The following is a 111,095-nucleotide window of genomic DNA, read 5'->3' on the forward strand; positions in this document are numbered from 1 at the left end:
AAGTGCTGGCTCGCACGGGAGGCGGGCGAGCTACGGACACCTTCCATATCGTTGATCGTCCGCTACGTCGTGACGCGTCTTTCATGAGCAGGTTCTTCGTGTCGGGGCTCCGGCATGTGATCCCCGCGGGCGACGATCTCTCGTTTGTGGCCGAGGGAGACCAACTCGAGCTACGAGCTCAGCCAGACAACGACGCCAATCCGAAGGCCGTCATCGTCGACGCGGCGAATGGGCGCCAGCTCGGCTGGGTACCTGATTGGCTTTGCGGCGAGGTGAGTGAACTCATGCTCGATGGTTGGGAGCTCAGTCTGGCTGCCGAGCGGGTCAACCCGGAGGCGCCGGCGCACACTCGTTTGCTCTGCAAGCTGATGGGCAAGTCACCGCGGGTGGGACAGCCAAGCTGATCGAACCGGCCGCCATGCTTAGACGTTGCAGCTTCCCGCGCCGCCGCAGCGTGACAACCGTTACCGTCTCGCGTCCTTCTACAGAACCGCCGCGCGTAGAGCCTTGAACGCCGCGAGGATCGCATCGTCACCGGTGATCGGGCTCAGGTTGTAGCGCGCGCGCTCAAGGGTCAGAGTCTGCCCGTGGATCTCAAACTCGACGCGGATGTCCTTATGTCGCGCATTGCCCTCCTCGACGCCGTGATAGAACACATGCGAAGTGCTCACTGCGATGTTCCTTGCGGCGGAGAGTGGGTGCAGGCTCACCTTCACTTCATGCTTGGGCCTCACGAGCGACACCACGACGACGCGAACAAGGTGCGTCGAGTAAACGACCGTCATCTCGCCCTGTCCCTCATCGTTGAGGTGCCCTGCTAGCGCGACAGGGTGCTCGTCCTCGCCTCCTGCTAATAGGACGCTCGAGAGCACACCGCCGACGTAGAACTGGTCCGCTGAACCATTGAAGTCTCGAGCACGATGCAGCTGGCGATCCCACCCCGGCAGTGTACTTACGCCCTGGTAGAGCACATCTGAGGGTTTCAGGTCGTTTGACATGGCGCGAGGCTAGAGCACGTGCCGCCCGCGCCGCTACTAGCGCTCGGCGGTCGGCTTACGCTAAGTGGCTTCGACGACGTCGGAAGATGGACCAAGGTCTCTGACGCGTGACACGAGTCAGGTCGCGTTTCCAGCGCGATCTGAGTTGGTGCGGCGGTCACGTTGATGGCAACATCGTGGCAACAACCCCGTGGATCCAAATTGATCATGGCTGATCCTATGAACCCAAATGGCTTGGAAAACGCGGCCTAGGCGCGCGGGTGAACCTCCGGCGGAGTCCACCCTAGGTTTCCGGTACCAAAGGTCGCAGGTTCGATTCCTGTCGGGGGCACCAGTGCGAGAAGGGGCAGTCGACTGATCGACTGCCCCTTCTTCGTCCGCGGCGACGGTCAATCGGCGAGGTGGATGCCGAGATCGGTCCGGCCGGGATGGATGTCGCTGCGCAGCGACCGGGTGCCGCGGTACTCACCGTCGCGGAGCGCTCGGTATCGGCGCGGCGTCTCGCTGTCGAGCCCGGCGATGCGGGCACGCAGGCGCTCAGCCTCGCGGTCGACCCCCGCAGCATCCAGCCCGTCGGCGTCGTAGACGACATGGAGGTCGAGGGTCTCGATCCCGACGTACCAGAGCGCGCCGTGCGTCAGCGGGAACAGGAGCGAGTCGAGGTCGCCGCTGATTCCGCGCTCCCCGATCGAACGTTCGTCCTCTCCCACCGTCACGACGACGAGCGCACGCCGGCCGGCCAGCCCGCCGTCGCCGTAGCGCCGCGGGACACCGAGCTCCGGGTCCATGTCGCCGTAGGCGAAGCCGTTGGTGAGCACGCGGTCGATCCACCCCTTGAGGATCGCGGGCGGCCCGTACCACCACAGCGGGAACTGCAGCACGAGCAGCTCCGCGGCCGCGAGCTTGCGCTGTTCCTCGATCACCTCGTCCGGGAAGGGGACGCGCCCGTACTCGCCTCCGGCGGGTCCCGATGCCCGCCCGAGCGTGACGTCGAGCTCGCTGTCCGGGAACACCGGGTTGAACCGCTGCGCGTACAGGTCGGATGTCGCGACGCTGTGCGTTCGCGACAGCTCCGCCACACCGTCACGGAAGAGCCGGGCGTTGAACGAGGTCGATCGCGGATGGGCGAGCACCCAGTGAGCGGCGCCCGGCGTGGGCTGGTGCGAGATGGTCATGATTCCTCCGGTTCGGTGGCTGGTGTCACGAGGGCGTGCAGGACGCGCGTGAGGGTGGAGCGTGCCACCGCAGGGCTCACGCGTTCGTCGAGCGCTGCTCGCGTGAGGGCATCGCCGGCACCGACGAGGGCCTGCGCGCCGGCGTCATCGAGACGAACGCCGCACGAGGCGAGCACGTCGTCGCACAGCGCGAGGTAGGCCGCCTCCGCCTCGCGCCGCACCTCGACGAGCGTCGCAGATCCATCGAGCGCCGAGACCACGTCCGCCAGCTCGCGCCCCTCGGCGATCGAGCAGTCGATGTAGGCTCCGGCGATGGCGCCGCACACGGCATCGAGCGTGAGCGACGCGTCGGCGAGCGCCGCGACGAGGGCCGCCCGCTGCTGATCCTCGAATTCTCGGTAGAGCTCGGCCAGGGCGCCGGCACGATCGCCGAAGTGGTCATACACGACGGGCTTGGTCACCCCCGCGCGCTCGGCGAGCCGGCCCAGCGTGAACTCATCGGTGCCCCGCTCGCGGATCAGCTCGCGAGCGACCGCCAGCAGCTGCGCGCGACGCTCGTGCCGCAGCATCCGCCGCCGCGTGCCCTCGCTCATGATGCCTCCCTCTAAGTTACCAACAGTAGCTTAGAGGGATTCTGCGACGCTGGGCGTTCATCTGGCGGTCCCCGCCGCCTCAGCAGGTGAGAGGCGGCGGGAACTGTCAACTGAGCGAGCTCGAGCCCCGATTCAACTCGCCGGCGCCACCAGCTCGGCCTCGGCGGCGCCGGGCAGCACCTCGCGCAGCAGGTCATCCAGGGTGACGACACCGAGCAGCCGGTCGCCGTCGACGACCGTCGCGAGCTGAACATGACCCCGACGCATGCGCGCGAGCGCGTCGTAGGCCGACGCATCGGGCGCCAGCACGAGCGCCTCACGGGCGATGTCGAGCGCCGGAGTCTCCGGAGCGACCGCGAGCGTGTCGCGAACGTGCGCGACGCGGCTCGACGCCCCCTCCCCCACGAGGATGCGCAGGTGCGCGGAGGATGCCGCGACCGCCTGCACGTCGGCGGCGGTGGCCGTCGCCGGCACCGCGGTGGGGACGCGGTCGGTGCGCACGATGTCGCCCACGGTCAGCGATCCGAGCGCGATGGCGCGCGCGATCGGCTCGGAGTACTGCTCCTCGAGCGTCCCCGCGGCACGCGAGTGCGCGACGATCTCGCGAATCGTATCGGCGTCCTGCCCGCCCGCGGCAGCCTTCTCGACGGGCTCGACCCCCGAAGCCCTCACGAGCCGGTTCGCGATGTGGTTGATCCACAACAGGAACGGACGCAGCGGCCAGGTCAGCGCACGGGCGGTGATGCCCGTCGCCTTCGCTGCGACCTCGGGGTGGGCGATCGCCCACGACTTGGGCGCCATCTCACCGATCACGAGGTGCAGGAACGTCACCACGATGAGGGCCAGCATGAACGCGATGATGTCGGCGAGAACGTAGGGAAGACCCCACTGCTCGAACACCGGCGCGAGCGCGTAGTCGATCGCCGGCTTGGTGATGGCACCGAGCAGGAACGTGCACGCCGTGATGCCGAGCTGCGCGAACGCGAGCATGACGGTCAGCTCGTTGACGCCGCGGAGCGCCGCCCGCGCCGATGCGCTGCGGTCGGCCTCTTCTTCCAGACGGTGACGCCGGGCCGCGAGCAGCGCGAACTCGACGATGACGAAGAACGCGCTCGCCAGGATGAGCGCGATCGTGATGATCGTGACGACCCACCAGCTCATCGGGCGACCTCCTCATCTGCGGCACCAGCAGCGACGACGGCATCGCCGCCGCCCGCGGGTCCCGCCTCAGCGGCATCCAGGTCCACCTCGTGCAGACGCACGACGAGCTCGGACGGAACGAGCCGGGCGACCTCGACGACCTCGACATCGAGCCAGCGCTGCATCCGCAGCCCCTGAACGGTCTCGGACGCACGTTCGGGCAGGTCGATGCGCACGACCGCGCCCTCGGGCAGCAGGTCGCCGTGTTCGCTGATGATGAGTCCGGCGATGGTCTCGGCGTCGTCGCGGGGCAGGTCGAAGCCGATGAGGCGCTCGACCTCGTCGAGGTGGATGTCGCCGGGCAGACGCCAGTGGTCGTCGCCGACGTTCACGATCTCGTGGACCTCGAGATCGTGCTCATCCGAGATCTCGCCGATGACCTCTTCGGTCAGATCCTCGATCGTGAGGATGCCGTCGAAGTTGCCGTACTCGTCGACGACGCAGGCGAGCTCGTTGCGCGTCTGCCGCATGCGGTCGAGGGCGACCGGGAGCTGCATCGTCGTCGGCAGCACGACGGCCTCGCGCATCATCGTCGAGACGGGTACGTCGTCGGCGTAGCTGCCCCGCAGCAGGTCGATCAGCTCGACGACACCGACGGGCTCGTCCTCGTCGCCGATGACCGGATACCGGGTGTGCCCGGTCGCCATGAGCGCGCGCACCTCGCCTACCGTCGTATCGGGCGAGATCGAGTCGACGCGTGAGCGCGGGACCATCGCGTGCTCGACGTCGCGCTGCGGGAAGTCGAGGATGCGGTCGATGATGATCGACAGATCATCGGGCAGGTCGCCGCTCGCCCGGGACTCCTCGATGATCGCCTCGAGGTCGCGCGCGGTCGCGCTCTCGTCGACATCCTCGAGCGGCTCGATGCGCAGCAGCCGCAGCAGAGCGTTCGCGGCGACGTCGAACACCGTGATGAGCCAGCCGAAGAGCATCAGGTAGATGCGGGTGGGCACGGCGAGCGCGCGGGCGAGCGGCTCGGGGCTCGCGATGGCGAGGTTCTTCGGATACAGCTCCCCGAAGATCATCGTCACGATGGTGGCCAGCAGCAGCGCGCCGACGGTTCCGATGAGCACCGAGACGGCGGGGTCGATGCCGACGCCGCCCAGCAGCGTCCCGATCGACTCGCCGATGAGGGGCTCGGCGACGTAACCGATCAGCAGACCGGTGACGGTGATGCCGAGCTGCGCACCCGAGAGCATGAACGACGTGCGCTTGGTGATCGCGAGCACGCGGGCGGCCTGCGCATCGCCCTTCTCGGCGCGAGCGGCCATGCGGGAGCGGTCCACGGACATGAACGCGAACTCCTGCGCGACGAAGAAGCCGCAGGCGGCGATGATCGCCAGCGTCAGCAGGATTCCCAACAGCAGCGTCAGGACTGCTTCGATCATTCGGATTCACCCCCTCTCTCAGCGAGGGGGTACGAAGATCGACCCTCCTGGTCGGTGGAGGAATGGCGATTGCTCACGGGTGTTCTTTCTCGATAGGGCACGGGTGGGCACTCACAGGATAGCGGGCCGTCGTCGACCCGGGGCCGGTGCCGGCGCTCGGCACGAAAGGTACCGGAACCTGCGGCGACGATCCGCACCACGAAGGGTCCTCAGCGTGCGCGAAGACGCCGCAGCTACAGTGACGGCATGTCCGGGAACAGGGTCGGTCGTCCGCGCGCGCAGGACATCACCGAAGACCTTCTCCGGGAGGCGGAGCGGGTCCTCGCCGAGGACGGCTTTTCCGCTCTCACCGTCGACGGGCTCGTGAGCCGGGCCGGCTCGACGCGCCCCACCTTCTATCGGCGGTTCCGAAGCGCGGCCCACCTCGCCGTCATCGTGCTGGCTCGCCGATTCGGGCCCGGCCAGGCACCCGATACCGGCTCGCTCGCCGGCGACCTGCGGGCGCTCCAACAGGAGGGCATCGCAGTGCTGTCGGACCCAGTCGCCCGAAACAGCCTGGTCGACCTCGTCGGGGTCGCGAGGACGGACGACGACCTCTCGGCACTGCTTGACGCCGAGTTCATCCGACCGCGCCGGGTGCGCGTCAAGAACGTCATCGACGCCGCCGTCGCGCGACGAGAGATCGAGCGGCCCGATATGGACGCCGATCAGGTCTACGACCTGCTGATGGGGCCCCTCATCACACGGATGTTCTTGCCGCCGCACACCCTGCCCGACGACGCGCTCGTCGAGAGCAGCCTCCGTTCCGCGCTGACTCGCCTTGGGTCCAACGACGCGGCCCGCCCGTAAGTCGCGGGGACTGCAGGTCAGTCGCGGCTGAGCCCGCTCCCGTCAGCCGACATGCGGAAGGACGCGCTCTCGTAGTCGTTCTCGAGTGAGAAGTTGATCTCGACGGGCCCCGACTTCTCACCGGATGACACCGCTTCGGCGCCGCCCCACGTTCGCCCGGCCGTCGCCCCCGCGTCGCCGACCGGGAGCCCGCTCTGTGCAGCGGCATCCTCCATGGTCGGAAGGATGCGTGCGAGATCGACGTCGTCCCACGAGAAGGCCTCGGTGGCCGACTTCGGCTGGATCGACGCCGCACCGGAGTGCTCGACCTGACCGCCTCGGTACATCCACCTGTCTGTATGCGTGGTGCCGGGGGCCACCGGGGCCTCGACGATGACGAAATCCGGGGTGACGTAGATCGAGCTCACGCGATCGTGGCCGATCTCGCGTTCGAGAGCGGCCTGGGCCTGCGCGAGCGGTCCGGGCTGGCGCAGGTCGACGTGCGCCCTGCCGTCGAGCACCGCATCGACGGTCTGCGCAACGGCCTCGCGATAGGGCGCGACGACAAGGACGGCCACCGCGACGGCGACAGCCGCGAACACGAGCCGGCGCAGCGGCCGGCCGCGTCGCCCCACGCCGATCAGAGGCCCCTTGCGGCTCCCGCCGGAGATCCGGGTGTGGCTCGCGATGGGGACGAACCGAACCGACGAACGATCGGGGATCGTGAGGTTGCCGGCCTCGGCCGGTGAGAGCTCACCATCGACGAATGCGACCTCGGGTCCGCCATCGAGGAGGATGGCGACCTGACGCCGGATTCCGGGCTGGAACGCGGGAAGCTCCGTCAGGGCGACGACGGTGCGCAAGGTGGTCGCGTACGCCTCCCCCTGAATCGGGCGCACGGTCAGGTCGATCTCGCACAACGGTTGATCGTTGATCTGGGTTCCGGTCTGCCGGATCCCATCGACGCGCGCGAGGCCGAGCCGGCGAGAGTCGAGGGCTCGACGGAGGTCGTCCTTCGACACCGCCACTCCCCCGGCCATCGAGCGGCCGATGAGGATGAAGGTCCCGCTGATGATCGCGACCGGGAGCGCGATGCTCATGATCGCCCAGCCGGCATCCGGCGGCCCCACATACTCGACCACGGCGCCCCCCAGGAGCGCGCCGACAGCTGCGAAGAAGACCAGACGGAGCACCACCCGACCCTATCGGCGTGCCCCTTCACGAAGAGAAAGGTCCCGGCCACCGAGAGCGGCGAGTGACCGCCCCTCGGCAGGATCCCGACATCCTGTTAGGTTCGACACGTGTCGACGCACGAGAACGAGACCCCGCGAGCGCTCAGCCGCCGCACGGTGCTGCTCGGATCCGTCGCGGCCGGTTCTTTGGTGCTCGCCTCAGCGGCGCCCGCTCGAGCCTTGACCTACACCGTGAAGACGCCTGCCGAGCACGCCGCGCTTCCCATCGTCTGGGGGTATCCCTTCGCCAGCCGCGCCACGCGCGGATCGGGCGTCGACGGCTACCCCGGGCAGACGTACAGCGGGCACATCGGCGCCGACTACTACGTGAACCCCCGCATCGGGACCACGATCCTCGCAGTCGCCGACGGCACCGTGACCGCTGTCGGTGACGACGGCGACGTCAGCCGCGGCGTGTTCGTGGTCGTCCAACATGCCGCAGGTGTGCGTTCGGAGTACCTGCACATGCAACGCGGCAGCCCTCTGGTGAGCGTGGGCCAGCGGGTCTTCCGATGGACTCCGCTCGGGCGAACCGGGAACACGGGGGACGTGCGACCGCGCACGGAGGCCAACGCCCATCTCCACCTGGCGATCTTCTCGGGCCCCCACCGCACGGGAACGGTCTGGAACCCCGCGTGGCTCATCGAGGGAGCGCCGCTTCCGGCGACGTCGCCCACAGCGGCGACCCCGGTCTACCGCTTCTGGAGCGCTCGTTACCAGGGACACTTCTACACAGCGAGCTCGGCCGAGCGCGATGGCATCGCAGCCCGCTGGCCCGACATCTGGTCGTACGAAGGAATCGCCTACCAGGCGTTCACGACTCAGGTTTCGGGCACGGTGCCGCTCTTCCGCTTTTGGAGCGCCCAGTACAACGGCCACTTCTACACGACGGATGCCGGCGAGCGCGATGCGGTCATAGCTCGTTGGCCGGATGTCTGGTCGTACGAAGGCACCGCGTTCTTCGTCTATCCAGCCCGCTCGCCCGTCCCCGATACGGTGACCGTCGCGCGATTCTGGAGTCCGTCCGCACGGCACCACTTCTACACCGCGAGCGCGGAGGAGCGCGACGGCGTCATCGCGCGCTGGCCCGACATCTGGCAGTACGAGGGAGACAGCTTCCGCGCGCCCGCGAGCATCGAGAACTGAGAACGAGGAGTACCTATGACCGGCATCGTCCTTCGGCGTCGCATCAGTGTGCCAGCCATCCTCGCATTCGCGCTGCTCACCGCGGGGTGCGCCACCCCGGGCGTCGGCGGCGCGGCAGCACCCTCGCCACCGCCGACCCCGAGCGAGACCCTGTCACCGACGACTCACCCGGAACCGTCCGGGACACCGCACTCGGCGACGCCCCCGGTCTCGTCGGAGCCGACACCGCGACTGTCGACATCCGATCTCCTCGACGCGTGCCTCGTCGCGGTCAGAGACGAGAACGCCCCGGCATCCGAGCAACTCGATCGGTCCACGATCGAGAGAGAGCGCGCCCGATCCGCTCTCCGCCCGGACGGCCTGTGGTACGTCGTCGTCCCTGTGACCGACCCCACGGTCGACGCACCGTTGGAGTACGCCTGCCTGCTCACCGGCGACATGACCGTCGACGCGAGCTGGGGTCGGATCACCCCGGATGCGGACGACTTCGAGCAGTGGTCTACGGCGACGGAGCCGGACCAGGGCACGTGATTCGGTGACACGCAACTGTGGCACGCCCCGTCACGCCCGATAACGCGAAAGTGCCCGGAGAACAGGTCTCCGGGCACATCGATCGGGTCAGGACTTCTCGTCTTCTTCCGGTTCGAAGGTCGACGCAGTCCCGGTGTGCCCGGCCGCGACACCGTCCGGGTTGCTCGGGATGGTGCCGTCCTTGCCGAGACCACCCGGCTCACGCGTGCCGTCGCTATCCGTGTCGGTCGTCGAGACCTCGACGTCGGGACCCTCGTAGGCGTTATCGTCGGTCTCACGACGGGTGTCGTCGCTCATGTCGTCCTCCTTCTCTTCGTCGACGGCTTCTGCCGTCCGGTCTCAGATGAACGGGGCGAGCGCTCCCGCCGTCAGAGCGAGCGCACCGGCCAGCGCGCCGGACGCGGTGGCGGCCGTACGCAGATTGCGGCGTGCGCGGGACTTCCGCGCACGATTGCCCGGCGCCTCCGTCGTCAGAAGTGAGCGCTGCGCCTCCTTGAGCGTCGCGTAGCGTCCGATCGGAGTGGCCTGGCCGTCGAGAGCGATGTAGTGCCCGTCGGAAGAGGTGTCGACCGACCCGACGAACTCGCCGTCGGTCGAGGCGACGTAGAAGCCGGGTGCGACCGTCGACCAGGTGATGTTCCGGGCGCTCAGGATGCGGGTCGGTGCAGGGGCGTGCTGGAGAAGGCTCATGCTGCGGTCGCCAGTTCGCCCGGAACGGGTGCGATGTCGCCGCTTGTCGGCAGAGCGGGCGCGACCGGAAGCGCGGGAGCGACGTCGAAGTCGGCGAAGTCGACGACGAGGCCGGTGGACGAGGTGGCGGCACGAGCCATCTCCGTCAGCAGCGCGGAGTCGAGCTTCTCCGCCTCGAGCCCGTCGAAGACGAAGCGGAGCGGGATGGACGGCTGCAGCCAGATCGTCTGTCGTCCCGCGGCGATGTCGGCCCCGTGCCGCCAAGTGAGCGTGAAGCTCTCCGATCGGCGGAGCTTGGTCGCGGCGAGCACCTTGAGGTGCGCGAGCAGGCGGTCGGGGACCTCGATCGACTCGGACGTGTTCCCGTAGAACAGCTGGCCCATGATTGCTCTCCTCACAGATGCTGGATGACTTGTTCGGAACGCTACTAGGTGGGCAAGTATCTCGTCAAGTTAGATATCTGCTAAGGTAAAACTCACCAGCCACGAACGCGGAGGTGTGCAGATGACCGGCTTCTTCTACAACGACGAGCGTCGGCGTGCGACCAGCGCGCTCGAGGCGTTGCGCCTGTACCAGGCCGCCGAGGCGGCCATGCGCCGCCGGACCCGCGAGTCGATGTCTATGGGCGAGAACGAGTTGCTGGTCATCCGACAGCTTCTGCGCGCGCAGTCGCGCAACATTCCCGTGAAGCCGGGGGATGTCGCGAAGTACCTCGGCATATCTTCGGCCAGCACCACGAGCCTGCTCGACCGCCTGGAGTCTGCGGGCTACCTCCGTCGTGTGCCGCATCCGAGCGATCGCCGCAGCGTCTACCTGGAACCGACGGAACGCGCAGACGACGAGGTCCGCTCCACGTTGTCGGCCATGCACGACCGTATGCATCAGGTGGCCGACGAGACCACGCCCGAGGCGACCGCAGCCGTGATCGACTTCCTCTCGCGCATGCAGGACGCCGTCGACTCCGTCGAGCCGGCACCCCGTCTCCAGGGTCAGCGCGGAGCAGCGCCCACCGGCTGATCCTTCAGCTTCGGCGGGGCTGGCAGGCGGGGCACCACCACGTGCGTCGCCGTTCCGGATCACCCGAGACCTCGGCACGTACGAGGATGCGCGTCCCGCACCTGAGGCACGGCCTGCCGGCGCGGCCAGCCACCCAGTGGGCACTGCCGCGCCGCGTGGAGCCGGTGGTCACCTGGTACATGCCGGGCACTGTCGCGGAGAGGCGCAGCGCACGCGCGGCACGTGCGACGAGCGAATCCAGGTCGGCGGTGGCGACGGGATCGAACGGGTGGACGCCCGAGAGGAAGGCCAGCTCGTTGGCCCAGAGGTTTCCCAGACCCGCGATGTTGCGCTGATCGAGGAGCGCGCCGACGAACGCTCGATCCGGACGGGCGCCGAGCCGCCGCACGGCCTCCACAGCATCCCAATCATCGCGCAGCGGGTCCGGCCCCAGGTGACCGAGCGCGGTCGCCACGCTATTGGCACGCAACAGCTCGACGACGGGCATGTCGATGCCCCAGAGCGTCACACCCCCCTCGAACTCGGCTCGCACTCGCACGGCCGACTGCACGCGCACCGGAACCGTGCGTCCCGAACGGGTCACCGTCCACGACCCCTGCATCAGAAGATGCGTGTGGAGTGCGAAACCGGGATCGAGCCAGGTGATCAGATGTTTGCCACGGGTCTCGAGCCCCGCGATCCGCCAACCGGCCAGGGATGTCCCGGCAGCCGAGCCCGAGCGGAGCTCTCCGGACGAGATCATGCGACCCACGACCTGCGGCCGCAGCCGGGCCGCCATTCGGAAGACGCTGTCACCTTCCGGCACGGATCGCCCCGGGCGTCATGCTGACCTCATTCCCCCCAGTCTGCCGCAGGGCCCTAGCCTCGGCTTTCTGAACCGTCAACGGGTCGAGAAAAACTCCCGACGCGATGACGATGTCGTCATGACTGAGATCACTGCGCACAAGGGCATCTTCAACGACATCGAGCTGCACGTCGACGACACCGGCGGCTCGGGCCGCCCCGTCGTCCTGATCCACGGCTGGCCGCTGTCGGCGCAGTCGTGGTCCGAGCAGATCCCCGCCCTCACCGCGGCCGGGTACCGCGTCGTCGCCTACGACCGCCGCGGCTTCGGTCGCAGCGACAAGCCGCGCTCGGGCTACGACTACAACACGTTCGCCCAGGACCTGGCATCCGTCCTCGACACCCTCGATCTGCGCGACGCGACCCTGGTCGGCTTCTCGATGGGAGGCGGTGAGGTCGCGCGTTACATCGCGAACCACGGCCAGGACCGGTTGCACAGTGTCGTATTCGCCGCCGCGGTGCCGCCGTACCTGGCGCAGACGCCCGACAATCCCGAGGGCCCGCTCACGCAGGAGGCCGCCGACGAGATGGAGAACGGGCTCCGAGCGGATGAAGCGACCTTCTACGACGACTTCACGACCGCCTTCTTCTCCGTCGACGGCGAGCTCAAGGTCACGGAGGAGCAGCGCCAGGAGGCCCTCGCACTCGCGCGCCAGGCCGACCACCACGCGGCACTGAAGTCGATGGAGGCGTGGGCGACGACCGACTTCCGCCGCGATCTGGCCGCGGTGACCGTGCCCGCGCTGATCATCCACGGCGACGGCGACGGCACCGTCCCCTTCGAAGGCTCGGGCAAGCGAACCCATGAGCAGCTTCCGGGCAGCGAGCTGGCGCTCATCGAAGATGCGCCTCACGGCCTCAACGTGAGCCACGCCCGCGAGTTCAACGACGCCCTGCTCGCCTTCCTCGCGAAGTAGGACTGCTCCGCACGACGACGATGGGCCGTCCCGCAGCAGCGGCGACGGCCCATCGTGGCGTAGAGGTCCGAAGACTCAGAGGTCCAGCTTCTCGTTGCGGCCCTCGTAGGTCTCACCGGTGATCTTCGACTTGATCAGGCCGATGGCGGTCGCGATGCGTCCGCCGGCGCTGCTCCAGTACTCCCCCGAGATCGCGTCGACCCGCAGCAGCGTGATGCGAGGGTCGTCCGGGCCGTCGGGGAACCAGGCCTCGAGAGTGCTCGACCAGTAGTGTTCGAGGCGAGCGCGGTCGTCGACGATGGTCGCCTCACCGGCGAGCGAGACCCACGCGTCGTCCTTGCTGAGGGCGACGCCGACGGCGGGCCGCGAGGCCACGTGGGTCGCGACGGACGATCCGCGGTCGACGACGAACCAGAGGTCTCCGTCGAACTCGGCCTCCTGCACCGTCAGCGGGCGCGCTGTGAGCTTCCCCGATTCGTCGACCGTCGTCACCATGGCGAACCGGAACTCGGGCAGCAGCTCCGCCAGGATGGCGCGGGGGTCTTCGTTGTCACTCATCGTTTCTCCTTCGATCTGGCGTGGTCGTCATCCGTGGGTCCAGGCTCGCACCGGGACCAGCCCTCGGTCGCCGTCTTGACAGCCGACTCGATGGCGACAGTCGCGCGACCCCTCAACCGCCCGAGGGGTTGTCGAGCGGCTGACCGTCGCCATCGGTCGTCGTGTCGGCATCTCCGCCATGACCCTCCGGCGCGGGCTCGTCGGGCGCCGCGCTCGGAGCCCCGGGAAAGGCCGATGCCCCGCCGGTGGCGGTTCCGGTCTCGATGTCGTCGCCCGGGATGTCGGGGCGCTCTCGGTCGCTCATGTGTTCGTCCTCTCGTCGTTGCGTGACCGCGACGCTACGCACCGAGCCGGCGCGGACCGAGGGTATTGACACGCGTGAGGCACGGATCATCCCGCAGGGGGATGCTTCTCAGCCGATCGACCGACGCGTCGCAGGGTCACCGCTTCGTAGCGTCGAACCGTGACCGCCGCTCCCCTCTCTCCCCTCGACCGCATCCACCTCGCCGCCGGCCGCGGTCGCGCCCTGGTCGGCTCGATCCTGGGCAACATCGCCATCGTCGGCATCATCGCCCTAGCGGCCCTCGTCGTGCCGATCGCCGCCGCTCTCGTCTTTGGTCCCGCGCTCCTCGCTCGGCTGTGACGCTCGCGCCGCAGTCCTGCTCGTGGCCGGAACGAGCTTCAAGCCGATGACAGCGACCACGATGCCGGCGATGAAGACCACCTTGCCCGGAGCGAACGCCTCAGCGCCCGTCGCGATCGACCAGGTCACGGTCAGCGCTGCGCCCACCCCCACCCAGACCGCGTAGGCCGTACCGATCGGAATGTGCTTCATGGCGCGTCCGAGCCCGAGCATGCTGAGCAGCAGACCGATGGCGAACACGACACTCGGCACGGGGTGGCGTAGCCCGTCCGATTCGCCCAGGGCCGTCGCCCAGACAGCCTCGCAGACCGCGCTGGCGAGCAGGATCGTCCATGCACGTGTCATGTCAGCTCACCACCTTGAGGCCGACGACGCAGGCGACCAGGAGCAGTAGCAAGAGGATGCGCGCGGTCGACGCGCGCTCGCGACGGGTGACCATCGCCCACACGACGGTGAGCGTCGCGCCGACACCGACCCACACGGCGTAGGCGGTGCCGGTCGGCAGCTCCGTCATCGCGAACGCGAGTCCCGCCATGCTCGCGGTGAGCGCGAGGGCGAACAGCAGAGCCGGTCGTTTCCGCCGGAATCCCTCGGATGCCGCGAGCGCGGCGGCCCACACCGCCTCGAGGACGCCGGATGCGATCAGGATCACCCATGCCATGACAGACCTGTCCGAGTCAGTCTTGTCTGGTGCGGGTACTGCTCCCTCGTCCGCGGGCCCGGCCGGGGCCCCGTCCTCCAGCGTAGCTCGCGTCAGGGCGCAGGGACGAGGAAGAGGACGTCCAGAAGCCCCGGATTGTGCGCGTGGACGAGGACGCCGAAGACGACGGCGTCGAAGAGCAGGTGCACCGTCACGACGTAGGTGAGCGACCGCGTGCGCAGGAAGATGTAGCCCTGAAGGAGCGCGAACGGGATCGTCAGCACCGGACCCCAGGCGCGGTAGCCGAGCTCCCAGAGGAAGGAGACGAACACGATCGTCTGCAGAGCGTTCGCCGACACGTCGGCGAAGTGCCGCCGGAGAAGCGCGAAGCACGTGCAGATGAAGAACAGCTCGTCCCAGATGCCCACGGCACCGACGCCGATGAAGAGGCGCGCGATGAGATCGGGGGTGTCGACGACCGGCCAGTTCGTGTAGACGCCCGAGGTGATGAAGTAGAAGGGCAGGATGAGCCACCCGAGCACGAGCACGGCGGCGAGCCAGACCCACTGGAACGTCGTCCAGCGCCCTCCGCCACGCCAGGGGAAGCGGATCGCGTGATCGCGGTAGACGAAGCGAGACACGAGGTACGGCAACAGCACCGCACCTCCCAGCGCGAGGGTGAAGCGCAGCATCGCGAGGTTGTCGAGCTCGGCCTTCAGATCGATCAGGCTCACGACGACGAGACCGAGGGCGATGAGCGAGAGATCGCGCGCCAGCGAGGGCCGCGTATCCTCGCCCACGCGCCACCGGTCGACACCGAGGGCGGCGATGAGGCCGAGCACGAGCAGCGTCCACCCGAGCCAGGGCTGCAGCAGCACGAAGAAGGCGGGTGCAGCCAGACACACCAGAAGCGCCGGCACGGTGCTCGCCGAGACGATCGGACGAGCGGCCAGTCCCGGGTGCGTCTTCACAGCGTCCGCCCTCCCGTCAGGCCGCGTTGATGCGGCGGTAGGCGAGGTCGCGGATGTCGCGCCCCTTCGCGATGCCCTTACGCTCGAAGGCCGTCATCACGCGTCCCTCGAAGCGCGGCGCCCACTCTCCGTCGAAGGCGGGGGCGAAGCCCGCGGCATCCCCCATCACCTCGCGCATCTGTCGGGCGTAGTCCTCCCAGTCGGTCGCCAGACGCAGCACGCCGCCGGGCTTGATCACCCGCGCGGCCAGTGGCGTGAAATCCGGCGAGATGAGGCGCCGCTTCGTGTGACGCGTCTTGTGCCAGGGGTCGGAGAAGAAGATCCAGAGCTCGTCGACGGATGCCGCCGGCAGCAGGTGCTCGAGCACCTCCGGCGCGTTCGCCTCGACGAGGCGCAGGTTCCGCACGCCGGCACGATCGGCGTCGAGCATGGTGCGGGCGAGCCCGGCCCGGAACACCTCGACGGCGAGGAAGTCGGTCTCGGGCGCGGCTTGCGCGGCCGCGACGATGGCGTGCCCCTGCCCGGAGCCGATCTCGACCACGAGCGGCGCGATGCGGCCGAACAACGCCGCAGGATCGACCTCCGAGCCCGGGCGGACGCTCAGCACGGCCTGATCGCGCTCGACGGGGATGTTGTAGAAGTCGCCGAGCTGGTTCCAGGCTCGCTCCTGTCCATCGCTCATCCGTCCGCTGCGACGCGCGAACGACACGGGCCGCTCGCGGTAGCGGGGTTCGTCACCGGTGTCGGGCGCGTCGGTCTGCGGCATGAGTCCAGGGTATCGACCGGCCGGGGCGGCGCCGACCCCGCGCGTTCGGTCAGGCCGCGACGAAGTCGATGAGCTCCTCGACCCTGCCCAGCAGCGCAGGATCGAGGTCGCGGTAGGTGCGAACAGATCCGAGGATGCGCTGCCACGCGTGCGCGATGTCGGCCTGGTCCTCGGCAGGCCAGCCGAGGGCTCGGCAGACGCCGGTCTTCCACTCGATGCCGCGGGGCACCTGCGGCCACGCACGGATGCCGACGGCCTCGGGGCGGACGCACTGCCAGACGTCGATGTGGGGGTGCCCGACGATCTTGAGATGGGCGCCGTGCGGACCGCGCAGGATCTGCTCCGCGATTCGGGTCTCCTTCGAGCCCGGGACCAGATGGTCGACGAGCACCCCGTAGCGACGCTCGGCGGAGGGCGGCTCGTCTCGCAGGAGGTCCGCCAGCAGGTCGATCCCCTGCAGATATTCGACCACGACGCCTTCGACGCGGAGGTCGGCACCCCACACCTTCTCGACGAGCTCGGCGTCGTGTCGCCCCTCCACCAGGATGCGCGACGCCCGTGCCACGCGCGCCCGCTGCTGCGGAGCCACGAACGAGCCCGAGGCGGTCCGCAGCCGGCCGGCCGGCTGCGCCGCCTTCGGCGCCACGAGCTTGACCGGCTCGCCGTCGACGAGGAAGCCGCCCCCGAGCGGGAACAGGCGCACCTTTCCGAGGCGATCCTCGAGCTCGACGTTCCCGCCGCGCACCGCCACGACGGCCCCGCAGTAGCCGTCCGACGCGACCTCGACGACGAGATCGGGTTCGGCGGGCACCTCGGGCACGACCTTGCGTCCGGCGTCCCGCCATCCGCTCGCGAGCACATCGGTGCCGTATCTGTCGTCCATGATTTCTCCCGCCTCGCGCCCCGTCGGGCCGCCGGTCAGCGTAACCGCGGCCGTTCCCGTCGCCGGGTATCCGCGCCGCGATTCCGCTGCCCGCTGATTCACAGTCCCGGCATAGGCTCGGACACGACGCCCTCAATAGAGTGGAGACGAGGCCGGTCCTCCGACCTCGGAAGGGGAACGGATGCGCGTGCTCCGAGCGGTGACGCTCTCGATCGTGGCGAGCCTGATGTTCGTCGTGGGCGGCTCCGCCGCGGCCTGGGCGACCGACCCGGTCGACCTCGGCTCGGGACGCGTCGTCGATCAGGCCGATGCGCTCTCGTCGAGCGAGGAGCGTGCCGTCGACGAGAGGCTCACCGCGTTGAGCTCCGAGGCGGGCGTCGATCTGTGGGTCGTCTACGTCGACGCCTTCACCAGTCCGTCCGACGCCGAAGGCTGGGCCAACGCGGTCGCCGAGCGCGGCGGTCTCGGCACGACCCAGTACGTGCTGGCGATCGCGACCGAGCAGCGCAACTTCTACCTGTCGGGCGACACCAACGGCCCGGTCGACGGCGACACCCTGGGCACGATCGAGACCCGCGACATCCTTCCGGAGCTCCGTGCAGAGGATTGGGGCGGCGCAGCGTTCGCCGCAGCTGGAGGGCTCGCGGCTGCGGTCGGTGGATCCAGCGGCGGATCCGGCGGCGCGTCGGACGGCTCGGGCGTTTCGAGCCTGACGATCGTCCTCGGGATCCTCGCCGTGGGCGCCGTGATCGCGGTCATCGTCGTGTTCGTCCGCCGTCGGCGCGGCGGGGCCGGCCGCGCCTCCGTCCGTGGCGCGGCGGCCGAGCCGATCGAGCAGCTCGCCCGGCGCTCCGCCAGCGCGCTCGTGGCAGCCGACGACGCCATCCGCACCAGCGAGCAGGAGCTCGGATTCGCGACTGCGCAGTTCGGCGACGACGCAGCCGCTGCGTTCGCCGAGACGCTGGCTCAGGCGCGACGCGACCTCGATGAGGCGTTCTCGTTGCAGCAGCGCCTGGACGATGACCAGCCCGACACCGAGGCCGATGTCCGCGCCATCCACACGCGGATCCTCGAGCTGTGCGCGCACGCCGACTCCGAGCTGGACGCGCGTGCCGACGAGTTCGACCGTCTGCGCGACCTCGAGCAGAACGCTCCCGAGGCGCTCGCGCGCATCCAGCAGGAGCGCAACGCCGCCGGGGCCGGGCTCGACGGGGCGGTCACCTCTCTCGAGCGGTTGCGATCGGCGTACGCCCCCGAGGAGCTCGCGACCATCGACGACAACCCCGAGCAGGCTCGCAGCCGCCTGACCTACGCGGATGAGCAGCTCGCGTCGGCGCAGCAGTCGATCGCGGCGGGCGACGGCGCCGCCGCGGCCGTATCGCTGCGCACAGCCGAGGGAGCTGTCGCTCAAGCTGCTCAGCTGGAAGCCTCGGTCGAGAAGATCGCAACCGACCTCGCCACCGCCGAGCGCGACGCCGCTGCGCTCATCACCGACCTCGAACAGGATGTCGCTGCAGCGGTCGGCGTCCCCGACCCCGACGGCGCACTCGCCGCGGTCGCTTCCGCCACGCGGCAGCAGATCGATGCCGCGCGCGCTCAGCTGACGGGCGAGCACCGCCGCCCGCAGGCGGCACTGTCCGCGCTCCTGGGTGCGAACTCCGCGATCGACGCTGCGCTTGCCGGCGCCCGGGATGCCGCGCAGCGGGCCGCCCGCGCACGGCAGACGCTCGAACAGCAGCTGCAGCAGGCCCGCGCCCAGGTCTCCGCCGCGGAGGACTACATCGGTACGAGGCGCGGCGCCGTCGGCGCGACCGCCCGAACGCGCATCGCCGAAGCACGCGCCTCGCTCGACCGCGCCGAGGCGACCGCGCAGATCGAACCCGAGCGGGCACTGGCCGATGCAACGCGTGCGACGCAGCTGAGCGGACTCGCGATAGACGCGGCGCGCAGTGATGTCGGCGGCTTCGCAACAGGGTCGTCCGGCTCGAGCTCCAACGGCATGATGGGTGCCATGATCGGCGGCATGGTGCTGAACTCGCTCCTCGGAGGCGGGTCGTCCGGACGCCGCTCGTCGGGCTTCGGCGGCAGCGGCTTCGGCGGCGGCCTGGGCGGCGGGTTCGGCGGATCGCGCGGCGGGTTCGGCGGCGGTTCCCGTGGTCGCAGCGGCGGCGGAGGTTTCGGCGGCGGAGGCCGCTCTCGCCGCGGCGGCGGCCGCTTCTGACGACTTTCTCCTCTTCCAGACCACCCACGAAAGGAACCCCGATGGCAAAGCAGTCCATCTTCGGTCGCATCTCGACGCTTGTGAAGGCGAACATCAACGCCCTCCTCGACCAGGCCGAGGACCCGCAGAAGATGCTCGACCAGCTCGTGCGGGACTACACCAACTCGATCGCCGACGCGGAGTCGGCGATCGCCGAGACGATCGGCAACCTGCGCCTGCTCGAACGCGACCACCAGGAAGACGTCCAGGCCGCGGCTGAGTGGGGCAACAAGGCCCTGGCAGCGAGCCGCAAGGCCGACGAGCTGCGCGCGGTGGGCAACACCGCCGACGCCGACAAGTTCGACAACCTCGCGAAGGTCGCGCTGCAGCGGCAGATCAGCGAGGAGAACGAGGCTCGCGCCATCGCGCCGACCATCGCGACCCAGACCGAGGTCGTCGAGAAGCTCAAGGACGGCCTCAACGGCATGAAGGTCAAGCTCGACCAGCTGCGCGTGAAGCGCTCCGAGCTGCTCGCGCGCGCCAAGACCGCCGAGGCGCAGAACCGCGTCCACGACGCCGTCAAGTCGATCGACGTGCTCGACCCGACGAGCGAGCTCGGTCGCTTCGAAGACAAGGTGCGCCGCCAGGAGGCGCTCGCCGCCGGCAAGCAGGAGCTCGCCGCCTCGAGCCTCGACGCGCAGTTCGAGAGCCTCGAGGATGTCGGTCAGCTCACCGAGGTCGAGGCACGGCTCGCCGCGCTGAAGACGGGCGGGGCCGCGGGCGCCATCGAGCGCTGAGCGCCGATATCGACGCCCGGGTCGGCGCTGCCACCCGGGCGTCGACGCTCCACCCGCTGAGAACGCCCGACGAAGGACGAAGGAATGACCCGATTCATCGTGGTCCCGCAATGGCAGGGCTCGCCCTCGACCCGGTCGATGACTCTGATCGACGGTGCTGACGCGATTGCGGGCGACCTCCCGCGCAGCGCGACCGTCCGGGTCGATGTACCCGTCGAGGCCGGTGAGGCCCTCGGCAGCGGCATCCGCCGCTTCAGCTCGCTCCAGCGCACCCGCGACCTGATCACGGCTGCCCTCGTGGAGGCCGATGACGTCGCGGCCGACTCGAGCGGCGGGGGTCAGAGCGGGCACGCGGTGGTCGTCGGCGGCGACTGCGGAGTGGCCGTGCCGGCGATCGCGCACGCGGCCTCGCTGCATCCCGACACGACCGTCGTCTGGTTCGACGCGCACGGCGATCTGCACACTCCCGAGTCATCGCCCTCGGGAGCCTTCGGCGGCATGGCCCTGCGCGCGGTGTTCGATGCGACCCCGTTGTCACCGGATGCCGCGGTGCCCGCCGATCGCATCGTTCTGGCGGGCGCCCGCGAGTTCGACGATGCAGAGACCGAGGTCATGCGTTCGACGGGTCTGACGCATCTCGGCGTCGACGAGCTGGCCGATCCGGCCCGCCTGGCCGATGCGGTGGCGGCCACCGGCGCGGCATCGGTGTACGTCCATGTCGATCTCGACGTGCTCGACCCCGCGGCGATCACGGGAGTGAGCGCGGCCGTGCCGTTCGGGCTCGACATCCCGACCCTCACGAACGCGATCGGCGTCTTGCGCGGACGCCTCCCGCTCATCGGCGCATCCGTCTCGGGGTTCGCCCCGCCGCATCCCGAAGCCGTGGTGGACGACATGGGTTCCGTGCTCCGGGTCGTCGGAGCCCTGGCGTGAGCGGTGTCCGCATGCCGCCCGACGGATGGCGGCAGCGAGCTGACGCGGCGGTCGCACGCGGCGAGTCGCTGGATCGGCTCATCCCTCGGGTGCTGCTCGACTCCCCCATCAGCCAGTTCGGCGCCCGAATCGGCACCGCCTTCGGATTCGCCTGGGGAACGCTGTGGTCGACCGGCCGCGTCGAGCGCCGCCACGGGCTGTGGGTCTTCCGCGGGATGCCGGGCTGGACGTTCGGTCGCGGCGGCGTCTGCGTCGGATCGTGCTTCCTCACCGGCGACCGCGAGCCGAGCGAACGGATCCTCACGCACGAGGCCGTGCACGCGCGGCAGTGGCGGCGTTACGGGATGCTCATGCCGCTTCTCTACCTGATCGCAGGACGCGATCCCCTGCGCAACCGATTCGAGATCGACGCGGGACTGGCCGACGGCAACTACATCCCACGGCGCGCCGAGAGCCGCTGACAGACCTCAGCGGGCGGTCGCGAGCCCGAAGCGCTCGGGCGTGTGGATCGACGCGGCGGCCATTCCGCAGCGCGCGGTGAGGTGATCGACGATGTCGGCCGTGCCGAGGAACCCGCCCAGCAGGTGCACGCGCGTCGCCTTCGCAGCATCCGTGCACAGCATCTCGTCGGCCCACGCGGTAACGGCGCGAGAGAGCGCCTCACCCGAACCGCAGCCGCGGCCCGAACCCGGGGCGCCGGTTCGGCGCGAACGGTCGAGCCAAGTCACGACCATGCGGGCCGGCGCCGATACGGTTCCGATCCACGCGGCGTCGGGCACTTCGATGAAGACCCGCCCGGTCGAGCACAGCGGCAGCGTTGCGAGGAGCGCCTCGAGCTCGGCGAGCGAGTGCTCGTCGGCCGTCACCAGGTGCTGCACCCGGACGTGCTTCGAGGCGCGACAGGCGGCGGCGCTGTGGAGCTCGGTCATGATGACTCCACTATACCCGCGGTGTAGGCATGCCTTACCTACCCAGTCGAAACCCCACGCCTCCTCCGAGGTCTCACATCAGGATGACGCGGCGCAGTTCGGCGAGCTCGTCGTCGGCGAGTCCGTGCGACCGGAGGTAGTCGGCCGGGGAACCGAATCGCTCGCGCAGGTCGGCCAGGAGCCCGCGCATTACCGGCGCCGGCGAGCGCGTCGCCAGATCGACGAGCTGCGGGGCGTCGGGGTGGTGCGCGCGGAGATACGCGAGGATCGGCGCGTTGCGCTCGGCCGGCAGCATCGTCTCCGTGCGGGCGTAGTCGTCGACGACGGCATCCTCGTCCACTCCCGCTGCCGCGAGGATCATCGCGATCGTCACTCCGGTGCGGTCTTTGCCGATCGTGCAGTGCACGAGCACCGGCTGATCGGCGATGACCCCGCGGACGACCTCGAGCACGCGCGGAGCCGAGTCGTCGACGAGCGAGCGATACATCGACTCGAGCGACATGTCGGCGCGGAACAACGAGGCGACCGACCCCAGGAACAGCGGCACCCGCTGGGTTGCGATGACGAGATCGCCGAGAACCGTGGGCTCGGAACGCACCTCGTCGTCGTCGCGGAGGTCGATGATGCGGCGCAGCCCGAGATCGCTGAGAGCGCGGCGCCCGGCGTCGTCGACACGGAAGAGGTTTCCCGACCGATAGAGCACGCCCGACCGGGTCGAGGTGCTACCTGCCCGCAGGCCACCGGTGTCACGGAAGTTCAGGGCTCCCGGTACCGAGAGCGATGCCGCGCCGCTCATCCGGCGGGACGCGGGAGCGGCGGCACCGGGTACCGGCCCGCGATCGTCAGGCGATTGAACGCGTTGATCGAGATGAAGAGCCAGCTCAACGCGACGTACTCCGCCTCGGAGAAGACCCCGCCCACGCGGTCGTACAGCTCGTCCGATACGCCCTCGTCGGCGATGTGCACATACGCCTCGGCGAGCTCGAGAGCCGTGCGCTCGCGTTCGTCGAAGACCCCCGACTCGCGCCAGGTGGCGAGCTGGGCGATCTCGTCGGCCGTCACACCGGCGGCCACCGCCCGGCCCACATGCACACGCACGCAGTAGGCGCAGCCGTTGAGCTGCGAGCTGTGGACGAGCGCGAGCTCTTTCAGACGCTCGTCGATGCCGGCATCCTGCGCGATGGTGCCCACCGTGCGGGCGAACGCGTCGAGCGCGTCGTAGGCCGGACGAGCCGCCTTGGCGAGATGGATGCGCCGCTCCGGATTCATGCGTCAACCCTATCCACCGCCCTCCCCCGTCGCGCGAGAATGGTCCCCTCCCCAATGCGAAGGATCACCGTGCACGACGACACGTTCGACGAGTTCTCGTTCCTGCCCGTCCAGGCCGCGGAAGCCGGTGTGCCGGCGCCCGTGGCCGAGCGGCTGTTCACCTTCGCACCCGACGGGCGCCCGATCAGCGCGCTGCGACTCGGCGACGGCGAGCCCGAGGTGACCCTTCTCCACGGGGCCGGCCTCAACGCCCACACATGGGATCGCACCGTCCTCGCGCTCGGGCGGCCGGCGCTGGCGTTCGACCTTCCGGGCCACGGCGACTCCGGCTGGCGCGACGACGCGGACTACACGGGCCAGACCCTCGCGGCCGACATCGCTCCGGCGCTCGCGCAGTGGACGACGACGCCGCAGGTCGTGGTCGGGCAGTCGCTCGGCGGCCTGACGGCCGCAGCCCTCGCCGCGATGCACCCCGAGCTCGTGCGTGCCCTCGTGATCGTCGACATCGCGCCCGGGCTCGACCCCGCCGGAGCGGCGTCGCAGATCCGGCGGTTCTTCGCCGGACCGACCAGCTGGGCCTCTCGCGCGGAGATGGTCGAGCGTGCACTGTCGTTCGGGCTCGGCGGAGACCGCACCGCGGCCGAGCGCGGCGTCTTCCTCAACTCGCGCGTGCGCGACGACGGCCGCGTGGAGTGGAAGCACCACTTCGCACGCATCGCCAACCAGCTTGCCGCCGACCCCGGCGCCGCGGCCGCGGCATCCGAGCGGCAGGATGCGCTGGCGCCCACCCTCGCGGCATCCGGCTGGGAAGACTTCGCCGCCGCGGCGGCGCCCATCACGCTCGTACGCGGCACACGGGGCTATCTGACCGATGCCGACGTCGATCGGTTCGGCGAGCGCGTTCCCGCAGCGCGCATCGTCACGGTGGAATCGGGCCACAATGTGCAGGAGGAGCTCCCGACCGAGCTCGCCCGCATCATCCGCGACGCCACCACCGCCTGACACCGCTCAGCCTGCGCACCGCCCGCTCTCGATGAAATAGGGAGTCGCCGTGCGACGCTGGACGTCGGTGAATGCGTCTCGCGGTCGCGGCGGACCCTAGGCTGTATGCCGCACTGAGTTCGCGGACGCGCATCGGACAGCAACGATGCCACCGCCCTTGCGAAAGGAACCCTCCTCCACATGCTCCGCCGCACCACCGTGACCGCCGCCGCACTGCTGGCTGCAGGCACCCTCCTCCTCGCCGGCTGCACCGGGTCGACCGAGCCCGGGCCTTCCGCCACCATGGGCGCCCCTGACCCGGACGCCAGCGTCAACATCCGCCTGGTGCTCGAGCCCTCGAACCTCGACATCCGGCAGACCGCGGGCATCTCGCTCGATCAGACGCTCATCGACAACGTCTATCAGGGCCTCGTCGCCCGCACTGCGGAGGGCGAGATCGTCGACGCGCTCGCCAGCGCCCACGAGGTTTCCGCAGACGGCTTGACCTACACGTTCACGTTGCGTGAGGGAGTCATCTTCCACGACGGCCAACCCCTCACGCCTCAGGATGTCGTCTCGTCGCTGACCACCCGGCAGGCCACCGCCGAATGGGCAGACAGCGAACGACTCGCCAACGTCACGTCGGTCACCGCCGACGGGCAGAAGATCGTGCTGACGCTGTCGCAGCCCGACTCGTCGCTGCTGTGGAACCTCACGGGCCGCGCGGGCATCATCCTCAAAGAGGGCGACACCGTCGACTACAACACAGCCGCCAACGGCACCGGGCCCTTCCGGCTGGCGAACTGGCGCCAGGGCGCCAGCCTGACGCTCGAGCGGAACGAGGCGTACTGGGGGGATGCGGCTCAGGTAGCCGACGTCACGTTCGACTTCATCCCCGACAACCAAGCAGCCATCAACGCCGCTCTCGCCGGCGAGATCGACGTCGTCGTCGGCTTCGACGCGAACCTCGCCGATCAGGTCGAGGGCGGCGGCGACTTCGTCGTCGAGACCGGCAGCGCGACCGACAAGAGCGTGCTCGCGATGAACTCCACGTCGGGGCCCCTGGCTGATGTCCGGGTGCGCGAGGCGATCCGAACCGCCATCGACCACGACGCCATCGTCGAGGCCGTCGGTGCAGGGCAGACGCTCTACGGTCCGATCCCCGAGGCCGACCCCGGATACGAGGACCTCTCGGATGTCGTCTCCTACGACCCCGAGGCAGCCCGGGCGCTGCTGAGTGAGGCCGGTGTCAGCGATCTCGCGCTGACCCTGACCATCCCGTCGGCCTACGGCACGACGCTCCCGCAGATCCTGGTCTCGAACTTCAACGACGTCGGGATCGACCTCAAGGTCAACCCCGTCGACTTCGGCACCTGGCTCAGCGACGTGTACACGAATAAGGACTACGAGCTCAGCGTCGTCAACCACGCCGAGCCGCGCGACTTCGAGAACTGGGCGAACCCCGACTACTACTTCACCTACGACAACGCCGAGGTGCAGGATCTCTACGCGCAGTCCCTCCTCGCAACGGACGAGCAGTCTGCCGATGACCTCTTGAAGAAGGCTGCGCGGATCGTGTCCGAGGACCACGCCGCCGATTGGCTCTACAACTGGGCTTCGGTGGTCGCGGTCGCCACGAATGTCTCGGGTATGCCCATCGACAACGTGAACGCCCGCATCAACCTCGCCGAGATCGCCAAGAGCGACGGGTGATCCGCTACGCGCTGACGCGACTGGCCCTGCTCCTGCTGGGCCTGGTCGTCGCCAGCGTGCTGATCTTCGTGACGTTGCGGGTCCTTCCCGGCGACGTCGCACAGCAGATCGCGGGAACCACCTCGACGCCGGAGCAGGTCGCCGCGCTTCGTGAGCGCCTCGGCCTCGACGTGCCGCTGCCGACGCAGTATCTCGAGTGGATGGCGGGGCTGGTCCGCGGCGATCTCGGCACCTCGCTGGTGACCGGCTCACCCGTCGCGGCGGAGCTCGCCGCCAAGGCCCAGGTCACCGTTCCCCTCGGACTGATGTCGATGCTCGTGGCGCTGATCATCGCGCTCCCGTTCGGCGTCGTCGCGGCGATACGTCGCGGTCGCGTCGACGGCACGGCGCTCTCGTTCGGCGCTCAGGCGCTCGCGGCGGTGCCGGTGGTCTGGGCGGGCATGATGCTCGTCGTGGTCTTCGCGGTCTGGCTCGGCTGGCTTCCCGCGCAGGGCTTCCCGCGCGACGGCTGGCGCGACCCGGGGCGCGCCTTCGCGGCACTCGTTCTGCCCGCCGTGACGATCGGCGTCGTCGAGGGCGCGATGCTGATGCGGTTCGTCCGCAGCGCGACGCTGTCGGCGATGGGCCAGGACTTCGTCCGGACGGCGTCCGCGAAGGGCCTCACGCGCCGCGCCGCGCTGCTGCGCCACGGGCTGCCGACGGTGGGGCTGTCGATCATCAGCGTCCTCGGGCTGCAGGTCGCGGGCATCGTCGTCGGTGCGGTCGTGATCGAACAGCTCTTCACCCTTCCGGGGATCGGTCGCATGCTCGTCGCGGACGTCGGCCTGCGCGATCTGCCCAAGGTTCAGGGCGAGCTCCTGGCGCTCACGGCCGTGGTGCTCGTGGTCGGCTTCATCGTCGATCTGGTGCATCGCGGTCTGGATCCGAGACAGCGGGAGGCCTCATGAACATGCGGATGCCGTGGCTGCGGCGCCTGTGGTCGCTTCCGGCCGGCCGTTTCGGGCTCCTCGTCGTCGTCGCCATCGGGGTCGTGGCTGCCGTCTCGCTCGTCTGGACCCCCTTCGACCCGCAACGCGTTGACATCCCCGCGCGGTGGAGCCCGCCGGGCTGGCCTCATCTGCTGGGTACGGACGCCTCGGGTCGCGACATTCTCTCGCTGCTGATCGCGGGGGCGCGCACGACGGTCCTCGTCGCCGCGGGCGCGGGCATCGTCGCCACCCTCATCGGTATCGCGCTCGCCTGCCTGGGGGCGCTCACGGGGCGCTGGACGCGCGAGGTGGTCGCGGTGCTCGTCGACATCCTGATCGCCTTCCCGGTGCTGCTGATCGCGATGATGATCTCGGCGGTGTGGGGCGGCTCGTTGTGGGTCGTCGTGATCTCCGTCGGCATCGGCTTCGGCGTCAACATCGCGCGGGTCACGCGGCCGGAGCTCCGCCGCACGCTGCACAGCGACTTCGTGCTCGCGGCACGCGCGAACGGGCTGACGCCGTCGCAGATCGCGGTGCGCCATCTGCTCCCCAACGTCGCACCGGTCTTCATCGTGCAGCTGTCGTGGGGCATGGCCGTCGCTGTGCTGGCCGAGGCGGGCCTGAGCTATCTCGGGTTCGGCGCGCCGCCGACGCAGCCCTCGTGGGGGCTACTGCTGAGCGAGCTGCAGACGTACCTCACCGCGCATCCGCTCAGCGTCGTGTGGCCGGGGCTGGCCATCACGATCACCGTGCTCGGGCTCAACCTGCTCGGCGACGGTCTGCGCGAGGCAACCGACCCGACGCTCGCCCGACGCCGCTCCCCCGCCGCCTCGCACACGCCGGCGGTGGTCGCATGAGTCTCGAGGTCGAGGGCCTGTCGATCGTGCTCGACGGGCGCCGCGTGGTCGACGACGTGTCGTTCGGCGTCGCCGACGGCGCCCGGGTCGGCCTCATCGGAGAGTCGGGGTCGGGCAAGTCACTGACCGCTCTGGCTGTGCTGGGGCTGCTTCCCGACGGCGCCGAGGTCGACGGCAGCATCCGGTGGAACGGTCGGGAGCTGCTCGGACTTCGCGATCGCGAGCTGGCGGCCCTGCGCGGCGAGCAGATCGGCATCGTCTTCCAGGAGCCCCAGACCGCCCTCAACCCTCTGCGGACGGTGGGGCGGCAGATCGCGGAGCCGCTGCGCATCCACGGCCGGGTCGGTCGCCGCGACGCCCTCGCCCGCGCCCAGGCCGACGCCGATCGGGTTCGGCTGCCCGAGGGCGCTCTGCGCCGCTATCCCCATCAGCTCTCGGGCGGTCAACGTCAGCGGGTCGCGATCGCCATGGCGCTGGCCACCCGGCCGCGCCTGCTCATCGCGGACGAGCCGACGACGGCCCTCGACGTGACGATCCAGGCCGAGATCCTGGCGCTCCTGGGCGAACTGGTCGACGACGACGGGATGTCGCTGCTGTTCATCACCCACGACCTGGCCGTGCTGTCGCAGGTCGCGACGGAGGCCGTCGTGCTCGAACGCGGTCGCGTCGTCGAGACGGGCGCGGTCGCCGACCTGCTCACCGCTCCGCGGTCGGAGGTCACCCGCGGCCTGCTGCGCGATGCCACCGCCACGGTGTGGCGGCCGGAGGGAGACGCATGACCGGCGATGCCCTCATCTCGGCCCGCGGCCTGAGCAAGCGCTATCGGATGCGTTCGACCGGGCTCGGCGCACCGCGGCGCGAGACCGTCGCGCTCGACGATGTCGATGTCGACGTGCGGTCGGGCTCGGCGTTCGGCATCATCGGCGAGTCGGGATCGGGCAAGTCGACACTCGTGCGGCTCCTCCTGGGCCTCGACACGCCCTCGTCGGGAACGATCACGATCGACGGGCGTCCGGTCGACGCCCGTGCGTCGGCTCGCAGCCTGCACTGGCTCCGCCGCCGCACCGGCATCGTCTTCCAAGACCCGTACGCCTCGCTCGATCCCCGGATGAGCGTGGGCCGTATCGTCGGCGAGCCGCTCTGGGCGCTCGACATCCCGGGTGACCGTCGAGCGCGCGTTCGCGAGGTGCTGTCGGATGTCGGATTGGATGCCGACGCGGCCGAGCGCTACCCGCACGAGTTCTCGGGCGGCCAGCGCCAGCGCATCGCCCTCGCGCGCGCGATCGCGCACCGCCCGGCGATCCTCGTCGGCGACGAGCCGCTGTCCGCGCTCGACGTGACGGTGCGGGCGCAGATCCTCGAGGTCTTGCGCCGTCTGCGTGCGGAACAGGGGATGACGCTGCTGCTGGTCTCGCACGACATCGGCGTGGTCCAGAACCTGTGCGACGACGTCGTCGTGATGACCGAGGGGCGCATCGTCGAGGAGGGTCCCACCGAGAAGGTGCTGCTCCAGCCCCAGGCCGCCTACACGCGGCGCCTGCTCGCCTCGGTGCCCGTGATCGACCCGCATCGCGCGCAGGACTAGACGTCACCTTCCGCACCCGATGTCGGTGACCGCCGCTACCGTAAGGCCATGCGCGCGATCATCCCCCCGTATCTCCTCGCCCGCGTCGCCTCCGCTCGCGAGCCCCACCTCGCGCGGGCCGCGGTCGCCGCGCGGACCACCCTCGCCGCGCGTCCGTCCGATCTCGCCGGACGTTCGCAGCTGCGTCTCTCCGTCGAGCCGGGCGGCACTCTCGTCGCCGAGCGCATCGCCGCAGCCGACCGGGCCGTATCCGACGCGCATGGCCGCGAAGAGCTTCCGGGCGTCCTCGTTCGTCGCGAGGACGACCCGCCCACCGGTGATCGCGCGGTGGACGAGGCCTTCGACGGGCTCGGCGCGACGTTCTCGTTCTTCCTCGACGCCTTCGGCCGCGATTCGATCGACGGTCGGGGTGGTGTGCTCGCCGCCACCGTCCACTACGGCGAGGCCTACGACAACGCGTTCTGGAACGGCGAGCGCATGGTGTTCGGCGACGGCGACGGCGAGGTGTTCACCGGATTCAACGGGTCGCTGACCGTCATCGCGCACGAGCTCGCTCACGGCGTCACAGAGTTCTCGGGAGGCCTGACCTACGCGGGCCAGTCCGGTGCTCTCAACGAGTCGCTGTCCGACGTCTTCGGCGCACTCACCGAGCAGCACCGACTCGGACAGAGCGCCGAGCAGGCATCGTGGCTCATCGGTGCGGGCATCTTCACGGATGCCGTCCAGGGGCGCGCCCTCCGATCGCTGGCCGAGCCCGGGTCGGCGTACGACGACGACGTGCTCGGACGCGACCCGCAGCCGGGACACATGCGCGACTACGTCGTGACGACCAGTGACAACGGCGGGGTCCACATCAACTCGGGCATCCCGAATCGGGCGTTCCACCTCGTCGCGACGCGGCTGGGCGGCTACGCCTGGGAACGCGCGGGACTCATCTGGTACCGCACGCTCACCTCGGGGGCGCTCTCCCCCGACGCCGACTTCGCTGCGTTCGCCGCCGCCACGATCGACCAGGCCGCCGACGAGTACGGTGAGGAGACGGAGGAGGTCGCCGCCGTGCGTGCCGGATGGCAGGGCGTCGGCGTGCTGGAGGATGCCTGACACCCGTGACGACGGTTCCACGGCCGAGCTGCGGATCGTCGTGGAGCGCACCGGCGGTTTCGCCGGCCTGACGCGGACGTGGCGAGTCGAGCCGGCGCCGGCCGAAAGCGCCTGCTGGCGCGAGCTGGTGGGGCGGTGCCCCTGGCAGGAGATCGACGCGTCGGCACCGGCAGGCAAGACCGGATCGAGCGGGGCCGACCGCTTCCATTGGCGGATCGCGGTCACCGACAGCGAGACGACGCGTCAGGCCGAGTTGAACGACGACCTCGACGAACCGTGGCGTTCGCTCGTCGACGCCGTCCGGACGGGACGCTCGGCGACGCCGGGGGGCGTGGCCGAGGAGTGACGCCTCAGCCGGACTTCTGCGCGAAGAGTCCGCGCAGTCCCTTCTTCGGCTGCTCGAGCGACTTCTGCAGGTAGATCGTGCCCAGCCAGCGGCCGAACTTGTGACCCACGCGCCCCATCCGGCCGACCTCGACGAAACCGAAACGCTCGTGCAGGGCGATCGACGCCTCCGCACCCTTGTCGCTCACGACAGCGACGATCTCGCGCAGTCCGAGCTGCTGGCAAGCCTCGATGAGGGCTTCGAGCAGCGCTCGTCCGAGCCCCTTCCCCGTCGCCGCCTGGCCGAGATAGATGGACGTCTCGGCGGTGTAGCGGAATCCGGTCTTGCCGTTCCACGGCGACGCGAGGGCGTATCCCAGGATCTGCCCCGTCGGCGAGACCGCGACGAGGAACGGAAGCTTGAGCTTGGTGAGATAGTCGTACTTCTCGCGCCACTGCGCCAGCGACCACTTCTTCTCGTCGAAGGTCACGACCGAGTTGGTGACGTAGTAGTTGTAGATCTCGCGGATGTCGGGAAGATCATCCGGCCGCGCCGGCCGGATCTCGTAGGAGAAGGGCCGCTCGGGTTCGGCCGGGCGACGCAGGTGCCGCGGAAGGCGTCGACGGTCGCGGTTGGAGTCCTCCTCGAGCATGCAGCAACTCTACGGGGCGCACGTTTCACGCCGATGACGACTGCCGGTCAGAGCGCCGGGATGCGCCAGTCGATCGGCTCGCCGCCACGCTCGGCGAGCAGCTCGTTCGCGCGCGAGAACGGCCGCGACCCGAAGAAGCCGCGGCTCGCGGACAGCGGCGACGGATGCGGCGACGCGACGATCGCAGCATCGCCGAGGAGCGGCCGCAGGGTCGCGGCATCCTTGCCCCAGAGGATCGCGACGAGCGGACGCCGGCGAGCCACGAGCGCCCGGATCGCGTGCTCGGTGACGCGCTCCCAGCCCCACCCTCGGTGCGAGGCGGGAGCACCGGGGGCGACGGTCAGCACGCGGTTCAGCAGCAGAACGCCCTGATCGCTCCACGCAGAGAGGTCGCCGTGCGGCGCGGGGGCGATGCCGAGGTCCGATTCGAGCTCTCGGTAGATGTTTCCGAGGCTCCGGGGCAATGGCCGCACGTGGGCGTCGACCGCGAAGGAGAGTCCGATCGGATGCCCCGGGGTCGGGTAGGGATCCTGACCGACGATCAGGACGCGGACGTCGGCCATCGGCCGCTGGAACGCCCGCAGCACGCGGTCACCCGCGGGCAGGTAACCCCGGCCCGCAGCGGTCTCTGCGCGCAGCCGGTCGCCGAGCGCGGCGATGTCGGCCGCAACGGGCTGCAGCGCCTCGGCCCAGTCGGGTGCCACCAGTCCGTCGGCGGCAAGGTCGGTGAGGGAGCGCGGCGTCACACTCCCAGGGTAGGCCGGTCGCGGCGGTATGCTCACCCCGTGTCGACGACGCTGCGCACCTCCGCCCTGGGCGTCACCGCGGGTCTGATCGGCTGGTTCATCCTGGTAGAGATCGTCAGCGGCATCCTGCAGGGCTACTACGTCCCGCTCTTCAGCGACATCGTCGCCGAGCTCGGGGTCCACGACTCCGACGTGAACTGGTTCGAGGCCGCGCAGCTCCTGCTCTCAGCGCTCGTCGTACCGGTGCTGGCGAAGCTCGGCGACATGTACGGGCACAAGCGGATCCTGCTCGTCGCGGCCGTCCTCACCGCCGCAGCGACCTGGTGGCTCGCGTTCGCGGCATCCTTCTGGACCTTCCTCATCGCCTGGGCGCTGCAGGGCTTCTACGTTGTCTGGCTCCCCCTCGAGATCGCGCTCATCTTCGAGCGGGGCAGGCGGCAGAGCCGGGGGGTCTCGCTCACCCGGCGCGCGGCGGGGCTCCTGGTCGTCGGGCTTCAGGCGGGCGCCATCATGGGCGCCTTGGCCGCGGGCCGGATCTACGCCGCCACAGCCGGCGACATGACGTTGACGCTGATCGTGCCGGCGGTGGCCGTGACCCTCGTCGCGATCGTCATCTGGCTCTGGGTGCCCGAGTCGAAGCCGGAGCCGGGCCGGCGGCAGCTGGACTCACGCGGCTTCGCGCTCCTCGCGGTCTCGTTGCTGTTCGTCACCAGCGCCCTGACGTTCCTCCGCTTGAACGGCCCCGCGGCCTTCTGGGTGTGGGCGCTGCTCCTCGCGGGAATCGTGGGTTTCGTCGTCTTCGGACGGTTCGAACTGCGCCAGGCCGACCCCGCGGTCGATGTGCGGATGCTCGCCCGACCGGAGATGTGGCCGGTGCAGGCCACCGCGTTCCTGGTCGGTATCAGCCTCCTCGGCGCACAGGGCCCGCTGTCGACCTACGCGGGCACGGACCCCGCCCTCGGATACGGGCTGGGGCTCGACGCCACCGACAGATCGAACATCATCGGGGTCTACCTCGTGTCTCTCATCGTCGGTGCCGTGCTGTTCGCGGTCACCTCGCGCCGCGCGAGTCCCCGCATCGTGCTCATCGTCGCGGCGCTGCTCGTCGGCGTCGGCTATGCGCTCTTCCTGCCGTTCCACCGGGAGCTGTGGCAGGTGCTGCTCAACCTCTGCATCGCGGGCCTGGGCTGCGGCGCCCTGGTCGGGGCCATGCCGGCGGCCGCCGCCGCCGCAGCACCGCGCGGACAGACGGGCGTGGCGTCGGCGATGACCAACACGACGAAGACCATCGGCGGAACGTTCTCGTCGGCGGTCTTCGGCGTCGTCCTCGCCGCCGGTGCGGGTGTCGTCGCGAGCGAGACCGCCGCCTCCCTCGGCGGTTATCTCACCGTCTGGGCGATCTGCGCCGCCGGCGGCTTCGTCGCGGCGGCTCTGCTGTTCGTCGTGCCGCGCGTGGCGTTCGCCGATGCCGACGAGCCGCCGGTGGCGCGAGCCGCGGACGGGACGGGCGACACGGTCGCTCAGCCCCGCGGCTGAGCGGGGACGCCCCTCAGGCCTCGGTGGATCGCGGACGCAGCGGTCCCCGCGCCAGCAGGTGCTGCGCGGACTGCGCGACGGGACGCATCGTCACCAGATCGAGGTTGACGTGGCCTGGTGCGTTCAGCGCGTAGGCTGCGACATCCGCCACGTCTTCGGCGACGAGCGGCTGCTCGACGCCCTCGTACAGGCGATCGGTCGCTTCCCGGTCGCCGCCGAGACGATTGAGGGTGAACTCCTCCGTGCGCACCATGCCGGGGGCGATCTCGACCACGCGGATGGGCTCACCGTTCAGCTCGAGTCGGAGCGCGTGGACGAGCATCGATTCCCCCGCCTTCGCCGCGTTGTAGCCGGCTCCGCCGGGGTAGGCCGTCTGAGCTGCGGTCGAGGTGACGTAGACGGTGTCGGCATGGCCGGCGCCTGCCGCGACAGCGCGTCGGAGCAGCGGGAGGAGAGCCGCGGTCAGCCGCTGCGCCGACAGGACGTTCGCCTCGAACATCCACTGCCAGTCCTCGGCCGCACCGTCTTCGACGCGGTCGGTGCCGCGAGCCCCGCCCGCGACGTGCACAAGGGCGTGGACGTCGCCGGAGGCGGCGAGGTGCTCGGTGAGTGCGGCGACATCCGCCTCGCGGGTCAGATCCGCGGCGAATGACGCGGAGCCGACCTCGGCATCGAGCGCCTCGAGCCGTTCGGCCCGGCGGGCGACGCCGACCACCTCCCATCCCGATGCCCTCAGCGCGCGAACGACCGCCTCGCCGATTCCCGAACTCGCACCGGTGACCACTGCACGTCGCGTCATCCCTCCACCGTAGCCGTCAGGTTACGCAGCGTGTCCCGCGCATTGTCGGGCACATCCGGTTTCCGTACGCTCGACCCAGGCCGGCGACCGTCGCCGCTTCCCGACCCGATGGAGCCACGCATGTCCGCATCCGAGAACTGGCGCTTCGAGACGAAGCAGATCCACACCGGAGCCGCACCGGACCCGGTGACCAAGGCACGGGCGACGCCGATCTACCAGACGACCTCGTACGTGTTCGACAACTCCGACCACGCCGCGAACCTGTTCTCGCTGGCGGAGTTCGGCAACATCTACACGCGCATCCAGAACCCCACCCAGGATGTCGTCGAGCAGCGGCTCGCCGCACTCGAGGGCGGCACCGGCGCTCTCCTCGTCGCGTCGGGTCAGGCCGCCGAGACCTTCGCGATCCTCAACATCGCCGAAGCCGGAGACCACTTCGTCGCCTCGAGCTCGATCTACGGCGGCACGTACAACCTGTTCAAGTACACGCTCGCCAAGCTCGGCATCGAGGTCACGTTCGTCGAGAACCAGGACGACCTCGAGGAGTGGCGCCGCGCGGTGCGCCCCAACACGAAGCTCTTCTTCGCCGAGACGATCGGCAACCCGCAGATCAACGTCCTCGACATCCGCGGCGTCTCCGACGTCGCCCACGAGGCCGGTGTGCCGCTCATCGTCGACAACACGATCGCCACGCCCTACCTCATCCGCCCCTTCGAGCACGGCGCCGACATCGTCGTGCACTCCGCCACGAAGTTCCTCGGCGGGCACGGCACGGTCATCGGCGGCGTCATCGTCGACGGCGGCAGCTTCCCGTGGTCCGAGCACTCGGAGCGCTTCCCGGGCCTCACGACGCCCGACCCCTCGTACCACGGCGCCGTATACACGCAGGCGGTCGGCGACGGCCTCGCCTACGTCATCAAGGCCCGCGTGCAGCTGCTGCGCGACCTCGGCGCCGCGATCTCGCCGCAGAGCGCCTGGCTGCTGATCCAAGGCATCGAGACGCTGTCGCTGCGCATCGAGCGCCACGTGCAGAACGCGCAGGAGATCGCGGAGTGGCTCGAGAACCACGACGACATCGCGTCGGTGAACTACTCGGGCCTGCCGACCTCGCCCTGGTACGCCGCTGCCAACCGCTACGCCCCGAAGGGCGTCGGCGCGGTGCTGTCGTTCGAGCTGAAGGGCGGCGTCGCCGCGGGACGCGCGTTCGTCGACTCGCTCCAGCTCTTCAGCCACCTGGCGAACATCGGCGACGTGCGCTCGCTCGTCATCCACCCGGCGTCCACGACCCACTCGCAGCTGACCCCGGAGCAGCAGCTCACGACCGGTGTCACCCCGGGCCTCGTCCGCCTGTCGGTCGGTCTCGAGAACATCGACGACCTCAAGGCCGACCTCGAGCAGGCCCTCGCGGCCGCGCGCAACGTCGTCGAGGCGGCGCGCGCCTGATCGTTCCTCCTCAGAACGCGACCGGATGCCCCGGCCCACCGTGAGCGGTGGCCGGGGCATCCGTCGTTCGCGGGGCCGTCAGTCGGCGTCGGTGGCCGTGGTGATCTCCTCGCCCTGAACCTGCTCGCGGTCGTTCTTCGCCTTGTCGCCACGGGTCTTGGCGAGGCTCGCGACGGTGGCGACCGCGACGGTGGCGGCGATGAACAGCAGCGAGAACCAGATCGGGATCTCAGGAACCCACAGCAGCGGCTCGCCGCCGTTGATGAACGGCAGCTCGTTGACGTGGAGCGCGTGGAAGACGAGCTTCACACCGATGAAGGCGAGGATGACGGCGAGGCCCTGCGCGAGGTAGACCAGACGCTCCAGCAGACCGCCGATGAGGAAGAACAGCTGGCGCAGGCCCATCAGGGCGAAGGCGTTCGCCGTGAAGACGATGTACGCCTCGTTGGTCAGACCGTAGATCGCGGGGATCGAGTCGACCGCGAAGACGAGGTCGATGAAGCCGATCGCGATGATCACCAGCAGCATCGGGGTGACGAACCGCTTGCCGTCCTTCTTCACCGTCAGCTTGTCGCCGTTGTACTCGTCGGTCACGGGGAGGTGGCGGCGGACGAAGCGCATGAACTTGCCGTTGGCCGGGTCGGAGTCACCGTGCGAGAAAGCCTGACGGTAGGCGAGGAACAGCAGCAGCGCGCCGAAGATGTAGAAGATCCACGAGAAGTTGTCGATGAGGGCCGCGCCGATGGCGATGAACGCGCCGCGCATGATGAGCGCGATCACGATGCCGATCATCAGCACCTTCTGCTGGTACTTCTTCGGCACCGCGAAGCCGGTCATGATGATGAGGAAGACGAAGAGATTGTCGATCGACAGCGCCTTCTCGGTCAGGTAGCCGGCGAAGTACTCGCCCGCGAACACCCAGCCCCAGCCCGGCACGAAGCCGATGACCACGCCGAAGATGAGCGCGAGGCCGATGTAGAACGCCGACCAGCGCGCGGATTCGGCGATCGTCGGCTCGTGCGGCGTGCGCACGTGCGCGAAGAACTCGTACACGAAGAAGGCGATGGTCACCGCGATGGTGATGATCCACACGAGCGGAGTGATGTCCACGAAGGCTCCAAGGGGTCGACAGTAGCGAACGGCCAGGTCTCCTTCATCCCCGGAGGGACCGGCGTCCCGGAATCCGACGTCGGATCCGTAATGACGAGAGCGCCGCAGGCGGAAGTACTCCCCTTGCTTCGCGGTATCTTACGCGACGATCGTGACGCCCAGCGCATCTACTCTGAAGCGATGGACGCCGCTACCTCCCGCCGCTACCATTCGTTCGCCGACTGGGCCCGGGACAGCTCGCCGATCTACGCCGAATGGGCCACCGGGATCGCGGGCGACGACGAGCTCACCGAGCGGATCGCGCTGCTCGGCGAGCGCCGCGGTCAGCCGAACCTCGTCTTCGCCGCCGCACGCTGGGCCGGCTGCGGACTCGAGCCGTTCGCCGCGTGGCGCGAACGCCTGGTCTCGGAGTGGGAACGGGTCGCCGCCATCACGGCGGAGCACCGCACGCAGACCAACGAGGTCGGACGCTGCGCCACCCTCCTGCCTCCCCTTTCGCGCATCGACGGCCCGATCGCCCTGCTCGAGACCGGCACCGCCGCCGGCCTCTGCCTCTATCCCGATCGGTACGCGTACGAGTACTCGTCTCCCGGCGGCGAGCACCCCCGGACCATCGTGCCCGCGAGACCCGATGCCGCTCCGCGCCCGCTGCTGCGCTGCCGCATCGACGATCCCGACGCCGTGCCCGACTCCCTCCCCGACGTCGTCTGGCGCGCCGGCATCGACCTCGCCCCGATCGACGTGCGCGATACGGACGCGGTCTCCTGGCTCGAGACGCTCGTCTGGCCGGGCTCCGTTCACGACGAGCGCGTCGGTCGGCTGCGGGCAGCGGTCGAGGTGGCCCGGGCCGACCCGCCGCGCATCGTCGCCGGCGACATCCTCGACCGCCTCCCCGAGGTCGCGGCCGAAAGCCCTCCCGACGTGACGCTCGTCGTGTTCCACAGCGCGGTGCTCCTGTACCTCGACGCCGACGAACGGCGCCGCTTCGCCGGCCTCGTGAGCACCCTCGGGAAACGGGTGAACCGCCGCGTCGTCTGGATCTCGAACGAGACGGCGGGCACCCTGCCGGAGATCGACGGACGGATGCCGCGGGGCGTCGACACCACCGGCAGCTTCGTGCAGACGGTCGACGGGGTGCCCGTCGCGCTCGCGGGCCAGCACGGCGCGACCTACGAGGTGTCTCCGTTCCGGTCGTGACGTAACACGCGAGCAGCGTGCGCCCGCACCCGGGAGAATGGCTCGCATGGACTGGCAGACCTCCGAGGACACGGTGCCGAGCGCGCCGATCACGGAGGCCGATGCGCGCCTGCTGCGCGGACGGCCACCTGCCACGGGCGCCTGGCGCGACGGCGACCCCGTCGGGCACCGGAGCTTCGGGGTCTTCGGTCCGCTCTCCACCGAGAGCGGTGAGCAGCTGCCGAGCTTCCGCCTCGCCTACGAGACGTGGGGCGAGCTCTCACCCGAACGCGACAACGCCGTGCTCGTGCTCCACGCCCTCACCGGCGACAGCCACCTGCGCGGCGAGGCGGGCCCGGGGCACCCGACGGCCGGCTGGTGGGAAGACATCGTCGGTCCCGGTCTGGCGATCGACACCGACCGCTGGTTCGTGGTCGCCCCGAACATGCTGGGCGGGTGCCAGGGCTCGACGGGCCCCTCGTCGATCTCGTCCGACGGCTACGAATGGGCGGCTCGGTTCCCCTACCTCACGATCCGCGATCAGGTCGCCGCGCAGGTCCGGCTGGCCGACGCCCTCGGGGTCGAGGTATGGGCCGCGGTCGTCGGCGGATCGATGGGCGGCATGCACGCGCTCGAGTGGGGCGTCGGGCACCCCGAGCGCCTGGAGCGACTCGCGATCCTCGCCGCCCCGCCCGTCAACACCGCCGACCAGATCGCGTTGAACTCCGTGCAGCTCGAGGCCATCCGCATCGACCCGCGGTTCCAGGACGGCGAGTACTACGACGCAGCCGACGGCGACGGCCCCCACCGCGGCCTCGCACTCGCGCGCCGCATGGCTCTGCTCAACTACCGCAGCCCGACCGAGCTGAACCTGCGCTTCCAGCGCACGTGGCAGTCGGGCAAGAGCCCCCTCGGTCTCGGCGGACGCTTCGCGGTGGAGAGCTACCTCGACTTCCACGGCAACAAGTTCACGCGACGATTCGACGCGAACAGCTACATCACTCTCGTCGAGGCGATGAACTCGCACGACGTCGGTCGCGACCGCGGCGGGATCGAAGACGCGCTGGCGCGTGTCACCGCCCGCACCCTCGTGCTGGGCATCGACTCAGACCGGCTGTTCCCCGTCGAGGGGCAGCACCGCATCGCTCGCGGCATCCGATCGACCATCGACGACGCTGCGGTGGTGATCTCGAGCGACTTCGGTCACGACGCGTTCCTCATCGAGACACCGGTCGTCGGCGCCCATCTGCGACGGCTGCTCGAGGGCTGACGCCTCAGCGCGTCGGTGCGGGCGCGTCGGGCCGCGGTGCGCGGGACGACGTCCGCCGTCGCGCACGAGCCTCGACGGCGAAGCTCGTGCAGGCGACCCCGAATCCGGCGAGGGCGAGGACGACCCCCACCCATACCGGCGCGACGTATCCGAGTCCGGCGGCGATCGCGGCCCCTCCGAGCGCCGCGCCCAGCGCGTTGCCCATGTTGAGGGCCGAGTGGTTCAGCGCCGCAGCGATGGACTGATTGTCGCCCGCGACATCCATCAGGCGCGTCTGGATCGTCGGACTCAGCGCCGCGGAGAAGAACCCCACGAGGAAGACGAACAGGCCCACGGTCACGATCCAGCCGGCAGTCAGTGCGAGGAGCGCCTGGATCAGGGCGAGGGCGACGAGACCGCCGAGGAGGCTTCCGCGCAGGTCGCGGTCGGCGAGCCTGCCGCCGACGAGGTTTCCGATCGTCATGCCGACTCCGGCCACGACGAGCACGATGGGCACGGCCCACTGCGGTGAACCGGCCGCCTCGGTGACGAGGGTCGCGACGTAGCTGTACACCGCGAAGAAGCCGCCGAAGCCGATCGCGCCGATGCCGAGGGCGAACCACACCTGACCGATACCGAAGACCCGCAGTTCGGCGCGCAGGGTGCGCGACGGCTCCCCCGCGTGCTGCGGGACCGTCAGGGCGATCGCCACCGTGGCCAGCGCGAAGATCGCCGCGACGACGAGGAACGCGGCCCGCCATCCGAACTGCTGACCGAGGAACGTGCCGAGCGGAACGCCCACGACGTTGGCGATGGTGAGGCCCGTCAGCACGAACGCCACGCCCTGCGCGCGCTTGCCCGGCCCCAGGACGTCGGCGGCGACGAGCGCGCCGATGCCGAAGTAGGCGCCGTGCGGGAGCGCCGCGAGGAACCGGGATGCCGCGACGAGCTCGAACGTCGGCAGCACGAGCGTCAGCGCGTTGCCGACGGTGAGGGCGAGCGCGAGGAAGACCATGACCCGGTGGCGCGGGTACTTCGCCACGACACCCGCGATGGTCGGAGCGCCGACGACGACGCCGGCGGCGTAGAGCGTGATGAGCCACCCCGCCTGGGCGATCGCCGCTTCCGGATCGCCCGCGTAGACGGAGGGCAGCAGCTCGCCGGCGATCTCGGGCAGCAGGCCCATGACGACGAACTCGGTCATCCCGATGCCGAAGCTGCCGATCGCAAGCGAGAGCAGGGCCCGGCGGGCGGTCGGGCGAGAAATGGCGGGCGTCGTCACTCCGGGAGCGTAGCGCCGCCCTCGCCTTCGTGTCGAATCGATTCGAGTGCGCCCTCGAGGCGCTCGATCTTGCCGTCGAGCTCGCCGCTGTATCCCGGCCGGATGTCGGCCTTCAGCACGAGCGAGACACGCGACCCGAACGGGAGCACCGCCTCGGTGGCCCGCTTGACGACATCCATCACCTCGTCCCACTCCCCCTCGACCTCGGTGAACATCGAGGTGGTGCGGTGCGGCAGGCCCGAGGCCCGCACGACGGCCACGGCTGCGGCGACGGCATCGTGCACCGAGCCGTCGGGATTGCTGCCGGTTCCGCTGGGAGCGACGGAGAAGGCGATGAGCATGATGGACCTCCGGATCAGGCGGGAACGGACGAGGGCGTTCGGACGGGAACGCGGACGAGCCGCACCACCATCCAGACGCCGAGGACGACGAGCAGGACGTTGCGCACGGTGAGGATGCCCACACCCAGGGGATGCGCCGACAGCACCTCCCCGTAGAACACCGGGTAGACGAGCTGCGTGAGCGCACTGAGGACGAGCACCAGGATCGCCGGGCGCGCCCAATCGCGGCGCGCGACGACGAGCCCGAGCACGACGGGCGGGACGAGCCAGCACAGGTACTGCGGCGACCCGACCTTGTTCAGCACGATGAACACGGTGACGATCGCGAGCGCCGCGACGGGCAGAAGATCCTTCACCGCGGCGCCGCGGCGCACCTTGACGGCGGCGACGACCGCCACGGCTCCCACGCCGATCATGAGGATCGGAGTCATCGCCGCGATGACCGGATCGATCTCGGTGCCGGTCACCTGGAACGTCAGGATCTCCGTCGAGTAGTAGACGAAGAAGCCCGGGATGCCGAGCATCTGCCCCCACAGGTAGAACATGCTCACGGGCGCCTCGACCTGCAGCCCGCGCCCGGTCTGATCGCCGATGAACCCGAGCGCATGGTCGAGCCCACCGGCGACGACGACGGCCGCGAGCGTCGCGACCGAGACGACGAGCCCGGCACCGACGAGCGCCCACCGCTGCCGGAGCGCCACGACGGCGGCCGCGATGATCGCCGCCGGCCAGACCTTGATCCACGTCGCGACCGCCAGCAGGATGCCGGCCAGCCACGGCCGGCCGCGTAGCCACAGGCAGCCCATGACGGCGAGCGCGACGGTGACGGCATCGAGCCGATAGAGGCCGACCGGGCCGAGGAGCAGGATGGCGGCGAGCCAGAACCACGCCGCCGTCACGCGTCCGCGCGACCGCGCGCGCCCCACGAGAACCGCGAAGGCGAGGGCGTCCAGCGCCGTGACGAAGATCGCCCAGCCGACCGTGTAACCGGCGATCCAGGCGAACCCGTGGGCCAGGACGAGCGGGATGAGCGCGAGCTGGGGATAGACCCAGTCATCGTCGATCCCGACGATGCCCTCACCGGAGAGCGCCCGCTGGGACCAGGGTTCGTAGACGAGGTAGACATCCCCCATCGGCTGGTTCGGCAGCACGAACCCGAGCACCGAGACGACGAGGTGGACGAGCGCGAACGCGACCCACAGCGTTCCCCGTCTCGACACCGTCACATCCTACGGTGAGCCCCTCGCAGCCCGCCGGTGGCGTCAGCGCGCGGCCGGGTCTCCTCCGGAGAGCAGCTCGTCGATCACGGCGGGTACGGCCTCCGCGACGTCCAGCGCCGTGATGGGGCCGGGACCGGCACCGCGACCGGCATGTCCGTGGATGTACGCCGCCGCAGCGGCCAGCGGTGCCAGCGCCGCGGCATCCAGATCGCGCTGAGCGCCTCGAGCCGCCACGACCGCACCCAGGATGCCGCCGAGCACGTCACCGGTACCCGCGGTGGCGAGCCACCCGGTGCCGGCCCGCACGACGGCGGTCCATCCGTCGGGGGCCGCGACGACGGTCTCGGCCCCCTTGAGTAGCACGGCGATGCCCGCCGCGGCCGCGGTCTCGCGGGCGGCCTCGATGCGGTCGGTCAGTGACGTCGGCGTCACGTCGTCGAGGTCGAGCAGCCCGCGCAGGCGCGCGTGCTCGCTCTGGTGCGGCGTGACGACGAGCGGGGCGGTCGCGCCCGGGACCAGGTCGAGGGCCCCGGCGTCGACGACGACGGGGAGGTCGCCCTGCAGCAGCTCCCCCAGCCGTGCGGTCTCGGCGGCGGGCCGGGTCGCGGCATCCGTCCCCGAACCGATCAGCCACGCCTGCACGCGTCCGGGCGCGGTCACGGTCTCGGGTCGGCGCTGCAGCACGAGGTCGGCGGGACGCTCGGGGCCCAGGTAGCGGACCATCCCGATGCCGGTCCGCCACGCGGCCTCGACGCCGAGCACGGCGGCTCCCGGATACTCCTGCGATCCGGTTCGCACACCGAGCACCCCGCGGGAATACTTGTGGTCGTCGGCAGTTGGCTTGCGCAGGAGCGCGACCGTGTCGCGCGCATCCCATTCGTGGATCTCGACCATGGCGCCACCCTATCGGCGCCCCGAAGGAGCCCGGCGTGAGCCAGTTGTTCAGCCCCCTGACCATCCGAACCGTCGAGGTGCGCAACCGCCTCTGGGTCGCCCCCATGTGCCAGTACTCGGCTGAGGACGGCATCCCGAACGACTGGCATCACGTCCACCTCGCGCAGTTCGCGTCGGGCGGTGCCGGACTCGTCATGGCCGAGGCCACCGCGGTCGTGCCCGAGGGGCGCATCACCCCGGAGGACACCGGCATCTGGAACGACGAGCAGCGCGACGCCTGGCGCCCGATCGTGACGGCGATCCACGACCGCGGGGCGGTGCCCGCGATCCAGCTCGCGCACGCGGGCCGCAAGGCGTCGACCTATTCGCCGTTCGCCGCCGAGCGCGGGACCGTGCCGGAGGCGGAGGGCGGCTGGCAGGCGCTCGCCCCCTCGGCCGTCGCCTTCGACGGCTACGCCCGGCCCGACGAGCTCGAGCGCGCCGAGATCGACACCCTCGTCACCGCGTTCGCCGACGGAGCACGCCGTTCGATCGAGGCCGGCTTCGACGTGCTCGAGATCCACGCCGCGCACGGCTACCTGCTGCACGAGTTCCTGTCGCCGTTGTCGAACCGGCGCACCGACGAGTACGGCGGCTCGCTCGAGAACCGCGCACGGCTCCTGCTGCGCATCGTCGAGGCGGTCCGCGCCGCGGCACCCGACGCTCCGCTGTTCGTGCGCTTCTCGGCGACCGACTGGGCCGAGGGCGGCTGGGATGTCTCCGACACGGCGACGGTCGCGGCCTGGGCGCACGTGCGCGGCGCCGACCTCGTCGACGTCTCGAGCGGAGGGCTCGTCGCGCACCAGCGCATCACGACGGGGCCCGGCTACCAGGTGCCGTTCGCCCGAGAGATCCGCGAGACCACCGGCCTCCCCGTCAGCGCGGTCGGCGAGATCACGACCGGGACCCAGGCCGAGGAGATCCTCGCCGCCGGAGCGGCCGATGCGATCATGGCCGGCCGCGAGTGGCTGCGCGATCCGCACTTCGGGCTCCGCGCAGCCGACGAGCTGGGCGAGGACGCCGCGATCTGGCCGCCGCAGTACGTCCGCGCACGGCGCCGCTGAGCTCGCGTCGCCGCCCCTCCCGGCTCAGGCCCAGCGAGGTGCGCGGCGCGTGGCGTCGTGCACCTCGCCGATGAGCTCCTCGATGATGTCCTCGAGGAACAGCACCGCGGTCGTCCGCCCCTCGGCATCCCGAACCTGCGCGAGGTGGCGGCTCGACCGACGCATGAGGGCCAGTGCGTCCTCGAGGTCGGTCGTCTCGGCGACCGGCACCATGAGGTGGATGCGCTTGGACTTGATCGGCCGCGACGCCGCGCCGTCGGCATCCTCCGCCTCTCGCAGCACGTCCTTGAGGTGCACGTACCCGACCGGCTGGTCGGTGTCATCGACGATGACGTAGCGCGAGAAGCCGTGCCGCGCGACAGCACGCTCGACGTCCTCGGGGGTCGCCGTCTCGGGCAGCGTGACCAGCTCACCGAACGGCACGGCGACATCCGCCGCCTTCTTATCGGTGAACTCCACGACGGCTGCGACCGTTCCCGACGCATCGTCGAGCACGCCTTCGATCCGGGATGTCGCCACGATGGTGGCGACCTCGTCGAGCGTGTACGTCGAGGTCGCCTCGTCCTTCGGCTCGACCCGGAACAGCCGCACGGCGTGATTGGCGATCCAGTTCAAGGCGACGATGATCGGGTAGAAGACCCGCGAGACCCAACGCAGCGGCGTCGCCAGCAGCAGCACGGCACGGTCGGGCAGCGAGAAGGCCAGGTTCTTCGGAACCATCTCGCCGAACACGACGTGCAGGTACGACACCACGATGAGGGCCACGGCGAAGGCGACGACGTCGACGACGGCCTCGCCCCACCCGGTGAGCCCGAGCGGCACCGCCAGCAGGTGGTGGATCGCCGGCTCCGAGACGTTGAGGATCACCAGCGAGCAGATCGTGATGCCCAGCTGGCACGTCGCGAGCATGAGGGTCGCGTGCTCCATCGCCCACAGCGCGGTCTTCGCCGAGCGCGACCCCTTGTCGGCGAGGGGCTCGATCTGCGAGCGGCGCGCGGAGATGACCGCGAACTCGCTCGCGACGAAGAACGCGTTGAAGGCCAGCAGCACGACGAGCCAGGCCAGTCCCGCCCAATCATTCATCGACGATCACCGTCCTCGCGGCGCGGGGCCGGTCGCATCGGCTCGACCGCGGACCCGGCGGGTGCTTCCTCGGACACGGGGGTGGGCTCGAAACGCACGCGGTCCACCCGTCTGCCGTCCATCCGCTGCACGGTGAGCGTGCCGTCGTCGATCTCGACGGTGTCGCCGACGACCGGGATCCGCTCGAGCACGCTCATGACGAAGCCGCCGACGGTGTCGTAGACGTCGCCCTCGGGAACCCGGATGCCGGTGCGGTCGAGCACCTCATCGGGACGCAGCTCCGCGGGGAAGACGATACCTCCGGCGACCCGCAGGACGCCGGCGCGGTTGCGGTCGTGCTCGTCGAGCACCTCGCCGACGATCTCCTCGACGAGATCCTCGAGGGTCACGACACCGGCTGTGCCGCCGTACTCGTCCACAACGATCGCCATCTGGTAGCCCCGGGCGCGCAGTTCGCCGAGGACGGCGTCGAGGTGCACGGCCTCGGGCACCCGCAGCGGCTCCTCCGCGATGGCGGCGGCAGGGACGTCGGCGCGGCGCTCGCGCGGGACGCTGACCGCCTGCTTGACGTGGACGATGCCGGTGATGTCGTCCATCGAGTCGCCGAACACCGGGAATCGGCTGTGGCCCGTGCGCCGCGCGAGCTGGATGACGTCCTCGACGCTGTCTCCCGCGGCGACCGCATGCAGGCTCGGGCGCGGCGTCATGACGTCGGCCGTCGTCAGCCGGGCGAAGGTGAGCGAGCGATCGAGCAACGAGGCGGTGTCCTTCTCGAGGACGCCCGCACTCGCCGACCGGCGCACCAGGCTCGACAGCTCCTCCGCCGAACGGGCACCCGACAGCTCCTCCTTGGGCTCGACGCCCATCGAGCGGAGCACCCCGTTCGCGCTTCCGTTGAGCACCGTGACGGCCGGACGGAACACGGTCGTGAAGAGGGTCTGGAACGGGATGACGAGCTTCGCCGTCTGTCGCGGGATCGCCAGGGCGAAGTTCTTCGGGACGAGCTCGCCGAGGATCATCGAGAAGATCGTCGCGATCGAGACGCCGACGACGGCGGCGACGGGGCGCGACACGGTCTCGGGCCAGCCCCACGCCTCGAACACCGGTGACAGCAGGTTCGAGATCGCCGGTTCCATCGTGTAACCGGTGAGCAGCGTCGTCAGGGTGATGCCGAGCTGCGCGCTCGACAGGTGCGTCGAGGTGATCCGCAGCGCCGCGATCGTCATCGACAGGCGCGATTCACCCGCCGCCTGGCGCGCCTCGAGATCAGCTCGATCGAGGTTGACGAGCGCGAACTCGCTCGCGACGAACAGACCGGTGCCGACGGTCAGCAGGAGCCCCACGCCCAGCATGACGAAATCCATCAGGCGTCACCCCCGATCGGTCGGGGTCGGCGGGGCGAGGGTCGGCAACTGGGAGGGTCGTCCATCGTGCGCCCGATCTTACGCCTGTCGGGCCTGCCGGGCGCAGCCGCGAGAATCGACCCATGACGGATTCGACGAGCGCGCCGGGGAACGTGGAAGACCGAACGACGGGTATCGGCGAGAGCCGCGGCATCCGTGTGCGTCCGTTCGTGCCGGCCGATGTCGAGTCGTACCGGAGATGGCTCCAGCCCGATCAGGACTGGCATCGCTGGGACGGCCCCTACTTCCCCAAGCTCGACGGCGCGGGGGTGGATGCCGCGTGCGCGCGGCTCGCATCCAGCATCGCCGACGGATCGTACGCCGCGCACGCCCCGTTGACGCGGGCGGTCATCGTCACGACGGACGATCCGGCGACGATGCTCGGCACCGTCTCGTGGCACTGGGAGTCGGAAGCCTCGGATTGGCGCCGGATGGGCCTGACGGTCTACGACCCGGGGCAGCGCGGCCGCGGGGTGGGTACCGCGGCCCTGCGCATCTGGACCGACTACCTCTTCCGCACCACCTCCGTGGTCCGGCTCGACTACGCGACCTGGTCGGGGAACGAGCGGATGCTCGCTGTCGGCCGTCGTCTCGGTTTCGCCGAGGAGGCGCGCTTCCGCGACGCGCGCGAGGTGCGCGGCCGACGTTACGACTCGGTGGTCATGGGTGTGCTGCGCGACGAATGGGAGTCGTCCGGCCGCGGGCCGTCGCGGGCGGCGAGCCCTACCAGCTGACGGGGAGCGCCTTGCCCTCTTCGTAGCCGGCGGCCGACTGGAGGCCGACCGTCGCGCGCTCGTGGAACTCTGCGACCGTCGCGGCTCCCGCGTAGGTGAACGACGAGCGCACGCCCGAGGTGATCATGTCGAGCAGATCCTCGACGCCCGGGCGCAGCGGGTCGAGGTAGATCCGCGACGACGAGATGCCCTCGGCGAACAGCTCCTTGCGGGCTCGCTCGTAGGCGTCGAGGCGTCCGAACCGGCCGACGACGGCCTTCGTCGAGGCCATGCCCCACGATTCCTTGAACGCGCGCCCCTCCTCGTCGAGCTGCACCTCGCCGGGCGACTCGATCGTGCCGGCGAACCACGAGCCGATCATGACGGATGCCGCACCCGCGGCGAGCGCCAGCGCCACGTCTCGGGGATAGCGGACTCCCCCGTCGGCCCAGACGTGGGCCCCGCGCTCCGCGGCCGCCTGGGCGGTCTCGAGCACGGCGGAGAACTGCGGCCGCCCGACAGCCGTCATCATGCGCGTCGTGCACATCGCCCCGGGCCCGACGCCGACCTTGAGGATCGTCGCTCCCGCCTCGACGAGGTCGGCGACGCCGTCGGCCGTGACGATGTTCCCCGCGACGATCGGCAGACCGAGGTCGAGCGCTGCGACCTCGCGCAGCGCGCGCAGCATCCCCTCTTGATGCCCGTGGGCGGTGTCGACCACGAGCACGTCCACGCCCGCGGCGGCGAGCGCCTGCGCCTTGGCCGCCGCGTCGCCGTTGATGCCGATCGCCGCCGCGACGATGAGACGCCCGTCGCCGTCGACGGCGGGGCGGTAGATCGCGGTGCGCAGTGCGCTGCGGCGCGACAGCGTGCCCATGAGCGCTCCCTGGTGGAGCATCGCGACGACGGGGACGTCGGCCGCGTCGATGAGGTCGAAGGCGGCGCGAGGATCGGAGACGTCGTCGGCATCGATCGCGGTGGCGCGCCCGCGAACGAGGTCGCCCAGGCGGGCGTCCGGCAGCGCGGTGGCGAGGCGGGCGGCCGGAACGATCCCGGTGATGTCGTCGATGCGCAGCGTCGCCGCCGACGGGTCCGCGACGACGATCCCGTGCCCGTCCAGCGCGGGAAGGATGCGGGATGCCTCGGCGACCGTGGCATCCGGTGAGAGCACGATCGGGGTGTCCCAGGCGACCGGCTGGTCCTTGACCCAGCGGATGGCGGCATCGAGGTCCTGCAGCGGCATGTCCTGCGGCAGGACGCCGAGCCCGCCCCGGCGCGCGAGCGTGGCGGCCAGGCGGGGACCGGTGACGGAGTTCATGTTCGCCGACACGATCGGCAGTGTGGCGGCGGTGCCGTCGCCGGGAGCGAGGTCGACGTCGAGCCGACTCGTGATCGCCGATCGGCGGGGCACGAGGAAGACGTCGGAGTACGTCAGGTCGACCGTGGGCTCAGCACCGGAGAAACGCATGCTCCCTACGCTACGCCGCTGACCCGGCAGACAGCCGGGCATGCGCCGGGGCGGCCGCGGCCGGTCGTCGGCGGGCTCGATCACGATGCGATACCACGGGCGCCGCCGCGGCATCCGGCCCGTTGATCTGGGCTACCCTAGGAGACTGTGCGCGGCGGCGGACCACCGCCGTGAGAACTGATCTTCACCGATGAAAGCAGGCGATCTGCCGTGTCCAGCCAGGCGACCGGAATCGGAACCTCGAACGACGGAGAGTTCGGGGCGAACGAATGGCTCGTCGCGGAACTGTATGAACAGTTCCGCGAAGACAAGAACTCGGTGGACAAGGAGTGGTGGCCGACGCTCGAGGCCTACGCGGCTCACATGAACGGCGCCGCCTCCCAGCCCGCCGCATCCGCACCGGCGAAGCCCGCCGAGGCCGCTCCCGCGCAATCGGCCCCCGCGCAGCCCGCCGCGGCCTCCCACCCCGTGACGGCGCCCGTGCCGACGGTCGGCTCGCAGCCGGTCGCGCGCACGACGGCCCGTCCCGCCGCCGCCCAGCCGGTGCCCGCCCAGGCTCCCACGACGCCCGCCGCCGAGGTGGAGCAGCGCGAGGATGTCGTCACCCCGCTGCGCGGTATGCCGAAGACTCTCGCCGCCAACATGGACGACTCGCTCACGGTCCCCACCGCGACGAGTGTGCGCACGATCCCCGCGAAGCTGATGATCGACAACCGCATCGTCATCAACAACCACATGGCGCGCACGCGCGGCGGCAAGATCAGCTTCACCCACCTCATCGGCTGGGCGCTGATCCAAGCGCTCAAGGCCTTCCCGAGCCAGAACGTCTCCTACGCCGAGGTCGACGGCAAGCCGTCGGTCATCGCGCACGCGCACGTCGGCCTCGGCATCGCGATCGACCTCCCCAAGCCCGACGGCACCCGCGCGCTCATGGTGCCGAGCATCAAGCGCGCCGAATCGCTCAGCTTCGGCGAGTACCTGGCCGCCTACGAGGACCTCGTCAGCCGGGCCCGCAAGAACAAGCTGACCGCGGCCGACTTCCAGGGCACCACGATCTCGCTGACCAACCCCGGCGGCATCGGCACGGTGCACTCGGTTCCGCGGCTCATGCGCGGTCAGGGCAGCATCATCGGCGCCGGCGCGCTCGACTACCCTGCCGAGTTCCAGGGCTCGAGCGAGAAGACGCTCGTCAACCTCGGCATCGGCAAGACGATCACGCTGACGAGCACCTACGACCACCGCGTCATCCAGGGCGCGGGCTCTGGTGAGTTCCTCAAGACCGTCCACGAGCTGCTCATCGGCAAGAACGGCTTCTACGACGAGATCTTCGCCGCGCTGCGCATCCCCTACGCGCCCATCCAGTGGTCGACCGACATCAACGTCGACCTCGCCGAGCGCGTCGACAAGACCGCGCGTGTGCAGGAGCTCATCAACTCCTACCGCGTGCGGGGCCACCTCATGGCCGACATCGACCCGCTCGAGTACCGCCAGCGCACGCACCCCGACCTCGAGATCGAGCAGCACGGGCTGACCTTCTGGGACCTCGACCGCGAGTTCGTCACCGGCGGGTTCGGCAGCAAGCGCGTCATGAAGCTCCGCGAGATCCTGGGCGTCCTGCGCGACTCGTACTGCCGCACGATCGGCATCGAGTACATGCACATCCAGGACCCCGAGCAGCGCAAGTGGTTCCAGGACAACGTCGAGGTCAAGTACCAGAAGCCCGGTCACGACGAGCAGCTGCGCATCCTCGGCAAGCTCAACCAGGCCGAAGCGTTCGAGACGTTCCTGCAGACCAAGTACGTCGGTCAGAAGCGCTTCAGCCTCGAAGGCGGCGAGTCGCTCATCCCGCTGCTCGACGAGGTCCTCCAGGGCGCGGCGCGCACCGGACTCGAAGGGGCCGCGATCGGCATGGCCCACCGCGGCCGCCTCAACGTCCTGACGAACATCGCCGGCAAGACGTACGGACAGGTCTTCCGCGAGTTCGAGGGCTCCGTCGCGATCGGCTCGAAGAGCGGCTCCGGCGACGTCAAGTACCACCTCGGCACCGAGGGCACCTTCGTGGGCGACGAGGGCGACGAACTGCCGGTGTACCTCGCCGCGAACCCGTCACACCTCGAGACCGTCGACGGCGTCCTCGAGGGCATCGTCCGTGCCAAGCAGGACCGCGGTCCGATCGGGTCGTTCTCGTGGCTCCCGATCCTCGTGCACGGCGACGCGGCGTTCGCCGGCCAGGGGGTCGTCGTCGAGACCCTGCAGATGTCGCAGCTGCGGGGCTACCGCACCGGCGGCACCGTCCACGTCGTGGTCAACAACCAGGTCGGCTTCACGACGCTCCCCCTCGACGCCCGCACCTCGGTGTACGCGACCGACGTGGCCAAGACCATCCAGGCGCCGATCTTCCACGTCAACGGCGACGACCCCGAGGCCGTCGTCCACGTCGCCCAGCTGGCGTTCCGCTACCGCCAGGAGTTCAAGCGCGACGTCGTGATCGACCTCGTCTGCTACCGCCGCCGCGGCCACAACGAGGGCGACGACCCCTCGATGACGCAGCCCCTCATGACGAACCTCATCGAGGCGAAGCGGTCGGTCCGCCGGCTCTACACCGAGTCGCTCGTCGGACGCGGCGACATCACCGAGGAGGAGTACGAGCAGGCCAAGCGCGACTTCCAGGATCGCCTCGAGGTCGCCTTCGCCGAGACGCACGCCGCCGAGACCGGCGCGTCCGGCCCGGTGGGTCTGTCGGGCCCGATCGACCAGGCCGTCGGCGCCCCCGAGACGACGGGTGTCGGCGAAGACGTCATCCGGCAGATCGGCGACGCGTTCGTCAACGCCCCCGAGAACTTCACCGTGCACGGCAAGCTCAAGCAGCTGCTCGACAAGCGCCACGACATGAGCCGCAACGGCAACATCGACTGGGCGATGGGCGAGCTCTTCGCGTTCGGATCGCTGCTGATGGAGGGCACCAACGTCCGCCTCGCCGGGCAGGATGCGCGTCGCGGCACGTTCGTGCAGCGCCACGCCGTCCTGCACGACCGTGCGAACGGCCAGGAGTGGCTCCCGCTCGCGAACCTGTCCGAGAACCAGGGCCGCTTCTACGTCTACGACTCCCTGCTGAGCGAGTACGCGGCCATGGCGTTCGAATACGGTTACTCGGTGGAGCGGGCGGATTCGCTGGTGCTGTGGGAAGCGCAGTTCGGCGACTTCGCCAACGGCGCCCAGTCGGTCATCGACGAGTTCATCTCCTCGGCCGAGCAGAAGTGGGCGCAGCAGTCGGGCGTCGTCCTGCTGCTCCCCCACGGCTACGAGGGCCAGGGACCGGACCACTCGTCCGCTCGCATCGAGCGCTACCTGCAGATGTGCGCGCAGGACAACATGACCGTCGCTCGCCCCTCGACGCCGGCGTCGTACTTCCACCTCTTGCGCCGCCAGGCGTACGCGCGTCCGCGTCGCCCGCTCGTGGTGTTCACCCCGAAGGCGATGCTGCGCCTGCGCGGCGCCACGAGCCCCGTCGAGGACTTCCAGAAGGGCAAGTTCGAGCCCGTGATCGACGACACCGCGATCTCCGACAAGAGCGCGGTGAAGCGGGTGCTGCTGCACTCGGGCAAGATCCACTGGGACCTGAAGTCCGAGCTCGACAAGAAGCCGAACCCCGCCATCGCCCTGGTGCGTCTCGAGCAGTTCTACCCGGCGCCGATCGACGAGCTGAAGGCGGTCCTCGCGGGCTACCCGAACGCCGAGGTCGTGTGGGTTCAGGACGAGCCCGAGAACCAGGGAGCGTGGCCCTTCATCGCGCTCGAGGCCGCCGCGAAGCTCGACGGCCGCGCGGTGCGCGGCATCACCCGGCCCGCAGCGGCATCGACGGCGACCGGTTCGCCCAAGGTGCACGCGGTCGAGCAGGCCAAGCTCATCGAGCAGGCGCTCACCCTCTGACTCAGGGGTTGACGAAAGGGGCGGACGTGCGAAGAACGTCCGCCCCTTTCACGTTGCCCGTGGCGGCGTGATCGGCCGATCGGGCGGGATCAGCGCCGCTCAGGCGTGCGCCGCCTCCTGGGCCTTCCGGAGGCGTGCCAGCACCTGGTCGCGGAGCTCTTCGGGGGCCGATTCCCGGCAGGCGCGGGCGACGACCTCGGTGAGCGTGCGCGAGACCAGAGCCTCGTCACGACATGCCGGGCACGACTCGAGGTGCTCACGGATGTCGGCGTGCTCGGTCTTGCAGACCTCGTTGCGCAGGTACTCTTCCAGGTCGCGTCGCGCCTTGTCGCAGCCGCAGTCACTCATTTCTTGCTCCTCGTGGGGGGCGTCGCGATGCCCCGCTCCTTCGCGTAGTCGGCCAGCAGGTCACGTAGGAGGCGTCTGCCACGGTGCAGACGGCTCATGACCGTGCCGATCGGGGTTTTCATGATGTCGGCGATCTCCTGGTAGGCGAAGCCCTCGACGTCGGCGAGGTACACCGCCAGCCGGAAATCCTCGGGGATCGACTGCAGAGCATCCTTCACCGCGGATGCCGGCATGTGGTCGATCGCTTCGGCCTCGGCGGAGCGACTGCTGGATGCGGTGGTCGATTCCGCACCGCCCAGCTGCCAGTCCTCGAGGTCGTCGATGGTGCCCTGATAGGGCTCCCGCTGCTTCTTGCGGTAGGTGTTGATGTAGGTGTTCGTCAGGATCCGGTACAGCCACGCCTTGAGGTTCGTCCCTTGCGTGAAGGAGGACCACGAAGCGAAGGCCTTCACGAACGTCTCTTGGACCAGGTCTGCCGCGTCGGCCGGGTTGCGGGTCATCCGCATGGCCGCCGCGTACAGCTGGTCCATGAACGGGAGCGCCTGCTCCTCGAATTGGGCGCTCGGATCCGTGACCGCTTGCTCTTCCATCAGCGGCCAGTCTACGTGGGCGTCCCACGGCACGACTGTGGGATCGGCGAGTGCGATCATGGACTCCCTTCCTCCGTGTTTCGAACATCCTCGACAGGACGAACGGGTTCGATACTGTGGAAACCCATGACCCCCGCCGCGTATTCCCCCCGTCCCGCCGACATCGGCGCGCCGTGGCGCGCTCCCGTCGCCGATGCCCCCGTCCGAGCCGAGGTCGCCGTCCCCGGGTCCAAGTCGATCACCAACCGCGAGCTGGTGCTCTCCGCCCTGGCCGAGACGCCCTCCCGCCTGATCGCGCCACTGCACTCCGACGACTCCGCACGCATGATCGACGCCCTGCGGGCTCTGGGAGCCCACATCGAGGCCGTGCCCGGCGATGGCCGATTCGGCCCCGACCTCGTCGTGACGCCGTTCGGCGAGGAGGTCAGCGACGCCGTCGTCGACTGCGGTCAGGCCGGCACCGTCATGCGCTTCGTCACTCCCCTGGCGGGCCTCGCCCGCGGTGAGGTCACCGTCACCGCTCACGAGAGCGCGCTGCACCGCCCGATGGCCGAGATGATCCGCAGCCTTCGCGAGCTCGGCGTCGACATCGACGACGGCGGCCGGTGGACACTGCCCTTCCTTGTCCACGGCCACGGCCACGTCCGCGGCGGCGAGGTCACGATCGACGCGAGCGGGTCGAGCCAGTTCGTCTCGGGCCTCCTGCTGGCCGCGCCTCGCTTCGACGTCGGCCTGCGGCTCGTGCACGACGGCCACCGCCTGCCGAGTCTTCCCCACATCGACATGACGGTCGAGGCCCTCGGCCATCGCGGGGTCGTCGTCGAGCGACCGAGCGAGCGGGAGTGGCTCGTGCCGGCCGGTCCGCTGCGCGGCAAGGAGCTCACGATCGAGCCCGACCTTTCCAATGCGGCTCCGTTCCTGGCCGCCGCCGTCCTCACCGGCGGCCGTGTCACCGTGCCGCACTGGCCCGTGCACTCGACCCAGCCGGGTGCCCTGCTGGCCGACATCCTCACCGAGATGGGGGCGCGCGTCACGCGACGCAGCGGCGTGCTCGCCGTCACCGGAACCGGCGAGATCCGAGGAGTCGATCTCGACCTGTCCGCCGCGAGCGAGCTGACCCCGTCGCTGTTCGCCCTGGCAGCGTTCGCGGATTCGCCGAGCACGCTTCACGGCATCGGGCACATCCGCGGCCACGAGACCGACCGCATCGCCGCCCTCGTCGGCAATCTGCGTGCGCTCGGCGGTTCGGCTGAAGAGCTCGAAGACGGCATCCGGATCACGCCGGCGCCCCTGCGCGGCGGACTCTGGCGGGCTCACCACGACCACCGGATGGCGACCGCCGGTGCCATCATCGGACTGCGCGTGCCGGGGGTCGAGGTCGACGACATCGGCACGACCGCCAAGACGATGCCCGAGTTCCCCGAGCTGTGGGCCGAGATGCTCGCGGACGACGTGCGGGTCGACGGGTGAGCTGGCTCGGCGGCGACGACGACCTCGACGAGGAGTACGACGAGTCCGATATCCGGATGCGTCCGAACCCGAAAGCGAACCGACCCCGCACGAAGCGGCGCCCCGCCCACAGCGACGCGCAGGTGGCTCGCGTCGTGGGCGTCGACCGCGGCCGCTACACCGTGCTCATCGACGAAGACGGCGACGACGAGCACACCGCTCTCGCGGTGCGCGCGCGTGAGCTGCGCAAGCAGCCGATCGTCAGCGGCGACCGGGCACGAGTCGTCGGCGACGTCTCGGGAGACGAAGGCACCCTCGGCCGCATCGTCGGCATCGAACCACGCACGACGCTGCTGCGGCGCAGCGCGGACGACACCGACCAGGTCGAGCGGATCGTCGTGGCCAACGCCGACCAGATGGTCATCGTCGTGGCCGCAGCCGACCCCGAGCCGCGCCCGCGACTCGTCGACCGCTACCTCATCGCCGCGCTCGATGCCGGCATCCACCCCCTGCTCGTGGTGACGAAGACCGACCTCGCCGACCCCTCGGCGTTCCTCGCGCACTTCGAGGGCGTCGACGACCTCGAGGTCCTCACGAGCGGACGGGGCCGGATGCCGGTGGCCGAGCTCGGGGCGAGGCTCGTGGGCCATGCGACGGTGTTCGTCGGCCACTCCGGCGTCGGCAAGTCCACGCTCGTCAATGCCCTGGTGCCGACCGCGGCTCGGGCGACCGGGCACGTCAACGAGGTCACCGGGCGCGGCCGGCACACGTCGAGCTCGACGGTGTCGCTGCGGTACCGCGGGCCGGAGGGACGCGGGTGGGTCATCGACACGCCGGGCGTGCGCTCGTTCGGACTCGGACACGTCGATCCGGCCAACATCCTCGCCGCCTTCACCGACCTCGCCGCCGTCGCCGAGGAGTGTCCGCGCGGATGCACCCACCTGCCCGACGCACCCGACTGCGCCATCATCGAGGCGGTCGCAGCGGGGCGGCTCGGAGAACGCGGACCGGCCCGCCTCGATTCGCTGCAGCGCCTGCTCGGCACGTTCTCGGCCGGTGTCGACCCAGCCGTACGTCGTTCTAGGCTGGATTCATGACGCGTCTGGAACCGGGCGACCTCGCCCCCGCATTCACCCTCGACGACCAGGACGGATCGGCGCTGTCGCTGGCGGACCTGCGCGGGCGGCGCACGGTCGTCTTCTTCTACCCCGCGGCGATGACCCCGGGCTGCACGCGCGAGGCGTGCGACTTCCGCGACAGCGTCGAGTCGCTGCGAGCCGCGGGCATCGAGGTCATCGGGATCTCGCGCGATGACGAGGCGAAGCTGCGGCGCTTCCGCGAGCAGGAGCAGCTGACCTACCCGCTGCTGAGCGACCCCGACCACGCGGTCCACGAGGCGTACGGCGCGTGGGGCGAGAAGATGAACTACGGCAAGACCGTCGAAGGGGTGATCCGCTCGACCTTCGTCATCGACGCCGACGGCCGGATCGAGCACGCGCTCTACAACGTCAAGGCCACGGGCCACGTCGCCCGCGTCCGGACGCTGCTCGGCCTGACCTGACGGAGGCGGGCCGGCCTCAGGCTTCGCCGCGATCGCGCGCCGCGCGCCGCGTGGCGGCCACGAGGAGCACGAAGCCGACGATGCCCGGTACCGCGATGAGCACAGCGGTACCGGCGTCGGCGTACTGTCCCGTGGCAGCTCCGAGAGCGACAGCCAGGATGAGCAGCTGCGCCACGATGCCTCCGGACCGGCCCCACGAGACCCGGCGCCAGACGGAGACGGCGAAGGCGACGAGGGCGGCCGCACCGATCGCCGTCAGGACGATGAGCGCCACCGAGCTCGGCACGTCGATCGTGTCGCCGCCGACGAGAGCGACGATCTCCCATCCGACGACCGCCAGCAGCGCGACGGCCTCGGCGGCGAGCACAGCTCCCGCGATGCGTTCGACAGCAGAAGGGGCCATGGCATCCGACCTTCGGTCCGGGCCGCACGAAACCGATATTCACGGCCCGGCGGCGAGCAAATACGCAGTTCACCCTTGATTCATCTGTCCGGGCTATGGGACGATAGACCAAGCCGTGTGCTCCCACAGCGAAGTGGGGCGAGCATCCGCTCGCACACTTAACCAGGGTACCGGACTACCCGAGTCCGGCCTGACAGAATCACCACCCCAAGGAGCACCACATGGATTGGCGCGATAAGTCTGCCTGCCTGACCGTCGACCCCGAACTCTTCTTCCCCGTGGGCAACACCGGCCCCGCCGTCGACCAGATCGAGAAGGCGAAGGCCGTCTGCGCCCGTTGCACGGTCACCGAGATCTGCCTGCAGTACGCCCTCGAGACCGGCCAGGACTCGGGCGTCTGGGGAGGCCTCTCCGAAGACGAGCGCCGCGCACTGAAGCGCCGCGCCGCACGCGCACGCCGCGCCTCCTGAGGCGCTCTCCGCTCTCGGCGTCGCCGACGCGGCGCCGAGACACCGCGGTCGGCGAGACCGACCGCCCCGCTCAGCTCGCGTCTCGCTCGATGTAACGCAGCGGGATGTCGATGGTCACCTCGGTGCCGCTCCCGACGAGCGTGTGCCAGTCGATCGTCCCGCTGAGCTCGCCCTGGATCAGCGTGCGAACGATCTGCGTGCCAAGGCCGCGCCCGACCTGACCCTCCGGCAGTCCGCTTCCCGAGTCGCGTACCTTGACCTCGAGGCGCTCCGCCGAACGTTCCGCGACGATCTCGACGTCGCCCTCGGTGCCGGCGAGCCCGTGCTCGACGGCGTTCGTCACGAGCTCGGTGAGCGCGAGAGCGAGAGGTGTGGCGTACTCGCTGGGCAGGGTCCCGAAGCGGCCGGTCGACCGGGTCCGGGCGCGGGTGTTGGGGGCTGCGGCCACCTCGGCGACGAGCTTGAGCACCCGTGCGAAGACCTCGTCGAAATCGACGTTCTGCGCGAGTCCCTCTGAGAGGGTGTCGTGCACGACGGCGATGGCCGAGACGCGACGCATGGCCTGTGTCAGCGCGTCGCGCGCCTCCTCCGAATGCGTCCGGCGGGCCTGGATGCGCAGGAGCGACGCGACGGTCTGCAGGTTGTTCTTCACCCGGTGGTGGATCTCGCGGATCGTCGCGTCCTTGGTGATGAGCTCCTGCTCCTGATGACGGATCTCGCTGACGTCACGGCACAGCACGATCGCACCGATGCGGGTCCCGTGGTCGCGCAGCGGGATCGTCCGCAGCGAGACGGTCACTCCGCGCGCCTCGATGTCCGCGCGCCATGGTGCACGGCCGGCCATCACGATCGGCAGCGACTCGTCAAACTCGCGTTTGCTGGGGAGGATGGCCGTCGCGACCTCGATGAGGGGCTCCCCCTCGAGCTCGTCCTCGAAGCCCAGCCGGTTGAAGGCCGACAGCGCGTTCGGGCTGGCGAAGGTCGTCATGCCGTCGACGTCGAGCCGGATGAGTCCGTCGGATGCGCGCGGCGCACCGCGACGCGGCGCGGTCGGGGCATTGAGGTCGGGGAAATCGGACGAGGCGACCATTCCGAACAGGTCGTCGGCGCAGTCGTTGAACGTGATCTGCTGACGCGACGGCGTCCGCGCCTCACCGAGGTTCGTGTGCCGCGTGAGCACACCGACGACGTGCGCGGGGCGCCCCTCGGCGGCCCGTTCCCGCACGATGGGCACCGCTCGCACGCGCGTCGGAGTCTCTTCGAACCAGTCGGGCGAGGCGGAGTCGACGATGCGCGCCTGGGTGAAGGCGTCCTTCACCTGCGTACGCCACTGCGGCCGCACCCGGTCGCCGACGATGTCGCGGTAGAACAGCGTCGCCGCTCCCCCGGGCCGGGTGTGCGCGACCGCGATGAACGAGTCGTCCGCCGTGGGCACCCAGATGACGATGTCCGCGAACGCGAGATCGGCCAGCAGCTGGCCGTCACCGGCGAGGCGGTGCAGCCACTCGACATCGGCGTCGGTGGACAGTCCTTGAGCATGGACGAGATCGCTGAGGGTCGACACCATCCCAGACTAGGGGGCCGGCCCCGCCGCCGCGGCGCCCGCCGTCACACGCTGCCGCCGGCGGGCCTCCTCGGCCGGGCGGGCGGGTGGCGAGATCACCTCGCCGACGAAGCGACGGACGGCAGCCGGGATCGATCCCCGTCCGTTGCCTTCCCCGACGGGCCGGGCTGCGAGAAGCGCGGCGTCGGTGGCGCGCGGGTCCCAGGGGACGAACGAGCATCGCTCGATGCCCGCGTAGCGCACGAAGCTGCGACGGATCTGACCTCGCGGGTCGATCCCGAGCGGGCCGCCGCGGAGCTTGTTGACCACCACGTGCACGGGCACCGCCCCCACGATCGACCGCAGGTCCGGATACACCCGCAGGAAGCGCGAGAGTCCCACCGGGTCGGCGGCAGCGACGGCAACGACCGCGTCGGCCGCTTCGAGCGCGGCGAGCGTGGCCCCGTTGCGGCGGGGTCCGTCGAGATCGCTCACGATCTCTTCGTCGCGCTCGAGAGAGGCGGAGACATCGACGAAGACGTCATCGACCCAGTCACGGCACGTCTCGAGCACGCGGGCGACCCGGTCGAACCCGAGTTCCGGCCAGCGTGACGGGCGGTTGATCCCGGCGAGCACCTCGACGGCGCCGGCAGGCTCGGCGATGCGCGCCAACTCGCCGGGCGTCAGCTCGCCCCGCGATGCCCTGCGGCACGCGGCCGCGAGGCCTGGTCCCTCGTCGGGGATGCCGAGCGCGATGGCGATCGCGGGTGCGTGCGTGTCGGCATCGGCGAGCGCGACACGGCGGCCGTCGCGTGCGGTCTCGCGAGCGAGCTCGATCGCCAGCGTCGTCCGCCCCGGCGCGCCGGACGCGCCCCACACCACGATCACCCGTCCGCGCGACGAGCGGGCCTGCCCCGCGGCAGGCACCGCTGTGACGGCATCCAGGGCATCCGTCCCCGCATCGACGACCGCGATCCCGAGGATCTCCGCGGCGCGGCGCTCGGCGGGACCTCGCGCCCAGGCGACGATCCGGGTCGCCGTCCGGTCGCACAGTTCCACGACCTCGCGCGTGAGCCACGATCGGGATGCGGCCAGGATCAGCACGTCGGCACTCGCCACGGTGTCCGCCGCGCCCGGCCGTTGGACCGTCCCCTTCACCGCTCCGGCACCCGAGAGGCCGCGTGCTGCGACGGCCACGTCGTCGGCGGCCAGCACTGCCACGTCCGCGAGGCCGCCCGCGCGCAGTCGCTCGACGAACGGCGCGTACTCCGGGATCGCCACCACGACGCGCATCAGCGTCCGCCGCCCGTGGCGGGAATCACGGAGATGGCATCCCCCGAGCCGATCGCGGCGAGCACGGCGGCGACGTCATCACGCGGAACCACCAGCTCGACCGCAGCGGAGCGCTGCTGCCCGACGAGCCCTTCGCTGCTCTGCAGAGCTCGCACCGTCGCGTCGGGGACGAGGATGCGGGGGTCGGCGAACACGTCGCGTTCACGCCGGGGTGCGCTCCACACCTCGACGCGAGTACCCGCCGTCACCGAACCGGGTACGGCATTCGTCGTCTGCACGACGACCGTCGTGGCGTCCGCCTCCGCAGGAGAGGCCACCGCGGCGCGCGGCACCAGTTCGCCGGCCGGAATCGTCCGCGACGCGACCCCGCCCGGCTCGAGGGTCCCCGGCGCGGCGTAGAGATCGCCTGCCGGCCCCAGCACCACCTCGACGACCCGCAGATCCGCGGCGTCGACCGGTTCGCCGACGACGATCGTCCGGGCCGCGCTGAGAACGGTCGAGGTCTGCCGTGCCGCAGACACGACGGACCAGACGCCGGCGATGGAGACCAGCACGAGAACGACGCCGATGATGACGCGTGCGTCGGCCCGTCGGATGCGGCTGCGGAGGGAGGTGCGTACGGCCATACCCCCATCGTGCGCGAGCGGAGGAGACCACGCCCGCCGTTGTCCACAGGGGTGTCAAGGGCCGGGCAGAGGAACGAGCGCGCGCGGATAATGGAGGCATGCCCGCCATCCCCGACAGCGCGCGCTTCCTGACCCCGTCCCAGGTCGCCGAGACGCTGCAGATCGAGGTCGACGAGGTGATCGCGCTCGTCCACGAGGGCCGGCTCGTCGGGGCCAAGGTGGGAACGCCCGCCCGCTGGCGCATCGAATCGGCGAGCGTCGAGGATTACCTCGATGCCCAGGTCGAGGATGCTCGTCGCGCCGCGCTGTGGCAGCAATCGCAAGTCGCCAGCTTCCCCGAGCTCTGGGCGCGGCAGCGACGGCCGGAGTGACCCCTCACCCGGCGGATCCGTCGAGGTGCACGGTTCGCAGCGCCCGATAGCCGATGATCCGGTGCCCGGTCACGGCGCTCGCGCGGCGGGGCTCCCCCGCGTCGTGGAGGGCGAAATCGACGTGGTCCGCGCCCGCACGGTCGATGGTTCCCGTCCAGCTCGTCCCCCCGGCCACCACGACGCGGACGCCGACGCGACGACGCGCGAGATCGCGCAGCATGAAACCGAGGGTCATGCGTTCGGCGAGCGCGGAGTGGCTCCGGGTGGGGCGAGCGCTGCGGAGCAGATCGGGTTCTGCCGCGGCGATCGAGGCCACGGCGTCGAGGGGGACCACCGCGGCTCGGGACCCGGCGGTGTTCTCGACGGCGATCCAGTCAGATCCGACGCCGGTCAGGCGACCGCGAACGGCATCCGCGGCGATGACATCGACCGCGATCTCGAGGCCGACCAGCTCCACGAGGCGCTCGCGGAGTGTGAGCCGCGAGAGGCGCAATCGTTCGGCCTCGCTGTCGAGCGCGGCACGCTCGGCCTCCCACTCGGAGTCGAGCTGGTGTTCGAGATCTTCGAAGAGGCGCTGCCATCGCACCCCGCGAGGTTATCGGCAGTGCACCGGCCCGAAGCAGCCTGTCCACAGGTTGGAGAATTCTCATCCGGCCGGATTCGGCAGTGTGCTGTACTCATCGGCGTTGACAGAGCCGATGGAAGGAGGTTCGCGCGATGACGTCGATGAGCGCCGGTGAACCCCGCCGGTACCCCCGCATCGGGTCCTCGCTCGACATCGCGGAGTACTTCGCCGCGCAGCCGACCTCGACGGCCGATCTCCCGGATCCCGAGCCGTTGGTGCGCAACCTGACCCGCGGTGTCCTCGAGGTTCTCGCCGGAGTCCGTGAAGTCGAGCAGCTCGCCCGGTGGCTGAGCGAGGATGCCTTCCGAGTGCTGGTGACACGCGCGAACCTCGCGGCGCGCGCACGCAGCGCCCGGCAGGTCACCCCGGCGCGACCTGTCTACTCGATCGTCAGGGTCCGGATGTGCGAACCGGCCGACGGCGTCGTCGAGGGAACGGTGATCGTCACCACCCCGCACCGCACGCGCGCGGTGGCGCTCCGGCTCGAGGGCCTCGACGGCCGATGGCGGGCGACCTCGCTCGCCCTGCTGTGACCGGCTCCTACTGCTTGTACGACGACAGGAAGTTGCCCAGGCGCTCGATCGCCTCGGTCAGCACGCGCGCCTCGGGCAGCGTGACGATCCGCAGGTGGTCGGGGTCGGGCCAGTTGAACCCGGTCCCCTGCACCAGCAGCACGTGCTCGGCCACGAGGAAGTCGTAGACGAGCTTGCCGTCGTCGTGGATGTCATAGACCTCGGGATCGAGGCGTGGAAACGCGTACAGCGCCCCCTCGGGCTTGTGACACGTCACGCCCGGGATGCTCTCGAGCCCCTCCCATGCGGCATCCCGCTGCTCGTGCAGCCGCCCCGTCGGCGCGATCAGCGCTTCGATCGACTGCACGCCCGACAGCGCGGCCTGCACCGCGAACTGCGCGGGCACGTTCGGGCACAGGCGGGTCGAGGCCAGCAGCTGGATGCCCTCGAGGAAGCCCTTCGCATGCGCCTTGGGCCCCGTGATGACGAGCCAGCCCGAGCGGTACCCCGCGACGCGATACGTCTTGGAGAGGCCGTTGAACGTCAGACAGAGGAGGTCGGGCGCGAGGGTCGCCAACGGGATGTGGGTCGCCTCGTCGTAGAGGATCCGGTCGTAGATCTCGTCCGAGAGCAGGAGGAGCGAGTTCTCGCGGGCGATCTGCACGATGCCCTCGAGAACCTCGCGGCTGTACACCGCGCCCGTGGGATTGTTCGGGTTGATGACGACGATGGCCTTCGTCTGCGGAGTCACCTTCGAGCGGATGTCCTCGAGGTCGGGCTCCCAGCCCTGCGTCGCATCGCACAGGTAGTGCACGGGCTTGCCGCCGCCGAGGCTCGTCATCGCCGTCCACAGCGGATAGTCGGGCGCGGGGATCAGCACCTCGTCGCCCTCGTCGAGGAGAGCCTGCATCGTCATCGTGATCAGCTCGGATACACCGTTGCCGAGGTAGACGTCGTCGGGGTCGACGTGAGGGAACCCCGGAACCTCCTCGTAGCGCGACACGACGGCGCGCCGTGCGGAGAGGATGCCGCGACTGTCGCTGTAGCCGTGCGCGTTCGGCACCGACTCGATCATGTCGCGGACGATCTGGAAGGGCGCCTCGAACCCGAAGATGGCGGGGTTGCCGGTGTTGAGCTTCAGCACGCGATGCCCGTCGGCCTCGAGTCGGTCGGCCTCGGCCAGGGCGCTGCCACGAATTTCGTAGAGGACGTCCTTGAGCTTCGATGACTGATCGAGGATTCGGCGGTTCATCCGATCAGGATATCCGGCGGTCGAGCGGGCCGATCGACGATGCGTGGCCCGCTCGCCGGATCACTTCTTCTTGCCCGCGGCCCGCCGCGCCGCACGGTTGCCCGCGTCGCCGGCATCCTCGTTCGCGCCCATCTTCTGCCCGAACGCACCGCGCGGTGCGTCGGCGGGGGCCTCCTGCTCGGCCGCCTGCTGACGCGCCTTCGCGGTCGCGGTCTTCTGAACCTGACCGCGATCGTTGCGCACCTCGACCTCGCCCGACCCGGTGTCGCTCGGGGCGGAGTACTCGAGCTTCTGCGTCTCGACGGGCGTCGGGGTGAGCCCCTTGGCGTCGACGTCGCCGCTTTCGGCGGAGCGGACCTCGACCTCGAGGTTGTAGAGGAAACCGACCGACTCCTCCTTGATCTGGCTCATCATCGACTGGAACATCTCGTACCCCTCGCGCTGGTACTCGATGAGCGGATCGCGCTGTGCCATCGCACGCAGGCCGATGCCGTCCTTGAGGTAGTCCATCTCGTAGAGGTGGTCGCGCCAGCGGCGGTCGAGCACCTGGAGCACGACGCGGCGCTCGAGTTCGCGCATGGCCGGCTCACCGAGCGTCTCCTCGCGCTTCTGGTAGGCGATCTTCGCGTCGGAGAGCAGCTCGCGCTTGAGCACGTCGGCGGTGATGCGTCCCTTGTTCCCGGCCTCGGCCACGACCTCGTCGATCGTGACGCCCACGGGGTAGAGCGTCTTCAGCTCGGTCCAGAGGGCGTCGAAGTCCCAGCTCTCGGTGTGACCCGACGACGTGTGGTCGTCGATGACGGCGCTGATGGCATCCTCGATGAAGTGCTGCACGCGCTCCGACAGGTCGTCGCCGTGGAGCACCTGGCGGCGGTCGGCGTAGATCGCCTCGCGCTGGCGGTTGAGCACGTCGTCGTACTTGAGGACGTTCTTGCGGATCTCGGCGTTGCGCGCCTCGACCTGCGCCTGCGCGCTCTTGATCGCCCGCGAGACCATCGACGACTCGATCGCGACGTCCTCGGGGAAGTTCGTCCGCGCGAGGATCGCCTCGGCCGCGCCCGACTGGAACAGGCGCATGAGGTCGTCGGTCAGCGACAGGTAGAACCGGCTCTCACCGGGGTCGCCCTGACGACCCGAACGTCCGCGCAGCTGGTTGTCGATGCGGCGCGACTCGTGACGCTCGGTGCCGAGCACGTAGAGTCCGCCGGCTGCGACGACCTTCTCGGCCTCTTCGGCCACGGTCTCGCGGACCGATGCGAAGACCTCGTCCCACGCGGCCTCGTACTCGTCCGGCGTCTCGACGGGGTCGAGCCCGCGCGACTTCATCTCCTGGACGGCGAGGAACTCGGCGTTGCCGCCGAGCATGACGTCGGTACCGCGACCGGCCATGTTGGTCGCGACCGTCACGGCGCCCAGGCGACCGGCACGCGCGACGACCTCGGCCTCCCGGGCGTGATTCTTGGCGTTGAGGACCTCGTGCTTGACGCCCTTCTTCGCGAGCAGACGCGAGAGGTACTCGCTCTTCTCGACGCTCGTCGTGCCCACGAGCACCGGCTGGCCCGTCGCGTGGCGCTCGACGATGTCTTCGACGACCTGCGCGAACTTCGCGGTCTCGTTCTTGTAGACGAGATCGGGCTGGTCCTTGCGGATCATCGGCTTGTTCGTCGGAATCGGGACGACGCCGAGCTTGTAGGTCGACATGAACTCGGCCGCCTCGGTCTCGGCGGTACCGGTCATACCCGAGAGCTTGTCGTAGAGGCGGAAGTAGTTCTGCAGCGTGACGGTGGCGAGGGTCTGGTTTTCGGCCTTGACCGGAACGCCTTCCTTCGCCTCGATGGCCTGGTGGATGCCTTCGTTGTAGCGACGGCCGACGAGGATACGACCCGTGTGCTCGTCGACGATCATGACCTCGTCGTTCATGACGACGTAGTCGGTGTCGCGCTTGAACAGGGCACGCGCCTTGATCGAGTTGTTCAGGAAGGAGATGAGCGGGGTGTTCGCCGACTCGTAGAGGTTGTCGATGCCGAGGTAGTCCTCGACCTTCTCGATGCCGGGCTCGAGCACACCGACAGTGCGCTTCTTCTCGTCGACCTCGTAGTCGACACCCGGTTCGAGGGTGAGGGCGACGCGCGCGAACTCGACGAACCAGCGGTTCGCCTCGCCCGACGACGGCCCCGAGATGATGAGGGGGGTGCGGGCCTCGTCGATGAGGATCGAGTCGACCTCGTCGACGACGGCGAAGAAGTGGCCGCGCTGCACGAGGTCCTCGCGCCGCCAGGCCATGTTGTCGCGCAGGTAGTCGAAGCCGAACTCGTTGTTCGTGCCGTACGTGATGTCGGCGGCGTACTGCTCACGGCGGACCTCGGGGGTCTGACCCGAGACGATCGTTCCGGTGGTCATGCCGAGCGCGCGATAGACGCGGCCCATGAGCTCGGACTGGTACGAGGCGAGGAAGTCGTTGACGGTGATGACGTGGACGCCCTTGCCCGCGATGGCGTTGAGGTAGGCCGCGAAAGTCGCCGTCAGCGTCTTTCCTTCACCGGTCTTCATCTCGGCGATGTTCCCGAGGTGAAGGGCCGCGCCGCCCATGACCTGCACGTCGTAGGGACGCTGACCGAGCGTGCGCTTCGCAGCTTCGCGAACGGCGGCGAACGCCTCCGGCATCAGGCGGTCCAGCGTCTCGCCGGCCTCGTAGCGCGTGCGCAGCTCGGCGGTCTCGTTCCGCAGCTCGTCGTCGGTGAGCCGGGCGTAGTCCTCTTCGAGCGCGCCCACGGCCTTGACGATCTGCTGCAGACGGCGCAGCACGCGGCCCTCACCGGCGCGGAGCAGTTTCTCGAGAGGGTTGGCCACAGCGGATCTCCATCTGTCGGGTGCGCCGACGCCACGTCGGCCGCGCCCGCGCGTGCGCACGGGCATATGGAGCCCATGTTATCGGCCCGTGACCTTGGCGTCGCCTGCGAGAGACGACGACCTCCCGTCCGGCGACGACCGCGAGACCTAGGATCGGAGCATGGCTGGATTCTGGGGCAGACGCAAGCGGGAACAGCAGGATGTCGCGGACGCGGACGCGAACCTCGCACGCGAGGCGGACATCGCCCTCGTCGGAGCGGACGAGCGCCTGCGTGTCACGAGCGACGAGATGGTGTTCGCCGAGGCCGAGCTCGGCGACGAGGCCACTGCTCCGCTGCGCGAGGCGATCGCCGCAGTGCGCCACCACCTCGGCGAGGCGTTCCACCTCAAGCAGCTCAACCACGACGAGATCCCCGACACACCCGAAGAGGTGCGCACGCGGAACGCGCGCATCGTCCAGCTGTGCGAATGGGCCCAGGACCTGCTCGACGACCGCGTCTCGGCCCTGTCCGAGGCGATCGAGCGCGCCCGGCGGGCACCCGAGATCCTCGCCGGCATCCGGGCCGACGTCGCGGCCCTGCGCGAGCGCATCGCCCCCGCCCGCGCCGTCATCGACCGGGTCTCGAGCCGCTACCACCCCGACGCGCTCAACCGGGTCAGCGGGAACGCGGATGAGGCCGCGGGACTGCTCGAGTTCGCTGAGCACGGGGCGGATGTCGCCGAGCGCCGGCGCGCTGCCGGCGAGCGCGGTCCCGCGAACATCGCGCTCGAGACCGCCACCGAAGCCGTGCGCCGCGCGCGCACCCTGCTCGACGCGGTCGACGACTTCGAGGTCGAGGCTCTACGGGCGCAGTCCACGCTCGCCGACGTCGTCGCCGACTCGCGCGACGACCTCGTCGCGGCGCGCACGGCTCCGCAGACCCCGGCAGTCACCACGGCCATGGCGGAACTCCAGCAGGCGCTGACGCGCGTCAGCCCCGCCGGCACTCCGGGCGACCCGTTCGCGGAGCTGTCGATGCTCCGCGAGAAGAACGCGGCACTCGACGTCGCCGTCGACACCGCCCGCGAGCGCGCTGCCCGCCCGATCCCGCCCGAGAGCCACGTCCGGCACGCGATCGACGACGCCGATCGCCAGCTGTCCGTCGCGCGGAGCGTCATCGCCGGTCACCGCGGGTGGATCGGCGCCGACGCGCGCACGCGGCTCGCCGAGGCCGAGAGTCTGCGCCTCGGGCTCGCTCCCGTCGGCCCGATCCCCGAAGACGACCGAGAGAAGGCACTCGCCGATGCGCGGCGGTGCGCCGCCCTCGCGGGCGAGGCCTTGCAGCTCGCCCAGCGCGACATCGACGGCTCGCGTCCGAACGACGGCTGGGGCGGCCCCGGCGGGTACGGCGGCGGCTGGGGCGGCCGCGGCAACGGCGGCAACATGGTGGGCGGCATCCTGGGTGGTCTCGTGATCGGCAGCATGCTCGACGGCATGTTCGACTGACAGCCCCGGCTTCGGCCGGAACACACGACGGGGGCGGATGCCGTGATGGCACCCGCCCCCGTCGTCGTCATCAGATCAGGACGCGAGCTCGGTCTCCGGCGGAGCGGCCGCGGTCAGCGAGATGACACCGTAGTCCCACCCCTTGCGGCGGTACACGACACTCGGGTGGTCGGTGCGGGCGTTGATGAACAGGAAGAAGTCGTGTCCGACGAGCTCCATCCGGTCGACGGCTTCCTCGACGGTCATCCACTCTGCGCCGAACTCCTTGGTTCGGATGACGACGGGCGTGTAGTCGTCCTCGTCGGCGGAGTCGCCGACAACGGGCACTTCGCCCGTCGCGACGGCACGCAGGACCTCGACCGATGCGGGTTCGACGTCGATGCCCTCGAGAGCGCCGGTTCCCTTGTCGAGCTTGGCTCCTCGCGGGTGGTTCCGCGCATCGACGCGCTTGTCCTTGGCGCGGCGAACCTGCTCGACGAGCTTGTCGACCGCGAGATCGAGGGCGACGAACTTGTCGCCGTCCGTGGCCTCGGCCCGGACGATCGGTCCCTTTCCAGTGAGGGTCAGTTCGACGGTCTCGTCATCCATGCGCCCGTTGCGGTAGGCGTGATGCGTGACCTTGATGTCGAGGCGCTGCGCACGAGGTGCGAGCGTCTCGATGCGACTGGACTTCTCTTCAGCCACCGTGCGGAAGCGATCCGTGATCCCGACTCCCACGCCGACGATGCTGGTTTCCATCCTGACCTCCTTGCTCCGGTCCGCCCGGTTCAAGGGCGGACCTTCGTTCGCCTTGGTCTCCCCCACGCTAGTGGGGCGAGCGAGCATTGTCACTCATGAACCGCCGGGAATACCTTCAGCGCTCACCCGGAGCGGGGTGTCGGCCAGCACGACGGCGCCCACGACCCGCAGCCCGGCGGCGCTGAGCGCGTTTCGCGCCGCACGCAGCGTCGCTCCCGTGGTCATCACGTCGTCGACGATGACGACGGCGCCCGTTCCCGGACGCGCGAGGAACGCGCCCGCGACGTTGCGCTCTCGCTCCGCGCGGCCGAGCAGACGCTGGTCGAGAGCACGGCCACGCCAGCGGAGCCACCGCCCGACACGGGCCTCGCAGCGCCGCGCGAGCAGCTCGGGCACGGCGTACCCCCGACGGCGCAGCGCCGCCCGTGACGGCGGAACCGGGACCAGCACGGCATCCGCCCACCCCGCTTGACGGACCAGGTCCGCCATCAGGGCGCCGAGCGGGCGGGCCAGGCCGGTGCGGCCGTCTTCTTTGAGAGCACGGACGACACGGGCGGCCGTGCCCTCGTAGCGCGCGACGCTGCGGACCTCGAGCCCGTCGGCATCGTGCCGGTGCGGTCGAGCGATCTCCGCGGCGCAGATCTCGCAGAGCGGTCGGCCCGGCGCGTCGCATCCCGCGCACCAGACGGGCATGAGCAGATCGAGCGCGTCGGCGAGGTGCTCACGCCACGGCCCGCGACGAAGGGGATCCGGCTGCACGCCCCCATGCTGTCGACGCATCGCCGTCAGCGGCAGCGTCATCCCGCGACTGTGGACGACGGCGTCGGGCCCATCGCCGGGGAGAGGTCAGCGCGGCGCGCCCTGCTGGGTGGCGAGCACGCGGATGCCGCCCGCGACCGTCGGCCAGGCCTGCCCCTTCTGCGCGTAGAGGACGCCCTCGCCGTCGAGGAGACGGACGGCACGCAGCTGGTTCGTGGCGGCGATCGCGACGGGACCGGCCGGCGCGACGATCTCTTCGCCGAAGCCGCCGACCGACTGCGAGATGACGACATCGGCATCGCCGTCCTCCGCGAGGACCGCGATGGTCGATCCGTCGACCCAGCTCGCGTCGATGCCCGTGCCGGGAAGCAGCGCCACGGTCTCGCGATCCCCCAGTCCCGCCGGAGCACCGTCGTCGTCGCGGAGGATGCCCGCGATCCACAGCGCCGGACGCGAGCCGTCGCGCACCAGGGCGGCGATGCGCGTGCCGTCGCGCGACACCTCGATGCTCGAGATCTGCGATGCCCCGGGCCACGCATTGGCGATCGAGACGACCGTGCCGTCGGGGCCCGTCGCCGTCAGGCCCGACGGCTCACCGGAGGGCACACTCCAGATGAATCCCTGCGGATCTATGGTCGGGTCGATCAGGCCCGTCCGCTCGTCGACGATCTCGGAAGTCGCGTCGTCGCGCACGCGCACGACAGCGCCGGCTGACGTCCGAATGGCGGCCGTGCTGCGATCCGCCCCCAGCTGGATCGACTCCGGCCCGAGACCGGGGAGGACGGCGGACAGTCCCGGCAGCGGCTCGATCTCGGAGCCGGAGAGGAATCCGAAGGCGTCCTCGGTCAAGACCGCCGGCCGGACATCGACGCGGATCGGTCGGACGTCGACCGCCTGGGCGGCGACCGGCTCGCCGTCGACCGACATCTGGGCGCCGCGGATACCGGCTGACTGCAGGCTCGCGTCCAGCTGCGCCTGCATCCGGTTGCGGGTCTCGGGCACGATCGCCAGCGCCGACTGCGACAGCGGCACCTGGGCCACTCCCCCCTCGAGCGGAACCGCGCGCGTCGCGAGCTCGAGACTCTCGGGAAACGCCGAGTAGACCGCGCCCGACAGCCAGGGGCTGGGGTCGCCGTCGATGAGGGCCTCGGTGATGTGGGTGGCGGCGTTGGTCGCGGGGAACCAGCGACGGTCGGGAACGAGGTAGGTCCAGGACCGGTCGAAGTACATGACCGAGTACTCGCGGAAGACCGCCTGGAACCGGGCGCGGTCGAGCACGACGCCGTCGGGCGCGTTCGAGATCCGCCACTCGCCCTCGACCTCGACGAGGGAGAAGTCGAGCGGCATCGAGCCGCCGTCGGTCACCGACATCGCCCCTGTGGCGTCGACGGCTGCTTCGGGGGTGATGGCGACGGTGACGGTCCCGTCGCCCGCGACGGTGTACACGCGTTCGCCCGGGAGGTCGATGGTGGCCCGGGCCGTCGGCTGCCACGACGAGCGGAAGTCCGGCGCGAGGAACTGCCGAGCCGTCCCCCAGTCGTCACGGGGTCCCGACCCCGCCGCGAGGAATCCTGCCACGATCTGCTGCGGTGTCGCCCCCGGCGGCGGATCGTCGGGGAGGAAGGAGAAGTCGACCGCGCCGGCCTCCTGGTCGATCGGCGCCCCCGCGACGACGGGGCCCGAGGTCGGCAGCCCCGTGCAGCCGGCCAGCAGCAGGGCGAACAGCATCCCGAGGACGGCGGCGACCGAGCGCAGACGCTTCACGACGAGCCTTTCGCGGGACGGGGAAGGGAGATCGGCTGGGTCAGCCCCAGATCGTCGAAGGGTACGCCATCCTCCCCCGGGTCCACCGGAAGGGGCGAGTGACCGTCGAGCGGCTCGCTGCGCCGGGGAATCGTGAGCACGAAGTTGGTTCCCCGCCCGAGCTCGGACCACACCGCGAGGGTGCCGCCGTGCAACCGCGCGTCGCCGAGGGCGATCGAGAGTCCGAGCCCCGTGCCACCGATGGTGCGCTTGCGCGAGGGGTCGGCGCGCCAGAAGCGATCGAAGACGCGCTCGGCGTCGGCCGGCCGCATCCCCAGACCGTAGTCGCGCACGCCGATCGCGACCGCCCGCGCGTCGCTGTCGACGCTGACCACGATGGGCCGTCCCTCGCCGTGCTCGATCGCGTTGCCCAGCAGGTTGCGGACGATCCGGCGCACGCGCCGCGGGTCCATCTCCACGGGGGAATAGCCACCCGGAGCGACGAGTCGCACATCGCTGCCGTGCTGCTCGGCGAGCTGAGCCATCGAGGCGATGACGTCCTCGGCGAGCTGGGTCATACTCGTCGGCTCGCTCTCGAGCTGCACCGAGCCGGCATCGTAGCGGCTGATCTCGAGCAGGTCGGTGAGGAGCACCTCGAACCGGTGCACCTGGTCGTGCAGCAGCTCCGCCGCGCGTGCGGCCACGGGATCGAAGTCCTCACGCCGGTCGTTGAGCATGTCGGAGGCGAGCCGGATCGTCGTCAGCGGCGTCCGCAGCTCGTGCGAGACGTCGGAGACGAATCGCTGCTGGACCTGCGACAGCTCGGCGAGCTCCTTGATCTGCGCCTCGATGCTGTCGGCCATCGCGTTGAACGACCGCCCGAGGGTGGCGAACTCGTCCTCGCCGCGCACCTGCAGCCGCACCGCGAGGTCGCCCGCCGCCAGCCGCGAGCTGCTTTCGGCCGCCTGCGCGATCGGCTCGGTCACCGAGCGCAGCACGATCCACGAGATCGCGCCGATGAGGACGACCAGCCCGACGCCGACGATCCACAACGTGATCTGGACGAAGGCGAGGGTCTGCGCCTCACTGGCCAGGTCGTAGCCGAGGTAGAGCTCGTAGGCCCCCACCTCGGGGAGGACGATCTGCTGCCCCACGACGATGCCGGGCACCTGACCTCCTGCTGACGCGGCGAAGCCGACGGGCTGCCACCACTGCAGCTCGTCATCGCTCTGCACCTGCGCGCGCAGCTCGTCGCTGATCCGGTCTGCGGGGAGACCCGCCGAGTCGAAGTCCTGCGGCGCGATGGCCGACGGTTCCGACGAAATCCGGAACGCGGCGATGCGGTCGGTCGAGGACTGGCGCTGAATAGAGGTGCGCACGCTCTCCATGAGGTTGTCGACGGCGACCACGTCGCCCCCGACCTCGGCGGCATCCAGCGTCGCCTGCGCCGACTGCGTCGCCCGCTGCGCCTCGGCGAGCAGCTGGGAGGTGCGCGACTCGAAGAGGTCGTTCTGAATCGCCAGCGACATCCACACCAGTGCCACGGTGATCGTCAGCGCGGTCGCGCCGAGCGTGATCGCGACGGTGCGGAACCGCAGCGATCGCCGCCAGGTGCGGGCGAGCCGACGCCCCCACGATCGCCACCCGCGCGTCGCGACCGTCGCCGTCGTGACGGTGCGGATGGGCATCGGAGCGTCAGATGACGGCGCCGGCGCGATAGCCGACGCCGCGGACGGTCGTCACGATGCGCGGATTGTCGGGGTCGATCTCGACCTTCGCCCGCAGCCGCTGCACGTGCACGTTCACCAGACGCGTGTCGGCCTTGTAGTGGTAGCCCCAGACCTGCTCGAGGAGCATCTCGCGCGAGAAGACCTGCTGCGGCTTCGATGCGAGCGCGACGAGCAGCTCGAACTCCAGCGGCGTCAGCGCGATCACGTCGGCTCCGCGACGCACCTCGTGGCCCTCGACGTCGACGACGAGATCGCCGATGCGCAGCGACTCCGATGCCGACGCGACCGCGGGACGCAGGCGGGTGCGGATCCGAGCGACGAGCTCCTTGGGGTTGAACGGCTTGACGATGTAGTCGTCGGCTCCCGACTCCAGCCCGCGCACGACATCCGCGGTGTCGGTGCGCGCGGTCAGCATGATGATCGGCACGCCGGACTCGGCGCGCACCTGCGTGCAGATCTCGATGCCGTCCACGCCGGGCAGCATCAGGTCGAGGAGGATCAGGTCGGGCTTCTCGCTGCGCCAGGTCTCGACGGCCGCCGCGCCATCGGCGCAGAACACGGTGTCGAACCCCTCGGTGCGCAGCACGATGCCGATCATCTCCGCCAGGGCGGTGTCGTCATCGACCACCAGGATGCGAGAAGTCATGGGCGGCGTTCGTCTTTCGGCTCGGGCTCGCGCGCGACGTGCGCGTACTCACCGTACCCGACCCACGCACCGTCGACTCCGGACGCCGCGCGCTCGTGTGACACGATGGGTTCGACCGAGCCGACTGTTCCAGGAGTGCATCGTGACGTCATACCCCGCGTGGACGCCGGCGCCGCGTCCCGGCATCATCCCGCTTCACCCGCTCTCGTTCGGAGTGATCCTGGGGCGTTCGTTCTCGGCCCTGCGCCAGAATCCGAAGGTGCTGCTGGGCTTCGCCCTCGTCGTGCAGACCGTCGCCATCCTCGTCGCGACCGCGGGCATAGTGGCCGTCGGCTTCGCCACATTCGGCCGGCTCGCGTCGCTCCGGCCCGGCACCGACGAGTTCGAGACCGTCCTGGCCGGCTCGATCGCGATCAGCGGGGCGACGGCGCTCGTGCTGTCCCTGGCCGCGGGAGCGCTGGGCGTCATCGTTCAGGGGGTCGTGGTCAGTGAGGTCGCGCACGCCGTCGTCGCCGAGAAGCACACCCTCGGCGGTCTGTGGCATCGCGTGAAGCCGGTGGCCTGGCGCCTCATCGGGTATTCCGCCCTGGTGTTCCTCATCGTCGTGGTCGTCATCGGCATCCTCACCGCGGGTGTCGTCGGGCTTGCGATGAGCGTCGGTCCCGCGGCCATCGTGCTCGCCATCATCCTGGGACTGTCGGCGATTCCGTTGAGCCTGTGGCTGAGCACGAAGCTCCTGCTGGTGCCATCCGTCATCGTGCTCGAGCAGGCGACGGTCTTCGGGGCCGTCGCGCGATCGTGGCGACTCACGCGCGGCCGGTTCTGGCCGACGCTCGGCATCATCGTCATCATCTCGATGAGCTTCGGCATCCTGGCCCAGGTGATCAGCGTTCCCTTCTCGTTCGTCACGATGGGCCTGACATCCGTCATCACGCCGACCGGCGACCCCGAACCCGGCCAGATCATCGCGCTGCTCGTCGGCACTCTTCTGGCGCAGGCGTTCGTCACCCTCATCCAGACCATCGCCGTCATCGTGCAGTCGACCGCGGGAGCGCTGGTCTACATCGACTGCCGCATGCGGCGCGAAGGGCTCGACCTCGACCTGTCGTCGTACATCGACCAGCGGGACGCCGGAATCGCAGCCCCCGACCCCTATCGACGCAATGTGGGGCGCGTGCTGGACGGCCGCTGGCAGCAGCCCCCGGCGTACGCCGGCGCACAGTCCGGTGCCGCTTACCCCGGGCAGCCGGGTTACGCCGGACCGGCGGGCTACGCAGCACCGGCGGGGTATGCGGCGCCGTCGGGGTATGCGGCGCCGTCGGGGTACGCGACCCAGCCCGGGTACGCCGCGCCGGCCGGGTATCAGCCGCCGTCGCCCGGCGAACCTCCGGCTCCGGCTCCGGCTCCGGCTCCGGCTCCGGCTGAAACCTCCGGGGAGACCCCCGCAGCCCCGGCGGATCGCCCGTCATCGACCGACTGGACCGCTCCGGGCGCTGACCGCGCATGAGGTTGCTCGCCACTCCGGTCGCCCCCGACCCCGACGAAGCCCGTCGCTGGGCTGAGGAAGAGCTCTCGAAGGCCGCCTACCGAGAGGCCGAGCCCACGCCCATCGACCGCTTCGCGCGTGGCGTGGTCGACTTCCTGGCGGCTCTGTTCAACGGGCAGGTTCCGGCGACGCTCGGCCCTTGGCTCGCGGTCGGAGCGATCGTGGTGCTGCTGGTGCTGGTCGCCGTGGCGATCCTCATCTGGGGGCGTCCGCGCACCGTCGTGCGCTCGCGGGCGAGCGTGCCGCTCTTCGGCGAGGACGAGACACGCAGCGCCGACCAGATGCGCGCGGAAGCGGCGGATGCCGCGGGCCGGGGCGCCTGGGACGAGGCGATCGTCCTGCGTGTGCGGGCGCTCGCCCGCGGCCTCGCGGAGCGCACGATCGTCGACCCCGCCCCGGGCATGACGGTGCATCGGTTCGCCGCCGACGCCGGACGCATCTTTCCCGCGGAGAGCGAGGAACTCGACCGCGTGGCCCGCGTGTTCGACGACGTGCGCTATCTGCGGCGACCAGGCACGGCTGAGGCATACGCCACCGTGCGGGCTCTCGACGAGCGGCTTGCGGCAGCGCGAGCGGAGGTGCCGGCATGAGCACGGCCCCCGCACCATCGGCTGCCCGTCGACGATCGCGCTCGGTACTCGGCTGGGCGGGAGTGGGCGCCGGCCTCCTCGTCGCGGGCATCGCGGTCGCAGCGATCGCCGGTATCAACACGATGCCGGCACAGGGGCTCCTCGACCCGGAGGCCGCCGGCCCCGAGGGATCGCGGGCGCTGGCCGAGCTGCTGCGCGACCGAGGCGTCGAGGTCGAGATCGCCCGTGACCGCTCGGCGGCACTGCGTGCCCTCGACGGCAGCGACGCGACGCTCGCGATCGCCGACACCGCACCGCTCGACGACGACGACCTCGTGGGCCTGCGGGATGCCGCCTCCGGCGTCGTCCTGCTCGAGCCGCGCACGCGCGATCTGCGGCTGCTGCTCGGCGCCCCGCGCAGCGCGGGCTTCGCCGACGGCGCCACGGTGGAGCCCGACTGCGACCTGCCCGCCGCCGCCGTCAGCGGGCCCGTCGGCCCCGGCGAGGTGTTCACCGCCGACGGCGCCGACCACGCGTGCTATCCGGCCGCAGCGGGGTACGGGCTCGTCGCCTCCGGCGAGGGAGCCGACCGGGTCGTCGCCCTGGACGCGACCGCGCTGCTGGTCAATCAGCGGCTCGCCGACGACGGGAACGCCGCGCTCGGGCTCAACCTGCTGGGCTCTCGCGACACCGTCGTCTGGTACCTGCCGTCGATCGGCGACGGCTCGCTCACCGGCACACCCTCGCTGGGCGAGCTCACTCCCCCATGGGTGACCCCCGCGATCCTGCTCCTGCTCGGCTCGGCCGTGGCCGCCGGGATCTGGCGCGGCCGCCGCTTCGGTCCGCTCGTGGCGGAGAACCTGCCGGTGACCGTCCGCGCGTCGGAGACCACCGAGGGCCGGGCGCGCCTGTACGCGGCGTCGGCCGACCCCGTGCACGCGCTCGACCAGCTCCGGCGCGAGACTCTGCGCCGCATCTCGCGGGCGCTCGGGCTCGGCTCCGCCGATGCCGGGGCCATCGCCGATGCCGCGGCGAGCCGCATCGGCGACGATCGCACACGCGTTCGCGGCATCCTGATCGACGACCTCCCCCGAAACGACCGCGACCTCGTCGACGCCGCCGACCGGCTGCGCGATGTGGAAGCCGCCGTCCTCCGATCCGTCCGTCCCGAAAGGAACACCCCATGAGCGAGACCGCACCCGGCGACCTGCGCGAGGCGATGAACCGTGTCCGGCTCGAGGTCGGCAAGGCCGTCGTCGGCCAGGACGGCGCTGTGACCGGCCTTCTGATCGCGCTCCTCGGCCGCGGGCACGTGCTGCTCGAGGGCGTGCCCGGCGTCGCGAAGACCCTGCTCGTGCGCACCTTCAGCCGGGCGGTGGGACTCGACACCGCCCGCATCCAGTTCACTCCCGACCTCATGCCGGGCGACGTCACCGGATCGCTGGTCTACGACGCTCGCACCGGAGAGTTCGAGTTCCGTTCCGGGCCGGTCTTCACCAACGTGCTGCTCGCCGACGAGATCAATCGGACGCCGCCGAAGACCCAGGCCGCTCTCCTGGAGGCCATGGAGGAGCGCCAGGTCTCGGCGGACGGCGTCTCCCGACCGCTGCCCGACCCGTTCCTCGTGGCGGCGACGCAGAACCCGGTCGAGCACGAGGGCACCTACACCCTCCCCGAGGCGCAGCTCGACCGCTTCCTGCTGAAGCTCGTCATCGACCTCCCCGCCCGGGACGACGAGATCTCCGTGCTGCGTCGCCACGCAGACGGCTTCCGGCCCGGCGCGCTCGAGACCGCGGGCGTATCGGCGGTGGTGACGGTGGCCGAGATCCGCGCCGCCCAGCAGGCCGCCGCCGCCGTGGAGGTCTCGGACGACGTCCTCGGCTACGTCGTGGATCTGGCCCGGGCGACCCGCCAGTCCCCGTCCGTCCAGCTCGGCGCGAGCCCGCGCGCCGCCACCGCCCTGCTCGCGGCCGCCAAGGCGTGGGCGTGGCTCGGCGGCTACCCGGCGATCACACCGGACCACGTCCAGACGATGCTCGTGCCCGCGTGGCGCCATCGGCTGCAGCTGCGCCCGGATGCCGAGATCGAGGGTGTCTCCGCCGACACGATCCTGACCTCGGTACTGCAGCAGACGCGCGTCCCGATCTGAGCCGCCGTGTACCTCTCCGGCCTGTTCGTGCTGCTCGTCGCCGTCGGCGTCGTGCCCGTCGTGCTCGCTCCCGCCGCGGGACTGAACGCGGCGTGGACGGCGCTCGCGTGGCTCGGGCTGTGCCTCATCCTCGCCGCCGTCGACCTCGTGTTCGCGGGGCCGCTGCGCGCCGCCGAGATCGAGCGGCGCATACCCTCCCGCGCACGGGCCGGCGAATCGGTCGAGACGACGCTCCTGCTGCGCAATCGCGGCGGCCGCCGCATCCGCGGGAGCCTCCGCGACGGGTGGCAGCCGACCGCGGGGGCCGGCGAAGCGCGTGCCGCCGTCGACATCCCGGCCGGCGAGCGCCGAGCCGTACCGATGCCGCTCCTTCCGCGGCGCCGGGGCGAGCTGCGCTCGGCGTTCGTCGCGCTGCGCAGCCGCGGACCCCTGGGACTGGCCGGGAGACAGCGCGTCATCCCCGCCCCGGGCGCCCTGCGCGTCCTACCCCCGTTCGCCTCGCGTCGGCATCTGCCGTCGCGGCTCGCGCGCCTGCGCGAGCTCGACGGCAACACGAGCGTTCAGGTGCGCGGGCGTGGGACCGAGTTCGACAGCCTCCGCGAGTACGTGCGGGGCGACGACGTCCGCTCCATCGACTGGCGCGCGACCGCCCGCGCGGGAACGACGATGCTGCGCACCTGGCGCCCGGAGCGCGACCGCCACGTCGTGATCGTCATCGACACGGGCCGCACGAGCGCGTCGCGCGTGGGGGATGGTGTGCGCCTGGATGCCGCGATGGAGTCGGCGCTGCTGCTCAGTGCTCTCGCGGCGCGCGCCGGCGACCACGTGCATCTGCTCATGTTCGACCGTGCGCGTCGCGCGCGGGTCACGGGCATCGACGGGCCGCGGCTGCTGCCCGCCCTCGTCGACGCGATGGCGCCGGTCGAGCCGACACTCATCGACACCGATTGGAACGCCGTCCTCACGGAGGTCCGTGCCCTGACCTCGCGGCCCTCGCTCGTGGTGCTGCTGACGGCGCAGGACGCCCCCGACGCGGCCCGCGGCTTCCTCGGAGCCCTTCCCTCGCTCACCGAACGCACCACCGTGCTCGTCGGCTCGGCACAGGACGCACCCGAGCCGGCGCCCGTGCAGCGCACCGCGGAGGACGTCTACCGCGAGGCCGCCGTCGCGCACGCCACCCGCGACGCCGAACTGGTCGCCGGGGCGATCCGCCGGGCCGGGGGCGAAGCTCTCAGCGCGACCCCCGATGCTCTGCCGCCCGCCGTCGCCGACCACTACCTCGCGCTGAAGGCCGCCGGCCGCCTCTGACTCCGCCGTGAGCGCCGGCGGCTGCCGACCCGACTTCGCAGCCCGGCACCGCAGCACCCCAGCACCCCACGCTCACCTGGCAGCTCACGCCCCCACCCCGGCCTGCAAGGGGCCACAACTGCCCACCCGAACCCGCGCCTCACGCTCACCTGGCAGCTCGCGCCCCCACCCAGCACCAAAAGGGGCCACAACTGCCACCCCAAGGCCCGCCAACCCAAAGGCCCGCCCACCCGAGCCCCACAGCACAGCGCCCATCCCACCAGCAACGGCGAAGGCCCGCCCCGGGTATCGGGACGGGCCTTCGCACGGATGCTGCGGGTCAGCGCAGGTCGAAGCGGTCGAGCTCGGTGACCTTGGTCCAGGCGGCGACGAAGTCGCGCACGAACTTCTCGCTCGCGTCATCCGAGGCGTACACCTCGGCGATGGCGCGCAGCTCGGAGTTGGAGCTGAACAGCAGGTCGACGCGCGTGCCGATGCCGATCTCCGACCCGTCGGCGTTCACGCCGCGGAAGGCGTGCGAGCCGGGGTCGAGCGGCTTCCACGTGGCGCCGAGGTCGAGCAGCTTCACGAACACCTCGTTCGTCAGCACGCCCGGGCGCTCGGTGAACACGCCGAACGACGATCCGTCGTAGTTCGCGCCCAGGGCGCGGAGGCCACCGACGAGCACGGTCATCTCGGGGGCGCTCAGCGTCAGCAGGTTCGCCTTGTCGATGAGGTGGTGCTCAGCCGGCAGGAACGCGTTCGGGCCGTAGTAGTTGCGGAACCCGTCCGCGACCGGCTCGAGGTGGCTGAACGACAGCTCGTCGGTCTGCTCCGCGGTGGCGTCGGTGCGGCCGGGACGGAAGGGAACCGTCACCTCGACGCCGCCGTCGCGCGCGGCCTTCTCGACACCGGCGTTGCCCGCCAGCACGAGGAGGTCGGCCAGCGAGACCTTCTTGCCGTCGGCACGGCCGTCGTTGAACGACGCCTGCACGCTCTCGAGCACGCCGAGCACGCGCTGCAGCTGGGCCGGGTTGTTGGCCTCCCAGTCCTTCTGCGGGGCGAGACGGATGCGGGCGCCGTTGACGCCGCCGCGCTTGTCGCTGCCTCGGAACGTCGAGGCCGCGGCCCACGTCGTCGAGACGAGCTCGCTCACGGTCAGGTCGGTGGCGAGGATGCGGGCCTTCAGGTCGGCGGCATCCGCGTCGTCGATCAGCTCGTGGTCGACGGCAGGCAGCGGGTCCTGCCAGATGAGCTCCTCCTGCGGAACCTCGGGGCCGAGGTAGCGCGCGATCGGGCCCATGTCACGGTGCGTGAGCTTGAACCAGGCGCGGGCGAACGCGTCGCCGAAGGCGACCGGGTCGTCCTTGAAGCGACGCGAGACCGCGTCGTAGGCGGGATCCATGCGCAGAGCCAGGTCGCTCGTGAGCATGCGCGGCTCGCGGCGGCCGTTCGAGTGCGCGAGCGGCACCATGTCGGCACCGGCACCGTTGACGGGACGCCACTGGTGTCCGCCGCCGGGGCTGCGCATGAGCTCCCAGTCGTAGGCGTAGAGGATGTGGAAGAACTCGTTGTCCCAGCGGGTGGGGTGGTAGGTCCAGGTGACCTCGAGGCCCGACGTGATGGTGTCGTCGCCGTGGCCGGTGCCGAAGTTGTTCTTCCACCCCAGGCCCTGCATCTCGACGCCCGCGGCCTCGGGGTTGTCCTCGAGGTTCGAGTCGGGAGCTGCGCCGTGGGTCTTGCCGAAGGTATGACCACCGGCGATGAGGGCGACGGTCTCCTCGTCGTTCATGCCCATGCGGCCGAACGTCTCGCGGATGTCGCGGGCCGACTTCAGCGGGTCGGGCTCGCCGTTCGGGCCCTCGGGGTTGACGTAGATGAGGCCCATCTGCACGGCGGCGAGGGGCTTCTCGAGGTCACGGTCGCCGGAATAGCGCTCGTCGGCGAGCCACGTCGTCTCCGGGCCCCAGTACACGTCGTCGTCCGGCTCCCAGACGTCGGGACGGCCACCGGCGTAGCCGAAGGTCGAGAAGCCCATGGACTCCAGCGCGACGTTTCCGGCGAGGATCATGAGGTCGGCCCACGAGATCGACTGGCCGTACTTCTTCTTGACGGGCCACAGCAGGCGCCGGGCCTTGTCGAGGTTGACGTTGTCGGGCCAGCTGTTGAGGGGGGCGAAGCGCTGCTGGCCGGCCCCGCCGCCGCCGCGGCCGTCGGTGACGCGGTACGTGCCGGCCGAGTGCCAGGCCATGCGAATCATGAGCGGACCGTAGTGACCGAAGTCCGCCGGCCACCAGTCCTGCGACGTGGTGAGGACCTCTTCGATGTCCTTCTTCACGGCGGCGAGGTCGAGCGACTCGAAAGCGGCCTTGTAGTCGAAGTCCTCGCCGACGGGGTTGGCCACGGCGGGGTTCTTCTTCAGGATGCGCAGGTTGAGCTGGTTCGGCCACCAGACGTGGTTGGCGTTGCCGACCGTCGGATGCGGCTGTCCGCCGTGCGAGCCGTGGCCGTGCCCCTGTCCCTGCTCGCCGCCGTGGATGACGGGGCAGCCGCCGGCGTCGTTGGAACGCGGCCGGGTCTCGCCGTCGGCGCGCTCGTCCTCGGGTGTGTCGATGGGGGTAACCGCCTGGTCGGTGTCGGTCACGTCCTCGCCGATGGGCGCGGACTGCTGGTCGCGATCGCTCATGGGGATCCTTCCGTTGGGGGTTTTCGGGAGAGAGAGAAGGTCAGGATGCTGCGGGGGTCGCGGATGCGGCGCACGCCGCACACCGCCCCCAGTAGGTCACCTCGGCCGAGGCGACCTCGAAGCCGTGGTCGTCGGACGGGTGCAGGCACGGCGTGTGCCCGACGGCGCAGTCGACGTCTTCGACACGCCCGCACGCGGTGCAGACGAGGTGGTGGTGGTTGTCGCCGACGCGCAGCTCGAACAGCATGGGGCGACCGGCGGGCTCGATGCGGCGTGCGAGGCCGGCGTCGGCGAAGTCGTTGAGGGCGTTGTACACCGACTGTCGACTGGTCTGGGGCATCCGTTCCGCGACAGCCGCGTAGACCTCGTCGGCACTGGCGTGAGGCCGCGCGCGCAGAGCGGCGTAGACGGCGGAGCGGGACTCGGTCACACGCAGACCGGAGGCGCGGATGGCCTCGGGAGCGGTCGCGATCGTCATGCCTCGATCGTATCCCGCATTTTTGATCAGATCAAATTAAGCAGTGGTGAACGGCTACGTCAGCCCGCAACGAGACGCGGGGTCCCGGCCTCGTACTCGGTGAGGTCGCCGGTCTCCCCCCGACGTGCCGCCGCGCGGCCGAGCACCAGCATGTAAGCGAGGAACACCGCGAGGGCCAGCGCGCCGATACCGATCTTGATCGGCCACGGCCAGGGCTGACGCGTCACGAACCCCTCGACGAGACCGGAGAGCGCGAGAGCGAGAATCAGGCCGATCGCCCCCGTCGCGAGCGAGCGCCCTGCGGCGGCGAGCGCCTCGCCGCGACTGCGCCTGCCGGGGGCGATCCACGCCCAGAAGATGTGGAGTCCCGTCGCCCCGGCCACGAAGATGCAGGTGAGCTCGAGCAGGCCATGCGGTGCGATATGCAGAAGGAAGACGTCACCGCGGTCGAAGGAGATGAGGATCGCCGCCGCCTGACCGATGCTCACCGCGTTCTGCATGAGCACCATCACGGGCCACAGGCCGGTGATCCCGAACAGCACGCACTGGGCAGCGATCCAGGCGTTGTTCGTCCACACGGTGCCCGCGAACACCGCGGCGGGATTCTCGCTGTAGTAGGCGGTGAAGTCGTTCTTCGCGTACTGCTCGAGCTGCGCCTGCGATCCCAGCGCCGCCACTGCGGCGGGGTCGCCCGAGACCCAGAACGCGACGAGCGAGCTGATCACGACGAAGGCGACGGCGACGGCGAGCGTCGTCCAGCGGACGCGATACAGCGCAGCCGGCAACTGGTGCACGAAGAAGCGGGGCAGCTGCCGGAGCACGTTCTCGGGGGCTCCGGTGAGCCGTAGCCGGGCGCGCGACAGGATCATCGAGAGCCGGTCGCCCTCGACGCTGCGTCCCGCGGAGGTCTTGATATCGGCGAGGTCGGCGGATGCGGCGCGGTAGCGCGTGACCAGCTCGTCGACCTCGTCGCTCGACAGGCGGCGTGCACGACCGAGCGCGTCGAGCCGATCCCACTCGGCGCGACGCGCGGCGACCAGGGCGTCGAGGTCCATTTGCTTAACTGTACCCATGACCACGCCCGCTCCCCCGGTGCAGATCCGCCAGGACGAGATCCTCACCGGCGAGGCGGTGGCGCTCGACGTTCAGCCGCTGGGCTTCTTCCTCCGCGCCCTCGGCGCGCTCATCGACGTCCTCTGCGGCATCGCGCTTCTGCTGCTGTTCTTCTTCGTCGGAGGCTTCGTGGTCGGCGGGCTCGGCCTCGAGAGCTTGTCGGGGATTCTCGTCGTGTCGGCACTCGTCCTGGTGCTCGTCGTCATCCCGACCGCCGTCGAGACCCTCTCTCACGGCCGCAGCCTGGGCAAGCTCGCGGTCGGTGGCCGCATCGTGCGCACCGACGGCGGGGCGACCGGATTCCGCCAGGCGTTCATCCGCGCTCTCGTCGGCGTCCTGGAGATCTGGTTCACCTTCGGCGCGCTCGCGGGCGTGGTCGCGGCCTTCACCCCGCGTTCGACTCGACTGGGCGACATGGTCGCCGGGACCTACTGCGAGCGCACCCGGGCTCCGCGCCTCCCACCGCCCGCCGGACCGGTCCCGATCGAGCTGCGGGAATGGTCGGACGTCGCCGACGTGGCGCGCCTGCCCGACCGCGTCGCCCGACGAGCATCCCAGTTCACGCGCTCGGCCGAGGGCATGGAACCGGCGGCACGACTGCGCTCCGCGACGATGATCGCCAGCGAGGTCGCGCCCTTCGTCTCGCCGCTGCCGCAGACGGACCCCGAGACGCTCGTCCGCGCGGTGGTCGCGGTCCGGCGCGACCGAGAGTACGCCGCGATCCAGCGGATCGACGACCGGGCGCGTGCCCTCGTCGGCGCGGCTCCCGAGACACCGCGCGGATTCCCCGTCAGACCCGAAGCGTCTCGTGACGGATGACGACCCACCCCTTCGGCACCGAGAGGCGCTCGGTGTGGATGGCGCACAGGTCGTGCGCGTGCGGGTCGGTTCCGCCGCCCAGCGGGCCGAGCGCAGCCATCTGGTCGCCGTAGTCGAAGGTCAGGGTCGTCACGGCCTCGCGGGCGCAGCCCACCTTCGAACACAGTCTCTCGCGCATCCCATCCACGGTAACGCCGCGGACGCTGCGTGAGCGGATGCCGCGCCGGTGCCTCATCCCGCGGCGCATAGGATGGCCTCATGATCCGGCGTCGTTCCCGACCCGTGCCGCCCCGGCGGAACCGGCCGTCGCGTCACGGCCGTCACGGCCGCGATGACAGGAGCCCCGTCGTCCGGCCGCCGCTTCCGCCCCTCGAGACCCGCTCCGAGCGATTCGATCTGTCGGTGGGCACGGCCGCCGAGTTCCTGCGCAGCGCCTGGCCCGAGCTGCGGGAGGTCCGTTTCGAGGTCGCCGGGATGCCCGCGGCCAGTGACGAGGACGGCATCCCGCGTTGGCAGGTCTTCGCGGCCGAGAAGCGGATCGTGCTGTACCGGCTGCCGATCGAGCGCCTCAACCGGCTGCACCGCAACGACGATCTGCACCGCCGGATGATGGTCGAGAGCTGCGTCTTCCGCGCGGCGGCCGAGTACCTCGACCGCGATCCTTGGGACCTCGGGCCCGACCGGTTCCGCTTCCTCTGACCGAGAGGTCAGGGATACACGGTGAGCTCGGCCGCTGCGGCGGCCGAACCCGTCACGGGATAGGTCCCGAGCTGCCCGGCACCCGAGAAGCCGACGGATCCGCGGATGCCGCCGGGACCGGGATCGAGGCGGTAGACGGTCCCCGCCGCGACATCGATCGTCCGCGACTGCCCCGCGGCCAGCTGCACCGTCTGCGACTCCCCGCCGGACACGGGCGTCAGAGTCGCGGCGGTCTCCTGGTCTGCGGTGAGCGTCAGTGTGGGACCGGGACCCGGAGCGACGGCGACGAGGGTCGGCGCGTCGACGAGGGGGGCACCGACAGCCCAGGCGAAGTCGGCGGGGGTCGCCTGATCGGTCGAGGTCCACGCCGCCGCCACGAGCGGATCGGCCGCGGTCGCGGTCACGGTGTATTCACCGACGGGCATCCCCGTCACCTCGAGCTCGAGCGGGCGTCCCGCGGCGAGCGCGATGGCGTCCTGCTGCGACACCACGCTGCCGTCGGCGACGGAGCGCACCGTCACACTCGCCAGGGTGTCGGCGGCCGTGGCCATGAGGCGTACCGACATCCCGCCCGCTGAGGCGACGGAGTCGGGCGCAACGGTGACGTCGACCGCGGGGATGACCTGCTGCGTCGCGGGAAGGGCGCTCGCCCCCACCTGGTCGACGCCGCCGGCGATGAGGGTGCGCGTGAGCGCGGACTGCAGGGATGCCCGCACCGGGGCACCTTGTGCCGTGACCTGCACGACGGGGCTCTGCTCACCGCGGCGGAGCGCCGCGAGAGGGATGGCGCGCTGCGAGCGGGCGGCGACGACGATGTCGCGGCCCGCGACGGGGTCCTGAGCTCCGTCGGCGCCGAACACGCGCAGGTCGACAGTCGCCGCGACATCCCCCGGGTTCGTCAGAAGGACGAGGTCGCTCGCGCCCGTCGCAGCCGATCCACCGACGAGCCACGACTCCATCGCGGGCCGGGTGCATGCCGAGACCGCCAGGCCGCGCAGGTCCGGGTCATCGAGCGAGGCCGAGGATGCGGCGCCGAGATCGGTGGGGACACCGCCCGTGGGCTCCGCCGAGAACGCCGCCGGCGGTGCGCCCTCGTCGGCGCGGTCGGGTGTCGCGAGGGTGTAGGAGGTCGGGTCGCCGCTGTCGGCGGCGGAGACGACGCTCGAGGGCGCAGCCGCGGTGATAGCCCCCGCCGCCGTCGCGTCTCGCCCGAGCGCGAGGAGCGGACCGTCGCAGGCCGCGACCGAGCGCGCGGCCTCGGGTACCACGTCCAGGGACATGGGCTCGCGGGCGAGGGTCGGCCACGGCGCGGCGGCCGCGACGATCACGCCCCCTCCCACGACGGCAGCGGCCACCGCTCCCGCGGCGAGACGGGTCACGAGTGCGGTTCGCGTGTTCATCGGTCCCTCCGGCGAAGCGGTCGGATGCCCACGAGGCGCGGTGCCGCTCGCGAGGCCGAGCGGCTCCCACGTGTCGGCAGCGCCAGGAGGAGGGCGATCGCGAAGACGGCTGCGATCCCGCTCCATGCGGCCGACGCGACGGCGCGAGCCGACGTCGCAGCCTCAGCGCGGGGAGCGATGTCGCCCGACAGGCGCCATAGCTCGCCTCTGTCCGTCGACCCGACGGCGTCGAGCCCATCCCGGCCGCCCAGGGCCGTCGCCGCCGCGAGCCGCGTGCTGCGGGCCGCGGCCGACTCGTCGTCCCCGGACGACGCGAGCAGGATGAACGCGACCCCGTGGTCTCGCAGCTCCGCGACGACGTCGTTCGCGGTATCGGCGACGAGGTCGGCAGCGACCTGGGCCGCTTCTCGGTCCGCATCGGTCAGCTCGGTGCGCGCGGTCACGAGAGTCGACTGACCACCGAGGGTCGCACTGCCGCCCCACACGACATCCACGGCGACGCCGTCGTCGGTGGGCGTGAGGACGATCGTGCCGAGCCCCGGCGAGTTCGCCCCCTCGGCGGCGACGAACGCAGGGAGGGTGCTGGTCGCACCGCGACCGACGACCGAGGCTTCCCGGGCATGGGAGGTCAGCATCGGAACGGCTGCGACGACGAGCCCGGCGACGGCGAGCCCGGCGGCAGCGGCGCGGACGACGCGGGCCGGCACGACGCTGTCGAGCGTCAGCAGGGCACCGCCGGCGACTCCGACCCAGGCGAGGCTGAGCGCCGCTCCCGGCCACAGCGCGATCGCGGTCGTGCCGTCGATGACGACGGCCACGCCGGCCGCGGCGAAGGCCGTCGCCACACCGAGCCCCGCGATGGCGAGAAGCACGATTCCGACGAATCGCCGAGCCGACATGGCGGCGGCGAGAGTGAGCGCGAGCAGCGGCGCCGTGAACAGGATGAGCCACCAGAGTGGCCCCGCGGCACCGGTGAAGGCGGCCCAGCCCGCGTCGGCGGGGAAGCCTGCCGCGAGCAGGAACCTCCCGAGGACGTCATCGGCGAACCGCGGGCCGCTCCATGGCACGCCGGGGTCGGCAAGGAGCGACCAGGGGTCGCCGACGCGCAGCCGCGCGAACACGAGCGGTGCCGACAGCGCCACGGACGGGACGATGATCCAGAGCCACCGGAACGCCGCACGTCGGCCGCGGAGCACCATCGACAGCACGACCGCGAACACCCAGATGACCACGACGGGGGCCGCGAGCACGGGCGAACATGCCAGCACGACGGCGAGCAGGATCGAGGCCGTGCCGGCGTTGCCCCACGACCGGTGCGCCGCGGCCGCGGTGAAGGCCAACCACGGCAGCACGAGGTGGACGATGACGGCTGCCGGCCGCCCATCGCCCAGAGCCACGAGGAACATCGGCGCGAGCGCCCACGTCACCGCCCCGACGATGCGCAGAACCGGGCGTTCGGTGATGCGGGTCGCCGCGAACCAGCCGCCGAGTACCGCGAGTGGAAGTGCGAGCAGCCAGAGCACCACCAGCGCGCGCGACGGGTCCGCCGGCGACAACGATGCGAGCACGGCGAGGACCGCGCTGAACGGGTCGGCCGGCCCGACGGCATCCCAGCCGAGCGGGCGCTGCGCACCCGTCGCTTCCGACCAGGCGCGCGCGGCGCTGGCGGCTAGTGGGGCGAGCGCTCCCCCACCGATCGAGGGCCAGCTCAGCGCGGCGGGCATCGACGCGATCGAGACCACGAGCGCGGCGAGCACGGCCCAGGCACCGCCTCCGGAGAAGAATCCGAGCTCGGTGCGGCGGGGACCGTCGCCGGCGGGCTGGTCCTCGATGAGCCGCTGACGCATGACGCGCGAGCTCACGCGCAAAGATGCCAGCTGCGACCACGATGCACGCCGGTGACGCGCGATGCGACGCCGGGTCCGGGTCACTGCCGGCAGACGCACCATCACGACGGCGGCCGCCGACCATTCCGGGCCGATCCGCGCGGGCCGCTTGCCGACGAGGTGGAGGATGCTGCGCCAGAGCGCGAGCGGGAGGAGCGAGAGCCAGTGGAGCACGACCGCCGGCGGCGGGGCGTAGACCAGCCTGCGGTGCAGCTGCGCGACACGGGCGGCGTGGACGGCGCGAGCCCGCGCGGCGGTCGTGCGCGGTGCGGGCGCACCGGCCACGCCATCGTGGGCCACGGCGATGCGCGCGCCGGGGGCGAGCACGACACGACCGCCGGCCAGGCGCACCCGGACACCGAGATCGAGCCCCTCGTCGGCACCGGCGAGCGCCTCGTCGAGCCCCTCGAGCTCGCGCCACGCCGCCGTGTGGACGAGGAGCCCGCGCACGTCGCCGCCCAGGACGTCGTCCGTGCCGTCGTGCTGCCCCTGGTCGTGCTCGCCGTCGGCGAGCCCGACGGCGGCGCCGAACCTGGTCATGGAGCGTCCGAGCGAGACGATGCGGGTGTTGTCGTCCCACTCGACGAGCTTGGGGACGGCGATGGCGACGGACGGGGCCGTCTCGAGCGCGGCCGCGAGGCGCTGCAGCGCCTCAGGTTCCGGCGCGACGTCTTGAGCCAGCAACCAGATGGCGTCGCCGTCGATCCGACGCGAGGCGAGCCGGAGCGCCGCGGCGAAACCCGTGCGCGCGGGCGCTGAGATGACCGCTTCCGCGCCCGACTCCTCGGCGAGAGTGCGCAGGCGTTGGTCGCCGCCGCAGAGCACGATCGTGAGGGCGTCGACGGCGCGCGTCTGATCGCGCAGCGCGGCGAGCGTGCGCATGAGATGGAAGGCCGCCGGTGTGCGTCCGTCGGGACGCACGACCAGGAGCGCGTGGACACGGGCGGGCATGACGGAGCAAGCCTAGGCGGCGATTCTGAGCGCCCCCGGCAGCAGCGGGGCGGTTCGCCGATATCGGTGGAGGCTGTCGCCGTCCCTCGTCAGACCGCGCGGCGCTTCAGCTTGCGACGCTCGCGTTCGCTGAGACCGCCCCAGATGCCGAAGCGCTCGTCGTTCTGCAGGGCGTACTCCAGGCACTCCCCCCGCACGTCGCACGACGTGCAGATGCGCTTGGCATCACGAGTCGAGCCGCCCTTCTCGGGGAAGAACGCCTCGGGATCGGTCTGCGCGCACAGTGCATCGGTCTGCCAGGCCAGAGCGTTGTCGTCACCGTCGGTATCGACGCGCCGCACTCCGGGCACACCCAGGTTGACCGGGTCGACGAACCAGTTGTCGGGAACGCCCGAACGGTATGCCGTCATATCGTGTCCCCTCCTCGCCGGCCGGCACGCGAGCCGCGTGTCTCGCATTAATTACACCCGTGTCATTCCCTCGGGTCAAGTCGCGGATCGTAAACCCTCAAGCGCATGTTTAAGCTTCGCGGCGGTTCGTCGGCGTGTCGCGGCTCACTCGCCGCCCGGCTGAGCGACGAACGCCTCCCCCGCGCCGCCGATCGCGACCGACGCCGCCGAGACCACGGCCGCCGTGCCGGGAACGAGCTCCACGCGCTCTCCGTCCGCTTCGACGACGATGTCACCGCCGGTCGCGAGCACGACGGCCGGTCCCGCGAGCGCGATCTCGGTAACCGCTTCGAAGGTCGTCTCGACGCGCGCAAGACGGAAATCCGGTACGCCGACGTCGTAGCCGAAGACCCCGGGCGCGACCTCGACCGGCTCGACGATCGGCGCGGGACCGCTCGCGGTGCTGACCACCTGCAGCAGCTCCGGCACATCGACGTGCTTGGGGGTCAGGCCCCCGCGGAGCACGTTGTCGCTGGCCGCCATCAGCTCGACGCCGAGGCCGTCCTGATACGCGTGGAGCACGCCGGCCGGAGCGAAGAGCGCTTCTCCGCGCCGCAGCTCGACGAGGTTCATGAGGGTCGCCACGATGAGGCCGGCATCGTCGGGGAACGCCGCCGCGATCTCGCGGAGGACGCGGCGCTCGGCCGCGAAGTCCGAAGCATCCGCAGCGTCGCCCGCCGAGCGTTCCAGCGCGGCGGAGAGGTCGGTCACGACATCGGCCGCCTCGCCCGAGAGGGCCCAGCCGATGACACGGCGCAGCGCAGCGGGCTCATCCTCGGCGTCGGTCGGCGTGAGAGCGGCCGACAGCGCGCCGACACCGCCGCCTGCGCCCAGCGACGCGAGCAGACGCTGCGTGTCGACGACGGGCCGCAGCCCGACGAGCGCGCGGAAGCTCTCCGACAGGGCGACGATGATCTCGGGCTTGTGATTCTCGTCGCGGTACAGCCGCTCGGCCGCATCCCGGGGGATGCCGGCCGCCTCCTCGCGCGCGAACCCGACGGCCGCCTGCTCCCGAGACGGGTGCGCCTGAATCGACAGCGACGTCGCCGCGGCGAGGATCTTCAGCAGATACGGAAGAGGCGGTATCCCCGCCTCGGACAGGGCGAGGTTCAGCGGACGTCCGGTGCCGTCGTCCACGCGCGACGGGCTGCCCGGGTGGTCGCCGAACCAGATCTCCGCTTCGGGTGCCCCCGAGGGCTCCCGCCCCTGCAGCTCAGCGATGAGCGTCTCGGAGCCCCATGCGTAGTCTCTGGCGATGTTCGAGATCGGAATCAGCACGGACCCAGCCTAGGACGCAGGGCCGTGAGACCCGGTGCCGAGACGCGACGCCGCGGTAGCCTGTCTGCACCATGGCCGTCTACTCCCGACATCCCGTCTCGGCGCCGCCCACGGCTCCCGCGCGCGAGACCACGGGCCACCTCCTGCTCCGCGCCTGGTGCGTCTTCGTCATCGCCGCTTCCATGGCCGGCACGAGCTGGTTGATGGCCTTCGGCTCGGCGGGCGCAGCGGTCGTCGTCGTCGGGACCGGCATCGTGTCGGTGATCCTGTGGGTGTCGCTGCGACCACGGGTGCAGTGGCGCCGGCTGCCGTGGTTCGCGCTGGCCTACGTCGCGTGGGCGGTGGCTTCGATGCTGTGGTCGGCGTGGCTGGGCGCAACCGAGCTGACGCTCCTCCTGCTCGTGTCGACGACGGTGCAGGCCATGTTCGTGGGGGCCGTGCTGACGTGGCGCGAGATCCTGCGCGCGGTCGCGGCGGCGCTCAAATGGATGCTCGGGCTCTCGATCGTCTTCGAGCTGTGGGTCGCAGTGATCTGGCGCGGCGACATCCTTCCCGGCTTCGTGCGACCGGGCGAGGACTACACGGGTCACGCCATCACCCTGTGGTCGCGTGACAACCTCTTCAACGGAGGCCGACTGCAGGGCATCTTCGGAAACGCCAACCCCCTCGCCTACATCGCGCTCCTGGCGATCATCGTCTTCATCGTGCGGATCGCCTCCGGAGCACCGCGACGATTCCTCCTCGGCCTGTGGACCGTCCTCGCGCTGTTCCTCTTCTGGCGCGCGTCGTCGGCGACCGCGTTCCTCTGCGCCCTCGCCGTGGCGGTCGTCCTCGTGACGATCCTGCTCATGCGCACGGCCCGGCGCCCCGGTGAGCGCACACGGTTCTACCTCATGTACGCGGCGGTCGCCGGGATCGGGGGCGGGGCTGCCTGGTTCGCCCGCGACACGGTCTTCGAGCTGCTGGGTCGGTCCTCCGACCTGACGGGCCGGCAGCGGATCTGGGATGCCGTCGGTGAGCGCATCGCCGAGCGCCCCGTGATCGGGTGGGGCTACTCGACCCCCTGGGTGCCCTCTGACCCTGCCTTCGACGGCTGGATCGTCGACCACGGCGTGAGCGTGATGCAGGCGCACAACATGTGGCTCGATGTCGCCCTGCAGCTCGGCTTCGTCGGTGTCGCCCTCATCGGCCTGGCGCTGCTGGCCTTCGTATGGCGCTCGTGGTTCTTCGCGGTCGACCGACCCCGCTGGGACCTCGTCGCGGATCGGCCGTACAGCGCCCTGACCCTCGTCCCTTCACTCGTCGCGACGATCCTGCTCGTCCAAGGCCTTGCCGAGTCGGCTCCGCTGCTGAACTGGGGATGGTTCCTCATCATCCTGTTCGCGTTCAAGATCAAGCAGGCCCCGCTCGTCGGGCGCGGGCCGGCCGAGCAGCGTCTCGACGCGGAGCAGGGCGACCGCCTTCCCGAGCAGCGGGAGGCGCTCCGCCACGCATGAGTGCTCTCAGGGGCCTCCGGCTACTCTGAGAGCATCATGGCCAGTCATACGCGTGGGGGATCCGGAACGGATGCGTCGGCGACCCCGACCCCCAGGCGCCTCCCCCTTCGGCTCGTGCGCGCGTGGTGCACGCTGGTCATCGCGTCGTCCATGGCCGGCACGGCATGGCTCATGGCGGTCGGCGTCGGCGGTTCGGCCGTCGTCGTGGCGCTCACGACCACCGTGTCGGCGGCGATCTGGCTGATCCAGCGGCCCCGCCGACGGTGGCGGCGACTCCCCTGGTTCGCCCTGGCCTATGTCGCGTGGGCGGTCCTCTCGCTGCTGTGGACGGAATGGCCGCGCGCGACCGCGATGACGCTCGCGCTGCTGCTGGCCACGACGGCGCAGGCGATCTTCGTCGCCTCCGTCCTCACGGGGCGCCAGATCATCGAGGCGATCGCCGCGGCGGTGAAGTGGATGCTGGCCCTCTCGCTCGCCTTCGAGCTCTGGGTCTCGCTCGTCTGGCAGGGACCGATCCTGCCGGGATTCGTCCGCCCGGGGCCCGACTTCACCGGCGATCCGATCATGTTCTGGTCGCGCGACAAGCTCTTCACGGACGACCGCATCCAGGGGATCTTCGGCAACGCCAACTCTCTCGCCTACATCGCGCTCCTCGGACTCGTCGTGTTCGGGCTGCAGATCAACACCCGCGCCGGCCGGCGCGGACCGCTCGTGGTCTGGTCGCTGCTGGCCGCGTTCTGCTTCTGGCGCGGCTCATCCGCGACGGCGGCGATGTGTGCGATCGCGATCGCGATCGTCATCGTCGTGGTGCTGCTCATGCGGCGCGCGCGAACGGCACGGACGCGCCGCGTCCTCTACATCGTCTTCACCGTCACAGGCCTCGCCCTCATCACGTCGCTGTGGATCGCGCGAGAAGCCCTCTTCGAGATGCTGGGGCGCTCCTCCGATCTGAGCGGTCGCAAGGAGATCTGGGCGACCGTGGGCGAGCGCTTCGCGGAGAGCCCGATCATCGGCTGGGGTTACTCCGTGCCGTGGGTGCCCACCGACCCGTTCTTCGACGGATGGATCGTCGACCGGGGCGTCACGGTGATGCAGGCGCACAGCACCTGGTTCGACGTCGCGATGCAGCTGGGCATCGTCGGGGTGCTCCTCTTCGCCGTCGCCCTCGGCGCGTTCACCTGGCGCGCGTGGTTCCTCGCGCTCGGCCGCATCCCCCGTCCCGGCGACGCACGGGAGCCCCGGTCGCGTCTGCTGCTCATCCCCGCGCTCGTCGCGACGATCCTGCTCGTCCAGAGCATCACCGAGTCGTCGCCGCTGCTCAATTGGGGCTGGTTCCTGCTCGTCATGCTCGCCTTCGCGATCAAGCAGGCCCCCGCCTCCGTGCGCGGCACGCCCGTGCGACGTCGATCGACGCTGGCCGCCGCGTGGCCGCTCGAAGGCGGGGCCCCGATCGAGCGCGGCGCGCCCGTGGGAGGCGCGGCGTGAAGACTCCGCCGGCGCTGTCCACCTCGTGGATCGTCCGCACCCTCGACTCCGCCGCCTTCGCGCAGGCATTCGCACACACCGCGATCGCCGCGGTCTTCGCGCAGCACCTCGTCGAGCGGACGGCGGGCCGGGTCACCTGGCTCACCGTGATCGCGGGGCTGTGCGTGGTCGGGGCGGCCGTGCTCCTGGTCCGCCGTCGCGAATTCACCCTCGTGCGGCTGATCCCATCGACCCTCGTGATCTTCCTGGGCTGGGCGCTGGCCAGCGTCACCTGGACCACCGACACCTCCGGCACCCTCGCCGGATGGCTCTCGCTCGCGTCGATCGCGTTCCTCGCCGTCGTCATCGCGAACACACGCGACACGCTGCAGACGGTCCGCGCGCTGGCCGACGTGTTCCGCGTGCTCCTGGTGCTGTCGCTGGCGCTCGAGCTGCTCTCGGGCGTGTTCTTCGACATGCCGTTCACCTTCCTCGGCATCGAAGGCGACATCGCCGCTCTCGGACCGGTCCAGGGCATCTTCGGCACCCGCAACTCGCTCGGCTTCATCGCGGTCCTGGCGTTGATCACCTTTTACATCGAATGGCGGACGGTGTCGGTGCGCACCGGCGTCTCGCTCTTCTCGGCGGTGCTGGCCGCGCTCCTCGCCGCGCTCTCGGACTCCCCCACCGTTCTCGTCCTCGCCGTCGCCACGGGGATCGCGACGGCGGCGCTCGGCCTCGTCCGACGCACACGCCGCGGGCTGCGGCGGACGGTGCAGTCCATCCTCGGCGCGATCGTCGTCGTCGGTGCGCTGGTCGGGTACCTCTTCCGCGAACGCATCATCGCCTGGATCGGAGCGGGCACCGACTTCTCGATCCGCGCCGAGCTCTGGGACCAGATCGCCTCGTTCGTCCGGGTCGAGCCCGTGCGCGGGTGGGGCTGGTTCGGCACGTGGTCGCGGACGGACTTCCCCTTCAACGCGATCAACTTCGCGCTCGGGGATCGTCACACCTCGGCGTTGAACGCCTACGTGGACGTCGTCCTGCAGCTCGGGTGGGTCGGTCTTCTCATCTTCATCGCGTTCGCCGGCCTGGCTTTGGGACGCGCCTGGCTCGTCGCGAGCGAGCGTCGGTCGATCCTCTACGCCTGGACGCCGCTCATCCTCGTGACGGTGCTCGTCGATGCCCTGTTCGAGAGCTTCCCTCTCCACGGGTACGGCTGGCTGATGCTCGTCCTCTGCGCCCTGCGCGCCGGGCAATCGAGGTCCTGGCGGGAGAACATCCGGGAAGCCGCGCGGCCGGCATCGCCCGCGAGCGGACTGCCCGACGACACCTCGACGGGAACGCACGGCATCGCACGGTAGGATCGGGCCGGTGAGCGCGCAGGTTTTCGACCCGACATCGGCGAGCATCGCCATCGTCACTTTCAACCGCTCCGCGCTCCTGTCGCGGCTGCTCGAGAGCATCGTCCGGATGGATCCGAAGCCCGGGCGCGTGGTGATCGTCGACAACGCGTCGACCGACGACACGACATCCGTCGTCGAGTCGTTCCGCGATCGGCTGGGGACCCAGCTGGAGTACCGGCGACTCGAGACGAACACGGGCGGGTCCGGCGGATTCAGCGAGGGCGTGCGCGTGGCGTACGAGCTGGGCTCCGAGTGGATCTGGCTCATGGATGACGACGTCGAGGTGCTTCCCGACGGGCTCGCCAAGATGGGTCGCTGGGCGCCGCGCTTCCGCAGCATCCAGGGCCGCCGGTACGACTACGACGGCAGCGAGTTCTACTGGCAGTACCGCATCGCCGAGCGCATGGGCATCCCGATCCCCTTCGCCCCCGCCGGGTTCGGCGAGTCGGGATACAAGGAGATGAACTCCGGTTGCTTCGAGGGGATGTTCATCCACCGCGACATCGTGGCCCGCATCGGCCTGCCCGATCCGCGCTTCTTCATCTACTGGGACGACCAGCTCTACGGCTGGCTCGCCTCCCGCATCACGACGTCGGTCATCGTCGACGAGTTCGTCCTGCGCCGCACGCGTGAGATCCGCCAGTGGGACATGGGCATCCGACACATGAACGCCTCGAGCAACGCCTACCGGTACTACATCATGCGCAACCGGGCGCACATCAAGCAGTACTACCGGACCAAGGGCGTGTACAACCCGGTGCTGTTCGGTCTCGGGACGACGCTGACCTTCGGCAAGGAGCTCATCCGACTCTTCCTCGTCGAGCGCACCGTGCGCGGCACGTCCAACCTCTTCCGCGGCCTCCGCGACGGCCGGCGCATCTCGCGCGACCGTACCTGGCAGCCGATGCAGCCGCTGATGGATCAGCCGGCCCGTCCCTGACGAAAGATAGACCATGCCTCACCTGCTGCAGCGCGCCGTCCTCCCGCTCGAGCACGATCCCGACCTCCTTCCGCTCTACGTCGATCCCGAGACCTGGACCGAGATCGACGAGGAGCCCGTGCGCGTGTCGTCGCGGGCCCAGCTGTCGAACATCCTCGGCCGCTCGGAGGCGCGCATCGTGGGCGGGCGACGGGTGTCGTTCGGCACGTACTTCAATGCGTTCCCGGCGTCGTACTGGCAGCACTGGACACCGGTGCGCGCGGTCACGCTCACGGTGCGCACCGAGGGGACCGCCACGGTCCTCGTCTACCGTTCCAACGGCGGCGGCACCCGCCAGCGGTTGGAGACGCGCGAGGTGACCGGCGAGGCGACGAGCACGTTCGACCTCACCCTGAATCAGTACAGCGACGGCGGATGGATCTGGTTCGACATCGCGGCGGACCGCGAGGACGCTCGGTTCCTCGGGGCGGAGTGGACGACCGAGCAGGAGCCGACCCGCTCGGGCAAGGCCTCGCTCGGCATCACGACATACAACAAGCCCGACTACTGCGTCGAGACCCTCCGCGCCCTCGATGCGGCGCCCGACGTACTCGAGCTGGTCGATCGCATCTTCCTCATCGACCAGGGCACGGACCGCGTCGACGCTCAGCCCGACTTCGCCGAGGTCGCCGACAGCCTCGGCGAGACCCTCCAGATCGTCACACAGCCCAATCTCGGCGGCTCGGGCGGCTTCGCCCGCGCGATGCACGAGACGCTGCAGCGGCCTGAGAGCGACTTCGTGCAGCTGCTGGATGACGACGTGCGCATCGAGCCGGAGTCGCTCCGTCGCTCGATCGTCTTCGGTCGATACGCGACGACGCCGACGATCGTCGGCGCCCACATGTTCGATCTGCTCGACCGCCCGAAGCTCCATGCCTGGGCCGAGGTCGTCGATGATGCGCCGTTCATGTGGCGCACGCTGCAGCAGGAGAAGATGCCGCACGACTTCTCGGTGGCGAACCTGCGGCAGTCGCCCGAGCTGCACATGCGGCTCGACGCCGACTACAACGGCTGGTGGATGTGCCTCATCCCGGTCGAGGTCATCCGCCGAGTCGGACTGTCTCTGCCCGCCTTCATCAAGTGGGACGACGCCGAGTACTGCCTGCGCGCCCGCGAGGCCGGGTTCCCCACGGTCTCGATGCCCGGCGTCGCGCTCTGGCACGTGTCGTGGGTGGGCAAGGACGATTCCATCGACTGGCAGGCCTACTTCCACGCGCGCAACCGCATCGTCGCCGCGCTGCTGCACTCGAACAGCGCACGGGGGGGCACGCTGCTGCGACACAGCCGGCGTCTCGACCTCAAGCACCTCATGATGATGCAGTACTACCCCGTCGAGCTGCGTCAACGCGCACTGCGCGACATCCTCTCGGGGCCTGAGCACATGGCGAGGGGAATCGCAACCGCCATGCCTGCCGCCCGGGCTCTGCAGAAGGACTTCCCCGAGACCGTCGTGCACCGCGACACGGGCGTTCCGCTCCGTTCGCGAAAGGGGCGTCAGGTGTTCAAGCGTCTGCCCCGCCACACCTTCGACAGTCCGACGGGCCTCAAGCTCCGGTGGTTCACGCTGTCCACTCTCGCGTCGCATTGGCTGCAAGCCCCTCGCCCTGAGAACGTCGCTCAGCCCGAGGTGGAGTTCGGCAAGGGCGACGCGCAGTGGTGGCGTCTTCCCCGCTATGACAGCGCCCTGGTGAGCGCTGCCGACGGGTCGGGCAAGAACATCTACACGCGCGACCGGGCGGCCTTCCGCCGGATGCTGCGCGAGAGCCTGCGCCTGCACGCGCAGCTCAAGCGCGACTGGCCGAAGCTGTCGCGGCGCTATCGTCGCGCGATGGGGCAGCTGACCTCTCCCGAGTCGTGGGAGCGCATCTTCGACCACGCGGGAAGCTGAGCCCTTAGGCTTCGCCGTTGTGGTCCGCGTTGTACCGGTCGAGCACGTCGCCGATCGGCCCGTCGAGGACCAGAACGCCCTTGTCGAGGTACAGGCCGCGCGTGCAGAAACGTCGCAGGTCCTTCTCGTTGTGGCTGACGAAGAACAGCGTCCGCCCCTCGGCGAGCAGCTCGTCGATGCGCTTGTAGCACTTCGCACGGAACGCACGGTCGCCGACGGCGAGCACCTCATCGACGAGGAGGATCGGCTCGTCCAGCTGCGACACCACCGAGAACGCCAGGCGCACCTTCATGCCGTTCGAGAGGTGCTTGTACGGGGTGTCGACGAAGTCGGAGATCTCGGCGAACTCGATGATGTCGTCGAAGCGACGGCTGACCTCGGCCTTCGACATGCCGTGCAGCCCCGCCGTCAGGCGCACGTTCTCCCGGACCGTCAGGTCGCCGACGAAGCCGCCCGTGATCTCGATGAGCGGTGCGACGCCGCCGTGCACCTCGACACGTCCCTCATCCGCCAGCAGGACGCCGGCGACGAGCTTGAGGAGCGTGGACTTCCCCTGCCCATTGCGCCCGACGACGCCGATCGACTCGCCCGGCTCGACCGAGAACGAGACATCGCGAAGAGCCCAGAACTCGCCCGGCCTGCTGCGACGGGACGCACCGCCGAACAGGTCCTTCAGATTGCGCCGCCCGCGCCGGTTGCGGCGGAAGCGGACGCCGAGGTCGCGCACCTCGATCGCGAGTCCCGTCATCACAGCTCCTTCAGCACCGGACGCTCGAGGCGTGAGAAGACGAGGAGGCCGAGCCCGAAGATCAGGATGCTGGTGACGGCCCCGACGATCACCGACAGCGTGTCCCATTGATCGGGGAAGAACCCCACGCGGTAGAGCGTGAAGATACCGGCCAGCGGATTGAACGCCCCGAGTTCCTTGAAGACGCCGGGCAGGTCGGCCACGCCGTAGATGATCGGCGAAGCGTAGAAGAGCGCACGGAGGACGAGCCGCGTGGTGCGCTCCAGATCGCCCCAGAGGACGCAGAGCGGGGCGACGATGAGCCCCAATCCCAGCAGCAGGATCACCTGCAGCACGACGGCCACGGGGAACAGCAGAAGAGCCGGGTTCACCGTCGCACCGCCGAAGATCGCGAACATCGCGAGCACCGGGAGCGAGAAGAGGAACTCGATGCCCTTGCTCAGAACGATGCGTCCCACCCAGATCGAGCGAGGGATGGAGGTCGACCGCACCAGTCGCGCGTCCTTGTTGAAGGCGCGCGTGAAGTCGGTGACCGCCGAGTTGAACCACACCCAGGGCAGCAGAGCGGTGATGAGAAAGACGATGTACGGGTTCTCGCCGACATCCCGATGGAAGACCTGCGTGAAGACGAACCAGTAGATTCCGCTCATGACGAGGGGATCGAGGACCGACCACAGGTACCCGAGCGCGCTCGTGGAGTACCGCACCCGCAGGTCGCGCGCCGACAGCAGCCACAGAGAGTGGAAGTAGCGCCGCGGCGATCCGGGGGCGCCGACGACGGCGGGACTCACCCGACGAGTTTACGTGTTGACGGCTCGAGACTCATCGCTGGAACCGACGCGGCAGGAACCTACGCAGCAGCCGCCTGACCGCAGCATCCTGCGCCTCCAGTTCGCGTACACGCTCGGAGGCGAGGACCGCTTCCCGCGTCTTGTTGTCCAGCCGCACCTCGATCCGCGCCCGCTCCTGCGTCCCTTGCTCGATCTGCGCCTTCAGATCCTCGATCTGTGCCGCGGCGCGTTCGAGAGCATCCTCGCCTGCGGTATCCAGCCGCGCTTCAAGTTCAGCGATACGACGTACGGCGCGGCGCAGATCCGCCACGAGCGGCCCGGCCGGAAGCGAGGGCGCCTTGCCCTGCTGCACGCGGCGTCCCTCGACGATCGGCCATTCGTGGAACCGGGAATCGAAATTGTCGACATCGACGCCTCGGTAGACGATGTCACCATCGAGGGCGACCATGATCGAGAGCTGGTCTCGGCGCGAGTACCGCAGGACATGGTCGGCCCAGACTCGCATGGCACCAGCGACCCGCGCATTGCGCCGGCGAACGAGGAGCGCCGTCCAGTGCGGGCGCGCCTCGAGAACGTCGGGAACGGTAGTCGCGTAATCCGTCAGCTGCTCGTAGACCCGGCCGCGATCGTCGTAATTGAGTCGAATCACCTCGTCGAACTCGTCGATGAGTATTTCGCGATAGCTGTGAGTTGGCAACGCCATGTCGGCGTCCTCGGGCAACCAGGCAGCGACCAGTTCTTCAGGCGTCACCTTCAGCCGCACGGACGCGTCTATGTACAGGCTCACGTCGAACTCGACGTCCGTCTGAGGACCGAGGATCTTGTGCAGCCGCGCACTGCGCACGGGGTCCGCGGCGAAAGCCGGTTGCACCACCTGGATCTCCCACGTATCACTCGTCAGATCGGGGTCGTCCGTGAAGCAGATGAACCGAGCCTGGCTGTCCCGGGCCACCGGCTGATCGAGGAGTGAGTCGTAGCGGCCGAACAGCGAAGTGAAGACGACGAGGCTCATGCGGAGCCCCACGAAGCGTGCGGCAGCACGGACAGCATGCACATGGGTCCAACCGTAGCCGCTGTGCGCGCACGGGCTGCTCAGGCTCGACGAACTAAAGTGGAGCGCATGCTGCAGCGCGTGAGCCACCTGGCCGAAGCCGCACGCTCGCGAACGCGAGCAGCGGCACGGACCATCGCCGTGCGCTACGGCGGACTGCCGCATTCGGTCGGAACGGTGGACAGCCCTCCGCCTCCCGTCGCACACGACGTCACCCAGCTGTGGCTGCGGAACCTGACCAGTCGCGACCCGATCACCGACAGCACGAGCGACGAAACCGTGACGATGACCACCCACGGGCAGCGCATCCGTGATGTCTGGCTCGCCATCGAGTCCATCGGGCGAGGAGACAGGTTGCCCTCCCGAATCATCCTCTGGCTCGACGAGGGCACGAAGGTCCCCTGGCGGCTGCGTCGCTTGCGCTCGCGCGGCCTCGAGATCCAGCAGGTCGCTCGAGGCTGGGGCGTCCACACGAAGTACTGGCCGTATGTCTCCCGCGTCGACCCCGTCGGACCGCTGGTGACCGCCGACGACGACATCCTGTACCCGCCGAATTGGCTGCAGGACCTGCACACGTTGCACGAGCGCTATCCGGATGACGTCATCGCGTTCCGCGCGCACAGCATGGTCATGGTCGACCATGACAACTTCGCCCCGTACAGCTCGTGGCCCACATGCACGAGCACCGAGCCCAGTTACGCGCACTTCGCGACGTCGGTCTCGGGCCAGCTCCTACCCACGGGCTTGCAGAACGCGTTGCGAGAAGAAGGGCCGGGGTTTATCGACATCTGTCCGACTGCTGACGATGTCTGGATCCATCGATGCGCCGTCGCTCACGGCTTCCGTACCCGCCAGGTCGAGGAGAGGTCGTTGCATTGGTGGTTCATCCCCGGTTCGCAGACCTCCGGGCTGAATGCGGTCAACGTGGTCGGCGGGGCCAACGATGCGCAGCTGCGTGCGACACACACCGAGCTGACACGCGGACGTATCTGGGCTTCCGCGGGAAGGCCTCAGCGCACCTGAATGTCCGCGTGGACGGTCCCCGTCTGGCGGTGCTCCATCGGGACGAAGAAGGTCGCGGCCTGCCAAGCAACGGCCAGCGAAGAACCGTTCTCGTCAGCCACCTCAGCGTTGACGAAGTACTGTCCGCCCGCGAATGCCGAGTTGCGAATCACGTACTCCACTTCGGTCTTCCCCGCCTCGACACGGCCGTGCGGCTGCTCGAGGCGCCGGCTCCCCGTGCCGAGGACCTGCTGACCCGACGGAGTATCAATGCTGACTCCGGTGTTCCAGCGCTCGTAGGGCTGGGTGTGGTTGACGACGATGCGGACGTGGATGTCTTCACCGGGCTTCACATCAGACAAGGGGGTGCCATCAGCAGCCTCGATGCGAACGGCTTCGATGGACGAAGTCGGTGCCTTCTCTTCGGACTCCGGGTGGAGTTCTGCTTCCAGGACATCGGCATTCTCCGCATTGCGACGCCGGCGGCCCTCCAGCACCTCACGGTGCACGCGGGTGGCTGCCGCCGCAGACCCCGAGAAGACGACCTCACCATCGTGGAGGACGACGCCCTGATCGCAGATCTCCATGACCTGCGCCGCGGAGTGAGAGACAAGGATGATCGTCCTGCCCTCCGCCTGGAACTCGCGGATCTTGTCCATGCACTTGCGCTGGAAGGCTTCATCCCCGACCGCGAGCACCTCATCCACCAGCAGGATGTCGGGGTCGGTGTGGATGGCGACGGCGAACGCGAGTCGCACGTACATCCCGGAGGAGTAGAACTTGACCTGCGTGTCGATGAAATCGCCGATCTCCGCGAACGCCACGATGCTGTCGAACTCCGCGTCGGTCTGCTCCCGCGACAGACCAAGGATCGCGGCATTCAGGTAGACGTTGTCGCGACCGGACAGATCCGGGTGGAATCCGGCGCCGAGTTCGAGCAGAGCGGCGAACCGGCCGCGTCGACGCACGGATCCCGAGGTCGGATCGATGATGCCGCCGATGATCTTCAGGAGAGTGCTCTTGCCCGATCCATTGGGCCCCATGAGCCCGATGGTCGATCCGGCCGGGATGTTCACGGACACGTTCTTGAGAGACTGGAACACTTCCTGGTGCAACCGCCCGCGTCTGCCGAAGGTCACCACGCGCTCTTTGATCGAGTTGTCTCGACGGATGGTGAACTTCTTCGACACGTCCTCGACGACGACGACGTCGGGCCCGGTCGGTCGATCCTGGGGAGATGTAGACCTGTTTTCGGTCACGTCGGTCAGAGCTCCTGTGCGAAGTTGCCTTGTAGGCGGGCGAAAAGGCGTTGGCATGCCCATACGAGGACGAGCCCGATCACGAATGCGATCGCCATTCGGAGCGCCAGATGAGGGGGATAGTCGGCCGGTGAGCCCGAGACCCAGAAAGCACGGTGGAATCCGAGCACCGCGAGCGTCAGGGGGCTGTTGGTGTAGATCTCCAGAAGCCAGGCGGGGAAGCCGAACTCATCGAAGACGCGATTGACCATTGTCCACGCGTAGACGATGGGCGATGCCCACATCGCCAGCATCAGCACGACCTGGGTCAGGTACTGGACGTCCCTGAGGTAGACATTCAGCGCGGAGAGGAAGAGGCCGGTGGCGAGACCGTAGACGATGATGAGGCCGACGGCGGGGACGAAGTAGATTAACCCCATGGAGAAGGGGGGAACCCCGAGGATGAAGCAGGCCGCGATCAGGACGGCGAGCTGCACCAGGAACGTGAACATCGCCGACCCGATACTGGCGAGCGGGAAGATCTCGCGAGGTACGTAGACCTTCTTCACGAGTCCCGAGTTGGCGACGATCGATCCCGTGGACCCCGAGAGCATCTCTGAGAAGAAGGCGTAGATGGTCAAGCCGGAGAAGATGTAGATAGCGAAGTCGGGGATCCCGCGCGCAGCCCCGAGGAACTGCCCCATCACGACGTAGTAGACGGTGAGCTGGACGATCGGGTTGATGAGCACCCAGAGCAGCCCGAGCGCGCTGTCCTTGTACCGCGCCTTGATGTCGCGCCGCACGAGCAGCGCCAGCAACTGTCGATGAGCCCAGACCGCTCTGACCGAAGCGACGAAGCCCGTTCCTGAGGCTATCGGGGCGAGTGGCTCGTGTTCGAGGCGTTCGAAGCGAGCGAGAGCGCTATCGGTCACAGCGGAGTTCCATTCGATTCGCCAGGCACAACGACCAACGATACAGCGCGGCGTCTGTGAACCGCCCGCGGAGGGCGCGGGTCACCAGCGCTCCCCCAGCTGAGCCTCCAGTACCGGCGCGAGGGTGCGCGCGTACGAGCTGGAGAGGTGGTTGTCGTCGCGATAAACCGCGACGTTGCCGACCACGGCGGGGCAGACGTCGTCCGGGCAGATCCACTCGGTCAGATCGACGTGCGTGATGCTCTCTCGCTGCAGGATCCGTGCCGGATTCGTAGCGGCCAACGAGCTGCCGCGCGGCATGGAGCAACCGTCCGGGTCGTCCGATTCGATGACGCAGCCGAACATGTCGTAACCGAACCTCGGGTTGTCGCGCACGGCGATGATCGGGATGCCGGCGGCGTCCATGCGGTCGAGGAACCGCTCGATCCCCGGCCGGAGGCGCTCGTCCTCGTCGCCCGCGTCGGCGGCGGTGACGATGGTCATGACCGCCGACGGCATGATCGCCTCCACATGGCTGATCGCCGCTTCGCGCCACTGCGGGCAGGAGTCGGGATCGAACCCGGGATCGTCCAGGCCCATGGCGCAGCCACCGCGCACGAGGGTGATGACGCCCCAGCCGCGCTGCTCGGCGACCGGCACCAGAGCCGCCGTCATCTGCTGCGCGTGCGAGTCTCCGATCACCACGATCAGCTCGCTCGCGCGCTGGGTACCCGGCATCTCGAAGCACGAACCGTGCAGGATGTCGTCGGTGACGGCGCGCGGGCCGCTGCACTCGAGCTCGAGCTGAACCCATTCGTCTTCGATCGCGGTCGCGAGCGGGATCATCGGAAGTGCCACGTCGGGCTCGGAGATCTCTTCGTCGAAGAGCACGTGCGCACCCGGGTTCGCGATGAGCTGCTGTTCGGCGGCCCTCTGCTCCCGGTACGCGGTCATGCCCTGCCACGTCCCGACCGGAACGACGACGATGAGCGCAGCGACGGCGACCACCGCGAGAGACGGCATGACGCCGCGTTCGGCCCGGCGCCACTGCCGCACGGGGTGGTCCACGGCGAACGTCAGCAGTCGCGCGCACACCATGGAGGCGACGACGATGGCGAGCCCGCCGACCAGACCGACCTCGGTGCGTTCGCGGACGACGAGCCACGTGACGAGGATCGGCCAGTGCACGAGGTAGAGACCGTACGCGTCACGGCCGGCCAGCCGGAGGGGGCGCGACGCGAGCAACTGAGCGGGCCCGTGACCGGCGTCTCCAGTGCCCGAGACCACGACCATCGCCGCGCACACGACCGGCCAGAGGGCCAGGTACCCCGGGAAGCCGCCCTCGACGTCGAGGACGACCCCGCAGGCGAGCAGTCCGGCGATGCCCGTCCAGCCGAGGACCGTGCTCAAGGCGGGCCCGGGCCGCAGGTACGGGAGCGCGACGACCAGCAACGACCCCGCAGCGAACTCCCACAGGCGAGCCCCCGTGTCGAAGTACGCCAGCTGCTGCGCGGCATCCGTGCGTACGACGGAGTACCCCAACGAGATCACGAAGACCGCGCCGAACACCACCGCGACGACCGCATCCGGAGACCGCCGGAATCGCCGAATGATCAGCAGGCACAGCGCGAAGAGAACGGCCCACAGCACGAACGCCTGCCCCTGCACGGAGAGTGACCAGAAGTGCTGGAGCGGGCTGAGCCCCTCGCCGCGGTTGTAGTAGTCGACCGCGTCAGCCGCGAGGACCCAATTCTGGACGTACAGCAATGACGCCCATGTCTGCTCCCAGAGCGACCGCCACATCGTCGCCGGGTAGAACAGGCGCACCAGCAGCAGGACGAGCACGAGCGTGACCGCGGCGGCGGGCAAAAGACGCCGGAACGTCCCGACAAGCCGGCGCGCGATGTCCGGTGGCGCTCCGGTGTGGATGCGGTGCAGGAACGTACGCGTCAGGAAGAACGCGGACAGCATCAGGAAGACGTCGACACCGCCCGATACGCGCCCGAGCCAGACGTGGTAGGTCACGACCAGCAGGATGGCGACGGCCCGAAGACCGTCGATGTCGGCGCGGTACCCCCAGCGGTCCGTCTCCGGTCCGGCGATACCGCTCACGCGGTCCGTCAGCGAACCCACGACATCCTCACGCGAGGTGGTTGTTCCACATCGACAGCGCCGAGCCGATGGCCATGTGCATGTCGAGGTACTGGTACGTGCCCAGGCGCCCACCGAAGTGGACGTCCTGCTCGCCCTTGGCGAGGTCGCGGTACGCCAGCAGTCCGGCGCGGTCGTCGGCCGTGTTCACCGGGTAGTACGGCTCGTCGGCGCGGGTCGCGAAGCGCGAGTACTCCCGCACGATGACGGTCTTGTCCGTCGGGTACCGGTCGGCGCGCTCCGGGTGGAAGTGCTTGAACTCGTGGATGCGGGTGTACGGCGCATCGGCGTCGGCGTAGTTCATGACGCTCGTGCCCTGGAAGTCCGGGATGTCGAGGACGTCCTGCTCGAAATCGAGGGTGCGCCACGACAGCTCGCCCTCCGTGTAGTCGAAGTAGCGGTCGACGGGGCCGGTGTAGACGATCGGCACCTGGCCGACGGTCGCCTTCTTGTTCAGCGGCTGCGACTCGTCGAAGAAGTCGGTGCTCAGCTTCACCTCGATGTTCGCGTGGTCGGCCATGCGCTCGAGCCAGGCGGTGTAGCCGTCGACCGGAAGGCCTTCCCAGGTGTCGTTGAAGTAGCGGTTGTCGTAGGTGTAGCGGACCGGCAGGCGCGAGATGATCTCGGCCGGCAGCTCCTTCGGATCGGTCTGCCACTGCTTCGCGGTGTAGTCCCGGATGAACGCCTCGTAGAGCGGACGGCCGATCAGACCGATGGCGCGCTCCTCGAGATTGTTCGCCTGCTTCGGGTCGAACTCGCCCGCGAGCTCCTGGATGAGGTCGCGTGCCTCACCGGGCGTGTACGCCGCCTGGAAGAACTGGTTGATCGTTCCGAGGTTGATCGGAAGCGGGTACACGACGCCCTTGTGGGTCGTATAGACGCGGTGGACGTAATTCGTGAACTGCGTGAAGCGGTTGACGTACTCCCACACCGTCGCGTTCGAGGTGTGGAACAGGTGGGCCCCGTACTTGTGGACTTCGATGCCGGTGGTCGGCTCGTTCTCGGTGTAGGCGTTGCCGCCGATGTGGTGACGTCGGTCGATGACCGTCACCTTGCGACCGGATGCCGCGGCACGCTCGGCGATGGTGAGGCCGAAGAAGCCGGAGCCGACGATGAGGAGGTCCATGGGGCGAACGCTTTCGTTTCGGGGCAAGGAAGAAGCCTGTCAGCCCGGTAAGGGGCATCGTGTGATTCTACGCGAGCCGCCCCGCGGGCCTGAGGAGAGCATGGGAAGCCCAAAGAGAGCGTCGGCTACGATGTTTCACTGGTGTCATTCGAGAAGGTGGATCACGATGCTCCAGGAATGGTATGTCGCGATACCGCCGTTTCTCGTCGCGGCCATGGCGATGATCCTTCCCGGCCTTGCCGTCCTCATCGCCGGATGGGGCGTTTCGCGCATCTCTCTGCTCTTCGTCGCACCGGCCGTGTCGACGGCGCTGCTTGCCGTTTCCGCGACCATCGCTCCCATCATTCGACTGCCGTGGTCGCCGATTCCGCTCGCGCTCCTGACCCTGGTAGCGGTGGCTGTCGCCTTCGCTCTCCGTCGCTGGGTCGGGCCACAGAACGCTGCACCACGCGGCCTGTGGCGGGCGCTCGCACCGATGGCCGCTTTCGTGATCGCTGCGGCTGTCGTCGGTAGTCAGCTGGTGTGGGCGTTCGGGCGGCCCGAGAACATCTCGCAGACGTTCGATGCGATCGTGCACCTCAACACGGCGGCCTACGCCATCGATACAGCGGACGCCTCGGCATTCCACATCGGGGACACGTCTGATATCCCGTTCTATCCCAACGCTTGGCACAGTCTCGTCTCGCTTGCGGCGCTGTCGACGGGTGTCACGACACCCGTCGCCGTGACCGCCGCGAACATCGCCATCGGCGCCATCGCATGGCCGGCCTCGTGCATCGCACTGGCGGGAGCCTTCTTCCGCGGCCGGACCGCGGCTCACATCTCGGCGGCAGCTCTCGCCACCGGGTTCGGGGCGTTCCCGATGCTGCTGTTCTTCTTCGGCGTCCTTTACCCGAACGTGTCTGCCTACGCGGTCCTGCCGGCCGGTGTCGCGGTCGTCATCTGGCTCCTGCGAGCCGACTCCGTTCGCGACATGGCGCGATGGTCCGTTCTGCTTCTCGTGCTCTGCGCCGGGATCGGCCTTGCGCACCCGAACGCCTTCCTCGCGCTCTTCGCATTCGGAGCCGTGCTTGCGGTCGCCGAGTTGGCAAAGCGGACCATGGCAGACCCCACCCGTCGGACCTGGGTGCTCAACGGAACCCTCGCCGTCGCGATCCTGGTGGCCGGCGCTGGCCTCTGGCGCCTCTCGCGCACGAACTACGAGATGTCGCGATGGGGCCCCTGGCAGAGCACGGCACAGGCATCCGGGGAGGCCCTCCTACTGTCGCCCCGCGCCTATCCGGTCACGGTGACGGTTTCGGTCCTCGTCGTCGTAGGCCTGATCGCGATCGTCCGGCGGCCGAGGCTCCACCCGATCGCCCTGCCCTACGTCGTCGCATGCTTCCTGTTCGTGCTGGTCTCCGGGACCCGCGTCAACAATGTTCTTCGCGAGATGGTCACCAACCCCTGGTACAACGACTCGTTCCGCCTCGCCGCGCTCCTTCCGGTCGCAGGAATTCCTGTCGCGACACTGGGCGCGGTCGTGATCGTCGATGGAGCGCGGTATCTGCTGTCACGGTGGCAAGCACCTGCAGCGGTGTCGGTGGTCGCCGCTTCCGCCGCAACCGTCGCGATCTTCTCCGTGGGCATCGGGCCCAACGTTCTCCGGGTCGCAGGTGACACACGCACCGTCCACATGATGGACTCGACCTCCCCGCTTCTCTCGATCGAAGAACAGCGGCTTCTCGAGCGTCTGGATGAGACGACTCCGGCGGATGCGCTCATCGCCGGAAGCCCATGGACGGGTACTTCGCTGGCATACGCCGTCGCCGGTCGCGAGGTGGTCGAGAAGCACATCTTCGGTTCGCGCGACGCCGATGAGATCTACTTGGACGAGAACCTCCGCAATATCGACTCCGATCCCCTTGTATGCGAGGCCATCGACGCGCTCGGCGTCGATTACGTCCTCGATTTCGGCGCACAGAACGTCTGGAACAACCCGGCGGCCTCAGTCGACCGCGACGGCATCCAGAACCTCCCTCCGGCGGTGTCCCTCGAACTGATCGACTCGGAGGGCTCGGACGCGAAGCTCTACCGCGTCGTCGGGTGCGATCGATGAGCGGTGCTCGACCCGTCGCAGTCGCCTACGACTGCCTTTTCCCGTACACCACCGGCGGCGGTGAACGGCAGTACCGCGCGTTCGCCGAGGCGATGGTGAGTCGCGGCGAATGCGTCGAGTACCTCACCGCCCGTCAGTGGAACGATGCGAACCCCCCGCGCGAATCGTTCGCCGTCCGAGAGATCACGCCCGAACTGACTCTGCACGACGCCTCAGGCGTTCGCCGTATCAGCGCCGCGGCCCGATTCGCCGCAGGACTCTTCCGATCGCTCCTCCGCCGGCGTCGGGCTTACTCAGCCGTCCTCGTGAGCGGCCTGCCCGTGCTCAACGTCTTCGCTGCACGTCTGGCCCTGCTGGGCTCCGGAACGCCCCTGGCTGTCGACTACCTCGAGGTGTGGGGCAGGCATCAGTGGATCGAATACGCCGGCGGACTCATGGGCAACGTGGCATGGGGCCTCCAGCGGCTAGCTATCGCGGTGACGCCCATCGCCACCTGCCACTCGCAGTTGAGCGCGAACCGCCTCCGGGCGGAAGGGTTCCGCGGAGAACTCCTCCTCAGTCCGGGACTGATCGACGATCGCACGGCCGACGCGTCGTCTCAACCGGCACCCGTCGCGAACCCTCCCTTCGTCCTCTACGCCGGGCGTCACATCCCCGACAAGAGAGTCGAGGCGCTTCCCGCCGCCATCGCTGTCGCCCGCGAGGATTTCCCCGACCTCAGACTCGTCATCCTCGGCGAGGGGCCGCAGAGCGCGGCCATCGATGAGGCGATCCGCGCGGTCAACGGCGCCGATTGGAGCGAGCGTCCCGGGTTCGTCTCAGAGGAGACGTTGACGGAGCTCATGAGTACGGCTGCCGTGCTCGTGAATCCGTCTCGCCGCGAAGGCTACGGTCTGGTCGTGGTGGAAGCCGCCGCATCCGGCACTCCCGTCGTCCTCGTCGCGGACCCATCGAACGCCGCCATCGAGCTCGTCAGCCCCGGGGTCAATGGCGCTATCGCCCCCGACATCGACCCAGCATCGCTGGGCGGGGCGATCCGGACCGTCCTGCGCGGCGGGGCCGACCTCCGACACAGCACGCGTGCCTGGTACGACGACGCCGTGCGGACCCGCACGATCGGGCGTACCGTGGATGGAATCCTCGCGGCGTTCGACCGCGCCCGAAAGAAGACCCGCGGGGCGCGTTCAGCCTCCGCGCAGGAAGGACCTCTGTGAACGACCAGCCGGAGATCGAGCTGACGATCCTGATGCCGTGCCTCAACGAGGCGGAGACACTCGAGGTCTGCATCCGGAAGGCGCAGGGCTTCCTCGCCCGTACCGGAATCAGCGGCGAAGTGCTGATCTCCGACAACGGCAGCACCGACGGATCCCAGGAGATCGCGACCCGGCTCGGCGCTCGCGTGTCCCCCGCCCCCCGTCGTGGGTACGGCGCCGCTCTGATCAATGGGATCGAAGCCGCTCGCGGGCGTTACATCATCATGGGCGACGCCGACGACAGCTACGACTTCGAGAACCTCGAGCCGTTCGTCGAGCGGCTCCGCGCGGGCGCCGACCTCGTCATGGGCAACCGCTTCGCTGGAGGCATCGCTCCGGGCGCCATGCCTCCCCTCCACAAAT

At 70.0% G+C, this 111,095-nt stretch carries 109 protein-coding genes, 1 tRNA gene and 1 riboswitch (2 of these 111 cut by a window edge); of the genes, 50 read left to right on the forward strand and 60 right to left on the reverse strand.

Annotated features, from left to right (window positions below):
• Nucleotides 1–404, forward strand: partial view of an HIRAN domain-containing protein gene (locus C1N74_RS11600; RefSeq protein ID WP_137750572.1) — the 3' portion only. 340 nt of this gene lie to the left of the window's left edge; 404 of the gene's 744 nt are visible here — the last part of the coding sequence; the start codon falls outside the window, past its left edge; the stop codon is at nt 402–404.
• Nucleotides 405–482: 78 nt separating this feature from the next.
• Here C1N74_RS11600 and C1N74_RS11605 read toward each other — a convergent pair whose 3' ends face one another.
• Entirely contained in the window at nt 483–998 is a 516-nt protein-coding gene (locus tag C1N74_RS11605) for a hypothetical protein (protein ID WP_137750573.1), read from the reverse strand.
• A 258-nt stretch (nt 999–1,256) separates the two neighbouring features.
• On the opposite strand from C1N74_RS11605, the gene C1N74_RS11610 reads away from it, so the two are divergent.
• A tRNA-Arg gene (locus C1N74_RS11610) sits at nt 1,257–1,332 on the forward strand.
• Nucleotides 1,333–1,387: 55 nt separating this feature from the next.
• On the opposite strand, the gene C1N74_RS11615 is transcribed toward C1N74_RS11610, so the two are convergent.
• The 4 genes from C1N74_RS11615 to C1N74_RS11630 form a co-directional block, all read right to left on the reverse strand.
• Nucleotides 1,388–2,173 (reverse strand): NAD(P)H-dependent oxidoreductase, encoded by a 786-nt coding sequence (locus C1N74_RS11615; protein ID WP_137750574.1) that lies wholly within the window; start codon nt 2,171–2,173, stop codon nt 1,388–1,390.
• The gene (locus C1N74_RS11620; RefSeq protein ID WP_219994740.1) at nt 2,170–2,766 is read right to left on the reverse strand and encodes a TetR/AcrR family transcriptional regulator; all 597 of its coding nucleotides are present in this window, start codon (nt 2,764–2,766) and stop codon (nt 2,170–2,172) included. Before C1N74_RS11620 ends, C1N74_RS11615 begins: the two co-directional genes overlap by 4 nt.
• 132 nt (nt 2,767–2,898) lie before the next feature.
• On the reverse strand, nt 2,899–3,927 hold the full coding sequence (locus C1N74_RS11625) for a CNNM domain-containing protein (RefSeq protein WP_137750575.1): 1,029 nt from the start codon (nt 3,925–3,927) through the stop codon (nt 2,899–2,901).
• A complete protein-coding gene (locus C1N74_RS11630) occupies nt 3,924–5,354 on the reverse strand; it encodes a hemolysin family protein (RefSeq protein WP_137750576.1) in 1,431 nt (476 codons plus the stop codon). The genes C1N74_RS11625 and C1N74_RS11630 overlap by 4 nt, the downstream gene beginning before the upstream one ends.
• Nucleotides 5,355–5,600: 246 nt before the next feature.
• On the opposite strand from C1N74_RS11630, the gene C1N74_RS11635 reads away from it, so the two are divergent.
• Nucleotides 5,601–6,203 carry a TetR/AcrR family transcriptional regulator gene (locus C1N74_RS11635; RefSeq protein ID WP_137750577.1) on the forward strand — a complete coding sequence of 201 codons (603 nt, stop codon included), beginning with the start codon at nt 5,601–5,603 and terminating at the stop codon, nt 6,201–6,203.
• Nucleotides 6,204–6,220: 17 nt separating this feature from the next.
• Here the strand turns inward: C1N74_RS11635 and C1N74_RS11640 are convergent, their stop codons facing one another.
• On the reverse strand, nt 6,221–7,375 hold the full coding sequence (locus tag C1N74_RS11640) for a hypothetical protein (RefSeq protein ID WP_137750578.1): 1,155 nt from the start codon (nt 7,373–7,375) through the stop codon (nt 6,221–6,223).
• A gap of 108 nt (nt 7,376–7,483) precedes the next feature.
• On the opposite strand from C1N74_RS11640, the gene C1N74_RS11645 reads away from it, so the two are divergent.
• On the forward strand, nt 7,484–8,560 hold the full coding sequence (locus C1N74_RS11645; protein ID WP_137750579.1) for a peptidoglycan DD-metalloendopeptidase family protein: 1,077 nt from the start codon (nt 7,484–7,486) through the stop codon (nt 8,558–8,560).
• A gap of 15 nt (nt 8,561–8,575) precedes the next feature.
• A complete protein-coding gene (locus C1N74_RS11650; RefSeq protein WP_103842199.1) occupies nt 8,576–9,091 on the forward strand; it encodes a hypothetical protein in 516 nt (171 codons plus the stop codon).
• An 87-nt stretch (nt 9,092–9,178) separates the two neighbouring features.
• Here the strand turns inward: C1N74_RS11650 and C1N74_RS11655 are convergent, their stop codons facing one another.
• The 3 genes from C1N74_RS11655 to C1N74_RS11665 are packed head-to-tail and all read right to left on the reverse strand — an operon-like array spanning nt 9,179 to nt 10,164.
• Nucleotides 9,179–9,388 (reverse strand): hypothetical protein, encoded by a 210-nt coding sequence (locus C1N74_RS11655; protein ID WP_103842197.1) that lies wholly within the window; start codon nt 9,386–9,388, stop codon nt 9,179–9,181.
• A gap of 42 nt (nt 9,389–9,430) precedes the next feature.
• Nucleotides 9,431–9,781 carry a hypothetical protein gene (locus tag C1N74_RS11660; RefSeq protein WP_023955268.1) on the reverse strand — a complete coding sequence of 117 codons (351 nt, stop codon included), beginning with the start codon at nt 9,779–9,781 and terminating at the stop codon, nt 9,431–9,433.
• Entirely contained in the window at nt 9,778–10,164 is a 387-nt protein-coding gene (locus C1N74_RS11665; RefSeq protein WP_071919273.1) for a hypothetical protein, read from the reverse strand. Before C1N74_RS11665 ends, C1N74_RS11660 begins: the two co-directional genes overlap by 4 nt.
• A gap of 121 nt (nt 10,165–10,285) precedes the next feature.
• Between C1N74_RS11665 and C1N74_RS11670 the strand changes: the two genes are divergently transcribed.
• The gene (locus C1N74_RS11670; RefSeq protein ID WP_023955270.1) at nt 10,286–10,798 is read left to right on the forward strand and encodes a MarR family winged helix-turn-helix transcriptional regulator; all 513 of its coding nucleotides are present in this window, start codon (nt 10,286–10,288) and stop codon (nt 10,796–10,798) included.
• 4 nt (nt 10,799–10,802) lie between these two features.
• Here the strand turns inward: C1N74_RS11670 and C1N74_RS11675 are convergent, their stop codons facing one another.
• On the reverse strand, nt 10,803–11,603 hold the full coding sequence (locus tag C1N74_RS11675; protein ID WP_036305919.1) for a DNA-formamidopyrimidine glycosylase family protein: 801 nt from the start codon (nt 11,601–11,603) through the stop codon (nt 10,803–10,805).
• 118 nt (nt 11,604–11,721) lie between these two features.
• On the opposite strand from C1N74_RS11675, the gene C1N74_RS11680 reads away from it, so the two are divergent.
• Nucleotides 11,722–12,558 (forward strand): alpha/beta fold hydrolase, encoded by an 837-nt coding sequence (locus tag C1N74_RS11680; RefSeq protein WP_137750580.1) that lies wholly within the window; start codon nt 11,722–11,724, stop codon nt 12,556–12,558.
• Nucleotides 12,559–12,633: 75 nt separating this feature from the next.
• Here C1N74_RS11680 and C1N74_RS11685 read toward each other — a convergent pair whose 3' ends face one another.
• Together C1N74_RS11685 and C1N74_RS11690 are read right to left on the reverse strand one after the other, a co-directional pair.
• Nucleotides 12,634–13,116: a pyridoxamine 5'-phosphate oxidase family protein gene (locus tag C1N74_RS11685; protein WP_023955273.1), complete on the reverse strand. Its 483-nt coding sequence runs from the start codon at nt 13,114–13,116 to the stop codon at nt 12,634–12,636.
• Between the two features lie 112 nt (nt 13,117–13,228).
• Nucleotides 13,229–13,420 (reverse strand): hypothetical protein, encoded by a 192-nt coding sequence (locus C1N74_RS11690; protein WP_064955634.1) that lies wholly within the window; start codon nt 13,418–13,420, stop codon nt 13,229–13,231.
• A 159-nt stretch (nt 13,421–13,579) separates the two neighbouring features.
• Here C1N74_RS11690 and C1N74_RS11695 point away from each other — a divergent pair, with 159 nt between their 5' ends.
• The gene (locus C1N74_RS11695) at nt 13,580–13,759 is read left to right on the forward strand and encodes a hypothetical protein (protein WP_137750581.1); all 180 of its coding nucleotides are present in this window, start codon (nt 13,580–13,582) and stop codon (nt 13,757–13,759) included.
• On the opposite strand, the gene C1N74_RS11700 is transcribed toward C1N74_RS11695, so the two are convergent.
• The 5 genes from C1N74_RS11700 to C1N74_RS11720 form a co-directional block, all read right to left on the reverse strand.
• On the reverse strand, nt 13,691–14,104 hold the full coding sequence (locus C1N74_RS11700; RefSeq protein ID WP_071919270.1) for a multidrug efflux SMR transporter: 414 nt from the start codon (nt 14,102–14,104) through the stop codon (nt 13,691–13,693). The genes C1N74_RS11695 and C1N74_RS11700 overlap by 69 nt on opposite strands.
• Before the next feature lies 1 nt (nt 14,105).
• On the reverse strand, nt 14,106–14,420 hold the full coding sequence (locus C1N74_RS11705; protein WP_023955277.1) for a multidrug efflux SMR transporter: 315 nt from the start codon (nt 14,418–14,420) through the stop codon (nt 14,106–14,108).
• A 10-nt stretch (nt 14,421–14,430) separates the two neighbouring features.
• A riboswitch (guanidine-III (ykkC-III) riboswitch) is annotated at nt 14,431–14,495 on the reverse strand.
• 17 nt (nt 14,496–14,512) lie between these two features.
• Nucleotides 14,513–15,370 (reverse strand): CPBP family intramembrane glutamic endopeptidase, encoded by an 858-nt coding sequence (locus C1N74_RS11710; protein WP_237049155.1) that lies wholly within the window; start codon nt 15,368–15,370, stop codon nt 14,513–14,515.
• A gap of 16 nt (nt 15,371–15,386) precedes the next feature.
• Complete coding sequence (gene trmB / locus C1N74_RS11715; protein WP_071919268.1) at nt 15,387–16,136, reverse strand: tRNA (guanosine(46)-N7)-methyltransferase TrmB; 750 nt, start codon at nt 16,134–16,136, stop codon at nt 15,387–15,389.
• Between the two features lie 49 nt (nt 16,137–16,185).
• Nucleotides 16,186–17,019 carry a DUF3097 domain-containing protein gene (locus tag C1N74_RS11720; protein WP_137750582.1) on the reverse strand — a complete coding sequence of 278 codons (834 nt, stop codon included), beginning with the start codon at nt 17,017–17,019 and terminating at the stop codon, nt 16,186–16,188.
• 181 nt (nt 17,020–17,200) lie between these two features.
• On the opposite strand from C1N74_RS11720, the gene C1N74_RS11725 reads away from it, so the two are divergent.
• The 4 genes from C1N74_RS11725 (at nt 17,201) to C1N74_RS11740 (ending at nt 21,410) form a co-directional block, all read left to right on the forward strand.
• The gene (locus C1N74_RS11725; RefSeq protein WP_181405523.1) at nt 17,201–19,240 is read left to right on the forward strand and encodes a TPM domain-containing protein; all 2,040 of its coding nucleotides are present in this window, start codon (nt 17,201–17,203) and stop codon (nt 19,238–19,240) included.
• 41 nt (nt 19,241–19,281) lie between these two features.
• On the forward strand, nt 19,282–20,016 hold the full coding sequence (locus C1N74_RS11730) for a PspA/IM30 family protein (protein ID WP_137750583.1): 735 nt from the start codon (nt 19,282–19,284) through the stop codon (nt 20,014–20,016).
• A gap of 84 nt (nt 20,017–20,100) precedes the next feature.
• Nucleotides 20,101–20,949 carry an arginase family protein gene (locus tag C1N74_RS11735; RefSeq protein WP_071919265.1) on the forward strand — a complete coding sequence of 283 codons (849 nt, stop codon included), beginning with the start codon at nt 20,101–20,103 and terminating at the stop codon, nt 20,947–20,949.
• Nucleotides 20,950–20,960: 11 nt separating this feature from the next.
• Nucleotides 20,961–21,410: a Fe-S oxidoreductase gene (locus C1N74_RS11740; protein ID WP_088380269.1), complete on the forward strand. Its 450-nt coding sequence runs from the start codon at nt 20,961–20,963 to the stop codon at nt 21,408–21,410.
• A 6-nt stretch (nt 21,411–21,416) separates the two neighbouring features.
• Here the strand turns inward: C1N74_RS11740 and C1N74_RS11745 are convergent, their stop codons facing one another.
• The 3 genes from C1N74_RS11745 to C1N74_RS11755 all read right to left on the reverse strand — a co-directional run bounded on the left by C1N74_RS11745 (nt 21,417) and on the right by C1N74_RS11755 (nt 23,147).
• Complete coding sequence (locus C1N74_RS11745) at nt 21,417–21,878, reverse strand: SIP domain-containing protein (protein ID WP_023955288.1); 462 nt, start codon at nt 21,876–21,878, stop codon at nt 21,417–21,419.
• Between the two features lie 73 nt (nt 21,879–21,951).
• Nucleotides 21,952–22,674: a tyrosine-protein phosphatase gene (locus tag C1N74_RS11750; RefSeq protein ID WP_137750584.1), complete on the reverse strand. Its 723-nt coding sequence runs from the start codon at nt 22,672–22,674 to the stop codon at nt 21,952–21,954.
• Nucleotides 22,671–23,147 (reverse strand): carboxymuconolactone decarboxylase family protein, encoded by a 477-nt coding sequence (locus C1N74_RS11755; protein WP_023955292.1) that lies wholly within the window; start codon nt 23,145–23,147, stop codon nt 22,671–22,673. The genes C1N74_RS11750 and C1N74_RS11755 overlap by 4 nt, the downstream gene beginning before the upstream one ends.
• A 54-nt stretch (nt 23,148–23,201) precedes the next feature.
• On the opposite strand from C1N74_RS11755, the gene C1N74_RS11760 reads away from it, so the two are divergent.
• From C1N74_RS11760 to C1N74_RS11795, 8 genes are all read left to right on the forward strand, one after another.
• Nucleotides 23,202–24,149 (forward strand): alpha/beta fold hydrolase, encoded by a 948-nt coding sequence (locus C1N74_RS11760; RefSeq protein ID WP_137750585.1) that lies wholly within the window; start codon nt 23,202–23,204, stop codon nt 24,147–24,149.
• A 180-nt stretch (nt 24,150–24,329) separates the two neighbouring features.
• Entirely contained in the window at nt 24,330–25,841 is a 1,512-nt protein-coding gene (locus tag C1N74_RS11765; RefSeq protein ID WP_137750586.1) for an ABC transporter substrate-binding protein, read from the forward strand.
• The gene (locus C1N74_RS11770) at nt 25,838–26,788 is read left to right on the forward strand and encodes an ABC transporter permease (protein ID WP_137750587.1); all 951 of its coding nucleotides are present in this window, start codon (nt 25,838–25,840) and stop codon (nt 26,786–26,788) included. Before C1N74_RS11765 ends, C1N74_RS11770 begins: the two co-directional genes overlap by 4 nt.
• Nucleotides 26,785–27,666, forward strand: coding sequence for an ABC transporter permease (locus C1N74_RS11775; RefSeq protein WP_375538045.1), 882 nt, complete (start codon nt 26,785–26,787; stop codon nt 27,664–27,666). The genes C1N74_RS11770 and C1N74_RS11775 overlap by 4 nt, the downstream gene beginning before the upstream one ends.
• The gene (locus C1N74_RS11780; RefSeq protein WP_137750588.1) at nt 27,663–28,445 is read left to right on the forward strand and encodes an ABC transporter ATP-binding protein; all 783 of its coding nucleotides are present in this window, start codon (nt 27,663–27,665) and stop codon (nt 28,443–28,445) included. Before C1N74_RS11775 ends, C1N74_RS11780 begins: the two co-directional genes overlap by 4 nt.
• Nucleotides 28,442–29,251 carry an ABC transporter ATP-binding protein gene (locus tag C1N74_RS11785; RefSeq protein ID WP_137750589.1) on the forward strand — a complete coding sequence of 270 codons (810 nt, stop codon included), beginning with the start codon at nt 28,442–28,444 and terminating at the stop codon, nt 29,249–29,251. Before C1N74_RS11780 ends, C1N74_RS11785 begins: the two co-directional genes overlap by 4 nt.
• 48 nt (nt 29,252–29,299) lie before the next feature.
• Nucleotides 29,300–30,352 carry a M4 family metallopeptidase gene (locus tag C1N74_RS11790; RefSeq protein WP_137750590.1) on the forward strand — a complete coding sequence of 351 codons (1,053 nt, stop codon included), beginning with the start codon at nt 29,300–29,302 and terminating at the stop codon, nt 30,350–30,352.
• On the forward strand, nt 30,345–30,698 hold the full coding sequence (locus C1N74_RS11795; RefSeq protein ID WP_258317921.1) for a protealysin inhibitor emfourin: 354 nt from the start codon (nt 30,345–30,347) through the stop codon (nt 30,696–30,698). The genes C1N74_RS11790 and C1N74_RS11795 overlap by 8 nt, the downstream gene beginning before the upstream one ends.
• Before the next feature lie 4 nt (nt 30,699–30,702).
• Here C1N74_RS11795 and C1N74_RS11800 read toward each other — a convergent pair whose 3' ends face one another.
• Complete coding sequence (locus tag C1N74_RS11800) at nt 30,703–31,329, reverse strand: GNAT family N-acetyltransferase (RefSeq protein ID WP_137750591.1); 627 nt, start codon at nt 31,327–31,329, stop codon at nt 30,703–30,705.
• A 47-nt stretch (nt 31,330–31,376) separates the two neighbouring features.
• A complete protein-coding gene (locus tag C1N74_RS11805; RefSeq protein ID WP_088380234.1) occupies nt 31,377–32,075 on the reverse strand; it encodes a uracil-DNA glycosylase in 699 nt (232 codons plus the stop codon).
• Nucleotides 32,076–32,114: 39 nt separating this feature from the next.
• Between C1N74_RS11805 and C1N74_RS11810 the strand changes: the two genes are divergently transcribed.
• Nucleotides 32,115–33,611 (forward strand): MFS transporter, encoded by a 1,497-nt coding sequence (locus C1N74_RS11810; protein ID WP_258317922.1) that lies wholly within the window; start codon nt 32,115–32,117, stop codon nt 33,609–33,611.
• A 13-nt stretch (nt 33,612–33,624) separates the two neighbouring features.
• On the opposite strand, the gene C1N74_RS11815 is transcribed toward C1N74_RS11810, so the two are convergent.
• Nucleotides 33,625–34,410, reverse strand: a complete 786-nt coding sequence (locus C1N74_RS11815; RefSeq protein WP_181021917.1) for an SDR family oxidoreductase — start codon at nt 34,408–34,410, stop codon at nt 33,625–33,627.
• A 120-nt stretch (nt 34,411–34,530) separates the two neighbouring features.
• Here C1N74_RS11815 and C1N74_RS11820 point away from each other — a divergent pair, with 120 nt between their 5' ends.
• The gene (locus C1N74_RS11820; RefSeq protein WP_023955310.1) at nt 34,531–35,853 is read left to right on the forward strand and encodes a bifunctional o-acetylhomoserine/o-acetylserine sulfhydrylase; all 1,323 of its coding nucleotides are present in this window, start codon (nt 34,531–34,533) and stop codon (nt 35,851–35,853) included.
• Nucleotides 35,854–35,931: 78 nt separating this feature from the next.
• On the opposite strand, the gene C1N74_RS11825 is transcribed toward C1N74_RS11820, so the two are convergent.
• A complete protein-coding gene (locus tag C1N74_RS11825) occupies nt 35,932–36,963 on the reverse strand; it encodes a TerC family protein (protein ID WP_023955312.1) in 1,032 nt (343 codons plus the stop codon).
• Between the two features lie 180 nt (nt 36,964–37,143).
• On the opposite strand from C1N74_RS11825, the gene C1N74_RS11830 reads away from it, so the two are divergent.
• Nucleotides 37,144–38,160 (forward strand): DUF2332 domain-containing protein, encoded by a 1,017-nt coding sequence (locus tag C1N74_RS11830; protein ID WP_137750592.1) that lies wholly within the window; start codon nt 37,144–37,146, stop codon nt 38,158–38,160.
• A 46-nt stretch (nt 38,161–38,206) separates the two neighbouring features.
• The gene (locus C1N74_RS11835; RefSeq protein WP_114599109.1) at nt 38,207–39,409 is read left to right on the forward strand and encodes a homoserine O-acetyltransferase; all 1,203 of its coding nucleotides are present in this window, start codon (nt 38,207–38,209) and stop codon (nt 39,407–39,409) included.
• A 4-nt stretch (nt 39,410–39,413) separates the two neighbouring features.
• Here C1N74_RS11835 and C1N74_RS11840 read toward each other — a convergent pair whose 3' ends face one another.
• From C1N74_RS11840 to C1N74_RS11855, 4 genes are read right to left on the reverse strand one after another with little or no spacing between them, the layout of a single operon-like run.
• The gene (locus C1N74_RS11840; RefSeq protein ID WP_071919259.1) at nt 39,414–40,670 is read right to left on the reverse strand and encodes an MFS transporter; all 1,257 of its coding nucleotides are present in this window, start codon (nt 40,668–40,670) and stop codon (nt 39,414–39,416) included.
• A complete protein-coding gene (locus C1N74_RS11845; RefSeq protein ID WP_064955652.1) occupies nt 40,667–41,011 on the reverse strand; it encodes a thiamine-binding protein in 345 nt (114 codons plus the stop codon). The genes C1N74_RS11840 and C1N74_RS11845 overlap by 4 nt, the downstream gene beginning before the upstream one ends.
• 14 nt (nt 41,012–41,025) lie before the next feature.
• On the reverse strand, nt 41,026–42,231 hold the full coding sequence (locus tag C1N74_RS11850; RefSeq protein WP_258317923.1) for a glycosyltransferase family 87 protein: 1,206 nt from the start codon (nt 42,229–42,231) through the stop codon (nt 41,026–41,028).
• 42 nt (nt 42,232–42,273) lie between these two features.
• On the reverse strand, nt 42,274–43,125 hold the full coding sequence (locus tag C1N74_RS11855; RefSeq protein ID WP_137750593.1) for an ADP/ATP-dependent (S)-NAD(P)H-hydrate dehydratase: 852 nt from the start codon (nt 43,123–43,125) through the stop codon (nt 42,274–42,276).
• 35 nt (nt 43,126–43,160) lie between these two features.
• On the opposite strand from C1N74_RS11855, the gene C1N74_RS11860 reads away from it, so the two are divergent.
• Nucleotides 43,161–44,228: an NADH:flavin oxidoreductase/NADH oxidase gene (locus C1N74_RS11860; protein WP_137750594.1), complete on the forward strand. Its 1,068-nt coding sequence runs from the start codon at nt 43,161–43,163 to the stop codon at nt 44,226–44,228.
• 24 nt (nt 44,229–44,252) lie between these two features.
• Here C1N74_RS11860 and C1N74_RS11865 read toward each other — a convergent pair whose 3' ends face one another.
• On the reverse strand, nt 44,253–45,311 hold the full coding sequence (locus C1N74_RS11865; protein ID WP_023955328.1) for a hemolysin family protein: 1,059 nt from the start codon (nt 45,309–45,311) through the stop codon (nt 44,253–44,255).
• The gene (locus C1N74_RS11870; RefSeq protein WP_088380239.1) at nt 45,308–46,675 is read right to left on the reverse strand and encodes a hemolysin family protein; all 1,368 of its coding nucleotides are present in this window, start codon (nt 46,673–46,675) and stop codon (nt 45,308–45,310) included. Before C1N74_RS11870 ends, C1N74_RS11865 begins: the two co-directional genes overlap by 4 nt.
• A gap of 122 nt (nt 46,676–46,797) precedes the next feature.
• On the opposite strand from C1N74_RS11870, the gene C1N74_RS11875 reads away from it, so the two are divergent.
• Entirely contained in the window at nt 46,798–47,448 is a 651-nt protein-coding gene (locus C1N74_RS11875) for a GNAT family N-acetyltransferase (protein ID WP_083990522.1), read from the forward strand.
• Here C1N74_RS11875 and C1N74_RS11880 read toward each other — a convergent pair.
• Nucleotides 47,438–48,895: a GuaB1 family IMP dehydrogenase-related protein gene (locus tag C1N74_RS11880; protein WP_137750595.1), complete on the reverse strand. Its 1,458-nt coding sequence runs from the start codon at nt 48,893–48,895 to the stop codon at nt 47,438–47,440. The two genes, C1N74_RS11875 and C1N74_RS11880, sit on opposite strands and share 11 nt — an antisense overlap.
• Before the next feature lie 210 nt (nt 48,896–49,105).
• On the opposite strand from C1N74_RS11880, the gene C1N74_RS11885 reads away from it, so the two are divergent.
• A complete protein-coding gene (locus tag C1N74_RS11885) occupies nt 49,106–52,825 on the forward strand; it encodes a multifunctional oxoglutarate decarboxylase/oxoglutarate dehydrogenase thiamine pyrophosphate-binding subunit/dihydrolipoyllysine-residue succinyltransferase subunit (protein WP_023955336.1) in 3,720 nt (1,239 codons plus the stop codon).
• A gap of 99 nt (nt 52,826–52,924) precedes the next feature.
• On the opposite strand, the gene C1N74_RS11890 is transcribed toward C1N74_RS11885, so the two are convergent.
• Together C1N74_RS11890 and C1N74_RS11895 are read right to left on the reverse strand one after the other, a co-directional pair.
• Nucleotides 52,925–53,173 (reverse strand): zf-HC2 domain-containing protein, encoded by a 249-nt coding sequence (locus C1N74_RS11890; RefSeq protein ID WP_064955657.1) that lies wholly within the window; start codon nt 53,171–53,173, stop codon nt 52,925–52,927.
• The gene (locus C1N74_RS11895; protein WP_197690566.1) at nt 53,170–53,763 is read right to left on the reverse strand and encodes a sigma-70 family RNA polymerase sigma factor; all 594 of its coding nucleotides are present in this window, start codon (nt 53,761–53,763) and stop codon (nt 53,170–53,172) included. The genes C1N74_RS11890 and C1N74_RS11895 overlap by 4 nt, the downstream gene beginning before the upstream one ends.
• 126 nt (nt 53,764–53,889) lie before the next feature.
• On the opposite strand from C1N74_RS11895, the gene aroA reads away from it, so the two are divergent.
• Genes aroA through bcp form a run of 3 tightly spaced genes read left to right on the forward strand, consistent with a single transcriptional unit; the run spans nt 53,890 to nt 56,773 of the window.
• A complete protein-coding gene (aroA, locus tag C1N74_RS11900; protein WP_023955342.1) occupies nt 53,890–55,233 on the forward strand; it encodes a 3-phosphoshikimate 1-carboxyvinyltransferase in 1,344 nt (447 codons plus the stop codon).
• A complete protein-coding gene (rsgA, locus tag C1N74_RS11905; RefSeq protein WP_064955658.1) occupies nt 55,230–56,309 on the forward strand; it encodes a ribosome small subunit-dependent GTPase A in 1,080 nt (359 codons plus the stop codon). The genes aroA and rsgA overlap by 4 nt, the downstream gene beginning before the upstream one ends.
• On the forward strand, nt 56,306–56,773 hold the full coding sequence (bcp, locus tag C1N74_RS11910; RefSeq protein ID WP_137750596.1) for a thioredoxin-dependent thiol peroxidase: 468 nt from the start codon (nt 56,306–56,308) through the stop codon (nt 56,771–56,773). Before rsgA ends, bcp begins: the two co-directional genes overlap by 4 nt.
• Nucleotides 56,774–56,789: 16 nt before the next feature.
• On the opposite strand, the gene C1N74_RS11915 is transcribed toward bcp, so the two are convergent.
• Entirely contained in the window at nt 56,790–57,176 is a 387-nt protein-coding gene (locus C1N74_RS11915) for a hypothetical protein (RefSeq protein WP_023955348.1), read from the reverse strand.
• Between the two features lie 221 nt (nt 57,177–57,397).
• Here C1N74_RS11915 and C1N74_RS11920 point away from each other — a divergent pair, with 221 nt between their 5' ends.
• On the forward strand, nt 57,398–57,646 hold the full coding sequence (locus tag C1N74_RS11920) for a WhiB family transcriptional regulator (RefSeq protein ID WP_023955350.1): 249 nt from the start codon (nt 57,398–57,400) through the stop codon (nt 57,644–57,646).
• 70 nt (nt 57,647–57,716) lie between these two features.
• On the opposite strand, the gene C1N74_RS11925 is transcribed toward C1N74_RS11920, so the two are convergent.
• From C1N74_RS11925 to C1N74_RS11935, 3 genes are read right to left on the reverse strand one after another with little or no spacing between them, the layout of a single operon-like run.
• On the reverse strand, nt 57,717–59,210 hold the full coding sequence (locus tag C1N74_RS11925) for a sensor histidine kinase (protein WP_036305931.1): 1,494 nt from the start codon (nt 59,208–59,210) through the stop codon (nt 57,717–57,719).
• Between the two features lie 9 nt (nt 59,211–59,219).
• Entirely contained in the window at nt 59,220–60,482 is a 1,263-nt protein-coding gene (locus tag C1N74_RS11930; protein WP_137750597.1) for a hypothetical protein, read from the reverse strand.
• A complete protein-coding gene (locus tag C1N74_RS11935) occupies nt 60,482–61,108 on the reverse strand; it encodes an SAF domain-containing protein (protein WP_088380244.1) in 627 nt (208 codons plus the stop codon). The genes C1N74_RS11930 and C1N74_RS11935 overlap by 1 nt, the downstream gene beginning before the upstream one ends.
• Nucleotides 61,109–61,206: 98 nt before the next feature.
• Here C1N74_RS11935 and C1N74_RS11940 point away from each other — a divergent pair, with 98 nt between their 5' ends.
• Nucleotides 61,207–61,479: a helix-turn-helix domain-containing protein gene (locus C1N74_RS11940; RefSeq protein ID WP_023955358.1), complete on the forward strand. Its 273-nt coding sequence runs from the start codon at nt 61,207–61,209 to the stop codon at nt 61,477–61,479.
• Nucleotides 61,480–61,483: 4 nt separating this feature from the next.
• Here C1N74_RS11940 and C1N74_RS11945 read toward each other — a convergent pair whose 3' ends face one another.
• Nucleotides 61,484–62,065, reverse strand: a complete 582-nt coding sequence (locus C1N74_RS11945) for a hypothetical protein (RefSeq protein ID WP_137750598.1) — start codon at nt 62,063–62,065, stop codon at nt 61,484–61,486.
• A 140-nt stretch (nt 62,066–62,205) separates the two neighbouring features.
• On the opposite strand from C1N74_RS11945, the gene C1N74_RS11950 reads away from it, so the two are divergent.
• On the forward strand, nt 62,206–62,637 hold the full coding sequence (locus tag C1N74_RS11950; protein ID WP_370576231.1) for an Rv3235 family protein: 432 nt from the start codon (nt 62,206–62,208) through the stop codon (nt 62,635–62,637).
• A gap of 7 nt (nt 62,638–62,644) precedes the next feature.
• Here the strand turns inward: C1N74_RS11950 and C1N74_RS11955 are convergent, their stop codons facing one another.
• A complete protein-coding gene (locus C1N74_RS11955; protein ID WP_023955364.1) occupies nt 62,645–63,868 on the reverse strand; it encodes a pyridoxal phosphate-dependent aminotransferase in 1,224 nt (407 codons plus the stop codon).
• 60 nt (nt 63,869–63,928) lie between these two features.
• Nucleotides 63,929–66,718, reverse strand: coding sequence for a preprotein translocase subunit SecA (gene secA, locus C1N74_RS11960; protein WP_064955661.1), 2,790 nt, complete (start codon nt 66,716–66,718; stop codon nt 63,929–63,931).
• 160 nt (nt 66,719–66,878) lie between these two features.
• Between secA and C1N74_RS11965 the strand changes: the two genes are divergently transcribed.
• Nucleotides 66,879–68,204: a hypothetical protein gene (locus C1N74_RS11965; protein ID WP_023955368.1), complete on the forward strand. Its 1,326-nt coding sequence runs from the start codon at nt 66,879–66,881 to the stop codon at nt 68,202–68,204.
• A gap of 75 nt (nt 68,205–68,279) precedes the next feature.
• On the opposite strand, the gene hpf is transcribed toward C1N74_RS11965, so the two are convergent.
• From hpf to mtrA, 5 genes are all read right to left on the reverse strand, one after another.
• Nucleotides 68,280–68,942 (reverse strand): ribosome hibernation-promoting factor, HPF/YfiA family, encoded by a 663-nt coding sequence (hpf, locus tag C1N74_RS11970; RefSeq protein WP_137750599.1) that lies wholly within the window; start codon nt 68,940–68,942, stop codon nt 68,280–68,282.
• Nucleotides 68,943–69,035: 93 nt separating this feature from the next.
• Nucleotides 69,036–69,701: a ComF family protein gene (locus tag C1N74_RS11975; RefSeq protein WP_258317924.1), complete on the reverse strand. Its 666-nt coding sequence runs from the start codon at nt 69,699–69,701 to the stop codon at nt 69,036–69,038.
• An 87-nt stretch (nt 69,702–69,788) separates the two neighbouring features.
• Nucleotides 69,789–71,465, reverse strand: coding sequence for an LpqB family beta-propeller domain-containing protein (locus C1N74_RS11980; protein WP_137750600.1), 1,677 nt, complete (start codon nt 71,463–71,465; stop codon nt 69,789–69,791).
• Entirely contained in the window at nt 71,462–73,132 is a 1,671-nt protein-coding gene (gene mtrB, locus C1N74_RS11985; protein ID WP_023955376.1) for an MtrAB system histidine kinase MtrB, read from the reverse strand. The genes C1N74_RS11980 and mtrB overlap by 4 nt, the downstream gene beginning before the upstream one ends.
• 7 nt (nt 73,133–73,139) lie before the next feature.
• Nucleotides 73,140–73,820 (reverse strand): MtrAB system response regulator MtrA, encoded by a 681-nt coding sequence (gene mtrA / locus C1N74_RS11990; RefSeq protein WP_023955378.1) that lies wholly within the window; start codon nt 73,818–73,820, stop codon nt 73,140–73,142.
• Nucleotides 73,821–73,962: 142 nt separating this feature from the next.
• On the opposite strand from mtrA, the gene C1N74_RS11995 reads away from it, so the two are divergent.
• The 5 genes from C1N74_RS11995 to C1N74_RS12015 are packed head-to-tail and all read left to right on the forward strand — an operon-like array spanning nt 73,963 to nt 79,392.
• Nucleotides 73,963–75,327 carry a glycerophosphoryl diester phosphodiesterase membrane domain-containing protein gene (locus tag C1N74_RS11995; RefSeq protein ID WP_137750601.1) on the forward strand — a complete coding sequence of 455 codons (1,365 nt, stop codon included), beginning with the start codon at nt 73,963–73,965 and terminating at the stop codon, nt 75,325–75,327.
• Nucleotides 75,324–75,956, forward strand: coding sequence for a DUF4129 domain-containing protein (locus C1N74_RS12000; RefSeq protein ID WP_137750602.1), 633 nt, complete (start codon nt 75,324–75,326; stop codon nt 75,954–75,956). Before C1N74_RS11995 ends, C1N74_RS12000 begins: the two co-directional genes overlap by 4 nt.
• Nucleotides 75,953–77,122, forward strand: coding sequence for a DUF4350 domain-containing protein (locus C1N74_RS12005; RefSeq protein ID WP_036305936.1), 1,170 nt, complete (start codon nt 75,953–75,955; stop codon nt 77,120–77,122). Before C1N74_RS12000 ends, C1N74_RS12005 begins: the two co-directional genes overlap by 4 nt.
• Nucleotides 77,119–78,084 (forward strand): MoxR family ATPase, encoded by a 966-nt coding sequence (locus tag C1N74_RS12010; protein WP_023955386.1) that lies wholly within the window; start codon nt 77,119–77,121, stop codon nt 78,082–78,084. The genes C1N74_RS12005 and C1N74_RS12010 overlap by 4 nt, the downstream gene beginning before the upstream one ends.
• Before the next feature lie 6 nt (nt 78,085–78,090).
• Nucleotides 78,091–79,392 carry a DUF58 domain-containing protein gene (locus C1N74_RS12015; protein ID WP_071919246.1) on the forward strand — a complete coding sequence of 434 codons (1,302 nt, stop codon included), beginning with the start codon at nt 78,091–78,093 and terminating at the stop codon, nt 79,390–79,392.
• A gap of 319 nt (nt 79,393–79,711) precedes the next feature.
• On the opposite strand, the gene katG is transcribed toward C1N74_RS12015, so the two are convergent.
• From katG to C1N74_RS12030, 3 genes are read right to left on the reverse strand one after another with little or no spacing between them, the layout of a single operon-like run.
• Complete coding sequence (katG, locus tag C1N74_RS12020; RefSeq protein WP_137750603.1) at nt 79,712–82,057, reverse strand: catalase/peroxidase HPI; 2,346 nt, start codon at nt 82,055–82,057, stop codon at nt 79,712–79,714.
• A 40-nt stretch (nt 82,058–82,097) separates the two neighbouring features.
• Complete coding sequence (locus tag C1N74_RS12025; protein WP_088380519.1) at nt 82,098–82,535, reverse strand: Fur family transcriptional regulator; 438 nt, start codon at nt 82,533–82,535, stop codon at nt 82,098–82,100.
• A gap of 59 nt (nt 82,536–82,594) precedes the next feature.
• On the reverse strand, nt 82,595–83,590 hold the full coding sequence (locus C1N74_RS12030; protein WP_137750604.1) for a stage II sporulation protein M: 996 nt from the start codon (nt 83,588–83,590) through the stop codon (nt 82,595–82,597).
• A gap of 16 nt (nt 83,591–83,606) precedes the next feature.
• Here C1N74_RS12030 and C1N74_RS12035 point away from each other — a divergent pair, with 16 nt between their 5' ends.
• A complete protein-coding gene (locus C1N74_RS12035; RefSeq protein WP_137750605.1) occupies nt 83,607–84,467 on the forward strand; it encodes an RDD family protein in 861 nt (286 codons plus the stop codon).
• On the opposite strand, the gene C1N74_RS12040 is transcribed toward C1N74_RS12035, so the two are convergent.
• Nucleotides 84,439–84,645, reverse strand: a complete 207-nt coding sequence (locus C1N74_RS12040) for a DUF3499 family protein (RefSeq protein ID WP_036305938.1) — start codon at nt 84,643–84,645, stop codon at nt 84,439–84,441. The two genes, C1N74_RS12035 and C1N74_RS12040, sit on opposite strands and share 29 nt — an antisense overlap.
• 80 nt (nt 84,646–84,725) lie before the next feature.
• Here C1N74_RS12040 and C1N74_RS12045 point away from each other — a divergent pair, with 80 nt between their 5' ends.
• Nucleotides 84,726–85,166: a metallopeptidase family protein gene (locus C1N74_RS12045; RefSeq protein WP_023955399.1), complete on the forward strand. Its 441-nt coding sequence runs from the start codon at nt 84,726–84,728 to the stop codon at nt 85,164–85,166.
• An 8-nt stretch (nt 85,167–85,174) separates the two neighbouring features.
• Here the strand turns inward: C1N74_RS12045 and C1N74_RS12050 are convergent, their stop codons facing one another.
• The 4 genes from C1N74_RS12050 to manA all read right to left on the reverse strand — a co-directional run bounded on the left by C1N74_RS12050 (nt 85,175) and on the right by manA (nt 91,130).
• Nucleotides 85,175–86,566, reverse strand: a complete 1,392-nt coding sequence (locus C1N74_RS12050; RefSeq protein WP_137750606.1) for a DUF5719 family protein — start codon at nt 86,564–86,566, stop codon at nt 85,175–85,177.
• Nucleotides 86,563–89,403 carry a glycosyltransferase family 2 protein gene (locus C1N74_RS12055; protein ID WP_023955403.1) on the reverse strand — a complete coding sequence of 947 codons (2,841 nt, stop codon included), beginning with the start codon at nt 89,401–89,403 and terminating at the stop codon, nt 86,563–86,565. Before C1N74_RS12055 ends, C1N74_RS12050 begins: the two co-directional genes overlap by 4 nt.
• Before the next feature lie 89 nt (nt 89,404–89,492).
• A complete protein-coding gene (locus C1N74_RS12060; protein WP_023955405.1) occupies nt 89,493–89,813 on the reverse strand; it encodes a WhiB family transcriptional regulator in 321 nt (106 codons plus the stop codon).
• Nucleotides 89,814–89,957: 144 nt separating this feature from the next.
• Nucleotides 89,958–91,130, reverse strand: coding sequence for a mannose-6-phosphate isomerase, class I (manA, locus tag C1N74_RS12065; RefSeq protein WP_023955407.1), 1,173 nt, complete (start codon nt 91,128–91,130; stop codon nt 89,958–89,960).
• A 71-nt stretch (nt 91,131–91,201) separates the two neighbouring features.
• Here manA and C1N74_RS12070 point away from each other — a divergent pair, with 71 nt between their 5' ends.
• The 5 genes from C1N74_RS12070 to C1N74_RS12090 all read left to right on the forward strand — a co-directional run bounded on the left by C1N74_RS12070 (nt 91,202) and on the right by C1N74_RS12090 (nt 98,363).
• Nucleotides 91,202–92,626 (forward strand): O-antigen ligase, encoded by a 1,425-nt coding sequence (locus C1N74_RS12070; RefSeq protein WP_023955409.1) that lies wholly within the window; start codon nt 91,202–91,204, stop codon nt 92,624–92,626.
• 150 nt (nt 92,627–92,776) lie between these two features.
• Nucleotides 92,777–94,111, forward strand: coding sequence for an O-antigen ligase (locus C1N74_RS12075; protein ID WP_181405524.1), 1,335 nt, complete (start codon nt 92,777–92,779; stop codon nt 94,109–94,111).
• The gene (locus C1N74_RS12080) at nt 94,108–95,454 is read left to right on the forward strand and encodes an O-antigen ligase (RefSeq protein WP_181405525.1); all 1,347 of its coding nucleotides are present in this window, start codon (nt 94,108–94,110) and stop codon (nt 95,452–95,454) included. The genes C1N74_RS12075 and C1N74_RS12080 overlap by 4 nt, the downstream gene beginning before the upstream one ends.
• Nucleotides 95,455–95,464: 10 nt before the next feature.
• On the forward strand, nt 95,465–96,436 hold the full coding sequence (locus tag C1N74_RS12085) for a glycosyltransferase (RefSeq protein WP_023955415.1): 972 nt from the start codon (nt 95,465–95,467) through the stop codon (nt 96,434–96,436).
• Nucleotides 96,437–96,449: 13 nt separating this feature from the next.
• Entirely contained in the window at nt 96,450–98,363 is a 1,914-nt protein-coding gene (locus C1N74_RS12090; protein WP_137750608.1) for a glycosyltransferase, read from the forward strand.
• A 4-nt stretch (nt 98,364–98,367) separates the two neighbouring features.
• Here the strand turns inward: C1N74_RS12090 and C1N74_RS12095 are convergent, their stop codons facing one another.
• From C1N74_RS12095 to C1N74_RS16415, 3 genes are read right to left on the reverse strand one after another with little or no spacing between them, the layout of a single operon-like run.
• Nucleotides 98,368–99,111: an ABC transporter ATP-binding protein gene (locus C1N74_RS12095; RefSeq protein ID WP_103843127.1), complete on the reverse strand. Its 744-nt coding sequence runs from the start codon at nt 99,109–99,111 to the stop codon at nt 98,368–98,370.
• Complete coding sequence (locus C1N74_RS12100) at nt 99,111–99,902, reverse strand: ABC transporter permease (RefSeq protein WP_023955423.1); 792 nt, start codon at nt 99,900–99,902, stop codon at nt 99,111–99,113. Before C1N74_RS12100 ends, C1N74_RS12095 begins: the two co-directional genes overlap by 1 nt.
• 31 nt (nt 99,903–99,933) lie before the next feature.
• Complete coding sequence (locus C1N74_RS16415; protein WP_103843125.1) at nt 99,934–100,914, reverse strand: glycosyltransferase domain-containing protein; 981 nt, start codon at nt 100,912–100,914, stop codon at nt 99,934–99,936.
• Nucleotides 100,915–101,022: 108 nt separating this feature from the next.
• On the opposite strand from C1N74_RS16415, the gene C1N74_RS16420 reads away from it, so the two are divergent.
• Entirely contained in the window at nt 101,023–101,976 is a 954-nt protein-coding gene (locus C1N74_RS16420; RefSeq protein ID WP_181405526.1) for a hypothetical protein, read from the forward strand.
• On the opposite strand, the gene C1N74_RS12110 is transcribed toward C1N74_RS16420, so the two are convergent.
• The 4 genes from C1N74_RS12110 to glf all read right to left on the reverse strand — a co-directional run bounded on the left by C1N74_RS12110 (nt 101,964) and on the right by glf (nt 107,381).
• Nucleotides 101,964–103,097 (reverse strand): ABC transporter ATP-binding protein, encoded by a 1,134-nt coding sequence (locus tag C1N74_RS12110; protein WP_258317925.1) that lies wholly within the window; start codon nt 103,095–103,097, stop codon nt 101,964–101,966. The genes C1N74_RS16420 and C1N74_RS12110 overlap by 13 nt on opposite strands.
• A gap of 122 nt (nt 103,098–103,219) precedes the next feature.
• A complete protein-coding gene (locus C1N74_RS12115; RefSeq protein WP_258039141.1) occupies nt 103,220–104,011 on the reverse strand; it encodes an ABC transporter permease in 792 nt (263 codons plus the stop codon).
• Between the two features lie 195 nt (nt 104,012–104,206).
• A complete protein-coding gene (locus C1N74_RS12120; RefSeq protein WP_181405527.1) occupies nt 104,207–106,237 on the reverse strand; it encodes an acyltransferase family protein in 2,031 nt (676 codons plus the stop codon).
• 7 nt (nt 106,238–106,244) lie between these two features.
• Complete coding sequence (gene glf, locus C1N74_RS12125) at nt 106,245–107,381, reverse strand: UDP-galactopyranose mutase (protein WP_103843117.1); 1,137 nt, start codon at nt 107,379–107,381, stop codon at nt 106,245–106,247.
• Between the two features lie 166 nt (nt 107,382–107,547).
• On the opposite strand from glf, the gene C1N74_RS16425 reads away from it, so the two are divergent.
• The 3 genes in view from C1N74_RS16425 to C1N74_RS12135 are tightly spaced (each overlapping or abutting the next) and all read left to right on the forward strand, a layout consistent with a single transcriptional unit that may run on beyond the window.
• Complete coding sequence (locus C1N74_RS16425) at nt 107,548–109,479, forward strand: DUF6541 family protein (RefSeq protein WP_181405528.1); 1,932 nt, start codon at nt 107,548–107,550, stop codon at nt 109,477–109,479.
• The gene (locus tag C1N74_RS12130) at nt 109,476–110,693 is read left to right on the forward strand and encodes a glycosyltransferase family 4 protein (protein ID WP_181405529.1); all 1,218 of its coding nucleotides are present in this window, start codon (nt 109,476–109,478) and stop codon (nt 110,691–110,693) included. The genes C1N74_RS16425 and C1N74_RS12130 overlap by 4 nt, the downstream gene beginning before the upstream one ends.
• A protein-coding gene (locus C1N74_RS12135) for a glycosyltransferase family 2 protein (protein ID WP_258039140.1) crosses the window boundary here: on the forward strand, nt 110,690–111,095 show its start. The gene runs 785 nt beyond the window's last position; 406 of the gene's 1,191 nt are visible here — the first part of the coding sequence; its start codon is at nt 110,690–110,692; the stop codon falls past the right edge of the window. The genes C1N74_RS12130 and C1N74_RS12135 overlap by 4 nt, the downstream gene beginning before the upstream one ends.

The organism is Microbacterium sp. SGAir0570 (assembly GCF_005491085.2).
Lineage (GTDB): Bacteria > Actinomycetota > Actinomycetes > Actinomycetales > Microbacteriaceae > Microbacterium > Microbacterium arborescens.

Excerpts from the sequence above, each read along its gene's own strand:
- C1N74_RS11605 (WP_137750573.1), bottom strand. The coding sequence starts at position 998 with ATGTCAAACGACCTGAAACCCTCAGATGTGCTCTACCAGGGCGTAAGT.
- C1N74_RS11615 (WP_137750574.1), bottom strand. The coding sequence starts at position 2,173 with ATGACCATCTCGCACCAGCCCACGCCGGGCGCCGCTCACTGGGTGCTC.
- C1N74_RS11620 (WP_219994740.1), bottom strand. The coding sequence starts at position 2,766 with ATGAGCGAGGGCACGCGGCGGCGGATGCTGCGGCACGAGCGTCGCGCG.
- C1N74_RS11625 (WP_137750575.1), bottom strand. The coding sequence starts at position 3,927 with ATGAGCTGGTGGGTCGTCACGATCATCACGATCGCGCTCATCCTGGCG.
- C1N74_RS11630 (WP_137750576.1), bottom strand. The coding sequence starts at position 5,354 with ATGATCGAAGCAGTCCTGACGCTGCTGTTGGGAATCCTGCTGACGCTG.
- C1N74_RS11635 (WP_137750577.1), top strand. The coding sequence starts at position 5,601 with ATGTCCGGGAACAGGGTCGGTCGTCCGCGCGCGCAGGACATCACCGAA.
- C1N74_RS11650 (WP_103842199.1), top strand. The coding sequence starts at position 8,576 with ATGACCGGCATCGTCCTTCGGCGTCGCATCAGTGTGCCAGCCATCCTC.
- C1N74_RS11655 (WP_103842197.1), bottom strand. The coding sequence starts at position 9,388 with ATGAGCGACGACACCCGTCGTGAGACCGACGATAACGCCTACGAGGGT.
- C1N74_RS11660 (WP_023955268.1), bottom strand. The coding sequence starts at position 9,781 with ATGAGCCTTCTCCAGCACGCCCCTGCACCGACCCGCATCCTGAGCGCC.
- C1N74_RS11665 (WP_071919273.1), bottom strand. The coding sequence starts at position 10,164 with ATGGGCCAGCTGTTCTACGGGAACACGTCCGAGTCGATCGAGGTCCCC.
- C1N74_RS11670 (WP_023955270.1), top strand. The coding sequence starts at position 10,286 with ATGACCGGCTTCTTCTACAACGACGAGCGTCGGCGTGCGACCAGCGCG.
- C1N74_RS11680 (WP_137750580.1), top strand. The coding sequence starts at position 11,722 with ATGACTGAGATCACTGCGCACAAGGGCATCTTCAACGACATCGAGCTG.
- C1N74_RS11685 (WP_023955273.1), bottom strand. The coding sequence starts at position 13,116 with ATGAGTGACAACGAAGACCCCCGCGCCATCCTGGCGGAGCTGCTGCCC.
- C1N74_RS11690 (WP_064955634.1), bottom strand. The coding sequence starts at position 13,420 with ATGAGCGACCGAGAGCGCCCCGACATCCCGGGCGACGACATCGAGACC.
- C1N74_RS11700 (WP_071919270.1), bottom strand. The coding sequence starts at position 14,104 with ATGACACGTGCATGGACGATCCTGCTCGCCAGCGCGGTCTGCGAGGCT.
- C1N74_RS11705 (WP_023955277.1), bottom strand. The coding sequence starts at position 14,420 with ATGGCATGGGTGATCCTGATCGCATCCGGCGTCCTCGAGGCGGTGTGG.
- trmB (WP_071919268.1), bottom strand. The coding sequence starts at position 16,136 with ATGCCGCAGACCGACGCGCCCGACACCGGTGACGAACCCCGCTACCGC.
- C1N74_RS11720 (WP_137750582.1), bottom strand. The coding sequence starts at position 17,019 with ATGGACGACAGATACGGCACCGATGTGCTCGCGAGCGGATGGCGGGAC.
- C1N74_RS11725 (WP_181405523.1), top strand. The coding sequence starts at position 17,201 with ATGCGCGTGCTCCGAGCGGTGACGCTCTCGATCGTGGCGAGCCTGATG.
- C1N74_RS11730 (WP_137750583.1), top strand. The coding sequence starts at position 19,282 with ATGGCAAAGCAGTCCATCTTCGGTCGCATCTCGACGCTTGTGAAGGCG.
- C1N74_RS11735 (WP_071919265.1), top strand. The coding sequence starts at position 20,101 with ATGACCCGATTCATCGTGGTCCCGCAATGGCAGGGCTCGCCCTCGACC.
- C1N74_RS11740 (WP_088380269.1), top strand. The coding sequence starts at position 20,961 with ATGCCGCCCGACGGATGGCGGCAGCGAGCTGACGCGGCGGTCGCACGC.
- C1N74_RS11745 (WP_023955288.1), bottom strand. The coding sequence starts at position 21,878 with ATGACCGAGCTCCACAGCGCCGCCGCCTGTCGCGCCTCGAAGCACGTC.
- C1N74_RS11750 (WP_137750584.1), bottom strand. The coding sequence starts at position 22,674 with ATGAGCGGCGCGGCATCGCTCTCGGTACCGGGAGCCCTGAACTTCCGT.
- C1N74_RS11755 (WP_023955292.1), bottom strand. The coding sequence starts at position 23,147 with ATGAATCCGGAGCGGCGCATCCATCTCGCCAAGGCGGCTCGTCCGGCC.
- C1N74_RS11760 (WP_137750585.1), top strand. The coding sequence starts at position 23,202 with ATGCGAAGGATCACCGTGCACGACGACACGTTCGACGAGTTCTCGTTC.
- C1N74_RS11765 (WP_137750586.1), top strand. The coding sequence starts at position 24,330 with ATGCTCCGCCGCACCACCGTGACCGCCGCCGCACTGCTGGCTGCAGGC.
- C1N74_RS11775 (WP_375538045.1), top strand. The coding sequence starts at position 26,785 with ATGAACATGCGGATGCCGTGGCTGCGGCGCCTGTGGTCGCTTCCGGCC.
- C1N74_RS11780 (WP_137750588.1), top strand. The coding sequence starts at position 27,663 with ATGAGTCTCGAGGTCGAGGGCCTGTCGATCGTGCTCGACGGGCGCCGC.
- C1N74_RS11785 (WP_137750589.1), top strand. The coding sequence starts at position 28,442 with ATGACCGGCGATGCCCTCATCTCGGCCCGCGGCCTGAGCAAGCGCTAT.
- C1N74_RS11790 (WP_137750590.1), top strand. The coding sequence starts at position 29,300 with ATGCGCGCGATCATCCCCCCGTATCTCCTCGCCCGCGTCGCCTCCGCT.
- C1N74_RS11795 (WP_258317921.1), top strand. The coding sequence starts at position 30,345 with ATGCCTGACACCCGTGACGACGGTTCCACGGCCGAGCTGCGGATCGTC.
- C1N74_RS11800 (WP_137750591.1), bottom strand. The coding sequence starts at position 31,329 with ATGCTCGAGGAGGACTCCAACCGCGACCGTCGACGCCTTCCGCGGCAC.
- C1N74_RS11815 (WP_181021917.1), bottom strand. The coding sequence starts at position 34,410 with ATGACGCGACGTGCAGTGGTCACCGGTGCGAGTTCGGGAATCGGCGAG.
- C1N74_RS11820 (WP_023955310.1), top strand. The coding sequence starts at position 34,531 with ATGTCCGCATCCGAGAACTGGCGCTTCGAGACGAAGCAGATCCACACC.
- C1N74_RS11830 (WP_137750592.1), top strand. The coding sequence starts at position 37,144 with ATGGACGCCGCTACCTCCCGCCGCTACCATTCGTTCGCCGACTGGGCC.
- C1N74_RS11835 (WP_114599109.1), top strand. The coding sequence starts at position 38,207 with ATGGACTGGCAGACCTCCGAGGACACGGTGCCGAGCGCGCCGATCACG.
- C1N74_RS11845 (WP_064955652.1), bottom strand. The coding sequence starts at position 41,011 with ATGCTCATCGCCTTCTCCGTCGCTCCCAGCGGAACCGGCAGCAATCCC.
- C1N74_RS11855 (WP_137750593.1), bottom strand. The coding sequence starts at position 43,125 with ATGGTCGAGATCCACGAATGGGATGCGCGCGACACGGTCGCGCTCCTG.
- C1N74_RS11865 (WP_023955328.1), bottom strand. The coding sequence starts at position 45,311 with ATGAATGATTGGGCGGGACTGGCCTGGCTCGTCGTGCTGCTGGCCTTC.
- C1N74_RS11870 (WP_088380239.1), bottom strand. The coding sequence starts at position 46,675 with ATGGATTTCGTCATGCTGGGCGTGGGGCTCCTGCTGACCGTCGGCACC.
- C1N74_RS11875 (WP_083990522.1), top strand. The coding sequence starts at position 46,798 with ATGACGGATTCGACGAGCGCGCCGGGGAACGTGGAAGACCGAACGACG.
- C1N74_RS11880 (WP_137750595.1), bottom strand. The coding sequence starts at position 48,895 with ATGCGTTTCTCCGGTGCTGAGCCCACGGTCGACCTGACGTACTCCGAC.
- C1N74_RS11890 (WP_064955657.1), bottom strand. The coding sequence starts at position 53,173 with ATGAGTGACTGCGGCTGCGACAAGGCGCGACGCGACCTGGAAGAGTAC.
- C1N74_RS11895 (WP_197690566.1), bottom strand. The coding sequence starts at position 53,763 with ATGGAAGAGCAAGCGGTCACGGATCCGAGCGCCCAATTCGAGGAGCAG.
- aroA (WP_023955342.1), top strand. The coding sequence starts at position 53,890 with ATGACCCCCGCCGCGTATTCCCCCCGTCCCGCCGACATCGGCGCGCCG.
- bcp (WP_137750596.1), top strand. The coding sequence starts at position 56,306 with ATGACGCGTCTGGAACCGGGCGACCTCGCCCCCGCATTCACCCTCGAC.
- C1N74_RS11915 (WP_023955348.1), bottom strand. The coding sequence starts at position 57,176 with ATGGCCCCTTCTGCTGTCGAACGCATCGCGGGAGCTGTGCTCGCCGCC.
- C1N74_RS11920 (WP_023955350.1), top strand. The coding sequence starts at position 57,398 with ATGGATTGGCGCGATAAGTCTGCCTGCCTGACCGTCGACCCCGAACTC.
- C1N74_RS11930 (WP_137750597.1), bottom strand. The coding sequence starts at position 60,482 with ATGCGCGTCGTGGTGGCGATCCCGGAGTACGCGCCGTTCGTCGAGCGA.
- C1N74_RS11935 (WP_088380244.1), bottom strand. The coding sequence starts at position 61,108 with ATGGCCGTACGCACCTCCCTCCGCAGCCGCATCCGACGGGCCGACGCA.
- C1N74_RS11940 (WP_023955358.1), top strand. The coding sequence starts at position 61,207 with ATGCCCGCCATCCCCGACAGCGCGCGCTTCCTGACCCCGTCCCAGGTC.
- C1N74_RS11950 (WP_370576231.1), top strand. The coding sequence starts at position 62,206 with ATGAGCGCCGGTGAACCCCGCCGGTACCCCCGCATCGGGTCCTCGCTC.
- C1N74_RS11955 (WP_023955364.1), bottom strand. The coding sequence starts at position 63,868 with ATGAACCGCCGAATCCTCGATCAGTCATCGAAGCTCAAGGACGTCCTC.
- C1N74_RS11965 (WP_023955368.1), top strand. The coding sequence starts at position 66,879 with ATGGCTGGATTCTGGGGCAGACGCAAGCGGGAACAGCAGGATGTCGCG.
- hpf (WP_137750599.1), bottom strand. The coding sequence starts at position 68,942 with ATGGAAACCAGCATCGTCGGCGTGGGAGTCGGGATCACGGATCGCTTC.
- mtrB (WP_023955376.1), bottom strand. The coding sequence starts at position 73,132 with ATGCCCATCCGCACCGTCACGACGGCGACGGTCGCGACGCGCGGGTGG.
- mtrA (WP_023955378.1), bottom strand. The coding sequence starts at position 73,820 with ATGACTTCTCGCATCCTGGTGGTCGATGACGACACCGCCCTGGCGGAG.
- C1N74_RS12000 (WP_137750602.1), top strand. The coding sequence starts at position 75,324 with ATGAGGTTGCTCGCCACTCCGGTCGCCCCCGACCCCGACGAAGCCCGT.
- C1N74_RS12005 (WP_036305936.1), top strand. The coding sequence starts at position 75,953 with ATGAGCACGGCCCCCGCACCATCGGCTGCCCGTCGACGATCGCGCTCG.
- C1N74_RS12010 (WP_023955386.1), top strand. The coding sequence starts at position 77,119 with ATGAGCGAGACCGCACCCGGCGACCTGCGCGAGGCGATGAACCGTGTC.
- katG (WP_137750603.1), bottom strand. The coding sequence starts at position 82,057 with ATGAGCGATCGCGACCAGCAGTCCGCGCCCATCGGCGAGGACGTGACC.
- C1N74_RS12025 (WP_088380519.1), bottom strand. The coding sequence starts at position 82,535 with ATGACGATCGCGACCGCTCCCGAGGCCATCCGCGCCTCCGGTCTGCGT.
- C1N74_RS12030 (WP_137750604.1), bottom strand. The coding sequence starts at position 83,590 with ATGGACCTCGACGCCCTGGTCGCCGCGCGTCGCGCCGAGTGGGATCGG.
- C1N74_RS12035 (WP_137750605.1), top strand. The coding sequence starts at position 83,607 with ATGACCACGCCCGCTCCCCCGGTGCAGATCCGCCAGGACGAGATCCTC.
- C1N74_RS12040 (WP_036305938.1), bottom strand. The coding sequence starts at position 84,645 with ATGCGCGAGAGACTGTGTTCGAAGGTGGGCTGCGCCCGCGAGGCCGTG.
- C1N74_RS12045 (WP_023955399.1), top strand. The coding sequence starts at position 84,726 with ATGATCCGGCGTCGTTCCCGACCCGTGCCGCCCCGGCGGAACCGGCCG.
- C1N74_RS12050 (WP_137750606.1), bottom strand. The coding sequence starts at position 86,566 with ATGAACACGCGAACCGCACTCGTGACCCGTCTCGCCGCGGGAGCGGTG.
- C1N74_RS12055 (WP_023955403.1), bottom strand. The coding sequence starts at position 89,403 with ATGCCCGCCCGTGTCCACGCGCTCCTGGTCGTGCGTCCCGACGGACGC.
- C1N74_RS12060 (WP_023955405.1), bottom strand. The coding sequence starts at position 89,813 with ATGACGGCATACCGTTCGGGCGTTCCCGACAACTGGTTCGTCGACCCG.
- C1N74_RS12070 (WP_023955409.1), top strand. The coding sequence starts at position 91,202 with ATGGCCGTCTACTCCCGACATCCCGTCTCGGCGCCGCCCACGGCTCCC.
- C1N74_RS12075 (WP_181405524.1), top strand. The coding sequence starts at position 92,777 with ATGGCCGGCACGGCATGGCTCATGGCGGTCGGCGTCGGCGGTTCGGCC.
- C1N74_RS12090 (WP_137750608.1), top strand. The coding sequence starts at position 96,450 with ATGCCTCACCTGCTGCAGCGCGCCGTCCTCCCGCTCGAGCACGATCCC.
- C1N74_RS12095 (WP_103843127.1), bottom strand. The coding sequence starts at position 99,111 with ATGACGGGACTCGCGATCGAGGTGCGCGACCTCGGCGTCCGCTTCCGC.
- C1N74_RS16415 (WP_103843125.1), bottom strand. The coding sequence starts at position 100,914 with ATGAGCCTCGTCGTCTTCACTTCGCTGTTCGGCCGCTACGACTCACTC.
- C1N74_RS16420 (WP_181405526.1), top strand. The coding sequence starts at position 101,023 with ATGCTGCAGCGCGTGAGCCACCTGGCCGAAGCCGCACGCTCGCGAACG.
- glf (WP_103843117.1), bottom strand. The coding sequence starts at position 107,381 with ATGGACCTCCTCATCGTCGGCTCCGGCTTCTTCGGCCTCACCATCGCC.
- C1N74_RS16425 (WP_181405528.1), top strand. The coding sequence starts at position 107,548 with ATGCTCCAGGAATGGTATGTCGCGATACCGCCGTTTCTCGTCGCGGCC.
- C1N74_RS12130 (WP_181405529.1), top strand. The coding sequence starts at position 109,476 with ATGAGCGGTGCTCGACCCGTCGCAGTCGCCTACGACTGCCTTTTCCCG.